This window comes from Haladaptatus marinus (genome assembly GCF_051194195.1).
The window spans coordinates 461374-576716 of record NZ_JBLZNK010000004.1 but is presented as its reverse complement, the minus strand read 5'-3'; the positions used below and the strand labels follow the sequence as shown (position 1 = coordinate 576716).

Sequence of the window (115343 nt, the reverse complement as noted above, 5' to 3'; positions counted from 1 at the left end):
TGCTCATTGCCGGTGCCGACGACGATTTCGAGGAGCTTCCGATCGATGTCGATGTTTTTCGGTTCCGGAACCACGGCGTCTGAAAACGCAGTAGTTTCGACATGCCTTCCTCCTCGGTATTGGCCATCTTCGAATATCGAATCCTACTGCAAGAATACTCTGGAGGAACCAACTGTGACATCCTCGCCCGCCGTAAACGGCGGGATTCTCTCGCTGATTAAAGATAGTTGCATTTAGAGGAGACAATTGCATGATGGGCGGGTCGCCTCTGGCACTCGGACGACGGCCGAGAAGAACGGCAGATTTCGCGTGGGCGGTATTGATAAGTTGCCGAGCGGAGACCGACTACTCGATGCACGACCTTCACACCCACTCGAACTACTCGGATGGGAAGTTCCTGTTTCGGATGGTTCGGGCGGCTGAGCGTGCTGGGTTGGACGGGATCGGGTTCACAGACCACTGCAATGTTTCGCCACGGGCGGGGGCGAAGGACGCTCGCGCCGCGCGAGGATTCAATCTCGACCGGACGTATGAGCGCCGACGGCGTGCCATCGACCAGCTTCGAGAGGAGTCCGAGATAGCCATATACGATGCCGTCGAAATGGATTACGATAGCCGCGACGAAGCCGAGATTCGAGCGTTTCTCTCGGCCGCCGATTTCGATTATACCATCGGTAGCGTTCACGACGTGATGGGAACGAACGTGCAGGTGGCCTCGGCCTTCGAGGACAAATCGACGGACGAGTGCACAACCGTCGTCGATCGATACTTCGACCAACTCGTCGCACTCATCGAGTCGGAGTTGTTCGACATTGCAGCCCACGCCGATTTACTGGAGCGAACGCCACCCCTCCGGGGATACGCCACCGAAACCCACTATTATCGAGTTGCAGAAGCGTTCGCCGATTCGCGGACGATTCCGGAGATCAACGTCGGTCGCACGCTGTCCGACGAAATACTCCATCCCGGGCGTACGTTTATAGAGATCCTCCGGGAGCACGACGTTCCGTTTACCATCGGATCCGATTCCCACCGCCCGGACGAGGTGACCGCGCGTGCTGACATTCTCGAAGACGTGCTATGGGAGTACGACATCGAGCCCGTGACTTCGTTCATCCCGAACCGCTGAGGGTGTAGTGGTCTGGTGTTTCTCGGGTTGATTTCTCAACAGGAATCGGCTCCAAACGGTGACAACTCTTATGCATGTCCCAAGTGATCATAGTTCATGGAAGATGTTTTCGTTGGACAACTCATGTCCACGACCCTTCACACCGTTTCACCAGAAACGCTCGTCGAAGCGGCAGCACAGAAGATGCTCGCCAACGATATTGGCTCGGTCGTCGTCGTTGGTAGCGACAACCAGCTCGCTGGGATACTGACCACCACCGATTTCGTCAAGGTGGTCGCCGAACGGCAACCGAAGGACGAAACGCCCGTCAAAACCTACATGACCACCGACGTAATAACCGCGTCGGCTCAGGACTCTATCCGCGATGTCTCGGACGCTATGATCAAACACGGGTTCCATCACATGCCGGTGGTGGACGAGACGGAGGGCGTCATCGGGATGATTTCCACGACGGATCTCGCCGCGTACCTCTCACACGTCCAGACACCGAGTCCGTCATAGGCGAGAATATCCGGGGCGTGCAAGAATAACGCACTCGCCCGAAATTCCGAATCAGTTCACGCGTCTGCCCGTATCAACACGTCTTTTCGGAAGGTAACGACTGGTATCTCGGTAGGCACCGAGGTATTAGTAGCGCGATTAACCAATAGTGAGAGAGACAATAGATGCGATTTCAACTCACCGACGCCCAGCAAACCCTCCGTGACGAGGTTCGTAACTACGCACAGACGACCATCAAGCCACAGGCGATCGATCTGGATCAAAACGAGGAGTATCCCGGCGCGATTCTCGACGAGTTGGGTGAGCGAGGATACACGGGCATCACGCTCCCCAAAGAATACGGCGGGAGGGGACGGGGATTGGTCGAACTCGCAATCCTCGTCGAGGAGCTGTCGGCGGCGCTCATGCCGGTCGCCAGCGCGCTTTCACTCCATCTCGGTGTCGCAACCGTTATCGAGCGATTCGGAACCGACGAGCAACGAGGCCGGTTTCTCCCGACGATGGCGTCGTACGACACGGTCGGTGCACTCGGACTTAGTGAAGCGAACGCCGGGAGCAATAAGCTAGAGATGGAGACGACCGCCGAACAGGACGGCAACGCGTGGGTATTGAACGGCCACAAACAGTGGATTACCAACTTCTTCCACGCCGATTACGTGCTCACGTACGCGAAAACCGGGGCCGACGAGGAGGCACCACACAACATCAGCGCGTTTCTCGTCCCCACCGACGAGTTCGAGGTGGCGAACAACTGGGACACGCTCGGGGCAAAGTCGGTGAAATCACCGAAAGCAACCCTCTCCGACGTGCGCGTTCCGGACGACCGAATGGTGGGAAAAGCGGGTGAGGCGTACGTCCAACGGCGCGAAATCAAAACCGGCGTGAACGTCCCTGCTCGCGGTGTCGGCATTGCCCGTGCGGCACTCGACGATACGGTCGCGTACACGAAACAGCGCGAACAGTATGACCATTCGATTGCCGATTTCCAGGGCGTTTCATGGATGGTTGGCGAGATGGCGACACGAGTCGAGACGGCCCGACTGCTCACGCTCCGCGCGGCCGATTTGGCCGACCGAGGGCAAGAGACCGCCCGGGAGTTCAGCATGGCGAAGGTGGCGGCGACGCAAGCCGCCGTCGATACTGCGAATGATGCGATGCAACTTCACGGCGGTATCGGTTATACGACTGAACGCCACGTGGAACGCTACCTTCGCGACGCCCGACTACTGACCCTTGCTGGCGGGCCAAACGAGGGTCACAAAGACACGCTCGGTGCGGCGGTGTACGAGGACTATCGGAGGAGGTGAGGTTCTTCGAGTGATTCGCGGTGCCGTCATCGATTTCGACGGCACCATCAGTTTTGATTCAGATCAGTTCGAGTATTCTAGAACGTTTAGCGGAGGACAACCGTACGTCTCTCTCCGCGACTGAGATCGGCTGCTTCATCAGTCGGAACTCGTGATTAGGCCACCCGACAGATCGGTCGAATCCCTGAACTCCGGCCAGGCGTCGTAGAGGTAGAGGCCGAACGGCAGCCACCAGAGCAGGTCGTTCGTGAGGATGAGGACGACGTGGACGGTGGCCAGGCACCCGTGATGAGAACGATAGCGAACCCAAGAGGATCGAGCAGTTTCCCGGCGAGGCCGACTACGGCGATGAGCCAGCCCTGTTCCGGCGCACGAGCGACGTCGAGATACAGGATCCCATACAGGCCGATAACCGTTCCAAGTGTCATGAAAATCTCGGGATAGCGTATCGGCTGCATCCCGGCGAAGCGAAAGCACTACCCAGGGCACGCGGCAGTCCTCGCTTACCTTCCATCTGACCGTTGAACATGAAATCTCACTGTTGTACTCGTAGCAACGCGTCGTGGTCTGTGAAATAGCTTTAACTCACACAGAACCCTCGAAAACGGCGTATCCGACCACTTCTGCAACGTGAGCCGTCTCTGCGTCAGCGCTTTGCTCCTCTTCGACCTTGATGTCGACGCCGGTGCCCGTGAGATTTCGATAGCGCAGGTTCGCTGTGTTGTTGCCGTTGAACGTTTGCATACTCGCGATGAACTGTGGTTGCTCGTATTGGTGGTCAAACGTGAGACGCGTCCAGCTATCATCGATCGTCGTTCCAGTTCGCCCGACTTCGAACGGTCGCCCGTCGAGCATGCCCGTTGCTTGCTGGAGCGCGATGTAGCCGACTGTTTCAGTCGTGTGTGCGCCTTTGGCCTCCTCCTCTTGGACTCGCACATCGAACGACCCACTCGAAACATTTCGCATGCGGGTGACGATCGGGTCACCCCCGTTGAACGTTTGGGACTGGGACAGGACGACCGGTGTTTCCGTTCCGAAGACATTCCCCAGCCCAACGGATTCGAAGGTGTGATCCACATCCACGGTTCCTGCGGTCAGTCGATACGACGTGTCATCGTCTAATTGCACCGTCTGTTCGGTCGGTTCCACCGAAAGACTGTGGAACGTCTCCGTGATGTGTGCGCCGTCGAGATACTCCCATTCTTCGAGTTTGTACTCGAAATCGCCGTCAGCGACGTTTCGCAGACGGATGTGCGCCGGTTGCCCGCCGTTATACGAGAGTGGTTGCACGATAACGATTCGAGGCTCCTGCGCATCGGAATCGAACTGGTGCCAAGTATCTCTATCCGGCTGATTTTGGGTAATCGTCTCGGTATCGAACGGATCAACGGGAAGCGTGTATTCGAGCTTCGCGATGGACGCTGGTGGTAACGTCACCTCAATATTGCCGTTCGCGTTCGGTTCTAGCTGGAGGGTTTGGCGGTCGAACCCATTCGTCGTCGTCCAACTCGTTTGTCGTGCAAACGGGTCACCGTTCGCTGGCGTCTGAAGGACGACCGGAACTTGTGCGGACGACGGATCGCTCGAGGGCGACCAGCCGTCGACACTCACCTCTGTCGTGTAGGTGTCCCGTAAGTTGCGGTTTGTGACGTACACGATTGCGTTCGACCCACTGCCAGCGTCGCGAATGGCTGTTGCGTCCACGTATGGGACGTCTTCCATCCGGCGGATTCTGATGCCAGTTTCGGGAATGGTACGGGTTGGACTGTCGATGGTTATCGAGAGACGGTTCCACTCCGTGGTACCGTCCGTGAAGGGTTCTGCGAAGGTCTGTGCCGCATAATCGCCGGGTGGAACCGGTCGGAAATCGATCGGGTATGGTCGCCAAAACAGGGAGTTATCCCGCATGTGGCTCATCGAGATGGCATCGCCACGGCGCATGAACGTGGTGAACATACTGGCCGTGAAAGCTGCATGGGCCATCGTGGGATAGTCCGCGCGTGGCCAGCCGGGACTGACCTGCGGTTGGAGGTTCCACTCGCCGACGTCGATTTCGAGTCCGTCGATTCCGTGTTGGGCGGCTTCCTCGACGACTTCCTGCATGAGTTGATCGAACTCACTGGGAAAGTTGACGAGAACCTCGTTGTATCCGACCGGATCCGTGTTGTTTGTTTCCAACCACTCTTCACGATTGGCCCGATTGATGATGCCCCGAACATAGCGGTGAATATCGATACTCATCACCGACTGCCCGGCAATTCGGAACAACTCTCGGTTCCATATCGGTGGCTCTCCGAACCGGGTTTCGGACGAACCGTCGTGGAAATCCGTATACATCGGGTCAATACCGACGGCGTGGACGTCGATGCTCGAATCGGCCGCCTGCATCGCATTCTGGTAGTTTTGAAATTCGTCGGCGTATTCGTACACATCAGCATTTCCGACCTGGTAGTCACCGTAGACCTCGTTGCCGACTTGCCACGAAGTCACGTTCCACGGGTCGGGATAGCCGTGCTCGGCACGTAATTGGCCCATCTCGGTCGATTGGTCACCGTTGACGTACTCGACCCAGTCGGCCGCCTCTTCCGGTGGAATTTCTGACCAGAATCCAACGTTGAGTATCGGTTCGATGTCGGTGAGGTCACAGAATTCGAGGAACTCATTAGTTCCAAGATAGTTCCGTTCGAGGCCACCCCAATTCACGTTCGGAACGACCGGTCTATCCTCCAGCGGGCCGACGCCGTCCTGCCAGTGATACTGGCTCGCAAAATTGCCGCCCGGCCACCGCAGGCTCGTCACGTTGAATTCGTCGAGCAGTTCCACGGTCGTCGGATTGAACTTCCCGTTGATAGCGTCGCCAGCCCGGAGTATCACCCAGTCGAGATCGACCCGTCCTTGGCCCTCTACTACAAAGGAGAGTTCGTATTCGCCGAACGGCGACCCCCGATACCGCTGCGTGCTTTCCGTACTGAGTTCCAGCGTCACCGACCGACGCTGCCAATTGCGTGTGACGGGAACCGATTCGGCAATTTGGACACTCCCATCAGCTGCCTCGAGCTGGACATCACAGGCGGAAATCTGCCGTCCTCGAATCGAGAATTCGACGACGTATTCGAGGGTGCGCTCGTCTGGCAACGCTGTTCGTTGTTTGACGCCGCCCTGGGGATTTGACGATCCATTCGGTGTAAGCAATACGCGCTGGTATCGCGGTTGGGTGACGCCCGACGGGGATGGCCGCTTGTCGGCTGGGACGCCATCGCCGAACTCCAAATCGGGTTCCGCTTCGCGTCCGTGTCCTCCACCGGTATTCTGGACGAAATCTATGTTTCCGGCGGTCTCAACCGGTTCCCACGGATAGGCGATTCCCTCATAGGTCGCCGTTTCGGGGTACAGCACAGCAGTCCGATCACCTGCGGTCGGGGTATTCCAGACTTCGAAGGAGCCATTGGCCACGTGGTCGGAATAAATACCGGGATAGGCGTCTCGTCCGTTGTGTTCGATGAACTTTCCGAAGATTCGGTCGTTGATCGTCCAGTCGGTCGCGCTCGACGAATCGACGCTAATCATGGCGGTACTGCTTGCTTGTGCTGTGTTACACACGGTATCCTCTCCGCCGTCTGTCTGTGCAGTGGCGTTTGCAGTTTGTCCGGAAAGCCCCAACAGACCAGTGCCACTGAGTGTGATTGCTTTGAGGTAATCTCTTCGTTCAATGCCAGTAATGCTATCATTTTTTCCCATGAACAACAAAGCCGAACCAGGGGTTGGACTTTGTTATGAGGCGTCTGAATAGTGGTTTTAGACCGTAACCACTGATTACTCCAGTCAGATCAATGATCTGAATCAAGCATCAGCGTCTGAAACTTCCAGATGTGAAAAAACGAGTTATATATCACGGCATCCACCACGGGAAGGACATATTGTATCGGCATCGATGACACCGTCGAATAGCGGGGAGCGTCGCAACGCTCTCTCCGATCTTCCGCAGACAAACGCACTCAGCAGTCTTCGAGCATTGCGTACAGTCGGAACCGCTGGCTTTCTCCTTGCATCGATCCCCGATAGAGTGTATCAGTGGTAGAGCAGGCGGCGAGAGACCCCTAATCTCACGATTGGATGAATATGAATTCCTTTTCGTGATGCTATCCTTGGCGACAATTTCCATCGGTGTCTCGGTAGAATCAGGCATTCAGCGCGTCCATCGCACGCTTCGAAAAGGAGGGATTTTCCGGAGGCAGAGGTCGTCGAATCATCTTCTCGAACGAGATTCTGGAAGAATTCGGCCAGTACGTACCGATACTCGTCAGCACGCTTTTCGTGGAATAGTGGTGTGCTCCTGTTTGAGTGTCGCTGTCCCCGATTGCTGAGATAGATGTGGGCGAACGGTATTGGGAGGCCAGAGAGCACGCCTGAAAACCGAGGCCGAATCCGCTGAAATCGATTTCGGTAACTTCCCCTACAGAAATGTAATTCAGCTTAGGCATATGTCGATAGCCGACTATCGTTTAACTGTAATGCGAGCACTTCCAACGCAGTTGCCAGGCAGGCAACAAACCCCAGACTCGACGCACAGCCTTCGAAAAACGATGGTCGGGTGGGCAGCGATATATCTGGCGTTCCTCGCCATGCTGATTGCCATCTCGTATCCCCTCGTGACTGGTGGTGCGATTGCATTGGCACTCGTGACCGCATTCGGAATTCGTCTGTTGCAGAGGCGTCGTGACCACCGTACCCGGCGTGTCTGCATTCCTGCCACCGGGATTTGTGTGACCATGTAGCCCCAGCGTGAGTAAGAGTCGCTAGATGGAGTTTTTGTGGATTTTTGGAACATTCATTTTCGGATCTCACTCATGAAGAGCTATTCTTCGAGTGCCTCAGCAACTGCCTCGACGGCCTCAATCGAAACATCATGTTTCGCTGCAATTTCCTCGGCCTTCGCAGGTGAGAGTTGACCGTCCGACTGTCCGTGGGCGTGGACGCCGTTCTGGCCAGCGTGGTCGCGTTGGTGGATCGGATTCAGTGCCGTGTCATTCACTTCGAGAGTGACGGCATCCCAACGTGCATAATGACCCATCGCGTCGAAGTACGCCTTCGTCGCTCGGCGTTCGTCACGGTCGAATTCGGCGACGAGAAGCGTTTCTTCGTCGAGGGTAGGCCCAGCTTTGACGATTCCCGCGGGGTTGACGAGCATGCTCCCACCGCCTGCGAGGTCGTAGCCCAGTTCCCCCTCCTGGAATTTCTCCGGTGCTAGGTCACCCATATACATCGAACTCGAGATGACGAACGACTGCGTCTCAAACGCGTATTCCCGAACCGCGGGATAGATATCGCACGTCTCCGTGTCGGCGGTCGATTCGGCGCGGGTCTTGTCACCGGGATGGCCATCCTGTGTCCAAAATCCCGGCCAGGCAGCAACGTGAATCTCTTCGCCCATCGCACAGAGTGCGGCCTTCGAAAGCGTCATGTGATTCTCATAGCAGATGAGGCCGCCAACCGTTCCAACGTCGGTCTCGTGCACGGAAAGACTCGATGGGTCGCCACGACCCCAGATGGTTCGCTCGCCATGTGTCGGCATCAACTTTCGATGGCGTCGAACCAGTGTGCCGGAGCGATCGAAGAAAAACATCGAATTGTAGAGTGTCTCACTTCCCGGCCTCTCATCGAGTTCGTTCGTCCCGAGGACGACGTGCACGTTCGCATCGTCGATGGCGTCGCCGAGAACATCGAGTGCATCGTCATCCACTGACAGGCTGTTCTTTTGGAGATCGACCATCAGTTCCGTCCAGCGTGGAATGGAGACCGCCCGCCGCCAGTAGGGGTAGCCGGGGAAGAAGGTCTCCGGGAAGGCGACGATGTCCACATCTTCATCTCCAGCCCGCTCGATCCACTCACAGGCCTTGTCGAGGGTTGCTTCTTTGTCGTGATAGACCGGTTCGACTTGCGCTGCTGCGAGTGTGAGTGAGTCAGTACCCATACTGTATGGCGTGCTATCGCACACCAAATAAACTCCGTTCGTACGTTTGCACACGTTCTGACCACGACGGTCTCACCGCCGGTGTCCTCTACCAAGACGTGTCCGCCATTCTCTTCATATGATCCATTAGTAAAAACAGTAATATTTGCCTCGTTATGGTATGATTGACTAAAGAACAATTTTGATATTCTATCTTCAGACACCTCATAACAATGGTTATGATGTTGAATGATTAACGTATGGTTTCGAGTAAAAGCATTGTTCAGCGAATGCACGCAGTTGACACTGACGGTCGAGAAAAAAATGACACAGCTCTCGGTGGTACGCTACGGCAACCATCCGTGGATAGTCGTCACCGCTCGAGTGGCTACACTGACGTCTGTAGCTCGTTGAGGGAGGGTCTGTGAATGCCGACCTACAACATCGTCGATGAAGGGGCGGACGATACCGGAGCGGACGCCATCGACCCCGTACTCGGTGACCTCGTCGGGAGCGATACGACTATCGAGTTTCCTCCAGGGACGTACGAACTCAACGAGCTCGTTGTACAATCGGGTACGAACGACTTAGAACTCATCGCACCGGACGGTGCTCGACTCGTTCCCGGTCAGTCAGGTGACAGCATCAGGTGGATCGACGTGTCCTCGAATGGATTCGTGCTGGACGGCTTCGAACTCGACATGCGGAACACAACGGTGCCGCCGTTCGTGCGAATGAACTCCAGCGCGGGTAACTGGGAGCTCAGGCGACTCATCACCCGTGGGCGGGTGAGAGCAGCCACCGACTCGAATGTCGGGTCGAACACCTCGAGCGACGCCCGAACCTACTTCCGGTTGTCGGCAGCGGAGGGCACACGTGGGCTCTTACAGGACTGCTACTTCCATGAGGGTTCGTGTGCACCGACGGAAGCGAGCAATCGCCGGGCAATCCTAGTCGAATCCGCGAAGGGGGCGCTCACGTTCAACCGCTGTTGGTTCGAAAGCTGGGGCGAGAACACGATTTATGCCAAAAAACCCGAAGGGCGGCTCAAAATTCTGAACTGCTTCGTTCGTAACACGCAGAATGGGATGCGACTCGGGGGATTTACCGATGTTCGTAACTGCGTCTCGATCAAAAACGACCGCCACCCTCGGCAGACGTGGTCGGGCGGGTCGCTCCAACGCGGCGTGAACGCGGAAGCCACCGACCCGGCGAATTCGTCGGCGGGCATCAACACGTACGACGGCACGCTCCTCATCGCCGACAGCGATTTTTATCACCGCTATCTGGACAGCAGTTGCGGCGGGGCAATCACGGCACCGACGCCGTGCCAGCGCATCGACGTTCAGAACGTCCGTATCAGCTACGATTCGACGAAGAACCACGATGCAATCTACACCTACAATGCAACGCAGAACGATGGCACACCCGCGAACCTCGAATACCTCCAACTCGAGGACGTCCACGTCACCAACGATCACAACTCGGAGTACGGCGTCTACATCGGGCAGGAGCCGGACACGTGGGGGACGGTTTCCGGCGTCATCGGCGGGAGCGGCCCGCAGACGAATTCCTCATTCGTCGGGAATCGAATGACCACGAACGGCAATCCCACCCCACCGGATACGACGCCGCCACTGCCGAGTCCGCCACCACTTGGCGAGGTGCCGATGGAGCCGTCACAATTGGTTCGTATCGATAACAATGGAAATAGCTCGCCGACGACGTTCCAGATTACCGCTGGCGAGTACGTCCTCCCGGCGGGCAACGATGGGGCGACGATACCGACTGAATGGGGGCCGGACGGAGAGCCAACTCGGCCACCGAATGCGGAGGTTGCCACTGGCACGATTCCAGCAGGACAGACGTACGCCTTCTACGTGACTGGCGGCATCGTCTCGACTGAGGCAGAAGGCCCAGCAACGTGGACCGTGGATGGTGAACCGTACGACCCGGGCGCTGAGGACATATTCAGAATAAATACGATCAATTCCGGTGGACAACAGAACCAAAATCAGTGGCAGCAAGCCAATTCGGTCGTGCAACCGAATGGAATCGCTATCGCGAAACCGCTCTCGCACAACGGTGGCCAACCATGTCATGTTCGTCTCCGAAACGTCGCTGATGGCAACTTCGAATATAAACTCGAAGAATGGCAGTATCTGTGGCCGCCTTACAACGGACCACACCCCAGCGAAACATTCCACTCACTCGCCGCAGAGCCGAATGAGCGCGAGATTCAGCTAAGCGATGGCACTTCGTATCGGGTGAAAGGTGGAAACGTATCCATCCAAGCGAATCAGAATGCATGGTCTACAGACGACTTCGTTACCGTTTCGTTGGACGGTTTCTTCCCCTCGGGAACACCGGTCGTCCTGGCGCAGCCACAGACGTTCAACGGTGCTGACCCCGTTGTTACACGACTGAGAAACGTCTCAAACAGTTCGTTTGGGGTGCGGCTCCAAGAGGAGGAGGCCAAAGGCGCACACGTGACCGAGACGGTCGGCTACATTGCACTCCAACAAGCGACGGGAGAGCTCGACGGCACACCATTCGAGGTGCAGCGAACTAGTACCACTTTCACCAATCAGTGGACTCGTATCACGTTCCAACAACAGTACGAATCACCGCAGTTCATTGGTGATGTTCAAACATTCAATGGAGGGGATACTGTCCATCTGCGCTATCGAAACCTCTCGGGGACAGGGGTAGAGGTTAAGGTCGAAGAAGAACAAAGCTACGACAATGAATCGACTCACTTCGCCAGGGAGGCAATCGGATACACCGTCTTCGAGGGCTCCCCATAAAACCCCGCACCGCGACTATTTTCAAGGGTTCAGTAGTCAGTGAGTTGTTTTCTTTTTATACGATATCCCATTCACTCTTTGAGCGCAATATCCAAACGTCGAACATGATGATAATCCACTACTAGCTGAGTACGCTTCGACGATCATCGTCGGTCTAACCGAAAAAAGTCGAAACTCGAATCCAACCCAGTACGACTCGTCCGGATGTCCAAGGACGATGTGCTCAATCAACTCGTTTGATCCAAAAGCTTCCCCCACACCTCTCTGCCTTCGGAAGCGCTTTTTCAAATTTATCGCGATACTCATCGTACATATGATGACCTGACCAAACGACGTCGAAGGAGTCGTTGAACATCAAAAACGTCTGTAGAAGATATTGCTCCGTCCAAAAACGATGGGAATCCAGTATCCACTCTTTCGGATATTCGGACGGGAAGAAGATGTCGTGGCAATGAACATACACCCCTTTCGGAAGTTGCGGCAATATCCTTAAATAAAGGTGAGCGACGTCATTACCGATATTGAGAGTATGACTTGAGTCAATAAACAGAAAATCCCCCTCTTTGAGCTGCAAATAATTCTCAGCGTCGAGTTCCTCTGCTTTCGTCTCGATCAGTGTGAGATTTTCGCGAGTGCGATTCAGTTCTCGAAGGGACTCATCCGGATACGGTTCAATAGCTATTATTTCAGTTGTGTCCCCCGTTTGTTTCTTGTTTTGTGTGGAAGCAATCAATGAAAGTCTTGTTGAGACACCCGACCCTACCTCGATGATTTTGTCAGGTTTGAATTTTCGAACCATGGCATAGAGAACCGCTCCATCAGCGTGAGGAAACATCTCTGTCCCCGAAAAGGAACATTCCGAAAAATACTGCTTGAAATCGTCCAGAAGTTTCAGTTGTTCTTCTTCACGGAGCTCGATGCCTTCGGTGGGATAATCATCGTCCCAGGGTTGTTTCTCTCGAAGGTCATCGGTGTCCGGAACCGGGTAATAGTAATGATTTGGAATAATATGGAAGCCAAGAGATTGCCACACTGGCCACCCTTGTCGTATTAAGAACGGGGGGATTTCTGAAGGGTTCTTTAGCCCTCGTCTAATCAAATCCACTAATTGAGATACCATCGGTATCGACCGTTCATCGGGAAGTAAAATATGATTTTTGGGCGTAATTTCCTGTGTATTTACTATATTGTCTAAGATGTTTCTTTAAGAAAAACTATATCTCTACCGGGCATTGACTAGTTTAGCTCCACCTCAGCAGGTGTTCGTTAGTTGAGCGATTGGTGCGGTTCGCAATGGCCATAGTAGTGTATATTCTGAGCAAGACAAAGAGTTACGTTTGGCCGACAGTCCACCCACGACATTTGGAACGGTCGCTACACATTTGGAGGGTAAGAAACAACTTTTCGACCACGCTTCGCTCTGTATAGTCAAGCCAGCCATTCAATCTTAGTTCGAAAGGGGGAAGATCGATGGCTGTAGCCGCCGAAAATCATCGCGTCCGAGATATGTGATTCTCGGCCAATTCGGAGAGAAACGTAGCCGTCGAATCGATGCCATGTTGATTAAACACAGCGACGCCGAGAACGGTTTTATTTCGGTTAATATTGTGTCGTATGTACAATTCTTATCGCCGTTTATTCTGACGGCGTTTCGTCAACCGCGGCTCGCGTCGGCGCAGTTGATGGCGGGTTTAAGACATTGTCATCTTCCCGATAAATTTGCTGGAACACCACCTGAAGTGAACGAGTACGACGGAATTTTCGAGAACTGAGGATGGCTCTCAAAATGGAATTTTCGTCGAGTGAATCTGCACCCCGCGTGCCTTGAGTCGCGGTGCGTACATCATTCCAGCATTCGAGCAAGGACGGGTTCAAAGAAACTGTGCGCGATTCTTGGTGTTACAAAGCATCGGAGGCCACAAACTGCTCACTCGTTCACTAAGTTCTATCCAGAACAGAACCCTCTTTGATCGGTTCAACGTTCGTAGACGGCATACATTCTTTTTAATATGCTGGTTGCAACTCACAGTATCTGTGCTTAAAAATAATCGATACTCAACTGTATCCGAGTTCATTAGATCACTCAGAAATCCATGTAGTCACTGAAGCGCATTTTCACCCCGATGAACATCCAATATATTAACTGAAGGAAATGTTTTGGCTTGCGAATCATGGAAGGGTCGATATAATGGTGGCCATTAGTGAATTCGCCTTCCCTTATGTAACATCCGCCTAGGTGAAACTGGTGAAGGTTTGTCACGTCGTGATTTTTATCTTCCAATTCGGCGATTGCTCCGGAATGTTTCGAGAGAAATTGCTGTTTAGCGTCACGCATATCGATCGGAGACGGATCGTTCGATTCGTGTATGACCACGAGATCTTCCTCCACGTACTCCAGCTTTCCATATCGGAGAAGCCGAATGATCAAGTCCCAATCTTCGTGAATATCGAGTTGGTGATCGAAACCATCTACCTCAGTAATGGCGTTCCGTTTAACGATTAGTGTCGATCCGGGACCAATCCGGAGGTTTAGCATGAGTATTTCCCTGATTAGATCCGCTCCACCGCTTTTTTTACTCGAGGTATGGAACAGGTGATCAAAGACATAGTATTTTAGCCTCTGCATTGGACTTTGCTTGTTGTAAGAGAACCCACAGTAAGCTGCAATCCACTCTTCGGACTTCCGTTCCAGCGCAGCAATCTGTCGTTGTAGTTTACGAGGTTTCCAGCGGTCATCAGAGTCGAGAAATGCGATGTAATCACCATCAGCTGCCATAATACCGGAGTTTCGAGTTTCACTCACGCCCATATTTTGTTGGTGAACGATATAACGAAGTCTCGGGTCACTGTAGTCGTCTACCACCGTTTGAGTATGGTCAGTGGAGCCGTCATCTACGATCAGTAGCTCGAAATCATTGAAATTCTGGTTTAGAACACTATCGATCGCACCCCCAATTACGTCCGCTCGATTATATGTTGGTATCACGACGCTAACTGTTGGCCCCCCCTCCATAGCGTGAGACCAATACAATCCGAATTGGTTAAACCTTCATGGCCACGACCAAATCGCCATTCTAACCATACAATAGGCCAAGAATCGTTCTATGGTATTAGCCTGATGAGGTTCTCCTCAACGAGTATCCGTCCATTCATACCAAAGCGGCAGTCCGCTCCCTATCATTGAACTACCCGCTCCTCAAACAGAATCGGCCAGATTCACCGAAACTGTACATCACATAGAAATAATTGATAGTTTCGTAATATCAAGATTCATCATCGTGGGTATGTGCATGTGATATGTACCACAACATACTATATCTTGGACCACAACGTTGTATAGGATGACAACGGGAGGCCAACAGCGCTTAGTTTACGGTCAAGTCGCTTGGATGCTCTCCGCAATTTTCGTTTTGTCCGTGTTCGGGGAACTTTCACTGCCGATTTTTTTCGTTTGTTCTTTTGTTGGATTCCTCATCATGATTGAATTCACGGCACCTGTTAACGTCACACCAAAGTGGCGAACACGACTGAAATGGTTCGTCATCCTGGGGCTCATATTATTAGGGTATTTCCTCATCAGGAAGATACTGTCACTACTCGGGACGGGGATAGTTCCATGAAGAGGCTATCCGACATCGGGTATCCACGGTTGCTTTTGCTTGTGCTTACTGTGGCCATTATTGGGGGTCTTCTCTTCGCGATAAGCACCTCGTCGGCTGCATTCAGCAGCTATAGCATGAAATGGAACGGTGCAACGGAACTCCGTTCAGTAGCATCTGATTCCGGTGCAGAAAGCAGAATAGTTCGGGACACGGCAGGCTATGCCGATGTGAATCCGAACGACACTGTCGCCGTCGTTATCTCACCGAATACCGCATATGAACCCGCTGAACGATCTCGGGTCAAGAAATTCGTTCGAAACGGAGGCACTCTAATCATTGCCGAGGACTTTGGGGGGCACTCTAATCAGCTACTTGAATCGATCGGTGCAAGCGCCCGCATCGATGGACGTCCTGTTAGAGACGTCCAGTATAACTATCGCTCCCCTGCTATGCCAGTCATACGGAACACCTCGAATCATCGAATCACGAAGGGAGTCGATACGCTTACGTTCAATTACGGAACGGCGGTCCGTCCGCACGATTCGACCGTCCTTGCGACCACATCGAATTACGCCCACATCGATACGAATCAAAACCGAAAGCTCGACACAAACGAGACGCTCACGGCCACTCCGGTCGCATCGACGGAACGAGTCGGAAAAGGCCGTGTTATCGTCATCGGCGATCCCAGTCTGTTCATCAATGCGATGATCGACCAATCCGATAACAGAGCGTTCATTCACAACAGTTTCGAAGGGCATCGAATCGTGATGTTGGACTACTCGCACTCGGCACGATTGCCACCGCTGGTACGTGCCGTGATGACGCTCAGAACGTCGCCACCCCTGCAGATTCTGATTGGAATCATTGGAATCCTCGGATTTGCGGGCTGGCTGCGACGGCCTCGTCAGTGGATCAGTGACTTGTATCGGGATTCGTCCGAGCAGAATGCCCCGAAAATCAGCGAGAAAGAGCTGATGGACTACATCGAAAGACATCACCCAGAGTGGGACTCCCAACGTATCGAACGCGTCGTCACAGCCCTTCATGAACATCGGAAATGAGGAATCTGTGAGGACCCAGATGAATTATCAGGGTCGACATTGTATGTGCTTTATATGAGTGAACCTGCTGACATCTATAGCGACGTCGTCGAAGAGCTTAGCAGTGTATTGATCGGAAACGAGGCTGTTGTTGAGCATCTCATGATTTCGCTGCTGTCGCGCGGCCACGTCCTCTTAGAAGGGGTTCCCGGAGTCGCGAAGACGATGATCGCCAATCTGTTTGCACGCGCAATAGGACTTGAGTATAACCGGATACAGATGACGCCCGACCTTCTCCCGGCCGATATTACGGGGACATATGTATATCGGGAAGGAACCGGTGAATTCGAACTCCAGCGAGGGCCGATCTTCTCTAATGTAGTCGTCGCCGACGAGATCAACCGGGCAACGCCAAAAACACAGAGCGCGCTGTTGGAGGCAATGCAAGAACAAGCGGTGACGATTCGAGGTGACACGTTGTCGCTTTCGAACCCATTCATCGTGATTGCAACTCAAAATCCAATCGACATGAAGGGGACGTATGAACTTCCAGAGGCCCAGCGCGACCGATTTCAGCTGAAACTAACCGTCGATATACTCGAACGGGACGACGAATTGAGGTTGGTAAACCGATTCGATAGCCAACCTGATCTCGGAACCGAGGACGTATCCACTGTAGTGTCAGCCGAAGATGTATTTTCAGCTCGCGAGGTTGTCTCCGACGTTTTCGTTCATAAATCAGTAAAGCAGTACATGCTCGACATTATCGAAGCGACCCGTGAGCATTCGGACGTGGAATATGGCGGGTCATCACGTGCAACACTTGCGTTTCTCGATGCCTGTAAGGCGGGAGCAGCGGTTCGGGGACGGGAGTATGTTATCCCGGATGACGTCAAAAACCTCGCCGAACCCGTGCTTACGCATCGGATCCAACCGAGTACTGATGCGGATCTGAGTGGCGTAACGAGTGGCGATATCATCGAAGAGATTCTCGAGGAAACTTCGCTCCCGAGTGATTCCGTTGATGCAGAAGCATCCCTCTATGAACCTACCGCTGAGGAGGCGATTTCTGATAGCCAGAGTGAATGAATCAACAAGGGAAAAGTGTAGTTACATAACGCAAAATCAGACGCCGTAATCCGGTTTCCATCGGATTTCTATTGGTAGTCATCGCACGGGTCGAGACGCGCTTTTGCCGAGTCAAATGATAGAATGGGAACTATAAGTATCTCGCTCACTATTATTGTGTCACTCATGACCCGTCGGCAGCAATATTCGCTTGAGGATGTGAAACGAGTTCTACGCGAGCCGAAACTCCTCCGAAGAGAGATCGTTCGCCTCCAGAAAGACATCGCCCTCAAGTTCAACGCCTACTGCTCCCAACTGGTGAATCGTAAGCCACGTATGGATGTGATGGAAGAAGACTGGGACAATCTCATTATCTTGGATGCTTGCCGGTATGATATGTACATCCAGCAAGCGAACTTCGGGGACAGGGTGACGAGCAAACTGTCCCCAGGGAGCGAAAGTTGGGAATTCATGCAAGAGAGCTTTGTCGGACGGGAATGCCAAGATACGGTTTACGTCACGGCGAATCCACACGCGTTCAAACTGCCGGACGAAACCTTTCATGCCATCGTCAACCTCCTGAGCGACGATTGGAACGAAAAGCACCGAACGGTGTTGCCGGAGACGATGGTTCAACGAACGCTCGAGGTGCTCGACCAGTATCCCGACAAACGAATAATCTCCCACTTCATGCAGCCACATTTTCCGTTCATTGGGGAGAAAGGAAAAGAAGTCGAGCACATGGGTATCGAGACCGATCAGGGCGGCAAACCACATCCATGGAACGCATTGTTGTATGGGATGAATGTAGACAGGCGACAAATCCTCGACGCCTATGCGGAAAATCTCAGTGTGGTGCTCCCCCACGTATTCGAACTGGTTCAGGGACTGAACGGAAAAACGGTCATTACCGCCGATCATGGCAACCTCGTTGGTGAACGCACTTTTCCGATTCCGATACGAGCATATGGTCATCCGAGGAATCTGCACAAGCGTGAATTAATCCAGGTACCATGGGTTGTCAACGAAGCGACTGAACGTCGGATAGTGAAATCCGATTCACCGATCGAGTATGAAACATTGGAGGAAGAGGTTATCAAGGATCGATTGAGCGATCTTGGCTACACTGGATACTGAAACCAATCAGGCATTCAGATTGGAATGTGTTTAGCGAAGAAATCCCGATCCTCTTGCTCGATTCCGAGCCAGTACAGCACTGCTCCGAACGCTACGAGACCGATAACCCCACCAATTGTACCCACTACAAGCGCAGCAACCGTTCTCCCCACTGAGGGGGGCAGATACTCGAGGAATACTGCCCGTACTGCGTACATCAGGGGTGCCGAAACAAGACCGGCGAAAATCGGCTTGAGATATTTCCGCGAATAGGGAAACAGCCGTTCGAAGTACCATACTTCCGCGACCCGCAATACATTAACCGACGAGATGACCGTCACGCTGGCGATCGCGGCCCCGATTAACCCGAACTCCATGATGAGGAAGTAGTTTAGGACGACATTGCAGAGGCCGAGAATCCACTGATTGGTGAGCGTCATGTACTGATGGTCGGTCATCATGAGGAGGTAGCCGCTCGGTCCGACGCTTGCATTGGTGAGCTGGGCAACGACGAACAATAGAAGGATGAGTTGTCCCTGCGTGTAGCTGTCCCCGAAGAGCGTCAACAGTTCAGTAGAAAACACAATCGCCCCGACCGCAGGAAACAGTGCCATCGTGAACGACCAGCGAGTCACTCGCCGATAGAGAGATTCGAGGTTGTCGATCTCGCCGTTGGTGTAGAGACGCGACGCGATGGGAGGGAACAATTGGCTGAACGCGTTGAGCGGGAGGATGAGGAATCCGGCCAACACGGTTGCAATTTTATACATGCCGACGGCGTCACCAGCAGCGACCAAGAATCCAACCATCAGAATGTCGACGCGGTTCGAGAGGATATAGCCCGCTTGATTGAGCGTTAGCGGAAGGGAGAAGTTGTAAAACTCGACCGTCTCTGTTCGTGTCGCAGAAAACAAGGGCGATAGGGACGCCTTCGTATAAGCCAGCCAGACGGCCGCGGCGAAAACGAGAAGCATTCCAACGACCGTCGCCGTTATCGCGCCGACGAGTTGGTATCCAAGGAGGAGCGCGATTCCAATCATAATAACGCGAAGGCTGGGAATGAGGATATTTTCGATCAGTACCTGGTATTCGGGGAGTTCGAGACTTTTAAAGAGACTCTTGACACAGTTGGTTAGCGTATTGAACGGCAACATTATCGCAAGAATTCGGAGTCCTTCGGTGAGGTACGGTCCCACCCCATTCGCCGTAAACGTCGAGAATTGGGTTATCCATGGTGCGGCGACGTATAACAGTGCGCCGCCACCGATGCCCGCCCCAAGTGAAGTAAGGTACGCAAGTCCGAGCATCCGCCGTCGCTTCCCCGAGTTGTCCTCGTATTGGGGGACGAACTTTAGGATAGATTGGTTGGTTCCCAGGTTCGTAAATACGTTGATGACAGCAAGTATCGTGGTCGCGAAGGCGTATACGCTGAACAAGATAGGTGTTGCTAGCCCATGTGTCAATAGGAGAGTCAGAAAATACCGGAGACCATTATCGATTCCTTTTCCGAGTGCGAATATCGATGCGCCGCGAGAAACCGACTGAAGCGGCGAATACGAATCGGAAGATTTCTCGGTCATTGAGCTGGACGATTCGGTATCAGTTCTCATCGACAGTGATCGTTTCGTTTTCCCATAATATTCCGGTTTTACCGCTCGAATATACCTTGTTCTCCGACGAGATCGCGTTTTGTAACCATTGTTCGGACATAATAATGTTGTTTTTATACACGGATCGATTTACGGCCATCGCTTTGAGCCGATACTTCGGCCACCACTCTAGATACAGAAATGTATTGGTTTTCGAGTTAGTAATCCCTCGCTCCGATACTTCGCTCCGGTCTACACGATCGACCCCGAATCGCTGCAGTGCTTTTCGTGGCATCCACAGTGTCGAAACACCTGACGAGTAGTTCTGTGAAAAGTATCCTGAAGACGCGAGCATGCTACTCTGCTGTTCCGATAACGTACTCTGTTGGTCGTACCCCGGTTTTACTTTGTAATAGTCGTGACCACCGACCAAGGGGGCAGTGATTCCCATCACGACAAGCAGGAGGCAGAGTGAGATCGAACCAATCGAGTGCCGCTCTTGCTGCGTGGCATGGTAGAGACCGAGACCGAGTATGAAGACGAAGAAGATAGCCCACAGGAACCCGATCCGTTCACTGGACTTGATCGGAATCGGTAGCTTATAAATGAACACTGAACCTGCCAAACCGACAATCAGAACCGGAAATAGTTGGTGATACTTGCGACGGTGCTTCGCTATGACTCCAAGAGCGATGATGGAAACTGCTACGAGTGCTGAAAAGTAGATCCCGGAAACACTAAACAACCAGTGAAGTCCAGTGGCGAATTCCGACTTGGCCGAAATTTGTCCGAGCGTGAAGGTTTGTACTCCCCCACCGGAACTTTCAAATAAAGTAGTCACAATATCGAGGAGGGCGAAAATCAAACCTCCAATGTATATCCCTTTCGCCAAAATCACCCAATGAACGACGATAACGACGAGCGCGGCGACGAATAGGGGGTAGTTCAATCTGAATCCCGACTCGGTCTGCACTGGCGAGATGCGGAGCACGAACCAATACAATAGAAAGAGCAGAACCAAGATCGGTATCAGCAAGAAATAGGTGAAGTGATGGATGAAACTCAGAGCGGGAATGAACATGATTCCAAGGAGACCAAATCGGATTCCACTGCTAGTCGATTGTCTAATCACGAGGTAAAGACCGATGATGACCAATGGAATGGCGAGGGACTGTGGGAAGAAGTAGCTCGCGAAAAACGGGAACAAGTAAATCGATGGGATGACCGTAGCAACTGCTATCGCTTGCAATTGGTTCAATGAGAGCGACATCGCAAAGAGATACGTGATTAGCGGAAACACTGAATAGAGAATCACCCCGCTAAGATAGAGTGAATCAGCACCGGAGAGACCAGAAATGAGACGTAAACTCCCAATGAAGCTATGAAAGCCGCCAAATGATTGATAAATAAGATCCGGGATAAACTGGACGTAGTTGGAAGATAAGAGCTCTGTTACAAAGCGTAAATGGATGAATATGTCCCCGTATCCAAAATAGAGTCCGCTAGTGAGCCATTTGATCATCGGGATGGATCCAGATAGGCTGCACAGCTGAATCAAGTACAATTTTTGATTCATAGGGCCAAAGATTTGAATCATCAGAAGGGGAAATCCGAGCAGCATAAGGAGTAAGACCGCTATTAGGGGAGTTTCTAATATCCCGGCGACGCTGATCGAGACACAGCAGATGATCAGATTGAATTTCAGATACTGCTTTGCAGATGGGGTCGTGACGTGGATTGTGCTATCACTAAAACTACGAATAGGTCGATCGTAGAGATACAACACCAGTCCTCCGAGATATGCACCGATCACACCGTAGAGACCCTGTACGACCGTACTGGGGTCAAAAAAAGATGAGACCAATATCAGCCCAATAGTAGCAGCGAAAATAAACGCGTACCCGATATAGATCTCCACTCCCTGTGACGCCAAGCGTGAAACGATCGGGAAATCCGGATTGTCTGAAGCCATACTACGATTGATGGATGAAGGCTACGTATTCAGGTTCCGTGTTCGCTCCAGGGGCAATAAATGAAAACGGGGAACTTTCGGCTCGAGCCCCATCTCTCCGGAATTTCATAAAACATCATCAACACAGATTTACTAAACTCTTTTGCGGGTAGTCGGGTGGTTCCGCTTCCGCCACTCGAAAACACGGGCTACAACGGACTTATGAGCCCTCGACTCGACAGTGTTACCGATACCATGATCGCCAAGTCAGAGTCCTCTTCCGAGGGGGACTTGCGGGTGCTTAACGTAATCGTGGCAGCACCGAACGATCGTGAGGGGGCCGTTCGAGCTGGTCTTCAACTCGGTGACCATCTCGCTGAGTTCGCCTCGGTCGACACGGTGAAAATGGCTGGACGATACGACACGGAGTTAGCATCCGAACTCCGACTGCAACACCCGTTCTACCAGATCCCGTCACAAACGTTCCCTCGAGACCTGGCTAAGCGTCTGATTCAGTCGGAGAAAAACTATTCGAATTCGCTGATTTGGACACAACTCACCCCGCCAGATCCACTTGACTCGTACGATATCGCCCACATTCACAATGCTGTTCCACTTGCGGGAATGGTCGCTGCTGCTCTCCAATGTGAAATGAATGACCTCCCGTACTGCGTGACGACGCACGGTATCAGTAAGATTCCGGAACTCCCGAAGACGATGAACATGCCGTGGGTTGCAAAACTGGCATTTCGAGCAGGGTTTCTCTCGCCGTACCGGACGGTTCTTCGTCGTGCATCACACCTGTTTGCACTTTCGGCGAGCGATGCTGACATTCTCAACCGAAAATTCCCCGCCCAATCGGTGAGCGTCGTTCCGAACGGTGTTCAACCCAATCCGCCAACCAGAGACGAACGAGAGCAGTTAGAATCTACATTGGGGATTTCCAAATCGGATCCAATGCTTCTGTTCGTCGGAAAAGTTCTCCCCGGAAAGGGTGTTCAGGATCTGCTTGCGGCAAACCGAATGGTGGCCTGTGAGTGTGAATTCGTACTGGCCGGTAGCCCTATGGATTCAAAGCTAGCTGAACGTTTGCAAACCTCAAATATTCGCTATCTTGAGCACGTGAGTGGCTCTCTTCTCAACAAGCTATACAGGCGGGCAGACGTGTTCGTTTTCCCCACCCGCTCCGACGTGTTTCCTTTGGTAACGCTAGAGGCGATGGCTGCAGCAACTCCTGTTATCTCGACGACTGTCGGTGGAATACCCGAGCAAATAACTGAAGAAACAGGAGTCCTCGTCGAACCGGAGTCTCCTGCCTTGCTCGCAGAAGCGGTTGAGCGAATTATATCGGATGTCGAGCGAAGACGTGCAATGGGCAAAGCAGCATACGAGCGAGCGATGCAACACTATTCGTGGCGGAGTATTGCAGAGACGACCGCCGAGCGGTATTCTCGGATACTTTCTTCCACCTGATCGAGCCGTGAATCGGGAAGGGGACGGAGACCCAACTAAGGAAATAGTATTATCGGAACTCAATCGAAAAAATCGGGATATTTTAAATAATAAAGAGGTTGACGCGGTAAGTGGAGCGGCTAACGTAACCTCTATGACACCCAATAACGTCCTCTTAGTAACGATCGACTCGCTTCGCGCCGACCATCTCCCCAGTTTCGGAAACGAAACCGTTGACGCGAATGCGATCGAAGGAATGATGCGAGAAGGAGATTCCTTTCGTTGGGCGTTTACAACTGGTCCCGGGACAACACCCTCATTCCCTGCAATGCTCACCGGAACGATGCCTCTTTCATATGGGGGCCTCGGCCCGTTACGAGACGACCGTCCGCGTTTAGCCCGGGAACTTGGAAAAAACGGTCTGGCCACTGCTGGGTATCATTGTAACCCATTTCTTTCGAGCTATTTCAACTATGAACTCGGTTTCGACCAATTTGAGGACTATCAGAATGTGCTGATGGGGATAGCAACCAAGATCTTTCCTCGTGGTATCGAACTCAATAATCCGATGTTGCGTAATATCGACGAAAAGCTCCATCTCACGGACGCTATCAAGACAGCGTACCAAATCGTCGCAGGGAAACCTCGGCCGTACGTACGTGCAGAAGTAATTACGGACGACACAGTCGAATGGTTACAGCAACTCTCTACCCCATTTTTCTGTTGGACGCACTATATGGACGTTCATCATCCGTGCTACCCACCCTCCGAATATCGTGAGCGATACGAAGTAGCTGATGTATCCCAGACGGAGGTTTCCCAAATGTATTCGACACTGCTGACTGAACCGGGTTCGTTATCGTCCGAGGATCTACGAATTCTCGAACGGTTGTACGATGCGGCTATCGAGTACGTGAGCGACCAGCTAGCACGAATCCTTCAAACATTGCGACAAACCGGTGTGCTCGATGAGACGCTTGTAATCGTCACCTCGGATCACGGTGAGATGTTTGGCGAGTTCGAGCAGTTTGGGAAACCGGAGAGGATGCACGACGAACTCTTGCACGTTCCCCTCGTCGTACTGAACGGTCCTGAGTATCTCGGTGACGCGACCGAAGATTTAGTCAGCTTACTCGATATACCACCGCTAATCCATGACGCCCTTGGGTTGGAGATTCCAAAAGCGTACACGGGTCGATGTCCTGGCCTCGACGAGTCGCGTTCGTACGTCCTTGCCGAACATCAAGTTGAAGGCGACGTAGTCGTCGGTGCGCGTTCAGCCGACTGGTTGTACGAGGTCGACGAGATACATGATGAACGACGCCTCTTCACCATGCATGATGGTGAACGAAAACGAATGAACACGGAGGGGAATGATTCAGGGGCAAATCTAGTCAAAACTGCTGTCTCTGCTCGAATCGAAGACCTCGACGGTGTCACGGGTGTCTCCCCGGTCAGCCTTGATGAAGACGTTGAGCAACGTTTAGAGGATCTCGGATACCGTTGATTGTAGCAGTGATGAGTTCGTCGTGGTGTTCAGCCCATGTTGGTGCTAGGGTTCTTCACTCACAATAATTCAATCGAGTAGTATCCGATGTCACTATCCCGCTGGTTTCAAAGGCCTCAATTTATTAATATCAGGATGTCATATATCGCTGCATGGCAGTGAATGGGGGCGGCCAGACAGTGCTAGTTACTGGTGGGGCAGGTTTCATCGGCTCACATCTAACCGAGCGCCTGGTAGAACTCGGTGAGGATGTCGTCGTCGCTGATGATTGTTCGCGAGGTGAACTTAACCGGATCGACCACCTTCTCGATGAGATCGAGTTTCGTAACGTGGATCTTACGACGTACAAAGGCTGTGTCGAAGCAACGGAAGGTACCAATCAGATATTCCACTTGGCTGCAAGCGTTGGCGGTATCCATTACATCCAACGCGAAAATGTCGGGGGGCTAACCCCAAGCGTATTGATGAATCAGCATCTTCTCGAGGCAGCGGAAAAAAACGGAAGTGATCGTTTCGTATTCGCCTCGTCGGCGTGCATTTACCGACAACAGCACGATGAGTTGAACCGATTCAGTGAAGATCAAGCGATTCCTGCGAATCCGCACAGCACTTACGGATGGGCGAAGCTGTTGGGTGAGGTTGCCTGTCGTGCCTACCAACAAGATACGGATCTCGAGACGGGGAGTATCCGTATTTTCAACTGTTACGGCCCGCGGGAGAGCCTTGACCCGGCTACCAGCCACGTAATTCCATCACTCTGTCGGAAAGTACTAGAAGAACCCGATGGCGGAACCATCGAATTGTTCGGGGATGGGACACAGGAACGGGGGTTCATCTACGTTGACGATCTCGTAGACGGAATGATACAAGCGATGGAAAAGGGGTTGGGTGGTGAACCGATCAACCTCGGAAACGCGAGGGACGTCGTCTCGATGAACGAACTTGCCCGGAAAATCATCGATATAAGCGGAAAACGTATCGAAATCGACCACGACACCTCCAAACCCACAGGAACCGATAAGTACGCGGCAGATACGTCGAAAATGCGTCGAGAACTCGATTGGAAGCCCAGCGTTTCCCTCGACGAAGGACTTCCTCGTGTGTATCGGTGGGCAGCGGAGGAACTTGGACAAAAAGAAACCGCGATTATCACGGATGGAGGTGACGAAAGATGAACTGGAACGGCGAACGCGTCCTTGTCACCGGTGGGGCATCCTTCATCGGCAGTCACCTCGTCGAGGAACTCGTCGAAGAAGGTGCAAACGTCCGTGTTGCAGACGACTTTTCGAGCGGGGAGATGGGTAACCTCTCGAATGTCGAAGGAGAAATCGACGTATTCGAAGGCGACCTGAAACACAAAGGATTTGCGAACGATGCGACGACGGATATTGACACGGTCTTCCATCTCGCGGCCGATCACGGCGGGCGCGGATATATTTCGTCGTATCCAGCGAACTGCGCCACCAACATGGCACTCGACAATATCGTATTCGAAGCTGCGTCGAAAAACGGCGTAGATCGCATCACGTTCGCCTCGAGTGCCTGTACGTATCCGACCGACATTCAGAAAGAGAAACAGCGGCTCAGCGAGGACATGATCAGCTTCGACGAACGAGGAGGTGCATACGCAGACGAGGTTTATGGCTGGGCGAAATTAATGGGCGAGCGATCGTTACGATCGTATCATGAACAGTATGGAATCGATGCTGCTTCAGTTCGCATCTTCACCGCGTACGGGCCACGGGAGAACGAAACGCACGCTATCATCGCGCTCATGGCGAAAGCGTATGCGGAGCAGGATCCCTTCCGCATTTGGGGCGATGGGAACCAGACTCGTAACTTCACGTTCGTGCGGGATATCACTCGTTCGCTTCGCCTTGCTGCCGAGAATATTACGGACGGCACTGCCGTCAACGCAGGCATACGGGAGTATATCTCCATCAACGAAGTTATAGAGGTGATTTTCGATCAGCTCGATTGGGAACCGGACGAGTTGGAGTATCTAACGGACAAGCCCGTTGGCGTGCGTCACCGTGCCGCCGATACGACACGGGCAAAGGAGCTTCTGGGGTGGGAACCTGCGCTCTCGTTAGAACAGGGTATCGACGAAACGCTGGATTGGTACGTAAATAACCACGATAAGAAACGCGTCGAAGCGAACCTCGAAACGCTCCTTCACGAACGCTGATTTCGAACCTTTCAACATGAACGAGTCCAAGAAGAAACTCGTATTGGTTACGGAGTACTTTCATCCAGAAACTGCGTCGACGGGACAGTTGTTGACGGATCTCGCCGTGGGGCTTCAGGAACGGGGGCTGGATCTAGTAGTATACACCGGGCAGCCAAACTATCACAGCGGGGAAAACGAGAAACAACCGCGGCGAGATCGGTACGAAGACGTCCTGGTTAAACGAATTCGTGCTCCACAGCTACGACAGTCCTCGTCCATTCGGCGGGGGTTCAACTGGACGGTTTTTACGATATGGATGTTTTTCACCTTACTTGTGAGCCGGTCAGAGCATGAGCGTGAATTCATCTTCGTCTCGAATCCACCGTTCCTTCCGATCGCGATGTGGCTCGTTTGTCAGATTCGACGTTGGGACTACACGTTTATCGTCTACGATCTGTATCCCGACCTCATCGTCGAAACGGACTACATCGGTGAGAACGGATTCGTGGATACGATTTGGAGCAATCTGACTGTCCTCGCGTTCGAGGACGCACGTACCGTAGTTGCACTCGGCCCGACGATGCGCGATCGTATCATCGGGAAGGCCGGAGACGACTTCGACGAGTCGAAGGTGGTGATAATCCATAATTGGGAGGACGAAGAGTTCATCACGCCACGATCGAAGGACGAAAACTGGTTCTGTGAAGAACACGACCTCAAAGACGATTTCGTCCTCCTCTACTCGGGGAATATCGGAGAGAATCACGACCTCGAGACAATCGTGAACGCTGCCGAGCACTTCGATAATGATGCCGTTACAGTCCTTATCATCGGTGAAGGCGATAAAAAACAGGCCATCGTCGAATTGGCCGAACGGAAGGGCTTACGAGGTGATACGGTTATGTTTCTCCCGTATCAGGACCTCGAACATTTGCCATATTCACTAACTGCCGGCGATGTCTCGATCGTGACGGTTCAAGAAGGAATGGAGGGAATCTGCGTCTCAAGTAAACTATATACTGCGCTCGCCGCGGGACGGCCAATCCTGGTCATTGCACAGTCGAACGACGATGAGGCGAAAATTGTCGATACGTATTATGCTGGATTACAAGCAGCACAAGGGGATGTCAACAGCGTCGTCAACGCTGTAAAGAAGTGGCGGGCTGACTCAAACCTCATCACTGAACAAGGAGAGAACGCACGCACTGCATTCGAAAACAGGTTCACGAAAGACCATTCCATCGATCGGTACTATCGGTTACTCTCGGACGGCAAGTCGATCGAAGTAGAAGCGGAACCCACTCGTCAGTAATATCGGGGTTTTACTTGGTAGCGTGGGAGGATATCGTCTTCCTCGTCCGAAAGTCGCCAATTCGGGAAATATGTCCATGTTTTTCGATTGCCACACCGAGCGAAACGAAGAATGCAACCCTTTGGGGAATAATATTATCCATCAAGAATAAATCTGGCACCCTGACATCTAAGTAACTATACAGCGATACTCATCGGTAGTGGAACGACAATGAACGAGGTGTTAGAGGAATGGCCAGCCACTGAGACCGTGTTCTTGACTTTGGACTTGGAATGCGATTATGGCACGGCAATTACGAAGAACAGATACGATGCAGCCCGTCGAATCTCACCTCTAGTCGAGTTTCTCGAAGAATTTGATCTCCCGTTGACGTGCTTTGTACAGACGGAGCTATTGGATGTCGCTCCCGAAGTCATCGATAAACTGGAGAGTGCGAATACGCACGTGGAGTTCCATCCACATTCGCATACGCACCCCAGACGCTCCGTTGCGGATCTCGAATTCGAGATCGCCGAGAGCGTAACGAGACTTCGAGACAGGTTCGAAACGGAGCCGTTGGGATTCAGGTTCCCCGATGGTGCCGCGAAGACCTCCGACTACGCTCTCCTCGCAGAGTACGACGTCGTGTTCGATGCGAGTCTCTTCCCATCGTGGCGTCCAGGTCGGTTTAACAATCGTACTCGCTCTCGGTTTCCGTTCAGGCACGAAAAGACCGGCATCGTCGAATTGCCGTTCACTGTCTTTTCCGAACAGCTCCGGGTACCGGTGGCTCTTTCGTACATGAAGCTTTTCGGACGTCCGTACGAGTGGATGATTCATAACCGTCCGCCCAGTGTTCTCGTATTCGATTTTCATATGCACGACCTGATGGTGCCACCAGCGTTCGACCATCTTCCACGCCCCTATCGTCTCGCCTATCGCCGCCGCCGCGACGAGGGCTCCGATATCTTCCGACGATTGATGAAAAAGTTGCGAAGGGATGGATACGAGTTCGGAGTGATGACCGATCTATATCGGAAAACGGAGGTGAGCATGAGTGGGCAGTGATCCTTCGGACGATCGCCAACTCGACGTTCTTATCATAACGGTTGATGAGTATTACTATATTCCAACGTTCCTTCGCGACATAGTCGTTGCAGACGACGTTAACGTGGTCAACATCACCACCATTCCACCGGCCCTTGGAACGAAAAGCCTCGTAGAGTTCGTTCCGGAACTTCTAGAACGATTTGGACTGATCGGATTTTTTCAACACTCCCTCTTTTATGGAACCCACATGATTTTGGACAGGATAAATCGCATAGTGGGATCTGGCCGAGCCTACTCCCCAGAGACGCTCGCGAAGCGAAATGAAATCGCGTATCGTCACGAAAGGGACATCAATAGCGATGAATACGTGCAGTATGCGGCGTCGATGGTTCCAGATGTCATCGTATCAGTTGCCGCTACGCAGAAGTTTCAGTCGGATCTGCTGGATGTTCCGAACCGATGTGTCATTAACGTGCATTCGTCGTTACTCCCCGATTACAGGGGGGTTTCACCGAGTTTTTGGTCGCTGTTGAACGATGAGGACAAGACAGGGATCAGCGTCCATTATATGGACGAAAATATCGACACCGGAGATGTCATCCTTCAAGAAGAGTTGGAGATTCACCCCGATGACACGCTCCACACCCTCAACCGTCGTGTGGCCGAGCACGGTTCGACGGTGCTCCATGAGTCGCTTCGACAGATTTCAGAAGGCGTCGTTGATTCAACGTCGACGGATCCTTCGAATGGGTCGTACTATTCGATGCCCACTCGTGAGGATGTCCGTGAGTTTCGGCGGTCGGGGAACCGATTTTACTGACGGTTAATGGTTAATCGAGATAATGATTTAACGAATGGAGGATGACCGCTGTGAAGCAGCTCAGGATACCTGTGAGACTAAGGAATGTAGACGTCATTGCGATACCGAGTGGAAAGGTTTCGGTTTGAATGTAGTTTATTATCGTCCAGTATCCGAATCCAAGACCGGTCAGGGCAATCAGAAATCCAGGAATTCCCAAGGTTGCGACCGGGCGATCCCGTTCGATAGTCTTCAGTAGGTTCCTGATGAGGACGAAGCCGTGTGCAAGCGGATGATGGTTACTTCCGTTTTCCACATCATAGTCGATCGTCGTCCCGACCTCTTCTATTTCAAATCCCTGCTGATGGGCATGGTAAAGAATGTCGGTGCTAGCATCCATGTGAGATGCGATATCTGCACCGGCTAGCGATTCTATCGCCGAACGACCGTACACCCGAAAACCGCTTTGCGTATCTTGCAAGAAAGAACGCGGCCGCATTGCTCCCATGCTCAAGTTGGTAAGCGTACTCACGATATTGAGTCCGATCCAGCGATATATCGGGATATCCGTTTCCACTTCGTCGCCGAATCGGCTCCCGATGACAATATCTGCGCCAGTACGGTTCCGCGCATCGACCAACTTCGGAATGTCTTCGGGATCATGTTGACCGTCACCATCCAGGATCACCAATTCGTTGACGTTCGCCTTCTTTGCCCAGCTGAATGCGGTCACGAGTGCTTCACCGTAGCCTCGATTAGTCGCGTGCGTGATGACTTCTGCTCCTGCGTCACGTGCGACTGCCGGTGTCTCATCGGTGCTTCCATCATCGATGACAACCACCTCATCCACGTGGATATCAGCTGTCGAGACGATATCCCCAATCGTGCCTGCTTCGTTGTGGGCAGGTATCACTGCATGAACCGTTGTCGATGGTTCCTGCGTGGGTTGTTTTGCTTCGACGCAGCATTTTTCGGTCGATTCTATCGTTGCCGTGGTTTGGTTGTAGTCGATCGGAACTTTAGCGTTGGACTGAAATATTAGCCCGGGGTGGGAGCGGGCCATCGCAGTGAGAAGCAGTTCCCGCCTCAAGGAATCGTCGTCAGGATCGGGCTGTTGTGGGTCAATAATGATGGCACCGATCTGAGCGGCCAACTTCACACCCTCTATCGTTGGCTGACTTGCATGTGTGACGAATACCGTGTGACCCCTATTCATCGCCCGAAGCGTTGTGGCGATCACGTCACCGGTGTTGTCCTCCCTCGCGATTAACCCGACAGCTGGGATTCGTTTCCCCTCGCCATTCGTATCGCCGAACAAGGATTGTCTCGGACGGAATTCGTCCAAACTAGGATGATTCGCACCATCAGTCAATTTTGGATGGAGAGTTACGAGTGAATGGCCACATTCGACGCAAATGAAGTAACCGTCGGCTGTATGGATGGTGCGTCCGTCACACCAGACGCATGTGACTGATATTCCAGGTTCGGCCGTTGAATACTCGGACATTTTTGGTGGCAACTTCAATACCCGCCCGTCTGTTGGTTCATCTATGGTTCCCCGTTCGTAATGAGTCGCGACGGACACTGCATATTCCGATCGTGGTCTATCGCTGACTCGTCGGTAGCGATCGCCGGAGACCCAATTACTGGATCACCCTTCACCCTCCGTGCTTCGTTCGGTATGTTCTTCCTGGACACTGCTGGATTCTCCCTGATTTCCACGGCCTCCTGTTTCCCGCGAGGAAGCTCGATGCCCTAGTCTCGGCAATCCCGACTCCCTCACGGTATCCGTTTGGGCTCCTCAGATAGTGTGTGGACGACAACAATTCTGATAAGTCTTACTGTCGTCTGCTCCTTTCACTTTTGAGATGGCGTACCGCTCACGCTAGTAGCACCGATACGAATACCGTTCCCGGGTACAAATTCATCGGTCGTACTCCCGTCAACGGCCACGAGCGGAAACGTTCACCCAGAGATGGAGTTCTCGATATGCTTTGTTCTCGGTCGGGGTAGCCGGTGCATCTCCCTTAAACAGAAGGTAGTGCAGTCGCAACCGATTACCAGTCATCCGCGGCGTGATGTCGTGTTCGGTTCGCCACGTTCCGTTTGCCCCTAGAGATGCGTGAAATCGATGTAACTCCTGTGCCTCGGCGACTTGCGTCGTGTCGTTCTCGACTCTTTCCATCCGGACAACGACGGTGTAGTCCATTGGCCGTTGTTCGTGATTGTTGATACCGACGTACATCGACTTGCTCTCACCCTCCGTGAAGTTCGTCGGATAGTCGTCTGCGACCAACGTACCGGTCTCATTCTTGTTGAGAAGATAGAATTCAGTAAACGACCCACTCTGGTCAGGTTCCGTAACGGCGTACGCGACGCTTCCGACAGCGAGGAGCACGCTCAAAACGAGAAAAACGTTGAGGAGCAATCCTGCTCGGGAGTCGTGTTCGAATAGTTCAGTCCTCGCAGTTGCCGCCCAGTCCCTGTAGGGGACGACAAAACGTTCGTTCGCGGGGAGTTCCCATCGTCGACGCGCTGCCGAGAAGGTGGCGAAAAGGGTCAACCCACCGAGACAGAATAGTAGCGGACGGGCACGAATACCCCACGGTGTGAAGTTTAACATGAGTCCGGTCACCGTGACGATAACGATGCTCGTTCCAATAGAGAGTACGACACGTTCCACACCATCAATACAGTCTCCCGGCCGTGGAAGGATGGTGTCCCGTTCGTCGTTGACCGACCGTGTTTTGACCTCCTCGATACGTTTTTCCGGAAAGAAGGCTGCTATGAGGACATATCCCGGGATGAACAACACGAAGGCGATACCGAGAAGGTTGCGTAGCGGAGACCCTGAAAGAACGGGTATCGACAGTGTCGCAAAAGTCAGTACGGTAGAAATCACCACTGCCGTGAGGTCGGCGGGAAACCGGCGAACCGGACGGGGGATTAGTAGCCAGAGGTCACTATCGGGAGGCATCGATTCACCATTTCGATTAGAGCGGTGAAAAATGTTGGCCTAGCGGCCCTCTCATTCCGTGTTTGACTCCGACACGAGCGAGGATGCGATATCCACACTCGTTTGCGCATCGTTGATAGAGATGGAGGTGGTCGCAAACGCGGCGGTTTCGTACGCGTGCGCTAGTTGGCGTAGTTTGTCCGTAGTGTCGTCGTCCGCGTCACTCGCTCGATAGTCGTGGTACAGTTCCCAGTGTGTTTTCCCTGGGCGCAACTGGTTCACGCCCTCGCGCGCGAAGTGATACCGTACTGCTGCGTACGCAGTTCGAACGGCGGCATCGGAACGATTCGCGGCCAACTGTTCGCGTGCCACCGTGATCAGATCCGTCGTAGGCACTGGTTCGTCGTCCCCACCTGTCGGCATATGGGAGTCACCCAAACTGATCTCTCCCGTCGAATTCGAACCGAGTCCGAGGAAGTTCCGCGACCAGACTACGTACGCGCCTCCTGCAACGAAGCCAAACAGACAGATACTGCCGACCCAAAGCCACCAATCGGGCATGTCATCACTCGATCCGTTGGGCTGGAGGTTGGTTCGTGTTTTCGTCGACCCCAAATTGGACATCGCGCCTGAGTAAACCGCTGCGACCGTGACGGATTTGTTTCCATTAGTCGTGTCTTTCGGGAGGGACACGACCGCAGAAAAGTGTCCATTCGCATTCGTCTCAGCGGTCGTGATGGTTTGACCAGCAATACGGATTTTCACGGTCTGGTTAGCCACTTGAGCACCAGCCGCCGTCGTCAGTGTCCCCTGCACTCGAAGTCGATCCTCGGTTCGCTGGGTGTTTATCGAGAGATGGGTCGGGGTTTTCGTGACATTCATCGGTACCGCATCGCTCGCGTTCGTCAGGGCTTTGTTTGCGAGTGCGACCTGCGCTCGCACTTGCTGCTTTCCGGATCCAACTCCTGTTGGCAGCTTCCTATCGATGACAAACGTTCCGTCCGTATTTGTTCGTTTTGTGCCGAGGAACGTGTTCCCGACCATCACCCGCACTGGAACCCCCGACGCACCGACATTGTCCCCTTTGACTGTGCCTTTCACGGTAATGTTCTCCCGATACTTCGCCGCGTTCGGCGTTTTCGTGATTTTTACTGTCGGCTTAGATTGGCGAACGGTGAGATCGATCGTCCCGCTGGTTCCAAGGTAGATCGAATCGTTTCGCGGAGCATACTCTATCGTCCGTCGATGGGTTCCAGCCTTGACGAGCGTGGGACGATAGGTTGCCGTAAACCTGCCGTCTTGACCAACCTTCGACCTGATGGTTTGGTTCCTGATTTCCAATCGTATCTTTCGATTCCGAAGTACGGAACCGTTCGCTGCTCGTAGCCGGCCAGTGATATTGATGGGATCCGTGAACGACCCCGACCCGGACGCCTCCAGGTTTGAGAATCGTGTCTTGATAAACTCCCTCTCACGGATCTTTGCTTGTCGTTTCGTGATATTCTGCGTTATATTATCGACGCGGCGTTTGCTGTTGGCTATTTGGGTACTGTTCGATGAGACGTTCTCGTAGTCCCGTTTCAGAGCGGATCCGTTTCGTTTCACCCTTTCCGAGTATCGTTCCAATTTCCGAGCACGCGTTCGTGCACGAGCGGCGTTCTTGTTGCGCTTTGCCTTCCGATATTTTTTCAACGTCTCCTGGTACGATTGAACGTTGGTAACTAGCTGCGTTTGATTGCGTTGAAGCCGTACGAATCGTTGCCTGTCGGCGCCTTGGTCTGATTCCCCGGAAACATTGCCGTATCGTTTCGATAATTTGTCGTATTTGGAGCCGTTTCCAATGAGATTCTTCGCGCGTTTGTAATCCCCTTTATTGGCCTGACCGACGCTATCGTGAAGCTGGTCGGCAAGTCGGCCGTTGATCCACCGCTTTGCAGTGTCCGACGAACCCTCGCTGTTTACTTTGTTGGGATTGACTTGGTGCGGAGTCGATGAGTCATTCGTCCCGCTCGAGTCGATTCCCGTTCCGACGAGCGGTTTGAAATCTATAAATCCAACCACTCTGCCGGAATTGGGTGCCCCAGGGCCGTCTAGTGCGATCCCTATTCCAGACGTGGCTAGCAGGATTGCGATGACGATTGCACTGAAACGTAGTGTTCGGGAACCACCGGTCACGACACACTACAATACTGTTCGCACGGTAATACTTCTTTTTGCTATACCATGAGAAAGGAGGGCCTACGTGACCCCTGTGTCCGATAGTTTGAACTACGATGCTATCTTCTCAAGGATGAATGGAGTTCACGCGTCGCTATTGGGCGAGCGTTGGGGTCGGCGTTTTCCTCGCCGTCGGAGCCGTTGTTCTTGCCCAGCCAGTTTTACTCTTCGGCGCAATCGGAATTTCAGCATGGTTGCTCGCACAACAGTACTTGTTCGTCCGAACCGTTTCGGAAACCGTCGAAACCCTTTCCGTGACGCAGTCGCTCGATCGCTCAACGGTCAACCGAGGGGAGGGTATTAACGTTGCTCTCAGCGTGCAATTGCCGGACACATCGCCTGTGAACATCGAGCTCGAACCGAATCTACCGATCACCGCCACGTACTCGAACGGAACGGACGGCTACGCCGTAATCTCGACCGGAGAACGAGATTCCACGTCGAAATATTCCATGGTGATGTCCGTCGGCGGTGCATTCGAGTTACCACCACCAAAAACCATACTCACCGATGAAGCGAACCTCTTCCGGACGACGACCTCGGTTGGCGAGGCACAAACAATCACGGTCGATACAGGATACCCCGGGGATGTACACGTCGGAGTTGGCGGTGAGCGAGTAGCAGGGATGGATGGTAATTCCGAGGGAGGAAGTCGAAGAACGGGCATCACTCCCGATAGAATACGAGAATACGCTCCCGGCGATTCACTCCGGCAGATAGACTGGAACGCCACGGCACGGCTAGGTCACCCCCATGTTCGCGAATTCGAACCCGAGATGGATTCACAAACGGTTGTTCTGATCGATCACAGTGGATCGATGTCGACCGGTCAGGCTGGCAAAACGAAACTGGATTACGCACGTCAAGTCGCGCTTTCGTTCGTCAACTACACCCGTTCAAAAGGCGAACCACTTGGGCTGTATGCCGTCGATGGGAACGGTTTGACGGCGAACCTTAGCCCGAGCGCTGACAGGGATCATTATGCAACGATCCGTACGGAATTGCACGATCTCGTTTCTTCCGATACGCGAACCCGGCCATCCGAACCGCTCGGGGTGGACGGGCGCTCGCTGAACCGCACATATCAAGTAGCGAAACATCTCCAGAAGGGGAACTCCGCGTTTGAAACGCTTCTTCGCCCTTTTTTCGATGAATCGCGAGCAAACACGTCTTCGGTCGAGATAGGTGCGCTCTACGAAGCGGTTCGCGATGAACTTGCACAGTTACGCGGATCAACAGTCACCGTCATTCTTTCGGACGATACAAATCGGAAGGAGATACGAGAGTTGGTCAAGCTCGCTCAGCAGCAAAACAACACGGTATTGGTGTTTCTCACGCCGACGGTACTTTTCGAAGAGAGCAGCGTCGCCACTGTCAAAAATGCCTACGAACGATACGTGAATTTCGAGTCGTTTCGACGGGAGATCGCGCGAATAAACAACGTTCAGGCGTTCGAGGTCGGCCCGGGTGACGAACTCGAACGGCTGTTACGAAATGCACAAACGCACGACTACGGGAGAACGAACACATGATGAATACACAAATGGTAGATAACCGACTTCAGGCCATTATCAGTGTGAGTAGTGCCTTGGTCGTCGGACTCACGTTGACAGCGTTCCACGGTCTTGTAGGACTGGTTGCAGGTGTTGCGATACTCATTACGTGGTATGTATTAGCACCGGTGTTTGCATTTGCGTTTTCACACATCGTGTTAGGGGCAGTCTATCCAAATGGAATCGATATGGTTCAGGTCGCCATTATCGAAGCGGGATTCCTTGGTTTACTGGTAGAATCCGCGCTCCGATTCGAATCTCCCCGCCGACTCGTAACCCTATTTGGGGGGTTTTTCGTGGCACTCGGTCTGCTCGTCGGGGGCAGCTATTATTTGAGCGGCGATACCTGGCTCGTAGCGCTCGTTCTCACGGGAGCTGTTGCGTTGCTCGTGTATGGAATTCATCGATACGATATCGTTGTCATCCAACAGGAGGCGACGTAAATGGAGAGTGACGAGCGATTCGACGAACGAGCGGGCATCGATTCAACAGGTGAACAACCGAGCGACCTCGCAGTACAGGTCAAGATGCTCGCCGAAGAGAATCAGCGTCTTCGCACTGAGTATACGCGCGCACAACAGGTACAGTATCGGCGGTCTGCGTTCGGATTGGCCGCACTCGGCTTGTTGGCCGCTGGTGGTGCTATCGTTTTCCCTAACGCACGCTCCATTCTCTTTGCGTTGGCTGGAACCGGATTGTTCGCAAGCGTGCTGACGTACTATCTGAAGCCTCAACGGTTGCTCTCGGCTGGGGTTAGTGAGCGTGTATTTGCCGCTACTGCAGCGACGAGTTCGGCCATCGTGACGGATCTTGACCTACAGGATACGCAAGTGTACGTCCCAACGGGGATCAGTGGGGGCGAACAATTCACCGATGTTCGTCTATTCATCCCCGAACACGGAAACTACAGCGTGCCTCCCGGAGAAAAGCTGACTTCATCGTTCGTCGTGACCGATGACGAGCGTAGCAGAGGGCTTTCGTTCTATCCAACTGGAGCGGCACTCTTTCGCGAGTACGAACTGCACATGAGGGGCAGCGTATCGAACGATCCAACGTTATTGGCCGAACAGCTAGCGGATGCGGTGGTTGAGGGGTTCGAACTGGCTGATAGCGCAAGTGTCGATGTGAATCCGGATGACATGCGTATCACGATCGGAATACGCGGGAGCACATATGGATCCGCGGACCTCTTCGACCATCCGATCGCATCGTTCGTCGCGACCGGGATTGCGAAAGGGCTGGACACACCTGTGACGACTGAACAAGTTCCTGTAGACGACGAGCGCTTTGAGTATCTGATTTCCTGTGAATGGTCGGGGACAACGGACGAGTGATACGTCCGAATGTCGCCGTCTTCAAATCCGAATCGACGGGAACGGTGGATTGCAACCCGACTATCGGCGTATCCGTTCAGTGTGTCCCAGAATTTAAGCCATCATAAGTGCTACCATAGTGAGAATGACGGAGCTAGATGAGAAAGTGGAGAGCTTCCTTGTCAAGAACCCTCAACGAGTATCAACGCTTCGGGAGATCATGGCGACGGATGAGCGCTGTGATTGCTGGACGATGGAAGATGTATCCGTTGACTCCGAGGCAGTTACTGAACTGGTCAATGCCGGAATTGTCGTCCGATCCGACGATGGACTGAAAATCGCTGACCGCTCGGCCGTCCACCGAGTTATCGAATCTAAACGGGTTTGCGAGGCAAGTAATAGCCATCATACCGTTCTTCCGCCCCAGCTTCGCGGACGAGTGCTCGTATTGTTCGCTCTCGTAAGTGCATTAGCGCTCATGGTCGGCGTCCGTGTTATATTCATTCAATCATTAGTGTTTAGAAATGGAGATGTGATTCTGGCATCGAACGATCCGTACTTCTATCGCTACTGGGTTGAGCGACTGACTACAGGGCCGATAGCGTTCGATCTAGGAAGCTTATCACATTTGCCCGAAACTGTCGAAAACCACGATGTACTCTTGCTCGTGACGTTGTGGGGTATCGCAAGCCTTGCCGGAGGAACGCCGGAAATGATCGGTGTAATTTTAGCGTGGTATCCGATTATTGCGGCCCTTATATGTGCTATTCTCGTATACTTGCTCACCGTTCGTTTGACCGACGATCGACGGGTTGGGGTCGCGGCAGTAACGCTACTTGCTATTACCCCGATTTACGCCACTAGAACCGCGTTGGGATTCGCGGACCACAATGCGTTCGATAACATTTGGCTCGTGTTGACTGTGTTCTCGATCGTCGTGCTAACGGACGATCAAACGAGGAGCACGTCGATTTTTTCACTTCCAAGGATGTGGCGTCGTCGCATAGCGACAATTACACTCGGTGTCAGTATCGCAGCACAGGTGCTCGCATGGCGGGGCGGCCCACTCTTCCTCCTCCCGATCGTCTTCTACGTCCTCCTGAAAGCCATTGTCGATGTATCGGCAGAGCGGTCACCACTCGTCGAAAATAGACAACTCGTGGTCGGCCTCGGCCTCGGTCTGGTGTTGACATACGTATCCCACATCGCTCTCGGGTGGCTTCCTGATTACCGCACCTTCACGCCGATGCTGTTGTTTGTTGCGATGGTAACCATACTCGGAATTGCGGAGGGTATCTACCGGAGAGGTATACAAACGGTAGGGCTCACCGCCGCAATCATTTTGCTTTTACTTGCCGTATTGATCGGGTTTCTCGATATCATCGGGAGTTCGTTCATGAACATCCCACAAATAAATGATATTTGGACATTGTTTGCTAACCCAATCGAAACGTTGTTGAACTACTTCGACCGAACCGGCCGGAGTAAAATCGGGGAAACATATCCCCTACTCGGAACCGGGGGCGGGTTTGACATGGTTTTCCAGCCATTTCGGGCGTTCGGATTCGTTATTTTCGTGGCGCTTCCGTTCGTCGTTTGGGCCAGTTGGATCTCGTGGCGAGAGCGTCGTACAGGGTGGATGGCAGTCTGTCTCTACGTGTGGTACTTCTTTGTCCTTGCGCTCATCCAAGTCCGGTTCGCCGAACAACTCGCGCTGTTCGTCGTCCCGTTTGCCGGACTTGGTGTCGTCCACCTTGTAACGAAGGGACGCCTCCAGCGTCCGGAGGCGTTCAAATCATCATTCAGCTGGCGACAGCCGTTTGGTTCGATTCCCCTTCCGAGCATCCGGGAAGCCGCCGTGGTTTTCTTTATTTTCCTGCTCATCGTCCCGACTGGAGTCTTTTTATCGGGAGTGCATGTCGAAGGACTTGGCGTCGGTCAGAACACATACGAGACGGCGACATGGATTGACGAGTATGCGGCCGAGCAGAATTTAGAATATCCGAATACCTATGTCTTCAGCGAATGGAGTCAAAATCGCTTCTACAACTACATCGTGAGCGGTGAATCGGAAACGTACTGGTTTGCGCAAGATCATTACAGTGATTTCATTTTCTCTGAGCATCCGGAAGGATGGGCCGAGGGACTCGAAACACGAGACCGAGCAGGATTCATCGTGACTAGAGATTATCCCTTCCCGGTTCCCGAACAAACGATGTATGTGCGGTTACATAAGCGACTGGGTAGCCGGGGAGACGGAGTGGCGGGACTTGAGCATTACCGCGCGATCTATTCAAATGACGATGGGTCGCGAAAGGTGTTCAAGGTCGTTCCTGGTGCACGAGTTGTTGGCACAGCGTCACCGGGCGAGAGAGTAACTGTTGAGAAGCAAGTTCGTATCGACGGAGGGCAGTTCGTCTATCGGCGAAGCGCGCAAGCGAATTCCTATGGCGTGTTCAATATAACGGTTCCATATCCTGGTAAGTATGCAGTAGATGGCACAACGAAAACCGTTTCACAACAAGCTATAACGGCTGGTCGCACCGTCAGATGGCACAACCGCAATGGCCTCGCGTATTGGCCCTTTGATGAGGTTCAAAACAGCGAGACGTTCGATAAGGTGGGTGGTCATCGCGGCAGTATTATCGGAACGACAGCAACCAGGGATGGTGTCTGTGGTGAGGCTCTATCCTTCGGAAAAGGGAACTCCTACGTGAACGCAAACGTGACGACACGGCAACAATTCACCGTCTCGATGTGGATTCGACCGAACAGGGTAGATACCACCGCCAAAAACGACTATCGCCACGTTCTCAGCTCCAAAGGAGGGTTCTTCCTCGTCCTCGAAGAAAATGGGGAACTCGCGTTCCATGTCCCAGGCACCAAGGCGGATCATTTCGCTGCAGGGAAAGTTCCTACCAACCAATGGACGCACGTAACCGCTACGTATGATGGAAGGCACCGCACGATATACATGAATGGTCGTCAGGTGGGACGAGATCGTATCTCCAATGGGTCTCTCGACTGGAATGGACAACTCAGGATGGGAAGCGGATACGAAGACGGTAACCGCCACGCATTCAACGGTGCAATCGATGAGGTACAGATTTACGGACAGGCCGTCAACCCCGAGAAAATACCGCGCTGCAGGAACGGTTCATCCGAGACAGCGGAAAATGCTTGAGACGAAATAACACTCCAGGTCGCGTTCGTCACTGTGCAATCGACGGACGAATAGCGAGCCCTCCCCCACAACAAACGAACACTCTCAATTGTAGTTTAACTACTCAATCACCATGAGAACGGTTGGCTCCGGGTTTTAGCTTCGATGGTAGATCCTGTCCCAAGCGAGGGTTCACCGTTCGTGACGCCACGGTCGAGGACATCCATGGGCCGTCACGCGAATATCGTACTCGTGAATTTCCACTCGCTTGGGTGATTATTCCGATTGCCGACGACACAGTAGGCGAGCGCTTCGACTCTCCCGCATCGAGTTGTGCCCGAATCGTCTTGCGTAGTGAAGGGTCACTTTCGGAAGGTATGGCTAACTGAAAGGCAATTCAGCCAACGATAGCGACTCACGTGCGTCTAGTTCCGTAGATTGTCTCGGGAGGACTTCGATTTTCACGTGGAAGTGGCGTCCAAACTGCCGACGTGCTGGCGTTCATCAGTTCGGCAGGGAAACAACGATATCAGATTCAACCCTATATCCGCCAATCCGGTCATTTAATCGAATTTGATACCGAAGTTTTCCCGATTTCGAACGCTGATAGCTTGGTTACGAGAAACCCAATGGCTGTAGTGGTCGATAAATGACATTAAATTGGCACCTAATGCCATTACAATACTAAATATGTAATTCATTGTTTCAGAAGAGGAAGGCAAACCGTTCTATCTAAACCGCGGATTATCACAATCTCGCAGGGCGATTTTCCATTTTCGTGGGATTCGCTCACGATCAATCGTAGCTCAGTACTGCGTTTCGTAGGCGTAGTACATACTGACGGGACTAACGTGCTCTGTCACAGGGGGTGACGAGTATTCCCACGCGAAATAGCCGATATTTCGATACTAGTCACGGTTACGGTCATCGGTAAAATCAACACGACCCAAAAACAGTGCAGCGTGTTGAAATACATCTCCGTCGGCAATCATGGTTCGGTAATCGTGTCTTCAAAGCCAGCTCACAGTGTGTTCCGAAGACGTGTCCCATCAGAACCCTTCTTGTTCATAAAGTAATCCTATTCTGCGCTGCTCGACACCACGTAGCAGTAACGGAGGTCTACTATCAGAGCGCAATTTCAGGCGTTTCAAGCCCGCTCGCTAGTTTTATTTGATTTGAGTTATATGGGTTACCCACTCCGTTTGCAAGGATTCTCTCTTCTTAGTTCATCGTAACCAAAAAACCAGGTACATCAGGTGGACGCTAATTGGTTCAACGAGGGTTACGTTCACCACTCTATTACGCCCCTACGAATGTAATTGAAGAGGAACGGGATAGAGTGCATATTTATATTTAATATTAATATATAGAATTTCCAGTAGCAAATGTTTCGTACTAGAAATTCTGTTTATTACCCCTAAATCGCCAACAAACTACGCAGAATGCAGGAACATAGAAATTTCTAAAGTATATACTAGTATTCATCCTTTAAGAAACTAGTTGAACAAAGCGCTGGGGCAAACCCACACCAGTATGTATAAATATAATACAGTTTTCAACGAGTGAAAACCGTCGTCGTTCGAGACGTACTCACAGCAGAAGTGTGCCTCCGAGAGCATCGAAGATGAGTCGGCGAGTCGGGATACTTCTTCATCGGATGAGAGCCCCAGAGGGCTTCGCCGCTGGTGAACTCGACGTTCATGTGAAAGTGATACTAAACAGGTCGAAATCCATTATTGCGGTCGAAAACCTTGCAGAATCGTCGGTAAGGAACCGACCCGATCAATCGAAGTGGCCAACCGAACTAAGATAGCACAGCTCGTCTCGGTCATTCGTGTGGCCGTGGGAGCACTTGGTGTTCGGGTATCTCGCGTACTCGCTCGTCGTCCACGTAGCTCGTGGACGCGCTCCGAGCGGAAGCGAGGTCGGCATCCTCGTAGTCGCGACACAACTTCCCGATATCGTCGATAAACCGCTCGCGTGGACGTTTCACATCCTCCCAAGTGGTCGGTCGCTGGCTCATTCGACGCTCACCGCGACGATCGGTATCACGCTGGTCGCGATTTACTGCCGACGAACCGGTCGAGAAGGAGCGTTGGCGTTCGGCGTAGGCTACATTTCGCATCTCGTCGGCGATATCTACCGTCCAGTCATGACTGGAGAGTACGCTGACATCGCCTTCGTGCTCTGGCCCGTACTGCCGGTCGCTCCGGACACGGAGCCGAGTTTCGTCGCCCACTTTGAGGCGGTACTTTCAACCGGTATCACCGTAACGGGACTGGTACTCACAGTGATTGCAGTGCTGATGTGGATCACCGATGGCCGCCCCGGTCTGTCTAAATCGGCGAACAAAATACTCCGGTTTGGTCGATAGGGGCACGCAAGTCGCGCGTATAGAGTATACCGGCACTCGCCGACACCGGCATAAAGATCGGCTGAACCCGTCTCAGCAACAAGCACGAATCAACCAGTGACACACTTGCTGGGTAGCCAAACAAAGGTTACAGGGATACATTCGGGAAGACCCTTTTTCGGGGGCACCTGAGAACGTGATTTTTGTGTGGTTTGCGATCCCGTCATCGATTTTGACGGCATCATCAAAGCTGATTCAGCTCGTTCGACTCTCGTCTTTTCTATCCACGATACCCATCTCCTCGGGCAGTCCAGTCACTTTCACCGGGAAATGCCCTTCGTCTTCGAGACAAACGAGCGCATGACTGTACCCGCGTTCTCGCGTTCCGGGCTTTGCTTGTCGAAGAAAATCTGCTTCTCGTTCGTTCAGCCCGAGTTGCGTTCGATGGGTTTCGGTAAGTCCCGGAAGGCGTTGAAGCACTTTGATCGACGATTCCTTTGCCAGTACTTCGGCTTTCTCGTGGATGAAGAAGTCGCTCAACTCCTGAGTGACGAGATGGATACTCAGGTCGTGATGCCGCGAGTGACGATACGCACGTTCGAGCCAGTCGAGTGTTCCTGCATTTTGGAGGAGATAGTGTGCTTCGTCGATGGCGAGTATCACACGCTTTGTGGTCTGCTTTGCGCGCTCGTAGACCGCGTCGAACAGCAACTGCATCATCAGCGCGACTTCTCTGTCGGCCTCTCCCTGTTGGAGGTCGATATATGTGACCTTCGCATCCCGAAGGTCGATCTCTGAGCGCCCTGCAAGATTCGCGTATTCACCACCACCCACGAACGGCCGCATTCCGATGCGGAGGTCAGCGGCCCGATCTTCCCACTTTTCCAGTTCTTTTTGAGTCGGTGGAGTCTCGCCATCGCCTTCGAGGAACGAGCTCGCGTCCTCAGCCATCTGACCAAGGATGTGAAACACATCTTTGACAGTCGGACTCGTGTTGCCGTGCGTACTCGGGTTCCGAGTGATACCACGCCACTTGTATGCCTCTTGGACGGCCCGACCGAGGACGGCTCGGGCGTTCTTTTCGAGACCGTTTCCGCTCGTATCGACGTGTGCGAAATACGTCTCGAAAAAGCCCATCACACTTGACAGGCGTTGTGCGTAGGGGTCGAGGTCGTCCGTTGCTTCGAGGACGTTCGCAGGCGTCTCTTCGATCTCCAACGGATTCAAGCGACGTGTCCCACCGACAACGATGCGATCTGCGTCCAGGGCATCAGCAAGCGAGCGGAAGTCTTCGAGCGGGTCGATCATGATGAGTATCGACTCGGGGTCGTTCGCGATTTCGCGCAAGCTGAGGAGTTTCGCAGTCACGGACTTTCCAGACCCGACTTTTGCCGCGGCGAGGACGTTATAGCCGTTCGGACGACGCCACCGATCGACGACCACCGGTGCGTTCGTCGTCGCGTGAAAACCATAGATGATACCGGTCTCTTCGAGAATCGTCTTTGTGGAAAACGGGAATGCCGCACCGAGTGCGCCACCAAGCATCGGTGTGCGAGCACTCGGGAGTGCGCTCCCGACCGCATCGTCCGCGATTGGACTGCCGCTAACCAGCCCGTCAGTCTGCATGTAGTCCAGCGATTTTACCGTCAACTGTCGCTTTGCGAGTTCCGTCGTAATCCGCTGGCACGTCTGCTCTACGGTAGGGTGGGTCTCGCCACGGACAGTGATGTATACGGACACGTCGAATACCGACTGTGACCCATCGGTGAGCTGTGCAAGGATTTCTTCGTGCTCGTGGATGCGTCGGTCGGTGATGCCGATGGACGGATCGCCGTTTTTCTCCTTGCCGAGTCGAACCGTTTGCAGGTCACGAATGGCGTCTTCGAACTCAGTAATTCCACGCTCGATGGGTCGCGGACTCGCGTGAATCGAGAGGTCAACGTCAGCACTTGGATGGGTCGTAATCGTCTCTAACAGGCCTGGGTCAGCCGTATCCGGCCAGTCGATGACGACCAGTGTCTTCATCCATCGATCACCCGTGTTCGTGGCCTCTGCGGTGAGACGCACGCTCGACGGAGCGACTAGTCGTGCGTGCTGGTCAGTTCCATCGCTGAGTGAGTATGTCTGGTCTGACTCTTCGGCGGTTCCTGCAATCGTATCGCGGAGGTGATTGAGTAGCGACATGGCCTATTGAATTGGTTCCTGAAGGTGATCCGACGTTGATTCCGCATTCAAGTCTGTATCGGTCTCCGGTGCAGATTCTCTCGCGGCTGTCGTTCGGGCAGCAACCACGGGGGTCGTTCGGAGTCGGCTTCCATCCGTACCGTATTTCGTTCTCGTTCCCGTCCAAAACTCTTCGACCCACTCTGCGAGTGTGTCCGCCGCTATCGGTTCAGCCTGACACGTTTCGATGCCGCGAATCGCGTTTTGAACGGCCCGAAGCCGTTTTGCAAGGAGTTGGCCCTGGGCCGTTCTGATTTCGGCAGCAGTCATGCGAGTACTCTCTGCACCCAAGAAGGCGAACAAACCGCCGAAATACGGAACCTCTGCTAATTTGGCGAGCGCGCCACGTTCGGCAAGCTGTACTTCGTGAACGGTAACGGGAATCAGTATCTGGTAATTTCGCACACTCGTTCCACGAGCCTGAAATTCACTGGGGAGCCGCTGGCGATAACACTCGATGAGTCGTCGGAGCGTCTCATTTGCACGAACGTCCGGGTCGTCTAATCGGTCTGTGTACCCGGACACGAGTTCATCTGCGTCGACGTGCCGTGCCGTTGATCGAATCTGAAAATCGAACTCCAACGTGTTGAGGGCGTTGCCGAGCGCGTTCGCCGCTGCATTCCATTCCGCGTCCGTCGCCAGCGTGAGGTTCGCAGGTTCGATGCTGACACCAGTGACTAGTGCACTATCCACCCGTTCGAGCGAGTCCGTTTTCGGGCGAAAAGAACTCACGCGGGTGAGTGGTTCCGTTCGCTCGTTCGCTGTGCTTGCGAATAGCGTCAACAGTTTCGGTCGGCGGGTGAATGTGAGGATCTGTTTCAGCCACGTCTGTGGCGTCATATGTGTCGGTGCGATGAACACGACGATGGCCGTGCCCGCGAGTGCGGAAACTCCGCCTGTGATGCCGATAGCAGTCGCGACGATGCCACCAACTGACGTGAGAAGGGCGAACCAGAGGAGCGCGACTGCGAACGCAGGCACGAAAAGCTTCAAATCCGCCAGGCTATAGTCGATGTCGATTCCGGTGATTTCGTCGGCAGCGCCGAACGTATCGAGGATTCGGCGTTGTGGTGTGTCTCGTGTCATTGATTTTTGTTTTTGTCGTCGGGTTCGGTTTCCGAGTCGATTCGGCCGTCAGCGGAGAGTGAGTCGAAACGAGCGCGGAGCCAATTCGTCGTTGGGAGTTGCCATCTGGTTCGTCGTTTGAGGATTCGTTGGAACACGTACAGCCCGCCCGTGATGGGCGGAATCCACAGCAGCAGCGAGAGATGTGGTTCGGGAATGGGGGCAGTTGGTGCGATGAGTGAGTGGACACTCCCGATGAGTCCGACACTCAGTGCATACCGGGTGGTGAACACCCACGGTGGTGACCACACGTCGAAGCCTGCAACGTCTCGGTCTTCGTGCAATGCTCTGCGAAGGAAATACGCGATACCTGTTGCACCAGTCATCCAGATAACGAACGCTCCGAGCCCCGACCCGCGTGGGAAGTGACCGGTGTGAATGACCAACCAGTCGAGTGCCCCGATACAGCCGATACCTGTGAATCCGGCGACTAACTGCCAGCGTGGTCGCTCGTGTGTGATTGTTTCCGTTGGGTCACCCTGACGATGCTGACGTTCGACGTGTCGCTTGTACGCTCGCTCGCGCTCGGTGACGTGGGCGTAATATCCTACGCCGAGAACAGTCGCCAGGACGAGTGGGTTCGTACTGAGGTCTCGGCTGGTTTCGTACACAGCAGTGAACGCCGTATGCGACCATTGTTGGCCGACACTTATTCCAAGAAAGAGCGTTCCAACGAGCGTGATGAGGATTAGTCCGCTTCCAAGGGCTACTGCGATGCCGATGATTACCGCCATGAGTCGCCGGACGAAGAGAAATCGCCCGGTATGTATGAACAGTCGACTTTGTTCAGCACACTCTCTGAGGAGTGCGCGTGTGTAAAGGAGTGTAAATCCTCGTTCAGCGTTTTTGAGTTTTGCTGTCTTTCTGATTTCCTCAGAGATTGTCTGGAAGTCTTCCCACTCAAAGCAATCCAGACAGACTGTAAAATGATTCTCTACGCGATCTTCGACCTCTTGTCTTCGCTCAAGTGGAAACATGACGTAACCAATTCTCCCTCTCGGTTTCGTCACGACCCCACATACCTGGCAGTTGAAATTATCACGAAGGGCAATTAAATCGACTATCCGATTTCCATCAGTGTGAGTCGATTGATCTTGAATACCCTTAGGAGAGACTTTCCTCTCCTTCATGGATTTCGAGTCCTTTCTACCGTACGGAGGCTGTTTCTGTGTTCTTGCTCGTATCGTGCAGAACGATATTTCCCTTGTTCTACTATGCCTTGGACATTGTAAGCCTCTGAATCCGAATGACTGTAGAGCAAGACCGTTTCATTTGACTTATGTTTCGCGAACCGATTGTACGCCCCTTCATCAACAAGCCATCCCGTATTCGATGGCCCTTGGCTGACCGACTGAAATTTCCCACGGCTATCGAAATAGCCAACATCGTACTGCTCGTTCGTTAGTTCCCCGCGGTCGGTGACGCTTGTCACCGAAACATCGGATGGAATGGAATCGTACGCTTCGTCGTGAATCGTACTAGATTGCGTCGTACGCCCGGTTTGTCCGGTCGTGCCCGTCCCACCCGTATCAGTCGAAAACGGTTCGAGTGAATCCGTTGCTCTTCCAGGTTCGAGTTCGCCGGCGATTGTCGGCTGCCCGAGTGAGCCACCACCACCGTTACCGGATCGACGTGCAAACGGCGAACCGGCTATCGGATCGATTCGCTTTCCAACGCCCGCGTTCGGGGGCATTGTCGACCCAGCTGCTCCAGTGGAAATCCTCGACCGGAGTTGGTCTCGAAGCGTCCCCGATCGAGATGCGATAGACATCCCGGAGGCGGCCCCGAGCGCGCCTGCGGTGAGTGCGGCGAATGGACGCATCCGACGACTACCGACGAACAAAAACAGCGGCGAAACGGCGGCACAGAACCACATCACCAATACGAGAATGATGTAGGCGAACGAATCAACGCCAGCAGTACTCGACATCCCACTATCGAGTGAGGCAGACACGGCGTTGATGACGGGATAGCCAACGCCGAGGATGACCGCCGCGGGAAACGGAATGAACGCACAGGGGACGAACAAGCCACGGAGTCGTTGACCGACCGATGCGACCGGTCGAAAGAGCCACACCGCAGGCAGTGAGAGCGCGATAAACACGGGCATCGCGGGCATCAATACGTACACGGCAAGCCACGAAAGGCCGAAGACGAACGCGACGAACAGAAAAAGAACGCCTGAGGATAGCCACAACAACAGGCCACCGAGACTTGCCGCGAGCGCGCTGTCGACAATCGTCTCGAAACTGGCGACGATTTGGGCACCCGAGGGGGCGAAGACGAGGGTTAGTCCGGATGTGAGGTGCAGGATTACGGCACACCAGATCCACGACCCGAGGATGAAAAAGAGCAGGAACCAACCCTTGATTCGGAGGCTCCGTGCTCTCTGTGCGGACACCGTGCCTGAGGGCATGAACACGCTCGCACGAAGGAGTATCATCGAGAATGCCCACACGATTACCCCTGCTGGAAGGCCGAGTGAATACCACAGGTCGTAGACGGTATCCATCGGCGCGTTCGTCGGCCGTTCGACGAATTCCATCGTACCGTCTTTCATCGGGACGGGCCGACTGACGATGAATTCGACCGACCACTCGGCCGTTCCGCGCGCAAATTCCAGGAATTCGTGTGCGATCTCTTTGAGCGCGCCGAGAACGCCGTTACACATCCGACTACTGACGACACCCATTCCAGTGCAGGTGCCGTCGAATGCGGCGGTAGCATTCGATGGGGATTCCACTGTCGTTTGCGTTCCGGTGGTCGTCGTTCCGGCAGTCGTATTTGGAGTTTCGGTTTGTTTTTCCGGCGGAGGAGTCGATTGTGCTCGTCCAAGCGTGCTACCAGCGATGACGGTGCTGACGAGCAGTACCGCGAGTACTCCTATCGTGAACGGGTGTGGACGCATCGTCGCCATTCCTCTCAGAAGAACGGGATGATGTTCACACAGCCGGCTATTCCGACGCCCGTTGACCGGATGAGCAGGTCGATCACGACGGCGAACAGCGGTGTCGTCACCGTCGCGAACGCCGCTCGATTGCGCCATCCCTTGATGGATTCAACCGACTGTGGGTTCTTTGGAAAGGCAGAGGCATTGTGGAGAACATACGCGAGGATCGCAGAGGCGATCATCAGAATACCGATGAACAGCGGGGCTGCGAAGTTGACGGTATCCGCGAGTGGTGTTCCACAAATATCTGAGCCGATGGTTTGTTGGGCCGAAGCCGGGGACACAGCAGCGATGGCGAACACAGTACCAACGAGGAGGATGCTGGCAACACGAGAGCATTGGAGGTCAAGCCGAGTCCGATGGACAGTCGTACAGCGGTTCGAATTAGGGGTGGGTGAGGGTTTGTCTTGCATGGTTCCTCGACGCCCGAATCAGCCTTGCCAGTCGATGGAGCCCGACATTTCACCGCGACTCCATGACAAGGGCACTCATGCGGGCGATAGTACGACCACTGAAGCAAGGGACTTAAATCCCTATTTGGGATTTTCTCACATATTCAAAAATACGATTGTGATTTTATTAATCGTTAGGTGAATTAGGTGGATGGGAGACAGATTTAGTGGAGGAATTGTTGGTTTAATCTTGAATTTATGCAGAATAGGGGAGAGGGTTTGTATATGAAGGCTCGCTAATTGTGGGTGACATCCTCCCCGTCGTAAACGACGGGGCTTCCCACGCCCGATTGCGCTGGTTTGGGAACTTACGTTTACAACCCGACGTGCTGAAGGGAGTGCCACGCCCCCGTTACTCCTATCCCGTAAAGGACTCGGAGGTACTTGGTTATTTTCTGTCGGTTCCGCCGTCCGTGGGCTTACTTTTTGATGCGGCAACCACCCAGTCAACTGCCAGTTGTCGGACTGTCAAACCCGATAGGGTACTATCGAATCGACAATCACAGAAACACAGTGTGGGCACTCAAACCTTCCGATTTCAGTGTTTGCAACCAAAGACGGCGCTGTATCCCCGCCCGAAAGGGCGAGGTTTTAGCGCCTGCAATCTTCATAAACCAGGTATACGGTCTTTACCATACTATTGGGTGTCTTTATTCACAACGATTCGATGGGCAGCCATTGATTGAAGCATTACTGTTGACTCATAATTAAGCATATTCAAACGGTTAATCACACCCATGAGTAGTGAATTGCGATCCAGTCAGCATGTAATTGAAAGGCCAAAATCTCAGAAAAAGTACCAGGATGAGAGAGTTGTACAACGACAAGACGAGCAAGCAGCACAACTGGCCATCGGGATGTACCATCGAAAAGCTGGAACAAGAGACTCGGGTGGTATCGCAATGTACACCCAGGAGATGATTGATGCGATCAGTGCCAATCAAACCGCATATCTGTATACCGAAGCCGGGGAGTTGACACCGAAAATGCGGCAAACGGACGCGGAAGTAATCGAGTTTGGCGGGTCCAGTGAAAACGGCCTGCTCAGTCGGTTCATCGGATCTCTTTCTTTGCCCTATTCTGATCTTTCGAATGAGCTCAAAGAGAAATTACATCCGACCGTCAAATTGGTTCGCAATGGGCTACTCGAGCATATAAATGAACACGTCGATGTGCTCATCACGCATGACTTAGTTGATGATATGATACTCTCGAACCTCGTCGATGTTCCCGTGATTCGAATCTATCATGGGATAGAACAAACGGGCATCGGGACGCAGGCACACGAACTGTTGTCTACAAGCTATTCCGTAGTGAATTCGATTCAGACGAGAAAGGAATTAGTCGAGAATCTGGGACATACACCCACCGGAATCGCGTATCCTGGTGTTGATAGCGAACTGTTCAATCCGGCCGTGACACCAGCGTTCGAGCGCGACGAACGGACGGTACTATTCGTCGGGCGATTCATTCCGGGCAAAGGGGTGTTCGACCTCATCGATGCTGTCGCGCAGATCTCCGAAGATATCCACCTCCACCTCATCGGACGAGGTGACCGAGGTGCGCTCATGGAGCGAATCGACACCTATGGCCTCGAATCCGCGGTAACCATCGATGAATCCGTCCCACACGACGAATTGCCCGGGTATTACACCGCCGCTGATGTGGTTTGTCTCCCGTCACACTACGAGAGCTTCGGCATGGTTAATCTGGAGGCCATGGCGTGTGGCACGCCCGTCGTGACGACGGACTTGCCTGGAATCACCGAGTATGCCTTCGATCGTGAGACTGCGATGGTCGTTCCACCGAAACAGCCCGACGAACTGGCAAAATCTATAGGGGAAGTACTCTCGATGCCCGACCTACGAACTCGACTCTCAGAGAACGGCCGAGCGATAGCAAAACGCTACTCGTGGGAACGATCCGCGACGGATCTAGTCAACACGTGCTTGAATGTCGTCGACGACAGTCAAACATGAACTATCCCATCCTGCGCGCTTTGCCTGTCGAACACAGGACTCCCCGTTCGATACTGATTGTGTCTCTTCCCTGCTTGATCACGTTGTTCGCTCCTTGAGGCAGGGGGCTAAGCGCGTGAAATTCAATTAAAACTAGTATCTTTATAATATCTTCTGGCAGACATGGTGCAGCTCTTGGGATGAATTACCCCAGGAATAGCGTTCGACCATCGAACGTCCGTTCTCTCGAAGGTTTTTCCATAGCTTGGGAGATTCGGCCAACTCCAACAACGCTCCAGCAAGCTCATTTGGGTCGTTGGGAGGAGCAAGGAGAGCTGTTTCTCGATCGATCGCATATTCAGAGACTCCGGCGATATCAGTCGTCACGACGGGCGTGCCACACGCCATCGCTTCGACATTGACCATACAGAAACTGTCATAGTGAGTCGGACTACATACGACATCAGCAGCAGTGTAATACTGCGGAAGTGTGTTGTGAGCGACGGAATCTTCGATGGTAACCGAATCTTCGAGATCGAACGCTTGAATATGCTCGTCGATTTTACGTCGATCACCGCGTCCAATCATATACAGGTGGAATTTGGGAGGAAGCTTATCCATCGCTTCGAGAAGATCGTAGATTCCCTTCGATTCGACAAATCGACCGGCAAATAGTATGACAAACTCGTCTCGATCGAAAAGTGCATCGTTGAAAGACGCTATATTTGGATTGAATTGGTCGATATCGACACCGGGATGAACGATCCCTGTAACTTCACGCTCCAGTTCGTTCTCAACGATGTCTTTGGTGTGTCTCGAATTCGCAATGATATACTTGGATTTGGACAATTTTTTCCACGCTTTCATTCCGATACCCACGCTTTGTACTCCGTGAAATACGTGTACGACGGGAATTTCGAGTAGGTTCGATAGAACGATATTATCGAAATAATGATGGGTTAGAAGTACATCAAGATCGTCATCCGCGTCTCGGAGTATTCCGTCTTGGAAGGCCTTGAGAAGCAGTGGTAGTTTCTCATCCAAAATAGATGGGGGAATCGAATCGGTAATGTCGAGATATCTCTTCACCAATCCACCGATTTTTTTGTACCTCCCGGAATTCGATTGAATTATATCGGCATCAATCTGTTGAAGTTTGTCAGCTATATCCCCGGTTTCTGTATATAAAAATGGGGAATAATTACCATTGTGAAATTTGATCAACTGCTGAATGTACATCGCAATGCCACTCGCGTGAAATGACCCTGCAGTTGGATAGTACATCCCAACGTTAGGCACCTGTAGTTGCTCTTCTTCTCTCCTCTGCAAATGATCAGTATCTCGATTATTTCTTCCTACTTCCTCCAAGGTTGTTTCTATTGATTGCGATTTCTGACGAGAGCTATCCATTCTTGAATCGATTTACTATTCGTACTGCAATCATTTTGTAATGTATATTCTAACCGTATGCAATTATTATGCGATCAATGGTAACCATCACCTAATAGTAGTAAATATTTTATATTTTTCAATTTATATATGGCCGCATTTCGTAACCTGCGATGACCGAATATTCTGTCGAGGATAATACCCATATTGCCTTTGTAGCCGATAATGGTATTTCCTCAGCTAAAAACGAACATTCCAACCGATACGGGTTGCTTACAGATACTGCATCAGGATCCGATGAAGTTGTTCTAAATCAAAGCAGTATCTTTCATCGTCACCGAAAGTGAAACAGGCTTTGTCGTTGCCGCCTGAGGCGAGTTTGCTCTTATTTTGTCCCTTCTTTACAGGTTTGTTATTCGACATTGAACGCTTGCTCTTTGTGACTGTCGAATTCTCGTCCCGTGATTGGGTCTTCTCAGAAGTGGTTAAGTTTTGTTTTTTTTTGCCCGACTCTTTTTTGGGTTCCGTTCCCTCTGCACCGATACCCTGTGCGGCCTGTTCCGCAGTCATTGGAACGCCTTTTGGAGGCGTCTTTTTCGGATCGTTCCCGACGTTGGTCGTTTCAATGTTTCCATCCAGTCGTCCTTTTATTTGGGAATCACGAACGTGATACGTCGTTTTTGCTGCGACCAATGCCGACGCCCCACCGTCCGTATTTTCATCCGTACAGTCGATGTGGACGTTCTCGAATTCTATCACGTCTTCTGTCGTACCGTATCCGTCGTAGACGCCCCGGGCATTTACACAATCGCAGGTGGATACCTTCGGGGTACTCTTCGAATTGTGTATCACGGTATTCTTTACTTTTGTCCCGCCGGAGGCGATGCGCAAGCTTGAGATGTTGTTGTCGTGGCAGTAACAGCGGTCGAAAGTGAGCGTCCCATGTCCCCCACTTTCGGGGCGGGCCATCCCTGCGGCGTAGACGCCGTTATCGGACCATCCAGCGATATGTGTGCGAACGATATCGATATGCCCCGAATGGCTCGCACTAACACCGATTCCCCCCTTTCGAGTGGGTCCAACCACGCCATTACCGACGAAAACATTCTCAATGCGACCGTTTCCGGATGCTGCAATGTGGTTTGGATATCCTTCCGATCCGCTGTGGTCCAATTGTCCTTTGAACCCGATGTTTCTGATCGTCCAGTCGGAGCCGGAGGCGACGATACGCGCATCGGCGTTTGGTGCCGTGCAGTCGATCAGTAGGTTCTCCAGTGTTTCTCCCGAACCGATCTGGAACAATTTACGGCCACCTTCGGGAATTTTGATCGTTTCATATCCTTTCGCTGCTGTAACACTACCGATCGCTTGCACAGCGGCCATGGAAACGGCCGTAGAGCCGGCCAGCTTCAAATACGAGCGACGTGCAATCCGATTCTCACTTTTTTCGGTTTTGTCTGTCGAGCTACTGCAATCGCGTGCCATGTAATGCTCAATGCTAATCCCCTAATTAATAATCTTCCGATTCACTTCAATGTTAATCTCAAAACTTATTACAACTGCTACGTTCTTTTTGATTTTTCATGATTGACCAGTATCTGCAGTTCCTCTCATGAATTGAGCAGGCCAAACCTACTATTACGTCAGACAGATTCTGAATTTAATACGGCAGTGAAGCGTCTGGTAGCACGCCAGTAACAAAATATCAACGTCACGTCCGCTTCTACTGATGCATTCGACGGGAGTGATAAACCATGGATAGTAAAACGGAGGTGACCGTATTTTGCATTACGAATCGGTGTGAAAATACCGGAAAAGATGACTACGTCCACGGGGTGAGCATATGACTGGAGTAATCACGCTTAGCTTGGAGATTGAACTCGGATGGGGATACCATGATCTTGGACGATTCGATCGGTTGAGTCGAGGTCGTCGGTGGGAAACGAAGACACTTCACCGGTTGCTCAATCTTTGCGACGAACTCGATCTTCCGATCACGTTCGACGTTGTCGGCCACTTGCTTCATGAGCCCCCAGTATCGTATGATACTCCACATACCGACGATTGGTTCGACTCCATTCCAAATAATCGCGATCCGCTCTTTTATGCGCCCGATTTAGTCGAAGCGATTCAAGAAGCAGATACCGAACACGAGATTTGCACGCATACTTATTCTCATGCTCTCTGTGGAAACATCCCCACTCACGTTCTCGAATGGGAACTTCGACGAGCGAACGAGGTCCAGCAGGAAATCGGAGAAACGAGTGTCTCGTTAGTTCCCCCACGTCATTCACAACCAGCTAAAGAAGTGCTTCGAGACAGCAACATCGAAATCGTTCGTGTAATAGGCAATGATCCGGCACCGACGAAACTGCATAAACTCAATCGACTCGTTTTCGAGCCACAGGAGCCCATCGAACCGCGAATGATCGACGGAGTCGTCGAAACCTATTGTAGCGGTTACAGTACCCTGACGGCTGCTACGCTCGCTTCGGGAGTAAAACCACCACTCTCGATGTTCCGTGCTATTCCCACGGCCGTTCGCCAACGGCTTCACGAGCGATATTTGATACGGGCGATGGAGAAAGCCATCGAACAGGATTCGTATATTCACCTCTGGAGTCATCTTCATGACATGGCAAACGACGATCAGTGGCCTCCGATTCGGACGTTCCTCCGATCACTGGCGGAACAACGAGATCTCGGTACTCTCACCGTGATGCCCATGGAAGAACTAAACGAACATGTACGGGTCACGTCTACCGAATCCACCGGCACTCGTCCGGAAGATCGGGAAATAACGAAGATGGGTCAATAGCCGTCACGACCCGTTGTTTGTTCTCCTTTTCGTCTTGAGTGACATCCTCCCGCGCCTGAAGACGCGGGCCTCCCACACCCACCAATGGGCGGTTCGGTGGGATGTTTAGGGTTCGCACCCCGACGAGGTGCTGGCACTGCCACGGTACCGGTACTCCTATCCCGTCCGAAGACCGGACGAGACTCGGAGGTACTTGGGTGTTTTGTGTCGGTCTGCGTGTCCGAGGGCTTACGTATTTGATGCGGCAAACACCGAGTCAACTGCCAGTTTTCGGACTGTCAGAATCCGATGGGATACCATCGAATTGACACCGAGAGATACGCGGGGAGAGCACCTAAGACTATGCCGTACAGTGAAAGTAACCAAAGACGGCGATTCATCCACACCCTCAAGGGCGTGGTATTCTCGCCTGCAATTTTATCATAGAATTTTCTTCACATGACCCAAAAGCGACCTCTAGCAATCCTATATCCATTCGACCTATCACGAATATATTGGGGGAAAAAAGGAACCATCGTCGTACCATTATCGCATGAGTGAGATGGAGAGACAGGATCTGCAAAAAAAACAGATCAATCGCGATAAGCACAACAATGCGGAAAATGGCCGAATACTTAGTTCGACTAGCCGTCCCTTCCGGGTACCGTCGTTTGATTCCACCCAGAGCGATTTCGCACTTCTGTAGATGATACTAATTCAGTCGATTCTTGCGCTGAGGATGACCCGGCCTATCGTTCGACCCGCGCCGCCCGAGGAGACTAGGTCAGACGAGGGCGTGTTTCGCTATTGTAACGGAAAGGTTGTAGTATGACTTAAAGACGGCTCACTCGGAACCATTGAACACGTAGACCCTGAGACCACCTCCTGACTGCACTCGACCGATTCCTGGCTGAGCGTCTAATGTTCGGAAACCCCGTCGTGAGAAGCGAATTCCATTATAAACACGCACCTCACGTTGATATCCTCTGTCACTGATCGGCAAATAATGACTCGAGTCATAATAATTTAGTAAATATTGAGAGCTGAAATTTTTGCCGGTTGCCGGTGTATCGGCATAGATACTTTCTCCTAAATACGTACGAGGATTGTTTTCACGTACACCGTACAGAGCATCTGCAATTCGATTTCCGGGTGATCGAAGGCCGATATATGTCGGCTCACCGCGATGCTCGAAGGTCGTTTCGTAACCGGTCATTTCACCTCTCGTAACCTGTTCTGAAGATTGGAACGTGTATGGAGAATGGAACAGAGTCGAACCAGAGGTTATGATCATTACAATGAATAGTATCCCGATCGCTGGCGTGATTAACGTCGGATTTGGGGCGTGATGTTCGAGTTTGCTGACGAGGTTGGAGAGGCCGATCGCACCGAAGAGAGACATGAGTACCATAATAAATCCGAGCTGGCGAAAGTGAAACTTCCCAGTACTCGTGATCATATATGCGCCAAAGAGCCCGAAGACGGGAACCAATCCAACTATCACGTATTTCGAAAACATATTAGATCTTACACTAGTGAGTCGATCACTCGTCCCGACAAGGAGGGTCACTCCAGCAATCGCACAGAATACAGCACTGATCAGAAACAGCTTCATAAACATCGATTCAATGCTTCCACCGACTTGCACAAGTCCACCTGCTTGTTGCGAAATATCGCTTGCAGGAGTATTCGATTCGAAGATGAGTTGACGAACCAAGTAACCGGCAGATCCACTTGCACGCTGATGTGTTGGCATCCAGATTAGCAGCAAAATTACCAAGAATCCCGTTTGACCTAGCAACGATCGGTGGCGTTGTACAATGGCGTGCTTGGGTCGAAAATGATAATATAACCATTGAACACCAACGACGGATGCATATACGAGCACGACATTCGCCGTCTGTTGTGGGTGAACAAGTAAAATCGCGATCGACGAAAGCGCTAGTAAAATGCTGAACGGTGTCTTGACGAAGGGGATACTACTTTCTCCATCATTTGTAATATATTTAACAGCAAGGTAGAGTGGAAGGGGAAGGAAAAGAACTGCTTGTGTCGCCGGATGGGGCTGAGCAAAGAGACTTACTCCATTGATCGGTAGGAGCAGACAGGCAGCTAACGCGCTGAACACGAACGTTCGTCTCTGAGGATCCATAGCCCGTGCACAGAGGGGAAGAAAGATCAGATAGACGAGTACAAATGCGAGGACTGTCCAGAGCAACGTTTGGCGAATTGGCTCTCCGGTGACATTGCCGAGTATTACTGCAGTAATATGGATTCCGGGATACAGCAAGGTTTCCGGATTCATCATGCCGCTTCCGATTTCACGAGCCCACCCCAGATGTGTAAGGGCATCTCCACGCCCGAAGAAGTAGTACCCCCGGATAACGGGAAGGGCAACTACCGAGAGAATAGTAACCCCGGAAAGCACTACGGCAAGGTTTCGAAGCGAATCGTTCGCATGAACTGCGACTCCGACTGCTGCGAAAGTAGCAATAACCGTCCCGACCCAGAATGCGAGTGGTGTTGCTGCGTACAGAGAGACCTCATATGTCCGTGCTGGATTGAAGTGTGCAATCATCGTTGCAGTTGCGAGCGAGAAAAAACCCACAATAAGAACCGCTTTTTCCATTTTTTTGTCCCAAATACTTGTACTTGGCATTGAAATATCTCTACTAAGTAGTGACGAACGATCATCCTTTGTTATTCGCTGACTACTGCTCAATAATTGATTATTCTAATAACATTATTAGTCATTTAGTTCCAACTATCCTATTTCACAATTGGGTAAGAAGGACTCGTTATCGATAAAGATGATCTCTGTACTAGATCGTCAGTTAAAATTACTGATTGTGCTGTTTTTCTTCTCAACTTCGCCTTCAGGCGGCACATAACAATATGTCTACGGCTGTTGGATAAAACCGCGAGCGTTGCACCAGCTCACTCGGTGCCAAGCACTGCAACGCTCGACTCGAACGTGTCATATCACGTTTGGTACGTCACCAGTACGCTATGCTTGGTCTTGGTTTCTACCCAGACCAGGCCAAGTTTCAGTGCATTCAGACGATTTTTTAATGACTTCCTTGTGAATGTTCTCATGCATATAACTCTACTAGAAATGTCTCCTAACTTCATTTTTGACGTAGTCAGTAATCAAGAGCGTGTTCAGATTGGAATAGTCGTGGAACTTCGACTGGACAGTCAAGGTGGTGAGGTCATCGATCCACTGTTCGATCGTGCTGTGCATCTCGTGGTGTCGGTTGTCGGAATCACCAACGACACCGTAGAGTCGGTACTCGAAGCCACTAATCTAAAACCGAATTCTCTCATCAGATCTATGAGAGCGCTACAGATCACCAGTACGTGATCTCTATCGACAACATTACTGATGAGATAGGCGACGCTTTCTGCTTCCACTTCTCGGGCAGCACGTTCTGTGTCGTCCTGAGTCGGATCGTGGAGTGTCGCATGCGCATACTCGTTGGCGAGTGTGTGGGCAACTGTCGCACCTTGTTGGTCTTTCACGGCGACGTGGGGTCGATGTTCTCCTGTGCGATACTGGCAGACACCACATGCATCGCCATATATCCACTACTCGTTTCGATGAACGACTGTTTCGAGTTCATCAAGATCCTCGAAGTCGCTATCTCCTGTGTGAAGTATTTCACAGTCGGTGAGGGTGGCAGTCGCGATGTGAATGGCGTCTGCATAGGAGAGTTCGCGCTCCCGGCGTTGGTAGTATTTTGTCCGAAGTCGTGAGGCGTAAAGGGCGATCTCACTCGTCACAGGAACGACGTGAATCTCCTCGAAATCCTCGATTGCGCTCGTAACGAGGTCTGCTGTCTCGCTCCCAACCTCGCGGTTGAGGATGTAATCGACTTCTGTGAGCGCAATTGTCGAGACGATGCCGCCACCACTCTGTGCGTTTTGGATTATTTCCTCGGCAACTTCCCACAGCGTCCCTTCGAGTCCGTATTCGAGCCACACCCACGAATCGAGATACATCATGTGTGTTTGCTCCACTCGCGGCGCTCACGCTCCAGCAATTCTGCTGCGTCTAATTCAAGTGGTGCGGCCCGTTTCCGGGCAGTCGCAAGCCGATCCATTGGATCGTCGGGTACCCCAATCATTCGAACGCCCCCGTCCTCGTCGAATCGGAAGAGTACTTTTTGACCCTCCGTGAGGTGCAGTCGTTCTCTGACTTCTTTTGGAATGGTGATTTGGCCCTTACTGGTAACCGTTGCTTCGTATGACATCGTTGGAGTTCCTTACAATATCGTAGTTCGTAATGCGTATAGTTATTTTGCATACTTCGGTGTTGGTTCGACTTGACTACGTTTCCGGCAATTCCTTGCGACCGTTCCGAACACATTCCCAGCACGGTAAGGGATCAAGGCCTGCACACTCACAGTCTTCGTCTGTTATCCGTTCTTCAGTTGTTGCAGAATTCCCGTCGTCTACCCGTCCCCCGTCCGCGGCGACTTGCTGGTCAATTGCCGCTCGTAACACTGGCACGCGGATAGCGACGGCGACGCGATGCTTGCACGCCCCCTCAAAGTGTTCGTCTGCTGGGCACTCACAGGCGTCGGGAATTCCATCACGAATCGTGACGAGATATTCATGATCGGCTGGATTGGCGTGACTCGCGTTCTGCACGCGAACACCTCCGGCATCGACTGTGAACTCAAGGGCTTCGTACTGGGCACGCTTTGCGACTCGCTTGCTGTACGTCAGGTGGGACAAGACGTGGTTTTCACTGAACATTGTCTCTCCACGAGGCACCTCCAGTGCGCCCCGCACCCGTCAGGGGGCGAAAAAACAGGTTTGAGTGGTCACGTCCGTTCTCGGTAATTGTACTGAGAATCGAACGTAGACGAGGTTCGTTACCCCGGCTCTGTTGAAACACTCAGAGTGTGACAGGATTGGCGTGCTGGATACAGAGGGTGAGTTCACCACGATGGTCTCGCTTGGTTCACGTCGAAACCACTGACCCGCCGTTCAGTAGATCTGCGAACGGAACGTTGCCACCTGTATCAGCCACTAACTCCGCATAGATCGAGACGAGGATCCCGGGGGGATCTACTAGCTCACATATTCCCACGAGAGAGAAGATAGTGGGAAATATCTCTTATCATCCCAGACCCTATACTACTCTATGACCACGAAAACCGACGAACGAGGACGATTATACCTCTCGAAGGATCTCCGAGCACGATATGGCGAACAATTCCATGTCGTTGAGTATTAAGACCGAATCGAACTCATCCCAGTTGACGAGGATCCACTTGAAGGTCTTCGTGAAGCGGTCGGTGATGCCTTTGAGGGCAAATCCGTTGACGAACTCCGACAAGAGGCGCGTGATCAAGCCGTCGAAGACGCGGAGAATGATGTTCGTCGGGACTGAATTTCTGCTCGCGCTCGCAAAAGACGACGATTGGTTACAAGAACGTGCCGTCACTGCCGTTGAGGAGTACGAGACGCTCGAAACATCGCTCGTTGCGTTGGCGGATTTTCTCGCTGTGAGCGACCGCTACGAGTTCAATCGCACCCGGGCGATGGCTGACTTACTCGATATCGTTACGGTCACCGAGGAGGAAAAGCAAATCGCGTTGAAAGCCGCGAAGTATTAAGACGAGGAGGGTGCGACCGCGTTCGATGCCGTCCATGCCGCGACAGTCGAGACAAATCGACTTGGGATACTTGCGTCCGATCACATCTACGACGATCTGGATATCGATCGCGTAGCCCTTGAGCCACCTGAAGACAAGCGACCGTGACCCGATACGCATAGGGTGAGTCGGAAATGCCGGGGTGTCACACTTCCCATTTTGGATTTAGGCGATAGTACATTTGGTTGGGATTTATTTGTCTCACTACTCAATACAAATACACTTCTCAAGCCATTTGATTTCCTATCCAGTAGTCATCGAATCAGGAAACGACTTGGCGAGATCCTCGTACGTGATTGCTTGCGCATCTCGTTCAGCAGCCTACATTGCGGCGTCATCGACAACCTCGACAATATTCGCGCTATTGAGATTGGCATATTCTCGGCGAGCCTCTCGCACTCATGCTGATCAAGATCGATTGGGAGCGTTGCAATCGTACTTTGAAGATTTTCTCGCGTGTATGCTGGTCAGGGAGGCTCACCTCGTACTGTTGATAAAAGCGTCTACGACGAGTCTCAGCTTCACGAAGCAATTCCACACGATTTGTTGGTGCGATGAACAAAACTCGTGTCTCCATCGTCTACGTGCGCTAGGAATACATGCGCAAAATGTTATTGAGCGTGACTTCTGACTCATTTGTATGGTTGTGCTCCAGGTCTGTCGATATACGAGCCATGTCTCGTTGACCTCTCTATCCCTGCGAACGTTGCGCTCAGCCATTACAGTGGTTGGTCGCTATCGAGTGTCTGCTTCTGGTTCGAGATATGTCTCCAGCTCATCGATGACGGCCTGGACGAACGATTCGTCGAGTCGGCCTTGGCGACGGACGAGTGCGGCATGCTTCGGTGAGGCAACCGACCACGGAGAGGCGTAGCTCTGCCGTGGCATTCCACCTTCGACCCAGTCAGTCTCATTGATCGGCATGGTTCCATCGTGGGGCGTCGTCGTCAGAGTGACAGTCATATACTGCTCATCACCGAACGGATGAGTGCCGTTATTCAGGATCAACCACGGCCGCGGATTCTCGCCGGACTTGAACGGATCTGGCCCCCAGACGACATCTCCTCGTTGATAACTCATTCAGCATCCTCGTCATCGACAGCGTGCTCCAACCACTCATCCATATCCTCCTCACCGAAGCGCTCGTTCGCTGCCCGTGTACTCTCGAGCATGCTGGTGTAGGCTGCGACATCATCGTCCTCTCCAAGTGCCCAGTAGTTACCTTTGTGGCGCACAAGGCCACGATCTTCTAGCCGAGACAGGACGACGCTGATGCTCCCGGCTTTGACGTCGGCCGCGTCCCGGATTTCGCTCTGGGTGAATGCTTGATCCGGATGCGCGGCGAGAAAGCGCATGACACGCTCAGCGTTTGTTTCTCCGTTCTTTTGGAGGCGATCTGGGGGAGATGATTCGAAGGTGTCGATGTCGATGGGCATATGTATTGATTGTCGCTCGGTGTATTATATGTATCGACGTATTTCCTAAAGACCGCAGCGTGATCTTTCAGGCCTCTCTTTTCAGTCAGATCGTGTCAGGCCCACAGTACCGGTTAAGACATTTTCCTCTTGCTCGACATGGTCGTATACCGTCGCTATCGATGACTCCGACACCTACATCCTCTACCACGGCCTGACTGACTCGTTCGATGGCTGTTTCTGGCAACTCGCTGTCGGTCAGAACGAAACACGGAGGTGAGGAAATTACTCGTCACCCCCGAAAACATGCGCAAGGAGTTTGTCCGCCGTATCAGACGAGAGGCCGAACACGCTCGTGAGGGGTCGGAGGCACGAATCATCGCGAAGATGAATGCGCTCGAAGACCCCAAGATGGTCAGAGAGCTATACGAGGCATCGATGGCGGGTGTTGACATCGACCTCGTGGTTCGTGGCATCTGTCGACTCCGACCCGGAATTGAGGATGTGAGCGAAAATATTGATGTCTACAGCGTTGTTGGCCGGTTTCTTGAACATTCCCGTATCTTTTACTTCCACAATAGAGGGCAGTCAGACTATTACATTGGGTCGGCCGACTGGATGACCCGGAATCTGGACCGACGGATCGAAGCAGTCGCGCCGGTAGAGGATCCTCTCCTCCGTGAGAACCTGCAGACGATTCTCGACATCATGCTCTCGGACAACCGTAAACGTTGGCGGATGGACGCTGATGGGAACTACGAACAACTCATACCTGCCGATGGGGAACCGGTTCGAAGCACCCACCAGCGACTTATCGACGCTACGAGGGAATCGGTGCCCGAAGAGGATCACCGACCACTGCCGAGCGAGCAGAGGCGTGAGTCACAAGTCGATCTTCGGGGGACATTCACTGACGGCCAACCCTGAGTGCTGAAGCCACCGCCGCACCAGACTCCTCCGCTCCCCCCGTTGTTGTCCTCGTTTCACGTGGCCTGCACTCTCCTGGGACAAAAAACATATTTCACAGGTAGTTTATCAATCCTAAAAAGTAAATACGAGTATTACTGTCTATTTTAGACCACATATGAGTATATATGTCACTGATGTTTTGGTTTGCTTATGATGAGTTTCAAGTTAGACTGTCTCTGTGACTGTGATTTTGTTGCGAGAGGGGAAAATAGACCCAAAGTTGGATACGAAGCGATGGCCCATCTTGCCAAAGAACATCAGATGCCTGCAGACCCAACTGAATTAGCGGACTGTGCGATCCCTGCCTACGATGATCCGAGAGAAACTCATCGTAGACTCAATTTCTCACGTTCTAACTCACCTCGCTCATGAGGCTCCTCAAGCCGTTGATGTACTGACCGTCGTTCTATATCAACCGTATCTGCGACCCACCGAGCCGTTACTGCCGGAAACTCGGACGCACGGATCACTCGAAGCATATCGTCATCAGTCATTTCTGTGAATTATATATATCGACTCACAAGCGGTTGAACAGGAAGGGGAGTTAGAGAACTCCCGACGGGAGACCACATTTCCTACGGAATGAGCGGGTATGATAACCGATAGATCTCACGCTCAGGACTCGAACCTCTTGAAGTCGATCCTGGCTGGTTCGCCCTTCACGGGAAGGGCAATTGAGTGATGATATCAGTATACTGTAGCCGTTTATATTTTCTATAGCTTTGATTATATCTTCCTATGGATGACTCTATAACAATGACCTCTCCCAGTCATCCCTTCAATCCATGCCTGGATCGCCCAAAGCCAGGAGATCATCGACTATTTCTTCAGTGGAGCTGATTCATATCCCCCCATCCAGTAGCTGTCGACCGTTCAACAGTGTGACTCTCACTCTCGACACCACCGACGCGAACGAATAGACCTCGCACGTGCATTTGTTTTGAACTATGCTACCCGACGATCATTCTAAGTGTGATTTAGAGACTTGTTTGTATTTGCTCTCAGCCCTATACTGCAAGCAACACAGTCGCGCTCCCGAACAAAACCTTAAGACAGGTTGGAATAAATCTCGTGCATCGATTACAGTGGCACTCCCGGGGTAGGTTTACTTCCGCTTACAGACTCAGGCAGAAGAGCAGCTTCATGATGAATAGAAACAGGCCCATTCATTACTCCGTTTAGTCATCCGTAATTATCAGTCGTTCTGAATCAGAATGGTGTTCTAGCTAGTATAAAACACTAACTCGGTGGTCCTATCTGGGGTGTTCGCGAGACTTACCGTCCTCTGTAGTCCCAGAATCCAGGAAGGTCTTGGGGGTAGTCTACCTCCGCTTGATTGATTGGGGTCTATTTGTCTCACTGCCCCATTTTGCACTAAGCGGGTGTGGACACAATCGACCTCGAATAAAAAATAATAGCTGCGACCTATTTTCAAATTAAAAATAGAAAATATAAATATATTATATTTGATGAATGAGTGCAGTTTCCAACCCAATCGAAATGGTGCTCCGCAGGATCCGTCCCTACGCTTCGTATTATTGTGATGGGACTTTTGTAGTCTATTTTGACATTGCACACAAACATCATATGAACAGAGTATAATTATGGCTGAATTTGATAATTTATAGAGTTTTCACAACCTCAAAAAAAGACGGGTTTTATGCCGTGTACTGTTGCTAACCCATGGGCAGACATCCCAGTACTATTCGGACTCAGTTCATTATTATTACATGCTGAACTTTCGCCAGGAATGAAAAAGTCCAATCCACCAGAGACAATACCTGCTACGACAAAATTATTCGAATTATTTTTCCCTTTTGCATAAATTGGGCCGCCTGAATCACCATCTGCTACAGTACATCCAGTCTTCATCCCGTTTCCATCCCATGATGTACAGCTGTCTATTCCTCCGTTCCCTTCAACATTCAAGATAGTTCCTCGTGTCCGGCCTGTCTCGATACCAACTTTAAAAACGGTACGATTATCTTGCATTGCAGTTCTTAGTCCAGAAGTTGTGAATCGAGCTGAAATATTATGAATATTCTTATCAGCAGGATCAAAAATGCCACTAGTTAGACTATCAATATTGCTGGTCGTTTTATTAACAAGTGACCAATCATGGTCAATATGTGCAGCAGTAACCGTTCCTATCTTTTTTGCTTTGTGGTAAGCACTCTCCTGATCATTGTCTTCGCACAGTCCCCAAAGATGACTTACCGAAAGCATATATTGGGAACCATTCCAAGTCGATAGATACGCTGATGTCCCATAGCGATCGACATTTCCTTCAGAACTTTGTAAAAGGACACCACCAGGTAGATCAGCGAAATAGTTACTATTACTTTGACAACCGCTATTAAACGCAAATCTTCTTGTTTTTGCTGTTTTCTTTTTTATTTCTACCTGATCTTCTTCTTTAGGGACATCTGGTCCGTCTGAACCAGGTTTAATAGCAATCTCAATTCGAGAACCTGGCCTGCCTCCCACCCATTCATTTGCCACCCCTAACTCGATTTCCTTTACTCTCTGATCATTTTTAAGCTCTTTTCTAAACTTGTTTAATTTTCTTGTAACTTTATTTTCATGGTCTATCCATTTTTGAGAAACAAATTCACTCTCTACTGGAGTGTCCCCCCGAACAGCAGTGACAACCTCTATATCTTTTTCCCCATAGACTACACCAATTGCTGGAGTAGCAGCAAGACTGGCTCCAGCCGTTTTTAATACTTTTCTCCGATTGAATGAATCCTTTCCATTCATATAATGTAGATAACTTTCATTGTATATATAATTTTTTATCATATAGTAAAAACAGAATAGTGAGAAAGTATTTATTAGAGAAGGTTGACTTGACTTATATGGTAACTATTACCACATCGCTTCGAACATTGCTACTCGGTCGATCAAAGGAACTTACGTTGATTGGATTAGGTCTTTCTCTTATGCTTGCAATTATTATGGCAGAGAATATACCTCCTGACTATATTTTACTCGGTATTTCACAACAAAACATGCTTATTATTCTTGTAATAATGGCAATAATACTTGGAGTATTATTCTCATATTTCAACTCCGGAATTATAGTGGCTTGGAGTCTTGTATTCGGTGCCACATATCCATTTTATCTTAGCGCTTGTTCAGCAAGGTTCCTAGTCGGTGGAGTTGAGGGATCACTAACTCAAAATACAATCTGTCCAGTTGAACTCCCAGGAATATTCGTCTTTTTGGAACCACTCCCCATTATATTTCTAATATTCATTGTCACAGGTACTATAAGCTATATACTCGGTCGTATTCCCGATTCTAAATTGTTTTTGGATAAATCAAACCATTAATGTTCGAAGAACGCGTATAAGAGCCCACAACCCGATCTAATGGCTGTAGTGAGACGTTATAAAATCACATGAGGTAACGGGATTTTTCGACTCAGTTTCCGGTGTGGAATGTTGGACGTAAATTAATCGTTGGACTAGCAAGTTCGTTGATCCACACCACCAGTTGATCTTCCAGGAATCAATGTCGAGTAGCGGGCACACGCAAAGCAAGACGAGGGTATCGGAGTAATCCCACTTCTGCTTATACTGCTCACAGGCAGTCAATCGCCTAAATCGGGTGAATTAGAGGACTTGACCTCGCTGCCGTCGCACGTTCTACTTCGGTTATAGAACCAATCAGTCATCTGGAAACGAGCCAAACCCTCACAAATCAGATTGCTTCTTGCATGTTTGTTCAGTTCACAATACAGATACTTCTAAATACAAAGCGTAATGATCGTTAGCATGGGTAGTAGAATCGAAAGGATTTGTTCTCGGATGGGTTGGTCGTGGTCGGGATGGAATCACCCGAAACGGGCCCAAATTGTGGCAGTGATTCTGATCCTTGTCGGGGGTGGAGCGAGTGGCTATCTCCAGGGCGAACTAGCACACCAAGGAATCATGGTTTTTGAGCAGAATGAACTCTACGGCTCCATCGCGACCGTAGTGAGCATGCTAATCGTATACTTCGTCGGAATGGCCGTACTCGCACTAGTTGATTAACTAGAAAGCGCCGTGGTGAAGTCGACCGAATTAGCACTTGCCCTCGGAGAATTTCACACTGTCCGACCGTATCCTTATCGTGAGATGGTTGCAGTCCATCGCATGCCAGGTTCGACTCCGATTGGGCATCCCATCGACGGCTATTGACAGGTCATACGTTCCGAAGTCCGCGACGTTTTCAAGCGTACTGTTTCCTGTGGCGACCTTGTGCCGGGTGGAACTGACACCTTCACCGTCCGGAAGCGCTACAACGAGGTCAAAGAACACAACCTCGTTTCGCTTGGTGACTATAGTTACGTCATTTGCTTTTGGATCGTTAGTTGAAAGTAGATTTGAACAGCCTGCGAGGAGTGAGGTCGCAGCAAGAACTGAAGCATGAAGAAATTCTCGACGATGCAAATTCATACGTTGTAAGATCTGCAGCATGTCCCTGGTGTTCCGTAGCCACACTCACCTATTCGACAGCAAATGGTTGCCGTGTGAGGATCGAACCACACATCTCGGGCCGCTACTGATTTCGAAGCAGCGATCGCGCATAGATTAGATTAGTATCCCCGGGGGGGTTCCACTTCCTCTTATGGATTTAGGCGGCAGAAAATCGCCTTCCCAGGTGCAATGATATGGACACCACAGCTGAGACCAGTGTGCACCGCAATCTCGCACGTTCTCCGCGGAGAGACAAACGGATACGCTATGCAGACTGTGCAGACGCTCCTGAAGCCGAACGGTTCAGATTATACCCATAGTGGACCAGCCTACTGTTCAGGAACGAATAACACGCCGGCGTCTTCGTCTATCTCACCCCCAAACAGGATCGCTAACACGAAGAGCAAGCCAACGACTGCCAGCACCGTTCTGAGAGCCATATCGACTGGTTTTTCCATACCTGCTGACTTCGACACGTCTGGAATAAGCTTTCTGGAACCAGTAATCGGGGAGTGAGTTCGAAGCTTCAATTGTCGATCTTGCGCCGCAGAGGAACAGTACTGACGGCTGGGTTTTCGTCAAGTAACGCTCGCACATAATTTCGATGGGTACCTCCGGGGGCCCTCCACTTCCGCTTAGAGAGCTAAACGACAGTCGTTCGCACCTAGCCATCCACGGCGCACGGGGACGCATTACCCCGCGTTTCTCCTAGAGGCGTCCTATTTATATCGCAAACCCGCTGCCCTTCGAGATCATGTGCGCCCTGTATCTTGCAGCGGTTCAACGAACTACCCAACATCTGTCAAAAGTGACGTACGATGATACAGAGCGTGTACTCAGTACGCGGCTCCTGTCGGATTCTATGGGTTTCAACAAGATTGTCGAATAGGTGTACCAGATAGCCTCATACTGGCAGTAGAACCGGAACGGCATGAAGTCTAATTCTCGACGGGTTCTTCGGCAGAAGTTGCTCTCCGAGTGCTCCCGTCAGGAGAGAGCCCGAGCCGTCGCTCATGTTCGCGCATCGGAACCATCTTCGCGAACTTCCCAATCCCGATGGGCGGGACGTTCCGAAAAAACGTCTCGAAGGAGTCGCCATCGATGACGTAGAGTTCCGCCCAGAACCCGAGCCCTCCGTCCGGGTCGGCTTTCTCGTTGTACCACTTCCAAGCCGGGATGTGAGAGCCGTTCGAGTCGGTCGCGAATCGCTGGAGATCCTCGAGCGACCGCCAGTACTGCATCGCAGCTCCCTTCCGGAGCCCGAGGAAGATCGGTGTGTACCCGAGGAACCCGCTGTCCGGATCCGCCTCCAGCTCCCTGAACATCTTCGCGACTTTCCAGTTCGCCAGCAGCCAGTGCGGGAGCGCCCGGAGCTTGTTGAGCCGCATCCCGTTGATGTAGATTACGAACCCGTCGTCCATCTCCGCGGCCATCCGCTCTCGGAATATCGATGCCATTAGACGGTATCTACGTTTCCACAGACCATAAATCAGTCAGATGGCCTAACGATACGAATCTGGTCATACTGTCTGTGACAACGACCGGGCTTTCCTCTCGCCTCCTCTATCAAGTGATTTATTCGGAATTCTCGAGCTTCGGCTCTACTGGAAGAGCTTCTGGCGAATAGTACGGATTCAGATGATGCGGGACGTACGTTCCCGGTACATTCTCCGGAAGATCTCGCGTGGGAACTTCTGTAGTAACATTCTCGGTCACTATTGGTGCAGTTGTTTTTATACTGGGTATATGAGTGGGTTGTGAGGGAGCGCCTATGTGAAGCATCGAGTGAAGATGGTACATTTTCAAACCCCAACTCGGCCGCTGTGTGTAGCTCATCGAGCCTCTACCCACTGATGGCTAAAAAACAGCGACGAGCGGTATCGGACGTAGTGCTACCGTTTGAGTGCCTTGACGACGTCACCGACCGTGAACAGTCGGAGATTGTCGCGCTCTGCGGCAGCTTCTTCCACGGATGGCTTGAATCCGTCCCGTGAAAACAGCGCGTACTCATGCGTTCGGTCCCCGCCGCTGGTTGGTGTCCAGCGCAGTTCTTCGACGTGATTTAGAAGATTTGAGAACGCGTCGTATCCAAGCGGCGATTGCTGGAACTTGCACTCGCCTGCGATTACTGTCTCTTCGTTCGTGAGGCCCACGACGTCGATTTCGTGTTCACCATACCACCACTGCCCCCTCTTTGTGATTGTGTACTCCGGATAGAGTGTCCGAACGGCTGAACAGCAGAGATCTTCGAAGACCTGACTTACGAAGTCCGGAAGCTCTGGTTCGATTACAACCTCGTAGGCGTCGTCTCCGAGTTCGTCGTATCGGTCGCCGGTGCCGTAGACGAAGTGGAACCAGAAGCGGAAAAAGTAGTCGCGGATTCGATAGCGACTTCGCTTGCTCCGTTCTTTCTGTTCGGTCACCGGGACGTGCTGGTCGACCAATCGGAGTCGTGACAGTCGCTGGAGGTACTTCGACAGTTGATTGTAGTCGATGCCGGTCGTGCCAGCAATCTCGTTACGGCTCGTGCTCCCGCCGGCGATGGCTTCTAAAATCGAAAAGTACCGGGTGGGTTTGGAGAGTTCCATCCGGAGAACATAGTCGGGTTCGTTGTGGAGCGAACCGTGACGTGAGAGGATCGTGTGGTGAATGTTCTCTCCGAGGCTTACGTCGGGAGCGACTTCCTCGAGATAGTACGGGACACCACCGAAGATACCCCACATGAGAACCTGTTGGTCGGCCGTGTAGCTCTCGGGGAAAAATTCCATGGCAGCGTCGAACGGAAGTTCTCTGATATCCAACTTCAGCGACGAACGGCCATAGAGTGGGCTGTTCCCGAGGAGGGCCGCTTCCTCCATCATGCTGATTGAGGACCCGACGAGAACGATGGTCGCGGCCGAGTCGTCGAGTTCGTGGTCGAACATCGCCTGCAGAACGGAGGGAAGGCTTTGATCCTGCTCGACGAGGTATGGAAATTCGTCGAGGACGACGGTCGCATCCTGTTTAGTGAGGTAGCCGAGAATTGCATCCCAGTCTTCACGAATCCGTGAGAGCCCGGGATACGTTTCTGATGCGGTTTCGATGAACTGCTGGAGTTGGAGGTCGGATGTTTTCTGCTTCGCTTGGTAGACGATTGCGTCATTGTCGTCTTGGAGCGAGTGCTTGACGAGTTCGGTTTTGCCGAGTCGTCGTCGCCCAAAGATGACTGCAAGCGTAGCTTCGTCTGCCTCGTAGAGGCTCTGAAGCCGAGAGAGTTCCTCAGTGCGATTGACGAAGGCGGTCATACTCGTCACTAGCATCCCGCCCAATATAGTACTTCGTATAACTGTACTCTAAAGTATCGTACTTTGAAGTATCATTATTTGATTATCAGTCCTCTTTTTGTACTCATATGTACGCAAGCACTGGCGATCTCTACTGGGGCATCTACGATTCGTACGTTAGTACACAGCGATGGATCGCAAACAACAACTGGAGCGATGCCGACGGAATCTACATCAACACAGTGAACTAAGTTCTCGGTTGTAGTCTTCGCTTACCTTCTTTCAATCTTATTCATCGTTGACTTGAATTGAGAACTAAAAGGGTAAGGTCGTGGCTGCGCGCGCAGCGAAGCGAGCACGGAGCGGAGGGTGGGGCGGTGGGGCCTGGGTCGGGTCGGCATCTACGAAAAAAGAAAGCCCGTATCTGCCGACTATGCGTTCCACCACCGACCGCGCTCGGGGACATGGATGGTCGACCACCCGGTCACAGCCACTGAGACGCGCCCCTCGTACCAATTTTTCGCGACCGACCGCAACTCCACGGTTTCACCCTCACGAACCATCGTCTTTCGTGAGGCTCGCCACACAGTGAATTTGATTGCTCCCGTCTCATCTTTGCGGTAGCGAGGAAACCCCGTCGCTTGCGGCGGGGAGGAATCGCGTTCGTTTAGCTGGGCATTTGCATGTGTGTCGCCCGGCTGTCTGTCCTACTTGAGTGGTCCGTCGGTGTCCAAGGCCTTCGCGCCTTGAATCACCAACCCACGCCACGTGAGACCGTGCACGTCTTTCACTTCGCTTAGCTGTTCGTATTCTTCGTCGCTTACTTCGACGTTGAGGTTTGGCATCTCTATCCATACTTAGTGATTCGTTAGACTTAACTATTACTGACTCGTACTGTGAAGTGTGACCGCAACCGCCACGAAAACGCTCCAAGCCACGCTCGCGCCACCAACGGCGCATAAAGAGCACCGGCTTCAGCGTACCGTGGCGACGTACCGCCGCGCTCTTTTCGATTCTTTCGAGAGTGGCGCAGATACGCAAACGGCGGTCAACGATATCGTCACACCGTACACGCTCACGTCCTACGCCAAAGACGCGCTCAAGTCGTATGTCCCGAAACTTCGGGATACGTACAACGCTTCCGAGTTGAAAGACGACCATCCCGTCCGGTTCACGAACCGGGGATGGAAACTCGACTACTCCGAAGACAGAACACACGAGTTCTGTTGGCGCGTTCCGCAAGCCGGACGTGGCAACGCTTTCTGGATTCCGCTCCGTATCAATCCCGCTCAACGGGAGTTGTGGGCCGACTTGCTCACCGACGATGTGACGGTCGGCGAGTTCCGACTGCAAGAGCACCGAACGAACTGGGTTCTTCACGTCACCGTTGAGTACGAAGTCGCGGAGCCGGATGTTCCAGACGACCCAACACCGGTCGGTTTCGACATCGGTGAATCCAAACTCTTGGCGGGCTGTGCCTGTCAGGACGATACTCCTATTCAACCGATGCTGTTCGACGGTAGTCGCGCTCGACACCTCCGTAAGGAGATGTTCACGACTCTTCGTCGTCTTCAACAGCGTAACGCCGACTGGCGGATTGACGAGCGATTCGACCACTACCAGAACGCGTTGACGGATATTGTCGAGAAGGCGTCTCGACAGGCTGTTGAGTACGCTCGACAATTCGAGAGTCCGGTTATCGTTCTCGAAGACTTGTCCTTTATTCGCGAACGGTTGGATTACGGCAAGTTCATGAATCGCCGGTTGCATTCGTGGGCGTTTGCCCGACTTGCAGGTCGTATTGAAGACAAAGCGCGTGACGCTGGAATCCCCATCCGGTTCGTGAATCCGGCGTATACCTCCCAAACGTGCCACGCGTGCGGACACCTCGGATACCGTGGCCGACAAGCCACGTTCCGATGTACGAACAGTGAGTGTTGGGTCACGGAGTATCAAGCAGATATTAACGCGGCGGCGAACATCGCCGGGCGCGTAGACCCGTGGGGTGAGAGTCTGTCGTTGAAACCGACCGACGATGACACACCACAGGATGGGAGCACTTGTGACAGTGCCACAGGACACCGAGAGACGAGTCGGGAACCCCGACAGACGACTCTCTCGGAGTATGGTTCTGAAATCTCCGACGATGAGGCTTCCCTTGTAGGAAGCCCCGCCCTTTAGGGCGGGCGAGGATGTCACCGTCGAGCAAACCAACTTGTTGGATTTTCGGATGTGAGGACTGCCACAGCGTTTTGACTGTTCCTGTGATGCTCACTTCCTTCCGATCGACGTCCTGCACATCTGCGATTGGAATCACCTGTCCAGGTGCCGCTCGCAACTCCTCGTACACGCCCACGACCGCACTCATCACACCTGCCCCATCCACGACTCGTTCTGCCAACCGCCGACTGATCGCCGCCCGCGACCAGCCCGCCAATTCCTCCGCTAACCGCATCGACTGCTGGTTCACCGCCGCCAACTCTTCCTGTGAGAGTATCTCTCGGGGGTCTGGTCGCTCTGGGTCACACCACGGATCGACACTCGCTGCTCGCTCTCGGAACCCACAGAGCCGCTCGGCGCTTCCTTGTGCCACGACCATCCGGCATTCCGATTCTCGCTCCGACTCCTGTCCTCTGTCATATCGCTCCCGCGTTCGTTCGATTACCCATTCACGGGCTGCCATTCGCTCTTCTGCTTCCAGCGTCTGGCCGAACAATCGTCCGTCCGCAGTCGTCCGGTCATTCGCATAATCGACTGTTCCCTGAATCTCCAACTCGACCGTTGGCTGTAGTTCGGGTGTTTTCGCAACCTCGACTTCTTTGTCCTGTTCGATTGCCTGCTCTTCGACCGAAACTACTTGTCCGATAGTGCGTTTAGTGTTCATGGGTTTCAACCCTGAAGGCGCGTCTCCTACCGCGTCTTTTCCGACACTCACCCCTACATGAGTCACAACTCTACGTTCTCCAACAGCACAATTCTCCTACGCGCGCTCGCTTGCGCCTTCGCGAGCGTCCCCTGGGCGCGAAGCGAGCGCGTGTCACAGAAGGAGTACCAAACCAGCACGCGCGCCGTCCCGGTCGGGCCGAGTGGCCAGCGGAGTTAGTCTGGCGTGTTCCGAGCACGCCACGCGAGCGCAGGAACCGACCGACTAACCCGCTGGCGTTCCGGGAGGGTGCGAACGACGGTTCAGCCGAAGTGGACTGCGAGCGGGCGAACCAAAGAGATGAATCAGATCCAAAGTCCCTGTTGAACAGGCCACAGTCCACGTGTGAGATTGCTTCGAGACGTCATCTCTGAGAAACACCCAAACGGATGTATACAATGAGTACATAATAAACATCATGGGGACGATTTCAACACGCGTACCGGACGACCTCGAAGCCGAATTAGACGCCTACCTCGAAGACGAGAAACTCGACCGAAGCACTGCCGTCCGAAAGTTGCTTTCCGAAGGGCTAGAGGACTGGCGACGCGAGCGCGCCCTCGATAAACTCAAATCCGGCAAGGTAACGTTCACGAAGGCTGCCGAACTCGCCGAGATGAATGTCTGGGATTTCGCGCAGTTGTTGGACAGACGTGACATAACGTGGGTTGCAGGCGACCACCTCGAACGCGACCTTGAGGATCTCTAATGTGGATTTTTGATGCGACACCCTTGATTTATCTCGGCAAAGCGAACGCGCTTTCACATCTGACTGCCCTCGAATCCCCCCGATTCATTCCTGAACGAGTCTACGACGAAGTCGTCACGAAGGGACTCGACCACGACTATCCTGACGCGAGACGGATCGAACAACAGGTCGAAGCTGGAACGTACGATGTCGTGACGGTGGAAGAGACGACCCTGTTCGACCGCCTTCGACGAAACCCGAATCTGAGCGAGGCAGATATCGCCGTTCTTGTTCTTGCCGCCGGACGCGACGCAACAGCCGTAATGGACGAACAATACGGGCGTGACGTTGCAGAAACGGAAGGCATTCCGACTCGTGGAACGGCGTATCTCTTACTATCACTTGTGAAGCACGGTGTAATAACGACCGACGAAGCACGGGCGACTATCGATGAAATGATCGAACACGGCTGGTACTGTGCGCCAAATTTGTACGCTCAAATCGTTGCCAAACTCGATACGTTGTGACGGCACTGTTCGTACGACGGAGAGGGTATTTCATTCGTAAACAAGATGATTCAACTGACATTTTACTCACCTCCGATAACTCAATCCGAAGCAATCACTGCTTATCAGATAACGTAGGAACTGACCGACTAACCACGTAGGAGGGATTGAAAGGAGCCGGCGCTCGTTAGACGAAACGACATATGCACCGCAATGGAGTGAAGAGCGCAGCAAGGCGCAGCCGTCGAGCGTGCGGGGGATTTCGAGGGTATTGGCCATTCACTGCATCCGGGTCAGGGACGCCGTACTCTGCTTGGTAGGCTTGATCCTCCTCGATGAGGTAATTCAGAGCAAGACGAATGGCGATGGGGCATCCATAGCAGGTGAAAAGAAAAGCGGTGTATCACGGCCATCATTCGCCACTGAATCCACGCCAAATCCTTGTATCAACGCAATTTCCACCGATATTACACAGGAAGCTATGTGTCGAGAGTTCCCACCTGTGGTACTCACGTACATGGCCACCATACCCAGTATCAGCCCGGCCACTCGCACCGTCTTCCGAATCCACCCGACGACAGACCCACTTGCGACCGACACACTTTCAGACCAGTTCCGTCGCCTCTACAGCCTCACCGATAGCGACGACCAAACAGGCATACCCAATCTCCTCTCTCGCTCTGAACCGACGCCACGCATCCTCGAATGTTTGCTCATCGCCACACCGGATGGCTCGCTCGAATACAGTGTTGGCTTCCCACCGGAAATGGAGTCACAGGAAGACAATGATAGTGCGCTAACCGCCCTCGAAAACACACTCCGAACCGTCTTTCCGGATAGTTACGAACTCGAACGCGATACCGTCTCGCTTGCGACTACACTGGGACTGCCGACTGAGACCGATTCGACGACAGAATTAGATGAATCATTGTCTGACCCACACGTCGCAGCCATCGAATTTTCTGGCACTGGTGACCGCCGAAACGATTGGCAAACTGCACTGACGCCGTTCAGCGAACTCACGAACGACGACAATGCCAGACCACCGCTCGCGGCTATCACGGAAACGCTCGCGACGACCACCGTTCCCGTCGTCTTTCAGATCCTTCTCCGACCGAAACCCGACTGGACGACAGAAGCTGGCCTCTGGCGTAACAAGCTCACCACCGGGCGAGACTCACTTATCGGCTCACTCGTCGAAGAACTATTCGTCCCCACCGAGACACAACGAGATACGACCACACGCACCGAAAACCACCTTCCAGAAGAGACACAGCGCCGCCTTGACGGTATCGACGCACGCGACACCCGCCACTCCTTCGATGTAAATGTCCGTGCAGTCGCCGTCGCCGAAGACGACCCGTTCGAGGCGACCCATGCCGTCGAGGCACTCGCGACGACGCTGACGGCTATCGATGGGGCTGACTATCGACTCACTGCCGAGACCTATCCGGCCACTGGGAAGCGCTCTGCAGGCGCACTCGATTTGCTCGACGAGCTCCTCACGGCAGAGTTTCACGACGACCCAACCGGTCTTCGCACTCGTTTGCCGGGGGGTGGGACGACCAGTCCTTCCATCGTCGCTGACCCGACCGAAGTGCCGAGTTTCTGCGTCCTCGATGGGGCGCACCTCACCGGGAATGCTAAGCGAGCGTTTTCAGTCACTCCACGCGAGCGGGCGGCACTCATCCCACCATCACAGTCGCTCCTCTCGACCTACGAGGCACCGGGATTCACGCTTGGAACGCTCCTGACACAGGACAACCGATCGACCGACCAACGCATCTCCCTGCTGCCCGAGTTGCAATCCTTACACGCTGCCATCTTCGGCAAGACGGGATCCGGAAAAACCGTCCTCCTGACCACGGGAATGCTCGACAACCATGCGGCCACGGCGGGTCCGTCGATTCTCGTGGAGGGGAAAGGCGATGGGATGCCACTCGAGTATCTGCGTGCGCACTACAAGCGATACGGCACGTTAGAGAACGTCTATTTCTTCGACTGTGCGGCCGTCCTCCCGGCACTGTCGTTTTTCGATATTCGCCCACAACTCGCGGCGGGCATCGGTCGTTCGGCAGCCGTGCAGAACATTGCGGATCATTATATTGAAATCCTCATCGGCATCATGGGTCGCGAGCGATTCGAGCGTGCGGTTCGATCACCTGATATCATCACGTATCTCGTCAAGGCGCTATTCGACCCAGTTCATGGCGCGGACGCCTATTCGCACAGCGATCTCCACCGAGCGGCAAAACAGATGAAGGAAACCCGTGACGTGCCACCAGTCACTGATGAGACGCTTTCCGACCTGCTGGGCGGTGTCGTCACCACCACCGACGAACGCGCGTTCGATGCGGTCATGGACGGAGTGTTGAACCGCATCGAGAAAGTTCCGGTTGACGACCGACTCGCCCGGTTGTTCGATCACGTTCCTACGTTAGGAGCCGGGTTTAGCGACGAAACGGATGAAAACCCATCAGACCCACGCTTCGACTTCTTCGATGTGCTGGACGAGAACGCGGTCGTCATCCTCGATACGAGCGGGCTTCGTGAAGCCAGCAAGCAAGCGCTCACGCTCGTCTTGCTCTCGAACCTGTGGACGGCCCTTCAGCGTCGGAAACGCCTTCAAACAACGCAACAGGAGCATACGAATACCGCAGATCCCGCACTCGTCAATCTCTACATCGAAGAGGCAGCGCAGGTCGCATCGTCTGGTTTAATGACCGAACTGTTAGCACTATCGCGCGGCTTTGGGCTGTCGGTCACGCTCGCGATGCAGTTTCCGGCACAACTCAGAAATGCAGACAACGAGGCGTATGCGGAGATTCTGAACAACGTCTCGACCATCGTCACCGGAAACGTCGCGGTCGATCGGGATTTGGAACGCCGACTGGCGACGGGGGATATGTCTCCGAGCGAAGTCGGCAATCGATTACGCGCGCTCCATCGTGGACAGTGGGTCACGAGCCTGCCAGCACCGTTCGGTGCCCCCGAACCACGGCCGTTCGTCCTCGAATCCGCACCCCTTCCACCGGGCCACCCTGCAGGCGATGACCCACTCACGGAAACGGACGCTCTCGCATTCGGTGCACTGGTCGATGCGACTGCGGATCGAACGCGCCTCGACAGCGGGATCGATATGCTGGCTGACTCGGCCCACCAGACGCAGGAGACGGCGACCGCCGACAAACAGACAGCAGAGGATGGTGCCTCTGCCGACGCCCCACTCACCTCCGCACTCCCGTTTACGAAACGCCTCCCGATGTGTCTCCGATACGACGCGGCGATTCACGGCCTCGTCTGCACGGGCTGTGAGAGCCGCCATCCACCGACGATTGCTGGACTCAAACGCGGTATCGAGTGCTGTTCGAGTCTCGCGCAGATCGACCGCGATGATGTGCCAATCTGTGAGATCAACTTGACGCTCACGCCCACCGAACGCGAGGAAAGCGACTATTCTGACCGCCAGTTGTGCTTCCTTCAAGTAGTTTACAGCGCTCATCAGGGGGCGTATGACCCACTGGAGTACGACATCTGCTGGGACAGCATGCTCCACTTGCAGGCATACACGGGAATCGAATCCGAAGCCGTACAGACGCTCGTCGATGACGGCCTGCTCAACATCGATTGTGACCACCCTCATCGGCTCTATACGCTCACGGCGGACGGGCGAAACGAGATTCAAGCCGCCTATCGGGAAGGGATTGGCTATGGCCACGGCGTTGGTGATTTGGGTGAGTCCACGCTTCATCGCATGATGGTTCAGATAGGTGTGGAGTTGTTCACCCGCGAGTACGCGGAGAATCCGGGCTCAGAAGTCACGTCGGTCGTGCCGTACTACGAACTCGACGACGGACATCGACTGGACGTTGCAGGCCTCGACGAAGCGGGTGAGATTCGCGTCGTCGCCGAAGCCGAGCGCGTGAATCACGACGTTCGGAGGGCCGTCCCCGAAGATTACGACAAGATGGCGTCGTTCGACCCAGAAGAAGCGATCTGGATCGTCAGAAATCGTGAGAGCGCACACGACGTACTCCACGCGTTGAACGAACCGCCGATTGGGAAGCCACGCGTTGAAAAGACTTACAGCCGAAGTTCACCGCCGAGTGCGTTCCGCCTGGATGCACCTGGGTGTACGCAGATTCACACGCTGCGGTATGTGCGAGATTCGTTGCTCGAGTTATAGCCACCAGCACAGAAGACGGATTGGTCAAAAAACAGATCCTACTCGATCGGCAGATGGCCGCGGTGAATATCACCGTAATGACTACGCATTTTACCCCAGCTACTCGTTCCTGACTCGATGAAAAAAGATTCAGTCCGCCTCGGTGTCGTCGGCTTAGGATTCATGGGTCAAACCCATGCCACGAATGCTGAGGAATTTGGCCACAATGTCGTGGCGGGAACCGATATCGATCCCACGGCGCGTGACGAATTCGAAGTGGCATACAACGCAACCACGTATGAAGGGTTCGAGGCGATGTACGAGGCGGAGGATCTCGACGCAGTCGCTGTGTCCACGCCGAACACCTACCATGAACAGGCTGTCGTTGGCGCACTAGAACATGGATACGACGTGTTGTGCGAAAAGCCGCTCGCTGATACGCTCGACAGCGCGGAACGGATGGCTGCGGCCGCTCGGAAGGCCGATGGCTTTTGTATGGTGAACTTCCACAACCGTGTCTCGACCGCAGCGGAACTGTTCTTGGGGTATCAAGAAGACGACCACTTCGGAGACGTTAGGCACGTTCGAGCGAACTACATTCGCTCCCGTGGTATTCCAGGCGTCGGCTCGTGGTTTACCAACGAGGAACTATCGGGCGGTGGTGTCGTCGTCGATATCGGCGTTCACGCCATCGATCTCGCACTGTATCTGATGGGTTTCCCGCCGATCGAGGATGTCTTCGCGGTCACCCGTAGTCAGTTCGGGAATCGAGACGATTACGTCGATCCGGACGACTGGTACGACGCCACCGAAGAAGCAGTATTCGACGTCGAGGACTCTGCAACGGCGTTAATTCGCTGTGCTGATGACCGAACGATCTCACTCGAAGTCGCATGGGCGGCAAACGAGACTGCTACACAGGAGTTCGTCGTTCGCGGGAGCGATGCAGGCGCACGACTCGATCTCGGCGGCGAGGAGCTAACGATGTTAGAGGCAAGCAAACAGGGCGCTGATCACCTCGTCGAATCGTCGATCAGCGAGGCATCGATAGACGACACCGGCTGGCGCGGGAGCGACAAGCGATTCCTCGATGCCGTCGCAGCGGGCGAAGCGCCCGATTTCAATACGGTCGAGCAAGCTCTCACCACCCAACGTGTGATGGATGCCATCTATCGCTCCGCTGAAACCGGCGAGCAGGTTTCGGTCGAGAACAGTATGGAGATGAAGACACAGGCACCAACACGGTAATCCTCACAGCTATATGATCGATACTCGGTAATTGCCACCCATCTATCCCGTCTATCGGGATTTGTGGCCGAAAATTCGCTTGAGACGAGCAAATATTCCAGGTGTGGACTCGGATAGGTCGTCCGCTTCGAGCGCTCGTTCGTCGTCACGCCCATTCCGAAGTCGTTCATTTTCTGATTCCAGTGCTCGAAGTGTCCGTTCGAGTTTGGTGATCGTCTCGATGCGGGCACGTTCGCGTTCGTGGAGTGAGACTGCGCCATCATCTGTCGTGACGACTTTTGTCGATTCAGCCATGGGCATCGTGGTCGCCAGGTTGTCATCGGTGCAGCTGTCCGTTTCAGTACTACCCTCGACGCCGTCGTCATGTAGTGAATGGAAGTCTGAAGACACGCTGACTGCTCGTTCGATGGTGATCTCGCCATAGGTTCGTCCATCGCCGGAGTGAACGGCGTCCCATTTCTCGCAGTGGAGTCCCAAGCGTCGAATCTGTCGATCCATTTGTCCCGTCTGCACCCGTCCAAAAGGCGAGCAGACAACTGAGCGTCATATCCGTTTCCGAGTGACTGTTGTACCCGGCCGTGTCACCACGCCGAACGCGTTCGAATTTCGCGCTGTTTGCCACAGACCATCCGCGATTCGTTGCTCGCGTTAGAATCGCCTGAATGAGGTGAGTTGGTGGTTTCGAACTCGGTTTCAATCGGAGAGTCGTCTTCACGTGAATGAGGATGGTGAGTGTCCCAAACGAACCCGTGGCTATCTCGAACCCGTCAGTCGAAACTCCCATTGCCAAATCGACGACGGAGGTTTAATACAACCGGCATTCACATTCCATACCATGGGATACATTGTCAAGATGCCCAAGTTGGGGCTGGAAATGGACACCGGGACACTCAACCTCTGGACCGTTTCCGAAGGAGACACAGTGGAGGAAGGCGCCGTCATTGCCGAAATCGAATCCGAGAAGACGACAGCCGAAATCGACGCTCGGGAGGATGGCGTCCTCAGACGTGCCTTCGTCGAGGAGGGCGACGTGACCGAACCGGGGGCACCGCTTGGGATCGTTGCTGCGCCCGATGCCGATATCGATGAGTTGGTCGCGGAGATCGAGGGCGAATCTACGGAAACGCCGTCCGCCGTGTCGTCCGACGGTGCGGGTGCGAGTACTGCAGATACCCAACAGTCGGCCACGGATCAATCGGCCGCATCGACGAGCGACGTCAGGGCGACACCGCGAGCAAAGCGACGGGCCGAGGAGCTCGGGGTTGACCTCACGGCTATCGACGGCACTGGGCCGCAAGGCGCCATCGACGAAAGCGACGTCGAGGCAGCGGCCGAGGACGAAACGGCCGCATCGACGGACGATGTCAAAGCGTCACCACGAGCGAAACGGCGTGCAGAGGAGTTGGGCGTCTCACTCCCCGATGTCGACGGGACCGGTCCACAAGGATCGGTGACCGAAGCCGATGTAGAAACCGCGGCGGAATCGATGGACGACGAATCGGCGGACGGGGAAGCAACCGAGACATCGACTGCTGCCGAACCCGAGGTTCCCACGGAACGGGTGTTTGCCACGCCGAGCGCCCGACGGCTGGCACGCGAGTTGGGTGTCGATGTCGAAACAGTCGAAACGGAGGTGGACGGCCGGCTCACGGAAACCGACGTTCGGATGGCTGCCGAGGAACCGTCGCCCGATGAAGTCGAGACAGTACCCGGAACGCGGGCTGAAGAACGACCGCTGACGGGGATGCGCCGTACTATCGCGGAGCGTCTCGGACAGAGCGACCGTGAAGCAGTCCACGTCACGGAACATCGGTCGGCCGATGCGGAAGAACTCCTCACCGCCGCGACGGCCGCAGACGAGGCACTCGTCCCCGACGTGTCCGTGACGGATATCCTGTTGACGGCACTGTCGGCGACGCTCGACGCCCACCCGGAGTTCAATGCCACCTTCGAGAACGACGTCCACCAGTTACATGAAGCACACAACATCTGTGTCGCCGTCGATATCGACGCCGGACTCATCGCGCCCGTCATTCGTGATGTGGATTCGCTTTCGCTCTCCGACCTCGCGGCAACGCGCAGGGAGGTGACCGAGCGAGCGCTCTCCGGCGAGTACACGATGGACGACCTCACGGGCGGGACGATAACGGTCTCGAACCTCGGTGTCCTCGGCGTCGAGCGGTTCGACCCGGTGATCAATCCACCACAGATAGCCATCCTCGGCGTCAACACCATCAAACGCGAAGTGGTTCCGACCGAAGACGACGAGGTAACCGTCCGCAAGCGGATCTCGTTCTCACTCTCCTTCGACCACCGTATCGTCGACGGTGCGGATGCCGCGCGGTTCCTCGGGACGCTCGTTGAGCACGTCGAAAACCCGTGGCCACTCGTGATTGCGGCGGGAGAAAAATAACGCTGAAACCGGGTTACGGTACCCGGAAGAGTCCCGCATCCACAGCCCGTTCTACCACCGCATCGATTTGGACGAGCCGTGGACCGTCGCTGACGGGGCGCAATTGGACGGCTGCATCTCGAACTTCGAGTTCGCGTTCACCGTCTGCGCTGATGACACCGGTGGAAACGTCGAATTCGAACGCCTCGCCGTCGTCGAGCACGCGATACTCTTCGACAGGGACCTTCGAGAGGACGCCCGGAACGGTGACCGCATACACCTCCTGTGCTGGGTCGCTCGGCTCCCCCACTCGGAATCCGATACCGCCGCGGTCGTCAGGACGGTGTACGGTGCGGCCGCCAGCGATGCCGGAGAGACCGATTTCGTTCGGTGACGCTCGTGAGACGACGCCGCCAATGACGTCTTCCGGGTCGAGAATGGCTCGAGTTCCGACGAACTGCTGGTCCAGAATCCCGAGGGTCGCGAGCCCTCGAATGCGGCGCTCGCCGGTTCCATCGTCGACGATCGCTTCGACGGTTCCGTGACGAATCGTCGTCTCATCGGCCGAGATACCGCCGGTCGCGATGAGCCCTGTGGCGGTACCGGCGATGGTCCCATCGACCGAAGTGGGAACCACGTTGTTCGTTCCGGTCGAGATACTCACGACTGGAACGTCACCGATACCATGAGCGACGTCACGATTGGTGCCGTCACCGCCGAGTACGACCACGGCATCGGCCTCGTCCGAGAACCGTTCCGCAGCGTTCCGGGCGTCCTCACCGGACGCCGTGACCGTCATGTCAAGCAGGTCGACTTCGAGGTCGTCCGGTGCGTCGTCCACAATTCGGTCAGCGAGGCCGGCGCTATCCGGCATGACGAGGACGTCGGTGTTGTTCGCCATCGTCAGTCCTTCGAGCACGCAGGTCGCCGTCCGACGCTTGGCGTAGTTGCTACTGACGCTTGCACCGCCCGTTAGTCGCCGGATGTCGCGGCCAGCGACCGGGTTGACGATGAGTCCGACTGTTGGGGACACTTATACGACGCGGTCGATAGCCGCCTTCACGTCGTCGGCGTCCGGCAGGACTTCCTCTTCCAACGCCGGACTGAACGGGATGTGTACGTCCGCGACACCGACGCGCTGAACCGGCGCGTCGAGGCTGAAGAACGCGTTCTCCATGACGCGGGTCGCAATCTCCGCGTGGGTACCGTACGAGAGCGGACTCTCGTCGGCGATGACGAGCCGCCCCGTCTTGTTGACACTCTCGACGAGCGTATCGGTATCGAGCGGATAGAGTGACCGGAGGTCGATGACTTCGACGCTCGTCTCGCCCGCGAGGTCGTCCGCGAGGTCGAGCGATTCGCCGACCATTCGCTGTGTCGCGACCACCGTCACGTCGTCGCCCTCGCGCTCGACATTCGCCGTCCCAAGTGGAATGGTGTAATCCTCATCGAGCGGAACCTCGCCCGTCTGTTCGTACATCGCCTTGTTCTCGAAGACGAACACCGGGTCGTCGGAACGGATGGCCGACTTCAACAGGCCCTTCGCGGCCCGCGGTGTTCCGGGGGCGACGGCGATGATGCCCGGGAAGTGTGCAAACCACGTGTGGAGCGTGCCGGAATGTTGACTCGCGGCACCCATCCCACCGCCTTCGGTCGTTCGGACGGTCACCGGCATCTCGGTCTTGCCGCCGAACATGTACCGATTTTTCGCCATCTGGTTGATTATTTGCTCCGAACAAACGCCGAGGAAGTCCGCAAACATGATTTCGACGACGGGCCGCGTTCCCGTCGCTGCGGCACCGACGGCCGCGCCCATGAATCCAGCTTCGCTTATCGGCGTGTCTCGAACTCGATCCTCTCCGAAATCGTCGACGAGACCGCTCGTCACTTCGAAGACGCCGCCGAACTCACCGACGTCTTCGCCGATGATGAAAACGTCCTCGTCACGGTTCAGTTCCTCCCGCATCGCGAGTCGAATGGCCTCTCGAACCGTCATCTCTTCCGTGTCCGACGGTCCCGAGGACGGCACGCTTTCGGTACTCATCGGTCTTCACCTCCGTCGGTCCGCATCCGCTGTGCAAAGTCGTCTATCTCGGGTACGTTGGTGTTGAACATGTCGTCGTAGGCCTCGTTCGGGTCGGGGTAGTCAGCTTCCTTGGCGTTCTTCGCTGCTTTCTCCACCTGCTCGCTGATTTCGGATTCCATCTCCTCGAACTCCGATTCGGTGATGGTTCCGGCGTCGATGAGGCGTTCTCTGAACGTCTCGATGGCGTCGTTCTCCTTCCAGAGTGCGATGTCGTCGTCCGTTCGGTACGGTTGCTGGTCGCCCTCGAAGTGACCGCGATAGCGGTAGGTGTCCGCTTCGATAAACGTCGGTCCGTCGCGCTCGATGGCACGCTTTCGGGCCTCCTTTACCGCTTCGTAGACGGCGGTAACGTCCATCCCGTCGACCGTAAAGCCGGGGATGTTGTACGCCTCCGCGGTCTCGCTCAGGTTCTGTAGGTTGTGTTGTTTTTCGACCGGCGTCCCCTCACCGAATTGGTTATTCTCGACCAAAAATATCGCCGGGAGGTTCCACGTCGCGGCGAGGTTGATGGCTTCGTGAATCTGTCCTTGCGCGACGGCACCGTCGCCGAAAAACGCCAATGCGACGGTGTCCTCTCCTTTGACTTCCGATGTAAGGGCGGCACCCGTCGCGAGCGGCGGACCGGCACCGACGATGCCGTTCGCACCTAACATGCCCGCATCGACGTCCGCGATGTGCATCGAGCCACCTTTGCCGTTACAGTAGCCGTTCGCCTTGCCATACAGTTCGGCCATCATCTCGTCCAAATCGAGTCCCTTTGCGATGCAGTGGCCGTGCCCTCGGTGAGTACTCGTGATGTAGTCGTCCTCCTCCAGTGCCGAACACGCACCGACGCCCACCGCTTCCTCGCCGATGTAGAGGTGTACGAATCCCGGAAGCTCTCCGTCCCCAAACAACTCTCCCGCTTTTGTGTCAAACGCCCGAATAGTAAGCATCCGCCGTAATGCTTCTTTTTGTCCGTCTTTAGTATCAATGTCGATTGCTACCATAGTCCATGATACGATTGGCTCATTGCGCATTAACATTTATGAATAATTATGGACTTGTCATTGTACTAATTGAAATCTCCGATAGACACTGGCCTGCTTCTCGGAGAGCAAACTCCTCGTCTTCGAGCGCGTACACAGAGCCGTCGGAGCGCGCTACCAATCCGGTAATCCATACCACCGTGCAATCACGATGACCGGGTCGAACCAGGTTCCACAACGGGAGGTCGGGTACAGTGACCGCCGGTGCCGTAACTGTGGCTCGTTCATTACGCCGGACTTCACCCGCGTCTTCGGGAATAACGACGACCAAGTGTTCGGTTGTTTCAGTTGTCTGTCAGCGACAGCGGTTAAAAACGGGGAAGCACGGACCGAACGATCCGCACGTCGCTCCTCGAAGACGAGCGAACAGATACCGAGATAGTCAACCCGGTCGTCGTTTCGCGGTGCGTTCGAGTGTAACAGCCCGGTTCATTCCCCGCTGGCGCTCGTCGACCGTCACGACAACCAGGACAGGGTGGTCGCGTCGTCTCCGGTGGGGAGGTCGTAGTTGCCATGGAGGAGAAAGTTCAGCACGGCGTCAGCAGGGAAAACGATTATTCATCGTGAACCACCTATACCGTACGATGACCTCCCCAGAAAAGTCGGCTACGTCGGGGACAGTAGCCGATGATACGCTACTCACTGAAGGGGACGACGGGTCCACATTCTTCCGCACCGTGGTTGCGGACGCAGGCCAACCCATTTTCACGCTCGATACGTCGGGCGTGATCGTATATGCGAACCGAGCGGTTGGGGACCTCTTCGGCTATGACGTCGATGCGCTCATCGGCTCCCACATGCGCACGTTCTTCCCCCCAGAATATGCGGACGCATATTGCGAGGATTTCGAGGCGGCGGTTCACGGAACGGACGAACCATCGGAGTCGATCCACCGAACAACGCTCGAACGAACGGGATACACCGCCGATGGAGAGACACTGCCGCTTCGATTCTCATTCACGGAACAGACATACGAGAACCAGCGCGTGTTCACAGTAATCATTCGAAATCTAACCGAACGGAAAGCACAGGAGCAACAGCACCGTGACAGTGAGGCGCGATTCCGACAGATCGCCGAACGAATCGATAGCGTTCTCTGGATGGCTGACGCAGACCTCTCGGAAGTGCTGTACGTGAATTCGGCCTACGAAGACGTGTGGGGGCGCACACGGGAATCACTCTACGAGGATCTACGAACGTACATCGAAGCCATTCATCCGGATGACCGTCCATACGTCGAAAAGCTGCTCGAGCAAATGATGCGGGATTCGAGGGGGGGAACACTCCAGAGCGACTACACGACGGAGTATCGGATCGTACAGCCCGATGAAACCGTGCGTTGGATCTCTGATCGCAGTTTCCCCGTCTACGATGACGATGGCGAGATTCACCGATTCGTCGGCGTTGCCCAGGACATCACAGCACAAAAACATCGTGAGGAAGCACTCACACGGCAATACGACATTCTACAGACGATCTCTGAGATCAACACCGTCCTCAGACAAGTGAACAAATCGATGGTCGAGGCGACCACACAGGCCGAAATCGAATCGTTCGTGTGTGAGCACCTCGCCAGCTCGGAACTGTATCAAGCGGCCATTATCACGGATTTCGAACCGGCGACAGAGGGGATCACCATCCGCACGACGTCCGGTGTCGAGGACGAGTACCTCGACGCGATTCGCATGGCCGATCCAACGGACACCGAACAGGGTGCAGCGGCACGCGCGATCGAAACTGGCGACACCCAAGTCGTTGACGACATTCGAACCGATGCTGGCTTTCCAGCATCCGTACGGGACGCAGCCCTGTCGCAGGGATACCGTTCTGCGATCTGCGTCCCCCTCGTGTATGGTGAGACGATCTATGGTGTGCTCGTCGTCTATGGATCGAAATCCGACTTGTTCAGTGACCGAGAACGAGCGATCTTCGACGAACTGGGTTCGACGCTCGGGTATGCGATCTATGCCATCAAAACCCAACAACTTCTCTTTACGGATCGCGTGGTCGAACTCGAATTCGATCTTACTGATACCGACGCCTACTTCCCCATCGCCTCGGGCGACCTCGATTGTACGTTCGTTCTCGATGCCGTCGTCCCGACCTCGACGGGACGGTTGCTCTACTACGTGACCGCGAACGATATTCAACCGGAGGAAGTCGTTGGCCACGCTGACCAGTCGCCGAGAGTCAAGCGGGCACGCTGTATCTGCACGCACGCGGAGAGCAGTCGGTTCGAATTTCTCTTCAAGGGAGGGAAAACAGCCTCACAACGGTTCATCGAACTCGGTGCACACATCCACGCGGGGTATGCCGCAGACGGCACCGGGTCACTCACCATCCGGGCACCTGCAACGACCGAGGTACGGCCATTTGTCGATGTCATTCACGCGGTGTATCCAAGGGCACATTTGGCCGCAAAACACGAGTTCGACCGCTCAATCGACTCGCCGACGGAGTTCCGAACGAAACTCCAGCAACAGTTGACAGACCGCCAACTCGAAGTTGTACAGATGGCCTACCATAGCGGCTACTTCGAGTCACCCCGCAAGAGCACGGGTGAAGAGTTAGCGGCGACACTGGACATCTCTGCGCCAACGTTTCATCAGCATTTGCAAGCGGCCCACCGCAAACTCCTCATGGCGATTTTCATGGATAGCTCAGATGTCGGCTGACCCCCTCCACGAAGCGAATAAGCGAAGCAAACCGGTGGCAGCCCTAAATGATAAGGTATAATACTTCTATCGGCTGATCTACTCTACCCAGCAATGACAGTTAATGACGTCGCGAACGGACAACTCTCCGTCGAGACGGGGTTCGAGCTTCTGGCGAATCCTCACCGACGCGTCATCCTTCTCCATCTCTCTGGCGGCGATGGATCTTCCGCGACACTCGCCGACTTGGCTGCCGAGCTCCACGCCCAGTTGGACGACGTAGAATCGACAGAGCAGGCACAAATCGGACTCGTTCACCACCATCTACCGAAGCTCGCCGATTTCGGACTCATTGAGTACGACCGGCAACGGGAACACGTTCGCTATCACGTCGATGACCGGATCGAACTGCTGCTCGAATATCTGGAATATTAGCGGGACTTCCAGGGGATGAGATTCCGAAGCCGACTGCTGACCCAACCGCCGACCGTCGGCGAGGCAGTGCTGGTCACGGATTCGAGCGCTCGGCGTTTCGCTCGTTCTTCGTCACGTTCGGCGCGAAGCCGTTCGTTCTCTGATTCCAGTTCTCGAAGCGTTTGTTCAAGTTTGGTGATCGTCTCGATGCGGGCGCGTTCGCGTTCGTGCAGGTGGGTTCCACTTTCGTTCGTCATGACAGCTGCTGTCGATTCAGCCATCTCAGTCGCCGTGTTGTCTCCGATGCCAGTTTCCGTTTCAGTGTTGATGGAGTCACCGTCGTCGCTCGGTGAATACACATCCGACGTCACACTGGTTGCTCGTTCGATGGTCGTTTCGCCATAGGTTCGCCCGTCGCCGTAGTGGACGGCATCCCATTTCTCGCGATGGAGCCCCGACCGTCGAAACAGGCGATCCATCTGTCCCGTGTCGCCACCCGTCCAGAAGGCGAACAGGCAACTGAGCGCCATATCCGCTTCCGAATGACTGTCGTAACCCGCCGTCTCGCCACGCCAGAGGCGTTCGAATTTCGCGCTGTTCGCTGCTTTCCGTGCGCGTTCGATCACCTCGTCGTCAGAGAGCGTTTTTGAATCGGTTGCAGCGGACGCATTCGATGCCTGAGTTTCGTCCGCAACTGACGAGTCGGATTCGGCGGTGTCAGAATCGTCCTCATCAGCCGCGACGTGGGCTTTGTACACTGTCGTGAGTGCTTCCGTCCGCTCGTGGATACTCGTCGGCAAGCTCTCGACGTGTGCCCCGGTCACGGTGAAAAAGCGGCCGGTCTCGTACAGTTCGACATTCCTACGACGATTTCGTCCCGGTGGGAGTGTGCCTTCGACGAGGACGTGATAGCCCGTTCCGGACGGGCTGATTTCAGTATAGGAATCCAACTGGTCGATGATCGTTGCTGCCCACTCGGTTGGCGAGTCTGTCTCCTGATCACGTGCGCTATCGAGATCGATGCCAACGAGCGGGTCGTCCGATGTAAACACGAAGCCGAGGCCGTTGCCAGCATTGGCACGTGCATACGCGGCGGCGTCTTCGAACGTCGTCCACGTCTCAGGCTTGTTTGTTGATGCATATTGGCCCGTGCGGGGATTTACCGGCACCTTCGTGGGTTTCTCGCCACGGGACTGTTCACGCCAACAGACCCACTGGTCGTGCTGGCGGAGGCGTGATGGAACGTCGGCTTCTGGAGGTACATCTATCGTCATGTGGTGGCGGCTCCGGTTTTTTGGAGGCGATTATTTCTCCAAAGGAACGCTTCCTATTTGGTCGTATTTTCGGTGATGAGAAGGCTCTTCGACGTTGAAGTGTCCATCCCAGTGGATGTTCCGCGATGGATTCCGTCTCCATCCCGGCAATCCGCGGGTTGAGTGGGTGAGAATTGCCGAAAACGACGCTAGAGAATTCTCGTGTCGTGTACACCCCTGAGTTCTCCCGTGAGAAGGCTTGTTGTGACGATGTGTAGACTGAGACCAGAAAATCGCTTGGGCGCTCGGCGATGAGTGGCTGCACTTGCAACCTCCATCACAGGCGAGAGACCTCGTGCCGAGTGATTTGTCGTTAATAACTCACTGCGAATACTTGAATGTCGAGAACACCACAACCGATAGACTGAGAGGATTTGTACAGTTATTAAAATGGCCAATACCGTTGGACATTCGGTTGTCGGTGTATCCTCTCAAAACTCGTGAAAGTGCCACATTCACTGGGGAGAGTGCGCCAAGAGCGGGAGTTGGTTTCTCTACGGCATCGGTTCTGTCCTCAATTCGTGATTGGCGAAACACCCGATTTCGCCGGTAAAAGTCGGGGTGTACCGGCGAATCCTGATTTTCGGCGTGTGGTCGTGTTTCCCTCGTTCGCCTCCCCGAAGCTGGTTGTTCGATACCCACATTGAATTCTTCGTCCAGGCCGGTTCTCTCGACTGTTATCGGTCGGTTCGCGTTTATCCATTTTCCCTCTCTTTCCCGCGAATGCGGCGAGTTTAAATTTCGAAAACGGCAGTCTCCACCCCCTCTTGTCCATTGAATTCCCGGAGTATGGCCATTTTGAAGGCAGTCATTGTCGGGGGTTTGAGGCAGCAATATGACGATACAGAAGCCATCTATGGGTACTGCTTGCCTCCACACATACGACCATACGTGAACCGATACACTGTATTGCGCCGAACGGTCGATTACAGCAACGAGTGGCGTCTAGTTAGTGTTCAGTTGTGATTCGAACGACTCTGTCCTTGACGGACGTACCCCAGTACCACTGCACCGATCAGTACCACCGTCACGCAAATTGCGACCATCGAGATGATGAGACTCGACAGCACTGCCGAAACGACGAACAAGGTCATCGCCACGGCACCGAGTTCGACTGCGCGTTTGTGCCAGTAGGTGTACTGGGAAGCACGAGTGAATCGGACGTAGACGAATGCGCCAGCGAGCACCGCCGGGAGCACTACGTCGGAATACATCGTATTGGGGATGAGATTCGTCACTGACACGGCCCATACACCCCCTGTGGCAGGAGCAAGGTGTCGATCGCACTCGAAAACATCCAGAACAAACTCCGTGCCCACCACCGGAGTGTGTAGATGTGTACCCACCCCGTATCACACCCTGCGAGACGCTGGAGATTGTCTTGGAGTTTGCATCCTGCATGGGTACCAGCACACCCACCTGCAATCGGAATGAAATCACCTGGAACCGGATCGGCGAGCGATGCTAGACTCCAGTATGTACACCCGCTTTTCGCCCAATAGCAGACAGCATCCATCTGAAGACTCCCGGCATACCGAAAGAACGGCACGCGTGGATGCTGACGCCGACTGAGCCATTGGCGTGCACGCACGCGGTCTGTGGTCGTCGTGATCGCTGTCGCCCCGAGAACCCCACCGGTCAGTGCACCCACGGTTTTGAGTACAGATCGACGAGAGCGACCCGTCATTCGTATTTCCTCCTGTCGTATGCGGACTGGAGCGTGCGTATTTTGCTGGAAAACCGCTCGTTGAACGCAGCGAATTCGACTAACAGTATATCGAAATTCTCGACCTCGTTTCGAGTTCGGGTCGCGGCCGGGTCGGTACTCCTTTCTACTGTGGACTTGATAGTCTCCATTGCTTCTTGCACCTCAAGAAGCGCGGTCGGTGTCTCTAGCACCGGCCTTTCTGTAAGGCACCGCGCTCCCAGCTGAGACGTTATACGCTACCGTTTTAGTCTTAGCTACAGGTCGTGCGTGGAAAGCCAACCAGAAAATGACAGTCTCCGTTTGAGTGCTTTCGTACTGCTCCACCGAATGATGGGAACCGAGAATTCCGATTTCACTGACCGGTCGAATCCACTCGATGCTCGATACTGAACTGGATATTCTGTGTGCATCACCGACTCATGTTAAGAGGTCATCTTTCCCCATCGCAATTCGCGTGTATTGCTAGTTTCCCAAAGAGCAATTCTTGGCGATGATTGTCGGTGTCGGATTGATCGTTTTTCGACATCGTGACCGTTGGTATCGATACTCGACGGAGCTGCAATCACGATTGAAGAGTCACACAAAAGCGTCTGTACACCCTGAGAAAATACGAAATCTCAAACTCCGGCTCTGTTGAAATCCTATTTTCTCGACACCTTTCTTGCCAGAATAGCCGTTAGGCAGGTGTGCGGACTGATAGTTAGAGAAACTGACAGTTTAGATAAATAATTATGCGGGCGTGCTGCATACACAGCGCGAATGTAGCAGTCATATCCACCCTCGCGTCTTGTATCGTGCTGCTTACCCGAGTGCCTCGAGAATCCGACGCAGGTCAGCGGCGAACAACACAACCTAACACCGCACTTCTGCCTACCACTGGTCCGCTCGTAGTCCCGAGTATCCTGTAATAGGCGCCGATTATACCCTTTCATTCCTCCGGTATCATTGATAGGGCCGACATCGCGTTAGTGTGGCCGCCCGTCTTTTTCCCTCGGACAGAGCGGAAATGTGCTTATCTTTATGACTGCTCGACGCGTATCAACAAATCAGTACTAACGATGGCAGAGCGGTTGAATGGGGGCGCCGTGAGGTGGTTTCCTCAAGCGGGAGCCGACGATATTACTGTCGCCGGTGGAAAAGGAGCAAACTTGGCCGTGATGGCACGGGCAGGCCTCCCCGTGCCACGGGGATTCGTCGCCACCACCGCTGTATACCGGAATCTCGCCGATTCATCGCAGATTCGGGAGACGATCGGTAAACTCGACGCGATCGATTCGGACGACACCGACGCACTCGCCCCTCTCGCTGCTCAGCTCAGGTCGCTGATCGAAAGTCGGGAGTTCGGTGCGTCCATCGAGGCGGCGGTTGCCGATGCAGTGTCATCGTTCGAGAGTGCCGGTTCCTTTGCCGTCCGGTCGAGCGCCACGGCCGAGGATCTGCCGAGCGCGTCTTTCGCCGGACAGCACGAGACGTTTCTCGGCGTAGCGAGCGAGGACATCCTCGACCGGGTTCGAGACTGTATGGCCAGTCTCTTCACTGACCGGGCGGTCGCCTATCGGGCGCGCAACGGTATCGCCCACGCCGACGCGGAGATGGCAGTCGTCGTGCAGCCGATGGTCGACGCGGCGGCCGCGGGCGTCCTCTTCACCGCAGACCCCGTGACCGGGAACCGACACGTCTCGTCGGTCGACGCGAGTTTCGGCCTCGGGGAGAGCATCGTCGCTGGCGAGGTTACGCCAGACCACGCGCTCGTGGACGAACGTACCGACGAAGTGCTGGAGTACACGGTCGGTACGAAGACGGTCGCCGTCGAATTGCACAGGGGCAGCACCGGTAACGGTGGAACCCGAGCGGTCGAACCCGAGAAGACGCGAACCGCCGAGAAGGACGGGACCAGGCGAGTCGAACTGCCGCCGGACCGGCGAGAGTCGCGCGTGCTCACAGACGACCAACTTCGTACCCTCGTCGGGCTCGGCGAGCGAGCCGAATCCTTACTCGGCGCACCACAAGATATAGAGTGGGCGCTCGCAGACGGGCAATTCGTCCTCCTGCAGTCTCGTCCGATTACGTCGTTGTTCCCGTGTCCGTCACCAGCACCGGTCGACGACCGTCTCCACGTCTACGTCAGTATGGGCCACATGCAGGCAATGCCGGAGGCGATGCCGCCGCTCGTCCGTGACGTCTGGCGGACCTACACCGGAAACGCGCTCTCCACCGCGGGTCTCGACGTATCCCTCGGCAACCCGACGGTCGAGGCAGGGGGTCGGGTCTACATCGACGTCACCTTGTTTCTGCGGGACACCGATACGCAATCTTGGCTGATAGAACGAATCGCCGCCGTGAACAAACCCATTTCCGCCGGTCTCGAAGATATCGTCTCTCGACAGCCCGACGAGTTCGAGTCTCGAGGCGTTACGATCGGTGCGTTGCCGGGATACGTTGTGACAGCCTGGCGGTTGGCCAGACTGATCGGCCCCGCGGTCCCGCGCATCGGTCGGAATGTCCTCGGTGCGCTGGCCGGTCGTGGGACCATTCCCGACGAGTCCTGGGCCTCCATAAGCGAATTGTTCCTCGGAGGGGTCACCGCCGGTCCGACCACCGAAGCCCGGGCTCGCGCCGTGTTCGAGGCCATCGACATCGGACGAATCCTTCGGGAGGTCTACCCGCGAATCAGCCCGCTGTTCCTCGCGTTCGCGCTCGATGGGTGGCTCAAGCGGAAGTTCCCTGACCACCCGGAGGACGTGAACGCGATTGGACGAGGGTTCGAACGCGACGTCGTCACTCGCATCAACCTCGGCCTCGGTGACCTCGCCAACGTCGCCCGAGAACACCCACCGGTTGCCACCGCCATCCGCGACGGCGCCTCCCTCGCGGCCCTCAAGGACGTTGAAGGAGGTGGGCGCTTCCTCAAGGCGTTAGAGACCTTCCTCGACGAGTTCGGGCACCGTGGAACCGGCGAAATCGACCTCAGCAGGCCGCGCTGGCGTGAGGACCCATCGATGCTCCTCGCCGTCGTCCGGGCAAACCTGGCGGACGAGGCATCGGGTGACCACCGTGAACGCATTCGGCGTCTCGAAGATGAAGCCGAATTGGCCGCCGCACGTCTCGAAGGGCGCGCCGATCACGGGCTGCTCGGGCCGCTTCGCCGCCGCTACGTCCGCTGGCTCATCCGCACCTACCGCGACACGATCTACCTCCGTGAGTATCCAAAGCAGGAAGCCGCCCGGGCGTTCACAGCGTGGCGAACGGCACTGCTGGACGCCGGGGAGGCGCTCGTCGCTGCTGGACACCTCGATCAACAGGGCGACGTCTGGTATCTCCACAGGGACGAACTGTTCGACGCGCTCGATGGAGCGCACGTCGACGTCGATATCGCCGCCCGCCGCCGTGAACACGCACGGCACATCGAATTCGACGCGCCACCTGTATTGACGAGTGAGGGTGAAGCCATTCGTAGCCACACGGAACGCGAAATGGTTCCCGAGGGGGCACTGGTAGGAACTGGCGTCTCGTCGGGCGTCGTCGAAGGGGTGGCTCGCGTCATCCGTGACCCGTCGACTGCGACGGTGGAGTCCGGCGAGATACTCGTCGCACCCTCGACTGATCCGGGGTGGACACCGCTGTTCCTGAACGCTGCCGGACTGGTTTCGGAAGTTGGTGGTGCCGTCAGTCACGGTGCACTCGTCGCCCGGGAGTACGGTCTGCCCGCCGTCGTTTCCGTACCAGAAGCGACGAAGCGGATTCGAACTGGGCAACGCATCCGAATTGACGGGATCAGTGGTACGATCGAGGTGCTCGACGGCCAGCCGGCGACCGGCGACGGAGAACACGTCTAATGACGGAAAGCCGAACAGAGAGTATCGCTCTCGGTGCTGCAATAGATACCATCGGTCCTTGGCTTGAATTCGCGATGGGTTCGATAGCGGATCTGTTTGTGAACGCACAGTGTATGAACTACGCTCGGTCACGGTGCTACACTCACCCGTTTTATCGAGGAGAATGTGACATGAACGGCGACGGCTTGCTGAATACATCCTTTGAGTCGTTCACGGCTCTTCTGCCAAGAATCAGAGATATTCGACCGGTTTCCCTCTACTGTTTATCTATATCCACTGTTCAGAGTGTCTTGTCGATGTTGTGAGTGAGACAGTTGACAACGAGTTCACGGAACTGCTTCCAGCAGTGTCGAGATCGGACGAATGCGCCATATTTCCGCTTGAGACGGGAGTTCGCTGTCTCGTTCTGGCTACGTTGCCCGTAGAGGTCGGCGTCCAGCCGAGCGTTCCACGCCTTATCGAGCGACGAAAATTCTCGGTGCTTGATGAGGGGACGAACACCAGCGTCACGGGCTAATGCGCGAACCTTCTGGTCGTCGTATCCCTTATCGCTGAGGAGAATCGCCATATTCCCGGTATTCCGCTTGATGAACGACGGTGCGATCTGTGCGTCGTGTTTTCTGGTCGTTGTCACATGCAGATCAAGGATAGCATTCGATCTCGTGTCCACCAGAAGTGTAACTTTAACTGTTGAATCGTCAGCTTCGTTCGCTTTGTGTAGTGCTTTGAGGCGTGACTTCGGTCAAAGCCGGAGGCATCGATACCGACGACATCGTTAGTCGGGAGGAGTGTGACCGAGAGGTTGAGCAGGACGCGCCAAACCGTCATACCGAGCCGATTGAACGCCTTACACAACGTCGAGGGAGAAGGGAGTTCCTCAAGTTCAATGGCGCTCCGAATCCGGGGCATCTCGATAAGTTCGTCGAGCAGCATCCTGTACGTCGTATTCTTTCGCACCTTGAGACAGAGTAAAACGATGTGCTGGTAGAGTATGTACCGCTGTTTCGAGAACTTCGAAGAGTAACGAGCAACAGCTCGCCGGGCCAAGTGAAGCGCTTGCTCAACAAACCGGAGTAACTGCGACTTCGGGAGGGTCTGCATTCGGTCACACTACCGGACGTACCTGTAACTCTCTGAGAATTTCTACAGAGACCAAACTCCCTATGTGAATCCTCGCGATTAAGTGCAAGAGGGATATCAATCAGCCGTGCGTCAGAATTCCCTTGAGACCACTCCAAAGATCAACGTTTGGGTCGGGGTGCGTCCTCATACCGCTGAATGGCGTCTGTCTTCTCAACTTGCGAATAGATCGTGTGGAGCGTCTCCTCCGCACGCAGTAGCTTATGCGCCGCAAGAAATTGCCGACCCTCGTCACTGAGCCCGTAGAATTTGTACGGGAGATCATTCTGCCGTCGGTCGCTCGAGAGCACGACCTCTTCGACGATGTCCACGTCACTGAGGTGCTGAAGGTGCTGGCGGATTGTCGTCTGGCTCTTGCTTGGATTCACGTAGTCGAGTTCCTTCAGCGTCGGTAGCTGTGCTGGATGGCCCAAAATATCTTGGATCAAGGAGAACCGTGTTTCCTGCGTAACGACGTTCAGCCGTTTACGCTCACGGTCGAGATCGGTTGGTGATTGGTCTGAAGCACTCATTACATGAGACTATGAGTACTTCGTGCAAAAGCGTTTCGCTCAAAACCACATCGTCTATGACTGTATCGGTCACCGATTCGGTTAGCAACCTTGAAGACGGAGAGCTAAGTCGTTATAAATAATGGCCGAGGAATCTGACGTCTCCGTTGAGGAACTCACCGAGAAGGCTGACGAGTACCTCTACGACCATTCACTTTCGCCAAAGGAATACGAGGCGCTTAAACACAATGTTGCCGAACTTTCGCCGATCTTCACAACAGAGAACGCGTATTTCGTTCTCGGAAGCTACGGACGTCCTGAGATTCGCCGTCTCCAGCTCGTGAAGGATCGCCTCAACCGTCGAACAAACACATACGCATTCCTCATGGTGGATATCCGGAGCGAATGGACGAACACCTACATGAAGTTCCGCGTCCTGGCGGATTACACGGATGTCATCGTCGGTATCGCCGAGCATGCTCGTGGGGGATTTCTCGTCGAGCAGGGCTACTTCACCGCCCTTGAGGAGTACTTTATGAAAACACATGTCTTCAAACGTGAATACGACACGCTTGATGCAGACGACCTCGAGACGAGTGTCGATCCTGAACACCCATATAGCGGGATGCAGACGCCAATTTTTGAGATGCTTGCGACTGCTGGTCGTCTCTGTGAGTGGGCGACGGAAGACGACCTCATTAACTGTACTGATACACTTCCATGACTGTTCGGATCAGTCATCGACGATTCTATCCCTAAAAACTCCGTTCGTACATTGGCACACGATATGACGACGCCTGTCTCACCGCAGGTGTTCTCACACCGTCAAACACAACCGTCACTCCAAGTGGACGATTACACCATCATAATAAGGAGGGAGCGCGACTGCGCTCCCCCGTTCTCACGCAGATAGACCGCAGAAAAGACCGCACTCAGCAGTACTCGACCGTTACGTACAGCGGGTGGCGTCGGTGGAAGTTTCGTCCTGATAGTTGATGGAGTGGTGAACGCGAGGGGTTCGCCGAACCCCCCGTATTACGAGATTGTAATCAGCCCTCCCGGTGGGCGCGAACCCACCCACGGAGGTCGGGATGGTTCCACTCGACGCGAATGCTCTTTCTGTCGATTTTGGTCGTGGCGTCCACGTCCGGATTGGCGAGGTGGCCATCGACGTAGTCAACACCTGGAACGCGATCTGCCATCTCTTCCATTACACGATAGCCGTCAGTCGTGTACGCACAGCCGTAGTGTGTGGCCACCTCGCGGTAATTCATGAAGACGATTTGGGTGCCAGTTTCCCGGGCTTTCTCCTCTGCTCGTCCGAGGACGTGGAGGTATTTCTCATGGATGCTACTGTTTGCGGGACGTTTGGTTGTGAAATCGAGCAGGCTCCCATTCTCGGTTGAGCGTTGGATGGTGTCGTGTAGTTCTTGACCGACAGTGGCTGCTTCGGCGACAATGTTCGGGGAATTGGCGTCCACGCTACTGCCGTCTTCACTGGTATACTCGCGTACGTCGTTGATAATCCGTGAGAGGGAGGCGCGTGTGCGTTGGTTGCGCTCGTTTTCTTGCTCTAAATCAGTTTGAAGATGGTCGGTCTGTGTTTCTACTTCGATGACGTGCTCTTCGAGGTTGTTCGTTCGTGCGTGTTCTGCTTCAAGTGCAGATTCGAGACTGTCGATGCGTTGGTCTTTGGCGGCGAGTTCGCGTTCGAGTGTTTTGACGCGTTCAGTGAGGTCTGTGAGCTGGTCGACGAGCGTATCGATGGAAGTGGTCGACTGGCTCATCGGTCAGTCTCCTCCGCTGAATCAGTTGCAGGACGATGGAGAGAGTTGCCGTGACAGCCACTACGGACGACGGTGTCGACATCGATTTTGCCATCAGGAAAGCAGAACCGGCACGGTTCGTAGAACGCGAGCAGGCCGTCACTGACGTGGGTGGTTCGCCATGTGGTCTCTGGGTTATGCGTCTTGACCGAGCAGTCGGGGAGTGGTGTGGCAGTGGTCGGATCGCGGGATTCGCTCATCGAGTCTCACCCCCTGCAGGGGAGCGATGATATTCGTCAGTGGGTCGATGAACGGTGGGGAGCCGATTTCTGCAATCAGTCTTTGTTGGTGGCTGGAGGTCTCTTGTAGCGAATTGAATGGTTTGCAGACGCTGCTGTGGCTGGACGGGACATTTTAGTCCCGCCTTCGTGTAGAGGGTCATGCGGTTTCGTTCCTAACGACCGCACGATGGGCGCGTGGTGGAAGCACGCGTCCATCCAAGTTTTAGGATAGACGAACCCGTCGCACAGTCGTTACTCTTTGCATGATTTTGATCTCCAATAAAAGTTGTCACAGTAGAGTGCCATAATGGCCCAATATTGTGACAATCGTTCTATGAATCGACGGGTGTAATAATAAGGAGCATTGACGGGATGTCATGAGAAACCGGGCATCATGGATGAATAAGGCAACCGACCCGGTACTTGAATTACTTGCTGATACTGGCTATGCACTCCCATCGGGGGTTATCTATTATAACCTCTCACATAAGGAGCAAACAGATGTTTCTAGACGCACAGTCTTGCGCGCATTAGATCCATTGAAAAAGCATGGATTGGTGAAAATTGCGGATGAAACAGAGACATATTACGAAATTACGGATAAAGGGAGGAAGTATCTCTCCGGAGAGCTAGATGCTGAAAAATTAGAATCAGAGATGTCTTAGAACCGTTTGACATTGGCTTATGACAGTACTCACACTTATTTAGTACGTCGCCATGCAACACTTCGCTTTCCAAGTTCAATCCGCTTTACAGATCCATTTTCCAGCAATTCTCGAAGCTTTTTATCTGCGGCTTGCCGCGTACAATCGAGATAGTCCGCTATATTTCGCGCAGATAACACCTCATCTTCAGCCTTTTCGAATGCCCCTAAGACATCTTTTTGACTGATTTGTTCGGTGTACTGACCCTTCTCATTCCGTTCTCGACCCATGCCTGCCTTTTCAGCCGATTCAACAAAAACCCATTGCTAATGGGAAATAGGAATCTTTAACACCTATTGCTTATTAGCAATAGGTGAGGAAGAGCGGTTCCCACAGGGACATTGAATAGTCCCGGGTGGTGATGACACCCGGGAACCGGTCTTCCAAATGGAGCAGAAGACCAATGCAAACTACGACATGCGCTAGTAAAAAGTATTCCGACGAACAGGAGGCCAACTAACCCATGGGGTGCAAGATGTGCGGCTGTCCCACACCACGGTCGCGACTCTGCAAGCAGTGTAACCAATTCGAAAACGCAACACTGCCGAGCGAAATGGATTTTAGCGACGAACCAAATTGCCCCGAGTGTGATGGCATCACGAGCGGTGAAGGCGTCGTCTGCTACAGGTGCCGGTGATTCGATGTGCAACACTCCATCACGGACGACCCGGACAGCGCTGAACGAGCTCGCCAGCAATACGGAGAGTTACACAGCGTTTCGGTGTGCGTGCATCGCGACAGGACTCACTCCAAGTGAGGCCGAACGCCTCTGGCATGGTGATGACTCAGTGCTCGAGGAGACCCAAGTTACCGCTCATGTGAGCGGTGACGACTTTGAATTGAGAACCACGGATAACGAGTGGATGCGAACGGACACGCCTGTTCGTATCCGGCAATAAACCCTGCACTTCTCTTCATGCCAGGCGAATTCATCACAGAGGCACCGATTTCGCAGGTACTCGACGGACATCGGCTCGGGGAACCAGGAACCGTTCAGTGTATGAACGGAGAGTGTCAGCAGAAACTCCACGATGGTCACCAAATCACGATCTATACTTCCCAATCGGGTGGTGGCACTGAGTGGGTTATCACAGGCGTGTATTGTGCAGGTGATTGCGAGCCAGAGCCAAGCAACCACCAAACCGACGCCCAGACAGATGTCATTGCTCGTGCGTGGCTAGGTGTGATATCACTCGCTGCAACACAAGTTTCGCTGCTCTGCGTGACCGATGTGAAAGTAGTTGGATAAAGATTCGTCTTATACTTCTTTAATTATTGACCATCTTCGAAGATTATATTCACATAATTGATAAAATAAGTGACTAATGATATATTTTCACGTAGTAGGCCAAGCTTGTTTCGAGCACTAGCATCATAACAAAGTCTCATTTGTATCTTATTATTTATCCGTAGCTATGGAATCAAGGGATACAGTAAACGCTAATGAGAAAGAGAGGTCGATAAATACATCACGAAGACGCATTTTGCAAACGACTGCGGCGTCGATGGCAGCATTCAGTGGATGCACAGCATTGACGAAATCGACGCCGCCCGAATCTGATTTTCAGGCAGAAACGGTTCACAGCGGATCGAATATCCCTACGTATCCATATATGGAAACGCCCAGCGATCCACTCGACGTCTCGCCAGCGCCGAATATTGAGAATCCAGTTCTCCGTCCGAGCGACGTCAGCGATACCGAGGCAAAATTTGTCGCCGATCCGTTCCTGTTCATCGAAGATGGATCGTACCACCTCTTTTTCGAGCTTCTCGTTGCTGATGAATATGGAAAGATTGGGCATGCAATCAGCCAGGACGGTCGGCAATGGGACTACAACCAGATCGTACTCGATCCTGGATACCACCTCTCGTTCCCGTATGTCTTCAAATGGGACGGCGAATACTACATGTCACCCGAGGATGGTCGCGACCCAAACGACGTTATCAACCTCTACCGCGCGACGGATTTTCCTACGGGTTGGGAAAAAGTCGTCGAGATGAACGCCCCGACGTACGGTGAAAACGATCACGTACTGTTCCGGTGGCAAGATCGATGGTGGCTGCTCGTCGGTAACAACAAGTCCGACGGGCAACTGCGGGGAGAGTTGTATCTATATTATAGCGATGAGCTAGTATCGGACAGTTGGACACCACATTCGGAGAATCCCGTCGTAACCGGTCGAAAAACCGCAGTACGACCGGCGGGACGACCGATTGTCCGTGACGACTATGTTCTCGTGTTTCTGCAGGACATCACCGTCGAATACGGGAACCAGGTCTGGGCCTATCAGATCACGGATCTTTCTCCATCAACCTATGTCGACACCCCTGCGATGGATAAACCGGTTGTCACGGGAACTGCCTGGACCGAAAAATTTGGACTTGCCGACCGAGCCGATAATTACCTCCCGATATCACTCTCGAAGGACTGGAATGCAGACCGTATGCATCAATTTGACCCCTGGTATGTTGGCGACAGCTGGCTCTGTGCCGTGGACGGGTATGGCGATGGCAACTGGTCGATTGGGATGTACACCGCGTCCCCGTAGGCTTGCTATCGACTGCTAGCGCATCCCTCCATCTTCAGGCGGAGGGTGAACGGGAGCCACAGTACATCCATTTGACGTTACCATACACGGAGGTTAAGCGGTCGCTCCCTGAGGCATTATTTGGTTGCAAGCGCTACAACCCCGTCAGTTAGTGCGGGGAGAAGTCACCTGTCTGTGTTCCCTCGAACACAGTACTATCTCAAGAACGAGCTCGTAAAATAGAGTCACAGGAATTGTACCAACTAATTTCCTAGTACAGTGGGTACAGATTCTGCAAATTCAGCTAAAAGGTTCAGCGCAATTTTTATCAATTACTTAGGATGTAAAACAGAGCTACCATCGGAAACGGGGGACATCTGCTCTCATCAAGGTCGTGATAGCAGCCGCAGTTCCTCGTCAACTTCGTAGAGTTAGCCCTTCAACAGTAGGCTGCTTAATGTGCGCTCGCGCCTCAACACACTGAACACTCTGAACCATGAGATGGGCGAGGCGTCCTCATCTGTGGGAATCTCGTCCTCCGCTGTGTCGAGGTACTATTCAAATTTCTGATTGGTATGCGAAGATCGGGTTGTTCCTCGCTCGACGGTTCCCATACCTGGTCAGGAAAGGCACCGAGCGGTTCCAAAAAACCATGGGGTGGCATCTGAAGGACACACCAGATCGGCAACTTTCGCGCTTGAACCGCCCCACCAGCAGTGACATGATAACATCACTTTAGTATGCCTGCTCTAAATATCGGAACATAGAAAACAAACGTATACTCGTGACGGGGAGAGCTGGTTTCATAGGCTCGAATCTCGCGAACTACCTTGCACAGTCGAACGACGTCATCGTAGTTGATGACGGCTATCTCGGGACTCCCGATAACCTCGACGATGCCGTTGAATTCTACGAACGAAGTGTACTGGAAGACGACTTGCCGACCGATGTAGATGTTGTATTCCACCTCGCTGCACTGTCGTCGTACAAAATGCACGAGGAGAATCCGACAAAAGGCGTCCGCGTGAATGTCGAAGGGTTCGTCAATACCGTTGAACAAGCTCGAAACGATGGCTGTGAGACTGTCGTGTACGCCTCCACATCGTCCATCTACGGCAACCGAACCGAACCGTCGCCCGAAGACATGGACGTGACAGTCAACACCGGCTACGAGGCGTCCAAGCTCGCACGTGAACGCTACGCTGAGTACTTCGCCAACCATTATGACATGCACATGGCCGGCATGCGGTTTTTTTCGGTGTATCAGGGCTACGGTGGTGCTGAAAAACACAAAGGTGAGTTCGCCAATGTCATCGCGCAGTTCGCTGACGACATCGCCAACGGCGAGTCGCCCGTGATCTACGGCGACGGCACCCAAACACGGGACTTTACGCACGTGGACGACATCGTGCGGGGATTGGAACTCGCTGCAGAACACCAGTTGACGGGAATCTACAACCTGGGAACGGGCGAGAGCTACGACTTCAACACGGTCGTGGAAATGCTAAACGACGAGTTAGGAACAAATATCGAACCGGAATACGTCGAGAACCCGCTCTCGGACGACGTCTACGTCCACGACACGATGGCCGATACGACAGCGATGTATGAGGCAACTGGCTGGGAACCGGAGATTGGGTTTGAAGAAGGTATCGAGCGGGTATGTCGGCAGTATAGATAAGTCGGATTACCAAGTGAGTCCTTCGTAAACGATCCCGTCTCGATTGTCGATAATCCGTCGACCGTCCACTACGACCGGATTGGCCATGGAGTCGAACTCGTCTTCTAACGCAGCAAATTCGTCCCAATCGGTCACAATTACTGCACCATCAGCATCGTCCAGTGCTTTAGGCGACGACGAAGTATATTCGATGTTAGGGAATCGTTCACACATATTTTCGGATGCCACAGGATCATAGGCGACGATTTCTGCATTGTTTGCCTGCAATTCCTCGATGACCTCGACAGAACGTGAGTTTCGGATGTCGTCTGTCCCGGGCTTGAACGCAAGACCAAGAACCGCAATTCGGTCATCTGTGATGTCGATTTGATTCTCCAAGAGGGAGAGCAATCGTTGTGGCTGTTTGTCGTTCACTTCGACTGCCGCCTGGAGCAATTCTGGTTCGTAGTTTTTCGCCTGTGCTGCTGCGATGAGTGCCGCGACATCTTTCGGGAAGCAACTACCACCCCAGCCGACACCGCTTCGTAGGAATCGTTCTCCGATTCGGTCATCAAGTTCGATCGCGTCGGCAACTTCGTACGAATCGACACTGTACTCCTTGCAGATATTACCGAGCTCGTTGATGAGGCTGTCTTTTGTCGTGAGAAACGCGTTGTTGGCGTACTTTATCATCTCGGCTTCGCGGATGCCTGTCTCAACGACCGACGCGATTCATCTCGATGGATGGCGGATCGATGTTGGATATCCGGAATATCAAGAAGAAGCGGAAGACCGGTTGGAGAAAAAGTGCAAGCGTCGTCCGTTTAGCAGCATAGGCCACATTTCTAATAGAGCCAAAAAATAGAATTGAGATCAGATGTGAATTTGGTTTTGTAAAATAATTACTTATTTTGTTTTAATGGAGTATTTGTTCATCATCTGTGATCCCCATCGGGGCATGCTGAGGTTCATAGAATGCAGTCAACTACTGCTGTGATACTCAAACATTTACTCGAATAGTTTGCCGATAAACCAAGCGAACTCACTTTGTTATGGTGTCATTGACCGGTGCGAAAATTTGATATTTACCTTCAAACACCTCATAACAATTCTTGTTGATTGTGATAATTGAGGTATGGTTTCGAGTAAAAGCATTGTTCAGCAAACACATGCAGATGACACTACCGTTTGGGAAAAACATGAGACACCTCGAAATGGCAAGCAATTTCAAACATTCGAGGACATCTGTAGATACTTGAGTGCCGACGGTGACTTCCGACATTCGTCGATGGAGGATGCGTAAATGCCGACCTATAACATCGTCGACGAAGGAGCGGACGACACCGGAACAGATGCCATCGACCCTGTTCTCGATGACCTCGTCGGAAGCGATACGACCATCGTGTTCCCACCAGGGACGTACAGACTCAACGAACTCGTTGTGCAATCGGGTACGAACGACCTCGAACTCATCGCACCGGACGGTGCCCGACTCGTTCCCGGTCAGTCAGGTGACAGCATCCGGTGGATCGACGTGTCCTCGAACGGGTTCGTGCTGGACGGCTTCGAGCTCGACATGCGGAACACAACGGTGCCGCCGTTCGTGCGAATGAACTCCAGCGCGGGTAACTGGGAGTTCAGACGACTCATCACCCGTGGGAAGGTGAGAGCAGCCACCGACTCGAATGCCGGGTCGAACACCTCGGGCGACGCTCGAACCTACTTTCGGTTGTCGGCAGCGGAGGGCACGCGCGGGCTCTTACAGGACTGCTACTTCCATGAAGGGTCATGCGAACCAGATGAAGCGAGCAATCGGCGCGCGATACTGGTCGAATCCGCGAAGGGGGAGTTGACGTTCAATCGCTGTTGGTTCGAAAGCTGGGGCGAGAACACGATTTATGCCAAAAAACCCGAAGGGCGGCTCAAAATTCTGAACTGCTTCGTTCGTAACACGCAGAATGGGATGCGACTCGGGGGATTTACCGATGTTCGTAACTGCGTCTCGATCAAAAACGACCGCCACCCTCGGCAGACGTGGTCGGGCGGGTCGCTCCAACGCGGCGTGAACGCGGAAGCCACCGACCCGGCGAATTCGTCGGCGGGCATCAACACGTACGACGGCACGCTCCTCATCGCCGACAGCGATTTTTACCACCGCTATCTGGACAGCAGTTGCGGCGGGGCAATCACGGCACCGACGCCGTGCCAGCGCATCGACGTTCAGAACGTTCGTATCAGCTATAATTCGACGAAGAATCACGACGCCATCTACACGTATGAGGGGCGGATGAGCGACGGCACACCTGCGAATCTCGAATACCTCCAACTCGAGGACGTCCACATCACCAACGACCACAATTCGGAGTACGGCGTCTACATCGGACAGGAGCCGGACACGTGGGGGACGGTTTCCGGCGTGATCGGGGGTAGTGGTCCACAAACCAACTCTACGTACATCGAGAATCAGATGACGACGAACGGGAATCCCACTCCACCAGATACGACGCCGCCACTGCCGAGTCCGCCACCACTTGGTGAGGTGCCGATGATGCCATCGCAACTGGTTCGCATTGATAACACGGGCAATAGTGCGCCGACGACGTATCAGATCACCGCTGGCGAGTATGCCCTTCCGGCGGGCACCAACGGAGCGACGATACCAACTGAATGGGGACCGGACGACGGGCCGACGCGGCCACCGAATGCGGAGGTCGCCACTGGCACGGTTCCAGCAGGACAGGCGTACGCGTTCTACGTGACCGGCGGTATCGTCTCGACGGAAGCGGAGGGTCCAGCGACCTGGACCGTCGATGGGGAGGTGTACAATCCGGGTGCTGAGAGTATATTCATGACGAGTACTATTACTTCAGACAGACAAATACCCAGAGATCAATGGAAACAAGCCGAAGCAGTCGTGCAACCGAATAATGTCGCCATCGCGAAGCCACACTCTTTGAACGGTGGCAGTCCGTCTCACGTCCGCTTGCGAAATGTAGCGAACGGGAATTTCGAATATAAACTCGAAGAATGGGCATACCAGGACGGACTGCACGAAGGGGAAACGTTCCATATACTCTCCATGGAACCGAGTGAGCGCGAGATACAACTGGGCGACGGTACTTCTTATCGGGTGAAAGCCGGAACCGTATCCGTCCAGACAGATTTCATTAGCGTTTCATTGGAGGCCTTCTTTGGTATGGAAACACCAGTAGTCCTTACGCAGGCGCAGACGTTCAACGGTGCTGACCCCATTGTTACACGACTAAGAAACGTCTCAAACGGTTCGTTTGAGGTACGACTCCAAGAGGAGGAAGCAAGAGGGGCACATGTAACCGAGACGGTCGGCTACATTGCACTCCAACAAGCGACGGGAGAGCTCAATGGCACACCATTCGAGGTACTACAAGCAGGTGAAAACTTCACCAACCAATGGTCTCGCATTACCTTCCAACAAGAGTACGAAGCGCCCCAGTTTATTGCCGCTCAGCAAACATTCAACGGTAGGGACACGGCAAACCTGCGCTATCAAAATCTCACGAGTACCGGCGTCGATGTCAAAGTTGAGGAAGAAAGAAGCGCAGATAATGAGACGGATCACGTCCCGGAAGCAATCGGGTACGCTGTCTTCGAAGGCTCCGTATGATATTTATCAAAGCATCCATAAGGATTAAAACGGACGTGAAGAGAAGGAACCGACTACAGGTGTACATCCCGTCCTTAGAGAACAAGCAACGTTCGATGAGTTCATTGAACTGTGTATAGGGTACGCTGACTGTCCTGAAAGGTGTCAATCTGCTCCTCCTATTACCCAACCTATAACTTCAAATTTTCAATAGTTCCGGTAAGTATCGTGGTTGAATCAATGAAATCTGCTCTATCTTTCATAACTAAAATTATATAATAATTAATATTTTAATTTGTGTATAATTATTTTTAATACATATAAATGTATATTTGCAATAATTATTCAAAAACTATATATTAATATCACTCTAAGAACTATTCTAGAGAATACTAGAGACAGAGTTTCATGAGTATTCTTGGTAGGGAAGAACGGCGATCTCATCAGGGAGTTCGCGTATCGGCTCCATAAGGACATATTATTACTTTAAAAAATAGGAGAAATTATCATCTTGTTCAATGTAGATTGGTAGTATCAAGCAACCAGGCATGACAAGAGAAACTAGCCAACAATGTCAAGACCTAGTTGAATTGCCGTGTCGCTGCCGATCAAAACACTGACTGATAGATGACACTTGTTACTTCGCGTACGCGGTGCTTAGTATCGGGACGACCATACTACAAGGAATTAAGCTATTCAGATGCCATGGAGCTGATCTCGTCCCATTTTTCTTACAACGGCTCTCCGAGGAAAATGGACTCACGTAGACGTCTTCGCGACCTAACTATCCTTTCTCGAATTATATCGGGTGGCCAGTTTGACTTCACCCATTGAAACCACGTTTCGACGTGGTTTCATATGCTCAAAGTGCCAAGCGACCGTTACGATATAAGTTAGGTTAACAGTTATCTAGCCTTTAGACATAGATTTTAAGAGTGCAAACGCTACAAGTTGCGCATCAAGCATTAAACGGAGGAATTCCTGTGGGACACATCTAGACAGTGCCTATTTACGGAAATGGTCAGGAGTAGACTACTGTAAATATCCTAAATCTTCAAGTTTCTGTTTAGTGCTTTCACTCATCTCAATAGACTCATCCGTTGATGCTTGATCAAACGATTCTAGCCATGCATCAAGTTCTGAATCAAGTTTCCCAGTAATTGTCGGATCTGAAACAGAGATATTATTGTGATCAGAGTCGCGAACTAGTTTGTGTTCTTTCGTTCGAACTGCTCTTAGTTTCTTATCAAGTCTCTCTAAGTTCTTTCGTGGAGTATCAGTCTTCTCACTCAGTCTGTCGATTGCCGGTTGAGGACATAGATACTCAGCAAACACATGCCTTCGAGTTGGTGTTGCCCTGTTTGGATGGATTGAAACTCCCTGTGAATAGGATGGTATACGTGCATTGATGGCGTCTAGGAGTGATGGGAACAGATCTAGTGTCTGAACCAAACTATCGGACTTACCACCCCTATTGAAACTGCCTCCTTGGATAATAAGCGGAACATGAAGGAGTGTATCGTGAAGAGAGTACTGATGATCCATCAAACCGTGATCTCCGATATTCTCGCCATGATCTCCGACAACGACGAATATAGTATCTTCCCACTCATTATAATCTTCGAAAATTGTCCTCAATTCACCAATTTGCTGGTCTAGGTATGCTATCTCAGCTCGATAGAGCCCCTGTAAGAGTTCAAAGTCATTGTCAGACATCTCTAGGTTACCAGAAACATACTCCCACGGTTTTTGTGGAATAGCGATTGCATCTTCGTATGAAGCATGCTTTGGTAAGAACTTCTCAGCCAATTCTTTTGGCGGTTGATAGTCAAGATGCGGCTCAAGATAATTAATAAAGAGGAAAAATGGATTTTCGTCATCTCGTTCGCTTATCCATTCTCGAACAATGGAATTAGTACGCTTTGCGCCATAATCTGAACGGCGATAGAAGAATTGGCCATAGACAGTATTCACCAGATTTGCTAGAATGTTCCCATTAAGAAAAGCTGCTATACCTTTTTTCATCTGGTCAGTGCCATGGGATGTGAGTTTCACTTCGCCTAAATCAGTATCTGTCTGGATGTACTGCCAAACTTTGTAGAATTGATCAAAACCACGCGATAAACCAAACTCATCAGTTACCCAAGCATTATTTGTGATACCGACGGTTTGATATCCCTTTTCTGAAAAGACCTCAGCAAGAGTAGCGAACTGCCCATCGTACGATTTATGTCCCGCATGAGTCCCATGTTTTGAGGTATATGTGCCAGTGAATAATGAGGTATGAGAGGGAAGAGTCCAGGAAGCATTCGAATACGCATGTGTGAAATCCGTTCCTTCTGATGCGAGTTTCTCCAAGCTCGATCCAGAAAGTTCTTCTCGAATATATCGCGTATCCGAAGCACGGGCAGTGTCCATTACGACGAGAACCACGTTCTTACTCATACTGAGTACCAATATACCTCTCGTTTGATTCAAAGGGTTAATAGGTTCTCTGTTTTTATCTTCCCGCGTCTTTACTCCACTAAAACTTCCAAAAGAATATAATTGTTAAAGTGGCATACTTGAGGTAGAGTGTCTACAAACAAACGACTAAATATGGAGGAGAGTAGTAACAATGCAGAGTCAATTTGTGTCTTGGCTTTAAATAAAAGGAGTTGGCAACATTCAAAAGCAGGAGGATCCGAACTCAATCTTGAAGAGACCCTCAAACGTCTTGGAAAAAGAGGACACCAAGTCCATCTTCTTACTGGCTCCGATGAAGGCAAGTCTCGGACAGACTACGACGAGTCAGTGTCGATACGACGAATTGGATTTGACGATCGATTTCCCGCCCCATGGGATGTCGTTATATCGTACATAACAATATCTATCTATTTTTATTATCACCTATATCGAATCTCTCCAGACGTAATTTATACAGTGAACACACCTCTCCCCTGGCCAGTGCTAACTCGTCATCCCCGCGTCTCAATATTTCATCATATTGCCATTGACTCGTTTTTTGACACGCATCCATTTCCACAAAACATACTAGGCTTTGTCTCACAATGGTTTGGAGTCTTCCAGGAACGTAACAACCCGACAGTGAGTGTGAGCCCAAGTACAACGGAAGAATTGATCTCTCGAGGACACGATCCAAATACGGTTTACGAGATTAGAAATGGACTCAGCCTAAAGAAATACAAACCCGGTACTGAATCAAATAAACCGCGTATAGTATATGTTGGTGGACTTGAAAGATATAAAGGAGTAGATCGAATTCCCGAGATACACCAAGCTATACAAGAGAAGATGCGTTCTCCTGTTCATCTCGATGTCGCAGGGAGAGATGGTCCAGTTCAAGAAATAATTGAAAAATACTGTGAAGAATTCGATGAGGCTAATTACCATGGATTTGTTACTGAGGAGAAAAAACTCGACCTACTACAATCTGCCTGGATATTTATTGCACCTAGCCGAGTGGAAGGGTGGGGTATTGCCGTCCTCGAGGCGAACGCTTGTGGCACTCCGGCAGTTGGATCGGACGTGAACGGACTTAGAGACTCAATCCGGGACGGAGAAACAGGATTGCTGGCCAAAGGTTCTGATCCAGAATTGTTCGCATCGAAAATCAAGCACATACTAATAGAAAGTGAACGACGTAGTGAGTTTGCAGAACAGGCCCGTTCATGGGCTGAACTTCACTCTTGGGAAGAGTCCGTTAATCAACTCGAAAAGCTCTTTTTATTGGTCTCTACTGGCGATGACTGATTTGTAGTGTGTCTCAAGCTTATCAATTTTCGATTCTATTGAGAAATACTGTTCTGCACTCTCTCGCGCGTTATTACTCATCTGTGAGAGACGGTTTTTTGCCGTGGCTAGTTCTATAATTGCTTCTTTCAGCATCTTTGGATTACCTGGGTCAGTCAAAATACTATTTGTCGTGTTTTCGACTCCAATTGTATTCTCAGAAAGTTTGGAAGCAATTACGGGGGTTCCCGACGCATAAGCTTCCATCATCGTCAAGGTAGGAAATGCTTCTCCACTCTTTGAAGTGAACAGAAAAACGTCGGCAGCTGCGTAATACTCTGCAAGTTCTTCGTCGGATATTCTCCCAAGGACATCCATATTACCGACTCTTTGGGCAGTGTGTTCAATTTTCTCGCGCATCGGACCATCCCCTGCCACAGCGAAATGGGCGTCAATATTTTCTTGATCTATCTTTTTAGCAGCCTTTAATAAAATATCCATCCCCTTTTTCTGTGACATCCTTGAGAGGGTGAAAAAGACTGGCGTGTCTGGGCCGCAATCGAACTTATTCACTCCCTCAGCACGATTTGGATGGAAATGTGCCGTATTGACTCCATTATTCAAGATTTTAGTGTCAGCTTTTTTCTCTAATTTATTCACATACTTTTCGATGTCTTGGCTCACACAGAGCACAAGATCAGCTTGACGCAGGTTCCAACGTCCAATTGTTTTATCATTAGTTAGTTCTATTAATTGGAGAGGAAACGAATACTCCACAAAGGGTGTATGTTGATGCATTACAACTGGAACATTAGAAGGAGTATACCGCAAAATCATAGCCGTAGTGATATAATTCATTCCATGAACATGAACGACGTCAAGCTCCGGATCACTGAGAATCTGTTTAATTTTTTGTCTTTTTTTAACAGGATTAGGTATGGGATAGGGAATGCCAAAATTTTCTGCAGGGTTCCAAGCATCGTACCTATATATCATGTATCCATCGCGTCGTGAATACTTAGAGTCGGCACTTACATTGCTACTGATAACCGTAACATCATGACCGCGTTTTGTAAGGTGTGTTGCATGAGACTCAACAACTGATTCAATTCCACCAATATGAGGGTGGAAATAGTGAGAAGCTAGTACAATTTTCATAATATCATTTATTCCATATTCGAGTGTTGTAGTGGCGACACACTAATTATCTGGAATTAGGTGGCTTGTCTTTTCTGGTTGACTCCCCTATTCGTTTAAATACCAATAATGTCCATTTGAGTATACAGAATTAGATCGATTAATCCTCTTCTGGAGAGCTGATTGGTTGATACTCTGTTGTGGCAATCCAAGCGCAAAAATTCCATCACGATACATACGCTCTGATAAAATAGTACCAGAAATATTATTTGAAGATATATATTTTTCATACTGTCCGTAGCGTTCAGCGTAGAACACTGCTTGTAAATCATGATATGTGTCTGGGTGTATGATTTTTACATACCCACTGCCCACACTCGGTGCACCAGATCCTACATCAGAAAGTAGGAGGCCACTAGCGTAGGTATTTATCCATTCACCAGACGCATCGGCACCAGGACCGTATGTCTGGATGTCATTTCTGATATCCGTCGCTTGGAGGTGAAAACTGGAGGAGAACGTTATTACAAGAGCAAAAATTAAGATTAACGTTACTCTCTTGTATCTATAAGAAATTCTATCGATAGCAAAAGCAACACCGATCATAATGACAGGTACCGAAAGCTGGAATGGTCGTCCAATAAGAAACGAGTGGCCTGAGGATAGATACAGTAAAGCTACAAATAAAATTGCAATACCCCAAGCAACAGCAATAACTGCTGTTGAGTCTGAGTCGCGTCCTCGAAGTGTTAGTACTGCCTTTT

General features: G+C 52.9%; 87 protein-coding genes and 4 pseudogenes (2 of these 91 only partly in view). 47 read left to right on the top strand and 44 right to left on the bottom strand.

Features of this window, described 5'->3' with window-relative positions:
• From ACN2TU_RS16505 to ACN2TU_RS16490, 4 genes are all read left to right on the top strand, one after another.
• Positions 1-83: the final stretch of a PIN domain-containing protein gene (locus tag ACN2TU_RS16505; protein WP_435156868.1), read on the top strand. It extends 355 nt beyond the left edge of the window; 83 of the gene's 438 nt are visible here — the last part of the coding sequence; the start codon falls outside the window, past its left edge; the stop codon is at positions 81-83.
• A 269-nt stretch (positions 84-352) separates the two neighbouring features.
• On the top strand, positions 353-1129 hold the full coding sequence (locus ACN2TU_RS16500; protein ID WP_435156867.1) for a PHP domain-containing protein: 777 nt from the start codon (positions 353-355) through the stop codon (positions 1127-1129).
• 96 nt (positions 1130-1225) lie between these two features.
• On the top strand, positions 1226-1630 hold the full coding sequence (locus tag ACN2TU_RS16495) for a CBS domain-containing protein (protein WP_435156866.1): 405 nt from the start codon (positions 1226-1228) through the stop codon (positions 1628-1630).
• Between the two features lie 164 nt (positions 1631-1794).
• The gene (locus tag ACN2TU_RS16490; RefSeq protein WP_435156865.1) at positions 1795-2937 is read left to right on the top strand and encodes an acyl-CoA dehydrogenase family protein; all 1143 of its coding nucleotides are present in this window, start codon (positions 1795-1797) and stop codon (positions 2935-2937) included.
• Between the two features lie 155 nt (positions 2938-3092).
• Here the strand turns inward: ACN2TU_RS16490 and ACN2TU_RS16485 are convergent, their stop codons facing one another.
• Both ACN2TU_RS16485 and ACN2TU_RS16480 read right to left on the bottom strand, forming a co-directional pair.
• The gene (locus ACN2TU_RS16485; RefSeq protein ID WP_435156863.1) at positions 3093-3365 is read right to left on the bottom strand and encodes a hypothetical protein; all 273 of its coding nucleotides are present in this window, start codon (positions 3363-3365) and stop codon (positions 3093-3095) included.
• A 157-nt stretch (positions 3366-3522) separates the two neighbouring features.
• Entirely contained in the window at positions 3523-6675 is a 3153-nt protein-coding gene (locus ACN2TU_RS16480) for a hypothetical protein (RefSeq protein WP_435156862.1), read from the bottom strand.
• A gap of 773 nt (positions 6676-7448) precedes the next feature.
• Between ACN2TU_RS16480 and ACN2TU_RS16475 the strand changes: the two genes are divergently transcribed.
• Positions 7449-7712 carry a hypothetical protein gene (locus tag ACN2TU_RS16475; RefSeq protein WP_435156861.1) on the top strand — a complete coding sequence of 88 codons (264 nt, stop codon included), beginning with the start codon at positions 7449-7451 and terminating at the stop codon, positions 7710-7712.
• An 80-nt stretch (positions 7713-7792) separates the two neighbouring features.
• Here ACN2TU_RS16475 and ACN2TU_RS16470 read toward each other — a convergent pair whose 3' ends face one another.
• Positions 7793-8908, bottom strand: a complete 1116-nt coding sequence (locus tag ACN2TU_RS16470) for a carbon-nitrogen hydrolase family protein (RefSeq protein WP_435156860.1) — start codon at positions 8906-8908, stop codon at positions 7793-7795.
• Between the two features lie 407 nt (positions 8909-9315).
• Between ACN2TU_RS16470 and ACN2TU_RS16465 the strand changes: the two genes are divergently transcribed.
• Positions 9316-11694, top strand: a complete 2379-nt coding sequence (locus ACN2TU_RS16465) for a hypothetical protein (RefSeq protein WP_435156859.1) — start codon at positions 9316-9318, stop codon at positions 11692-11694.
• Positions 11695-11917: 223 nt separating this feature from the next.
• Here ACN2TU_RS16465 and ACN2TU_RS16460 read toward each other — a convergent pair whose 3' ends face one another.
• Together ACN2TU_RS16460 and ACN2TU_RS16455 are read right to left on the bottom strand one after the other, a co-directional pair.
• Positions 11918-12727 (bottom strand): class I SAM-dependent methyltransferase, encoded by an 810-nt coding sequence (locus ACN2TU_RS16460; RefSeq protein ID WP_435156857.1) that lies wholly within the window; start codon positions 12725-12727, stop codon positions 11918-11920.
• A gap of 1050 nt (positions 12728-13777) precedes the next feature.
• Complete coding sequence (locus ACN2TU_RS16455) at positions 13778-14707, bottom strand: glycosyltransferase family 2 protein (protein WP_435156855.1); 930 nt, start codon at positions 14705-14707, stop codon at positions 13778-13780.
• A 328-nt stretch (positions 14708-15035) separates the two neighbouring features.
• Between ACN2TU_RS16455 and ACN2TU_RS26965 the strand changes: the two genes are divergently transcribed.
• The 4 genes from ACN2TU_RS26965 to ACN2TU_RS16440 all read left to right on the top strand — a co-directional run bounded on the left by ACN2TU_RS26965 (position 15036) and on the right by ACN2TU_RS16440 (position 18544).
• Positions 15036-15314 (top strand): DUF8044 family membrane protein, encoded by a 279-nt coding sequence (locus tag ACN2TU_RS26965; protein WP_472850209.1) that lies wholly within the window; start codon positions 15036-15038, stop codon positions 15312-15314.
• Entirely contained in the window at positions 15227-16360 is a 1134-nt protein-coding gene (locus ACN2TU_RS16450; protein ID WP_435157056.1) for a DUF4350 domain-containing protein, read from the top strand. The genes ACN2TU_RS26965 and ACN2TU_RS16450 overlap by 88 nt, the downstream gene beginning before the upstream one ends.
• A 54-nt stretch (positions 16361-16414) precedes the next feature.
• Positions 16415-17428, top strand: a complete 1014-nt coding sequence (locus tag ACN2TU_RS16445; RefSeq protein WP_435156854.1) for an AAA family ATPase — start codon at positions 16415-16417, stop codon at positions 17426-17428.
• Positions 17429-17593: 165 nt separating this feature from the next.
• Entirely contained in the window at positions 17594-18544 is a 951-nt protein-coding gene (locus ACN2TU_RS16440; protein WP_435156852.1) for an alkaline phosphatase family protein, read from the top strand.
• Between the two features lie 14 nt (positions 18545-18558).
• Here the strand turns inward: ACN2TU_RS16440 and ACN2TU_RS16435 are convergent, their stop codons facing one another.
• Positions 18559-20103, bottom strand: a complete 1545-nt coding sequence (locus ACN2TU_RS16435) for an oligosaccharide flippase family protein (RefSeq protein ID WP_435156851.1) — start codon at positions 20101-20103, stop codon at positions 18559-18561.
• A 19-nt stretch (positions 20104-20122) separates the two neighbouring features.
• Complete coding sequence (locus ACN2TU_RS16430) at positions 20123-22084, bottom strand: hypothetical protein (protein ID WP_435156850.1); 1962 nt, start codon at positions 22082-22084, stop codon at positions 20123-20125.
• 156 nt (positions 22085-22240) lie between these two features.
• Here ACN2TU_RS16430 and ACN2TU_RS16425 point away from each other — a divergent pair, with 156 nt between their 5' ends.
• The 7 genes from ACN2TU_RS16425 (at position 22241) to ACN2TU_RS16395 (ending at position 30353) form a co-directional block, all read left to right on the top strand.
• Positions 22241-23536, top strand: coding sequence for a glycosyltransferase family 4 protein (locus ACN2TU_RS16425; protein WP_435156848.1), 1296 nt, complete (start codon positions 22241-22243; stop codon positions 23534-23536).
• Between the two features lie 133 nt (positions 23537-23669).
• Positions 23670-25022: a sulfatase gene (locus ACN2TU_RS16420; RefSeq protein WP_435156846.1), complete on the top strand. Its 1353-nt coding sequence runs from the start codon at positions 23670-23672 to the stop codon at positions 25020-25022.
• 152 nt (positions 25023-25174) lie between these two features.
• On the top strand, positions 25175-26197 hold the full coding sequence (locus ACN2TU_RS16415; protein WP_435156845.1) for an NAD-dependent epimerase/dehydratase family protein: 1023 nt from the start codon (positions 25175-25177) through the stop codon (positions 26195-26197).
• Positions 26194-27210: an NAD-dependent epimerase/dehydratase family protein gene (locus ACN2TU_RS16410; protein WP_435156843.1), complete on the top strand. Its 1017-nt coding sequence runs from the start codon at positions 26194-26196 to the stop codon at positions 27208-27210. The genes ACN2TU_RS16415 and ACN2TU_RS16410 overlap by 4 nt, the downstream gene beginning before the upstream one ends.
• A 16-nt stretch (positions 27211-27226) precedes the next feature.
• On the top strand, positions 27227-28504 hold the full coding sequence (locus tag ACN2TU_RS16405; protein ID WP_435156842.1) for a glycosyltransferase family 4 protein: 1278 nt from the start codon (positions 27227-27229) through the stop codon (positions 28502-28504).
• A gap of 210 nt (positions 28505-28714) precedes the next feature.
• On the top strand, positions 28715-29551 hold the full coding sequence (locus tag ACN2TU_RS16400; RefSeq protein WP_435156841.1) for a polysaccharide deacetylase family protein: 837 nt from the start codon (positions 28715-28717) through the stop codon (positions 29549-29551).
• Between the two features lie 256 nt (positions 29552-29807).
• On the top strand, positions 29808-30353 hold the full coding sequence (locus tag ACN2TU_RS16395; RefSeq protein ID WP_435156840.1) for a methionyl-tRNA formyltransferase: 546 nt from the start codon (positions 29808-29810) through the stop codon (positions 30351-30353).
• Positions 30354-30363: 10 nt separating this feature from the next.
• Here the strand turns inward: ACN2TU_RS16395 and ACN2TU_RS16390 are convergent, their stop codons facing one another.
• The 3 genes from ACN2TU_RS16390 to ACN2TU_RS16380 all read right to left on the bottom strand — a co-directional run bounded on the left by ACN2TU_RS16390 (position 30364) and on the right by ACN2TU_RS16380 (position 34629).
• Positions 30364-31650, bottom strand: a complete 1287-nt coding sequence (locus tag ACN2TU_RS16390) for a glycosyltransferase family 2 protein (RefSeq protein WP_435156839.1) — start codon at positions 31648-31650, stop codon at positions 30364-30366.
• A 624-nt stretch (positions 31651-32274) separates the two neighbouring features.
• Entirely contained in the window at positions 32275-33309 is a 1035-nt protein-coding gene (locus ACN2TU_RS16385; protein ID WP_435156838.1) for a DUF1616 domain-containing protein, read from the bottom strand.
• 51 nt (positions 33310-33360) lie between these two features.
• Entirely contained in the window at positions 33361-34629 is a 1269-nt protein-coding gene (locus ACN2TU_RS16380; protein WP_435156837.1) for a hypothetical protein, read from the bottom strand.
• 953 nt (positions 34630-35582) lie between these two features.
• Between ACN2TU_RS16380 and ACN2TU_RS16375 the strand changes: the two genes are divergently transcribed.
• From ACN2TU_RS16375 to ACN2TU_RS16355, 5 genes are all read left to right on the top strand, one after another.
• Positions 35583-37037 carry a DUF58 domain-containing protein gene (locus ACN2TU_RS16375; RefSeq protein ID WP_435156835.1) on the top strand — a complete coding sequence of 485 codons (1455 nt, stop codon included), beginning with the start codon at positions 35583-35585 and terminating at the stop codon, positions 37035-37037.
• The gene (locus ACN2TU_RS16370) at positions 37034-37501 is read left to right on the top strand and encodes a DUF8163 family membrane protein (RefSeq protein WP_435156834.1); all 468 of its coding nucleotides are present in this window, start codon (positions 37034-37036) and stop codon (positions 37499-37501) included. The genes ACN2TU_RS16375 and ACN2TU_RS16370 overlap by 4 nt, the downstream gene beginning before the upstream one ends.
• On the top strand, positions 37502-38392 hold the full coding sequence (locus ACN2TU_RS16365) for a DUF7982 domain-containing protein (RefSeq protein WP_435156833.1): 891 nt from the start codon (positions 37502-37504) through the stop codon (positions 38390-38392).
• Positions 38393-38516: 124 nt separating this feature from the next.
• Positions 38517-41555 carry a LamG-like jellyroll fold domain-containing protein gene (locus ACN2TU_RS16360; RefSeq protein ID WP_435156831.1) on the top strand — a complete coding sequence of 1013 codons (3039 nt, stop codon included), beginning with the start codon at positions 38517-38519 and terminating at the stop codon, positions 41553-41555.
• Positions 41556-43389: 1834 nt separating this feature from the next.
• Positions 43390-43908, top strand: a complete 519-nt coding sequence (locus ACN2TU_RS16355; RefSeq protein WP_435156829.1) for a metal-dependent hydrolase — start codon at positions 43390-43392, stop codon at positions 43906-43908.
• Between the two features lie 234 nt (positions 43909-44142).
• Here ACN2TU_RS16355 and ACN2TU_RS16350 read toward each other — a convergent pair whose 3' ends face one another.
• From ACN2TU_RS16350 to ACN2TU_RS16330, 5 genes are all read right to left on the bottom strand, one after another.
• Positions 44143-46071 carry a VirB4 family type IV secretion system protein gene (locus ACN2TU_RS16350; RefSeq protein WP_435156827.1) on the bottom strand — a complete coding sequence of 643 codons (1929 nt, stop codon included), beginning with the start codon at positions 46069-46071 and terminating at the stop codon, positions 44143-44145.
• Between the two features lie 3 nt (positions 46072-46074).
• Positions 46075-47196 (bottom strand): TraC-like domain-containing protein, encoded by a 1122-nt coding sequence (locus tag ACN2TU_RS16345; RefSeq protein WP_435156825.1) that lies wholly within the window; start codon positions 47194-47196, stop codon positions 46075-46077.
• On the bottom strand, positions 47193-47969 hold the full coding sequence (locus ACN2TU_RS16340) for a hypothetical protein (protein WP_435156824.1): 777 nt from the start codon (positions 47967-47969) through the stop codon (positions 47193-47195). The genes ACN2TU_RS16345 and ACN2TU_RS16340 overlap by 4 nt, the downstream gene beginning before the upstream one ends.
• Positions 47970-48361: 392 nt before the next feature.
• Entirely contained in the window at positions 48362-50143 is a 1782-nt protein-coding gene (locus ACN2TU_RS16335; RefSeq protein ID WP_435156822.1) for a TrbL/VirB6 family protein, read from the bottom strand.
• Between the two features lie 14 nt (positions 50144-50157).
• A complete protein-coding gene (locus ACN2TU_RS16330; RefSeq protein WP_435156821.1) occupies positions 50158-50598 on the bottom strand; it encodes a hypothetical protein in 441 nt (146 codons plus the stop codon).
• A 941-nt stretch (positions 50599-51539) separates the two neighbouring features.
• Between ACN2TU_RS16330 and ACN2TU_RS16325 the strand changes: the two genes are divergently transcribed.
• Positions 51540-52616: a glycosyltransferase family 4 protein gene (locus ACN2TU_RS16325; RefSeq protein ID WP_435156819.1), complete on the top strand. Its 1077-nt coding sequence runs from the start codon at positions 51540-51542 to the stop codon at positions 52614-52616.
• 141 nt (positions 52617-52757) lie between these two features.
• Here the strand turns inward: ACN2TU_RS16325 and ACN2TU_RS16320 are convergent, their stop codons facing one another.
• Entirely contained in the window at positions 52758-54005 is a 1248-nt protein-coding gene (locus ACN2TU_RS16320; RefSeq protein WP_435156817.1) for a glycosyltransferase family 4 protein, read from the bottom strand.
• Positions 54006-54257: 252 nt separating this feature from the next.
• Entirely contained in the window at positions 54258-55469 is a 1212-nt protein-coding gene (locus ACN2TU_RS16315; protein WP_435156815.1) for a hypothetical protein, read from the bottom strand.
• Positions 55470-55827: 358 nt separating this feature from the next.
• Here ACN2TU_RS16315 and ACN2TU_RS16310 point away from each other — a divergent pair, with 358 nt between their 5' ends.
• On the top strand, positions 55828-56802 hold the full coding sequence (locus ACN2TU_RS16310; RefSeq protein ID WP_435156813.1) for a polysaccharide deacetylase family protein: 975 nt from the start codon (positions 55828-55830) through the stop codon (positions 56800-56802).
• Between the two features lie 823 nt (positions 56803-57625).
• Here ACN2TU_RS16310 and ACN2TU_RS16305 read toward each other — a convergent pair.
• The 4 genes from ACN2TU_RS16305 to ACN2TU_RS16290 all read right to left on the bottom strand — a co-directional run bounded on the left by ACN2TU_RS16305 (position 57626) and on the right by ACN2TU_RS16290 (position 61542).
• Positions 57626-59440 carry a hypothetical protein gene (locus ACN2TU_RS16305; protein WP_435156811.1) on the bottom strand — a complete coding sequence of 605 codons (1815 nt, stop codon included), beginning with the start codon at positions 59438-59440 and terminating at the stop codon, positions 57626-57628.
• A 929-nt stretch (positions 59441-60369) separates the two neighbouring features.
• Entirely contained in the window at positions 60370-60786 is a 417-nt protein-coding gene (locus ACN2TU_RS16300; protein WP_435156810.1) for a type II toxin-antitoxin system VapC family toxin, read from the bottom strand.
• Positions 60783-61034 carry an AbrB/MazE/SpoVT family DNA-binding domain-containing protein gene (locus ACN2TU_RS16295; RefSeq protein WP_435156808.1) on the bottom strand — a complete coding sequence of 84 codons (252 nt, stop codon included), beginning with the start codon at positions 61032-61034 and terminating at the stop codon, positions 60783-60785. The genes ACN2TU_RS16300 and ACN2TU_RS16295 overlap by 4 nt, the downstream gene beginning before the upstream one ends.
• A gap of 76 nt (positions 61035-61110) precedes the next feature.
• Positions 61111-61542, bottom strand: a complete 432-nt coding sequence (locus ACN2TU_RS16290; RefSeq protein ID WP_435156806.1) for an SWIM zinc finger family protein — start codon at positions 61540-61542, stop codon at positions 61111-61113.
• Between the two features lie 391 nt (positions 61543-61933).
• On the opposite strand from ACN2TU_RS16290, the pseudogene ACN2TU_RS16285 reads away from it, so the two are divergent.
• Together ACN2TU_RS16285 and ACN2TU_RS16280 are read left to right on the top strand one after the other, a co-directional pair.
• Positions 61934-62182 (top strand): annotated as a pseudogene (locus ACN2TU_RS16285) (AbrB/MazE/SpoVT family DNA-binding domain-containing protein).
• The gene (locus tag ACN2TU_RS16280) at positions 62163-62408 is read left to right on the top strand and encodes a hypothetical protein (protein WP_435156804.1); all 246 of its coding nucleotides are present in this window, start codon (positions 62163-62165) and stop codon (positions 62406-62408) included. The pseudogene ACN2TU_RS16285 and the gene ACN2TU_RS16280 overlap by 20 nt, the downstream one beginning before the upstream one ends.
• 774 nt (positions 62409-63182) lie before the next feature.
• Here ACN2TU_RS16280 and ACN2TU_RS16275 read toward each other — a convergent pair.
• Both ACN2TU_RS16275 and ACN2TU_RS16270 read right to left on the bottom strand, forming a co-directional pair.
• Positions 63183-63527, bottom strand: coding sequence for a type II toxin-antitoxin system PemK/MazF family toxin (locus ACN2TU_RS16275; protein ID WP_435156803.1), 345 nt, complete (start codon positions 63525-63527; stop codon positions 63183-63185).
• Positions 63524-63883: a MarR family transcriptional regulator gene (locus tag ACN2TU_RS16270; RefSeq protein ID WP_435156802.1), complete on the bottom strand. Its 360-nt coding sequence runs from the start codon at positions 63881-63883 to the stop codon at positions 63524-63526. Before ACN2TU_RS16270 ends, ACN2TU_RS16275 begins: the two co-directional genes overlap by 4 nt.
• A gap of 243 nt (positions 63884-64126) precedes the next feature.
• Between ACN2TU_RS16270 and ACN2TU_RS16265 the strand changes: the two are divergent.
• Positions 64127-64789, top strand: a pseudogene (locus ACN2TU_RS16265) (polyphosphate kinase 1); the annotation flags it as partial.
• Between the two features lie 1683 nt (positions 64790-66472).
• Here ACN2TU_RS16265 and ACN2TU_RS16260 read toward each other — a convergent pair.
• Complete coding sequence (locus ACN2TU_RS16260) at positions 66473-67591, bottom strand: chymotrypsin family serine protease (protein ID WP_435156801.1); 1119 nt, start codon at positions 67589-67591, stop codon at positions 66473-66475.
• Positions 67592-67689: 98 nt separating this feature from the next.
• Here ACN2TU_RS16260 and ACN2TU_RS16255 point away from each other — a divergent pair, with 98 nt between their 5' ends.
• Entirely contained in the window at positions 67690-68166 is a 477-nt protein-coding gene (locus ACN2TU_RS16255) for a hypothetical protein (RefSeq protein WP_435156800.1), read from the top strand.
• 1457 nt (positions 68167-69623) lie between these two features.
• Here ACN2TU_RS16255 and ACN2TU_RS16250 read toward each other — a convergent pair.
• From ACN2TU_RS16250 to ACN2TU_RS16240, 3 genes are all read right to left on the bottom strand, one after another.
• Positions 69624-69752, bottom strand: coding sequence for a hypothetical protein (locus ACN2TU_RS16250; RefSeq protein WP_435156799.1), 129 nt, complete (start codon positions 69750-69752; stop codon positions 69624-69626).
• A gap of 480 nt (positions 69753-70232) precedes the next feature.
• Positions 70233-70751, bottom strand: coding sequence for a monooxygenase family protein (locus ACN2TU_RS16245; RefSeq protein WP_435156798.1), 519 nt, complete (start codon positions 70749-70751; stop codon positions 70233-70235).
• A 435-nt stretch (positions 70752-71186) separates the two neighbouring features.
• On the bottom strand, positions 71187-72578 hold the full coding sequence (locus ACN2TU_RS16240) for an ATP-binding protein (RefSeq protein ID WP_435156797.1): 1392 nt from the start codon (positions 72576-72578) through the stop codon (positions 71187-71189).
• Positions 72579-72685: 107 nt separating this feature from the next.
• On the opposite strand from ACN2TU_RS16240, the gene ACN2TU_RS16235 reads away from it, so the two are divergent.
• On the top strand, positions 72686-72808 hold the full coding sequence (locus ACN2TU_RS16235) for a hypothetical protein (protein ID WP_435156796.1): 123 nt from the start codon (positions 72686-72688) through the stop codon (positions 72806-72808).
• Positions 72809-73264: 456 nt separating this feature from the next.
• Here ACN2TU_RS16235 and ACN2TU_RS16230 read toward each other — a convergent pair whose 3' ends face one another.
• On the bottom strand, positions 73265-73402 hold the full coding sequence (locus tag ACN2TU_RS16230; protein WP_435156795.1) for a hypothetical protein: 138 nt from the start codon (positions 73400-73402) through the stop codon (positions 73265-73267).
• 58 nt (positions 73403-73460) lie between these two features.
• On the opposite strand from ACN2TU_RS16230, the gene ACN2TU_RS16225 reads away from it, so the two are divergent.
• From ACN2TU_RS16225 to ACN2TU_RS16200, 6 genes are all read left to right on the top strand, one after another.
• Positions 73461-74738, top strand: a complete 1278-nt coding sequence (locus ACN2TU_RS16225; protein ID WP_435156794.1) for an RNA-guided endonuclease TnpB family protein — start codon at positions 73461-73463, stop codon at positions 74736-74738.
• 760 nt (positions 74739-75498) lie between these two features.
• Complete coding sequence (locus tag ACN2TU_RS16220) at positions 75499-75660, top strand: hypothetical protein (protein ID WP_435156793.1); 162 nt, start codon at positions 75499-75501, stop codon at positions 75658-75660.
• A gap of 238 nt (positions 75661-75898) precedes the next feature.
• Positions 75899-76189 carry a UPF0175 family protein gene (locus ACN2TU_RS16215; RefSeq protein WP_435156792.1) on the top strand — a complete coding sequence of 97 codons (291 nt, stop codon included), beginning with the start codon at positions 75899-75901 and terminating at the stop codon, positions 76187-76189.
• Positions 76189-76695 carry a PIN domain-containing protein gene (locus tag ACN2TU_RS16210; RefSeq protein WP_435156791.1) on the top strand — a complete coding sequence of 169 codons (507 nt, stop codon included), beginning with the start codon at positions 76189-76191 and terminating at the stop codon, positions 76693-76695. The genes ACN2TU_RS16215 and ACN2TU_RS16210 overlap by 1 nt, the downstream gene beginning before the upstream one ends.
• A 481-nt stretch (positions 76696-77176) precedes the next feature.
• Positions 77177-80860, top strand: coding sequence for a type IV secretory system conjugative DNA transfer family protein (locus ACN2TU_RS16205; protein WP_435156790.1), 3684 nt, complete (start codon positions 77177-77179; stop codon positions 80858-80860).
• Between the two features lie 117 nt (positions 80861-80977).
• Complete coding sequence (locus ACN2TU_RS16200) at positions 80978-82087, top strand: Gfo/Idh/MocA family protein (protein WP_435156789.1); 1110 nt, start codon at positions 80978-80980, stop codon at positions 82085-82087.
• 51 nt (positions 82088-82138) lie between these two features.
• Here ACN2TU_RS16200 and ACN2TU_RS16195 read toward each other — a convergent pair whose 3' ends face one another.
• A complete protein-coding gene (locus tag ACN2TU_RS16195; protein WP_435156788.1) occupies positions 82139-82585 on the bottom strand; it encodes a phage NrS-1 polymerase family protein in 447 nt (148 codons plus the stop codon).
• Between the two features lie 337 nt (positions 82586-82922).
• On the opposite strand from ACN2TU_RS16195, the gene ACN2TU_RS16190 reads away from it, so the two are divergent.
• Positions 82923-84500 carry a 2-oxo acid dehydrogenase subunit E2 gene (locus ACN2TU_RS16190; RefSeq protein WP_435156787.1) on the top strand — a complete coding sequence of 526 codons (1578 nt, stop codon included), beginning with the start codon at positions 82923-82925 and terminating at the stop codon, positions 84498-84500.
• Between the two features lie 13 nt (positions 84501-84513).
• Here ACN2TU_RS16190 and ACN2TU_RS16185 read toward each other — a convergent pair whose 3' ends face one another.
• Genes ACN2TU_RS16185 through ACN2TU_RS16175 form a run of 3 tightly spaced genes read right to left on the bottom strand, consistent with a single transcriptional unit; the run spans position 84514 to position 87554 of the window.
• On the bottom strand, positions 84514-85512 hold the full coding sequence (locus ACN2TU_RS16185) for an NAD(+)/NADH kinase (protein WP_435156786.1): 999 nt from the start codon (positions 85510-85512) through the stop codon (positions 84514-84516).
• Entirely contained in the window at positions 85513-86523 is a 1011-nt protein-coding gene (locus tag ACN2TU_RS16180; RefSeq protein WP_435156784.1) for an alpha-ketoacid dehydrogenase subunit beta, read from the bottom strand.
• Entirely contained in the window at positions 86520-87554 is a 1035-nt protein-coding gene (locus tag ACN2TU_RS16175; RefSeq protein WP_435156783.1) for a thiamine pyrophosphate-dependent dehydrogenase E1 component subunit alpha, read from the bottom strand. Before ACN2TU_RS16175 ends, ACN2TU_RS16180 begins: the two co-directional genes overlap by 4 nt.
• Before the next feature lie 190 nt (positions 87555-87744).
• On the opposite strand from ACN2TU_RS16175, the gene ACN2TU_RS16170 reads away from it, so the two are divergent.
• The 3 genes from ACN2TU_RS16170 to ACN2TU_RS16160 all read left to right on the top strand — a co-directional run bounded on the left by ACN2TU_RS16170 (position 87745) and on the right by ACN2TU_RS16160 (position 90682).
• Positions 87745-87975, top strand: coding sequence for a DUF7563 family protein (locus ACN2TU_RS16170; RefSeq protein WP_435156781.1), 231 nt, complete (start codon positions 87745-87747; stop codon positions 87973-87975).
• A 202-nt stretch (positions 87976-88177) separates the two neighbouring features.
• Positions 88178-90268, top strand: a complete 2091-nt coding sequence (locus tag ACN2TU_RS16165; protein ID WP_435156779.1) for a bacterio-opsin activator domain-containing protein — start codon at positions 88178-88180, stop codon at positions 90266-90268.
• A gap of 93 nt (positions 90269-90361) precedes the next feature.
• Positions 90362-90682 (top strand): ArsR/SmtB family transcription factor, encoded by a 321-nt coding sequence (locus ACN2TU_RS16160; protein WP_435156777.1) that lies wholly within the window; start codon positions 90362-90364, stop codon positions 90680-90682.
• Here the strand turns inward: ACN2TU_RS16160 and ACN2TU_RS16155 are convergent.
• From ACN2TU_RS16155 to ACN2TU_RS16145, 3 genes are all read right to left on the bottom strand, one after another.
• Positions 90679-91935 (bottom strand): phage NrS-1 polymerase family protein, encoded by a 1257-nt coding sequence (locus ACN2TU_RS16155; RefSeq protein ID WP_435156775.1) that lies wholly within the window; start codon positions 91933-91935, stop codon positions 90679-90681. The two genes, ACN2TU_RS16160 and ACN2TU_RS16155, sit on opposite strands and share 4 nt — an antisense overlap.
• A 995-nt stretch (positions 91936-92930) precedes the next feature.
• Positions 92931-93218: a hypothetical protein gene (locus ACN2TU_RS16150; RefSeq protein WP_435156774.1), complete on the bottom strand. Its 288-nt coding sequence runs from the start codon at positions 93216-93218 to the stop codon at positions 92931-92933.
• Positions 93209-93661, bottom strand: coding sequence for a hypothetical protein (locus ACN2TU_RS16145; protein WP_435156772.1), 453 nt, complete (start codon positions 93659-93661; stop codon positions 93209-93211). The genes ACN2TU_RS16150 and ACN2TU_RS16145 overlap by 10 nt, the downstream gene beginning before the upstream one ends.
• A 1079-nt stretch (positions 93662-94740) precedes the next feature.
• Here ACN2TU_RS16145 and ACN2TU_RS16140 point away from each other — a divergent pair.
• On the top strand, positions 94741-97518 hold the full coding sequence (locus ACN2TU_RS16140; protein WP_435156770.1) for a PEP/pyruvate-binding domain-containing protein: 2778 nt from the start codon (positions 94741-94743) through the stop codon (positions 97516-97518).
• A gap of 280 nt (positions 97519-97798) precedes the next feature.
• Here ACN2TU_RS16140 and ACN2TU_RS16135 read toward each other — a convergent pair.
• Together ACN2TU_RS16135 and ACN2TU_RS16130 are read right to left on the bottom strand one after the other, a co-directional pair.
• Positions 97799-98619, bottom strand: a pseudogene (locus tag ACN2TU_RS16135) (IS5 family transposase).
• A gap of 140 nt (positions 98620-98759) precedes the next feature.
• Complete coding sequence (locus ACN2TU_RS16130) at positions 98760-99170, bottom strand: helix-turn-helix domain-containing protein (protein WP_435156769.1); 411 nt, start codon at positions 99168-99170, stop codon at positions 98760-98762.
• 121 nt (positions 99171-99291) lie between these two features.
• Here ACN2TU_RS16130 and ACN2TU_RS16125 point away from each other — a divergent pair, with 121 nt between their 5' ends.
• Complete coding sequence (locus ACN2TU_RS16125; protein WP_435156768.1) at positions 99292-99873, top strand: DUF8170 family protein; 582 nt, start codon at positions 99292-99294, stop codon at positions 99871-99873.
• Between the two features lie 325 nt (positions 99874-100198).
• On the opposite strand, the gene ACN2TU_RS16120 is transcribed toward ACN2TU_RS16125, so the two are convergent.
• Positions 100199-100936, bottom strand: a complete 738-nt coding sequence (locus tag ACN2TU_RS16120) for a hypothetical protein (RefSeq protein ID WP_435156767.1) — start codon at positions 100934-100936, stop codon at positions 100199-100201.
• The gene (locus ACN2TU_RS16115; RefSeq protein ID WP_435156766.1) at positions 100933-101175 is read right to left on the bottom strand and encodes a hypothetical protein; all 243 of its coding nucleotides are present in this window, start codon (positions 101173-101175) and stop codon (positions 100933-100935) included. Before ACN2TU_RS16115 ends, ACN2TU_RS16120 begins: the two co-directional genes overlap by 4 nt.
• A 398-nt stretch (positions 101176-101573) precedes the next feature.
• Between ACN2TU_RS16115 and ACN2TU_RS16110 the strand changes: the two genes are divergently transcribed.
• Positions 101574-101861, top strand: a complete 288-nt coding sequence (locus ACN2TU_RS16110) for a hypothetical protein (protein ID WP_435156765.1) — start codon at positions 101574-101576, stop codon at positions 101859-101861.
• 35 nt (positions 101862-101896) lie between these two features.
• Here the strand turns inward: ACN2TU_RS16110 and ACN2TU_RS16105 are convergent, their stop codons facing one another.
• Positions 101897-102130 (bottom strand): hypothetical protein, encoded by a 234-nt coding sequence (locus ACN2TU_RS16105; RefSeq protein WP_435156763.1) that lies wholly within the window; start codon positions 102128-102130, stop codon positions 101897-101899.
• Positions 102131-102816: 686 nt separating this feature from the next.
• On the opposite strand from ACN2TU_RS16105, the gene ACN2TU_RS26960 reads away from it, so the two are divergent.
• The 3 genes from ACN2TU_RS26960 to ACN2TU_RS16095 all read left to right on the top strand — a co-directional run bounded on the left by ACN2TU_RS26960 (position 102817) and on the right by ACN2TU_RS16095 (position 106109).
• A complete protein-coding gene (locus tag ACN2TU_RS26960; protein WP_472850208.1) occupies positions 102817-103149 on the top strand; it encodes a DUF8112 family protein in 333 nt (110 codons plus the stop codon).
• A 364-nt stretch (positions 103150-103513) separates the two neighbouring features.
• The gene (locus tag ACN2TU_RS16100; RefSeq protein ID WP_435156761.1) at positions 103514-104449 is read left to right on the top strand and encodes a glucosamine inositolphosphorylceramide transferase family protein; all 936 of its coding nucleotides are present in this window, start codon (positions 103514-103516) and stop codon (positions 104447-104449) included.
• Between the two features lie 742 nt (positions 104450-105191).
• A complete protein-coding gene (locus ACN2TU_RS16095; RefSeq protein ID WP_435157055.1) occupies positions 105192-106109 on the top strand; it encodes an NAD-dependent epimerase/dehydratase family protein in 918 nt (305 codons plus the stop codon).
• Between the two features lie 6 nt (positions 106110-106115).
• Here the strand turns inward: ACN2TU_RS16095 and ACN2TU_RS16090 are convergent.
• Positions 106116-106811: pseudogene (locus ACN2TU_RS16090) on the bottom strand (nucleotide sugar dehydrogenase); the annotation flags it as partial.
• Positions 106812-107391: 580 nt separating this feature from the next.
• Between ACN2TU_RS16090 and ACN2TU_RS16085 the strand changes: the two are divergent.
• Entirely contained in the window at positions 107392-109731 is a 2340-nt protein-coding gene (locus ACN2TU_RS16085; RefSeq protein WP_435156759.1) for a hypothetical protein, read from the top strand.
• 1011 nt (positions 109732-110742) lie between these two features.
• Here the strand turns inward: ACN2TU_RS16085 and ACN2TU_RS16080 are convergent.
• Positions 110743-112155: a sulfatase gene (locus tag ACN2TU_RS16080; RefSeq protein ID WP_435156757.1), complete on the bottom strand. Its 1413-nt coding sequence runs from the start codon at positions 112153-112155 to the stop codon at positions 110743-110745.
• Between the two features lie 153 nt (positions 112156-112308).
• Between ACN2TU_RS16080 and ACN2TU_RS16075 the strand changes: the two genes are divergently transcribed.
• A complete protein-coding gene (locus ACN2TU_RS16075) occupies positions 112309-113463 on the top strand; it encodes a glycosyltransferase family 4 protein (RefSeq protein WP_435156756.1) in 1155 nt (384 codons plus the stop codon).
• On the opposite strand, the gene ACN2TU_RS16070 is transcribed toward ACN2TU_RS16075, so the two are convergent.
• Together ACN2TU_RS16070 and ACN2TU_RS16065 are read right to left on the bottom strand one after the other, a co-directional pair.
• Positions 113437-114600: a glycosyltransferase family 4 protein gene (locus tag ACN2TU_RS16070; protein ID WP_435156754.1), complete on the bottom strand. Its 1164-nt coding sequence runs from the start codon at positions 114598-114600 to the stop codon at positions 113437-113439. The two genes, ACN2TU_RS16075 and ACN2TU_RS16070, sit on opposite strands and share 27 nt — an antisense overlap.
• Before the next feature lie 87 nt (positions 114601-114687).
• Positions 114688-115343: the 3' end of a hypothetical protein gene (locus ACN2TU_RS16065; RefSeq protein ID WP_435156753.1), read on the bottom strand. 805 nt of this gene lie beyond the right edge of the window; 656 of the gene's 1461 nt are visible here — the last part of the coding sequence; the start codon falls outside the window, past its right edge; it ends in the stop codon at positions 114688-114690.

What these genes read in the sequence shown, in the direction of transcription:
- ACN2TU_RS16180 (WP_435156784.1), bottom strand. Translation starts at nt 86,523, where the DNA reads ATGAGTACCGAAAGCGTGCCGTCCTCGGGACCGTCGGACACGGAAGAG.
- ACN2TU_RS16340 (WP_435156824.1), bottom strand. Translation starts at nt 47,969, where the DNA reads ATGGCGGTAATCATCGGCATCGCAGTAGCCCTTGGAAGCGGACTAATC.
- ACN2TU_RS16495 (WP_435156866.1), top strand. Translation starts at nt 1,226, where the DNA reads ATGGAAGATGTTTTCGTTGGACAACTCATGTCCACGACCCTTCACACC.
- ACN2TU_RS16120 (WP_435156767.1), bottom strand. Translation starts at nt 100,936, where the DNA reads ATGAGCCAGTCGACCACTTCCATCGATACGCTCGTCGACCAGCTCACA.
- ACN2TU_RS16235 (WP_435156796.1), top strand. Translation starts at nt 72,686, where the DNA reads ATGTACGCAAGCACTGGCGATCTCTACTGGGGCATCTACGATTCGTAC.
- ACN2TU_RS16155 (WP_435156775.1), bottom strand. Translation starts at nt 91,935, where the DNA reads ATGACGATAGATGTACCTCCAGAAGCCGACGTTCCATCACGCCTCCGC.
- ACN2TU_RS16290 (WP_435156806.1), bottom strand. Translation starts at nt 61,542, where the DNA reads ATGTTCAGTGAAAACCACGTCTTGTCCCACCTGACGTACAGCAAGCGA.
- ACN2TU_RS16170 (WP_435156781.1), top strand. Translation starts at nt 87,745, where the DNA reads ATGACCGGGTCGAACCAGGTTCCACAACGGGAGGTCGGGTACAGTGAC.
- ACN2TU_RS16250 (WP_435156799.1), bottom strand. Translation starts at nt 69,752, where the DNA reads ATGGAAAAACCAGTCGATATGGCTCTCAGAACGGTGCTGGCAGTCGTT.
- ACN2TU_RS16490 (WP_435156865.1), top strand. Translation starts at nt 1,795, where the DNA reads ATGCGATTTCAACTCACCGACGCCCAGCAAACCCTCCGTGACGAGGTT.
- ACN2TU_RS16440 (WP_435156852.1), top strand. Translation starts at nt 17,594, where the DNA reads ATGACCCGTCGGCAGCAATATTCGCTTGAGGATGTGAAACGAGTTCTA.
- ACN2TU_RS16210 (WP_435156791.1), top strand. Translation starts at nt 76,189, where the DNA reads ATGTGGATTTTTGATGCGACACCCTTGATTTATCTCGGCAAAGCGAAC.
- ACN2TU_RS16115 (WP_435156766.1), bottom strand. Translation starts at nt 101,175, where the DNA reads ATGAGCGAATCCCGCGATCCGACCACTGCCACACCACTCCCCGACTGC.
- ACN2TU_RS16370 (WP_435156834.1), top strand. Translation starts at nt 37,034, where the DNA reads ATGATGAATACACAAATGGTAGATAACCGACTTCAGGCCATTATCAGT.
- ACN2TU_RS16385 (WP_435156838.1), bottom strand. Translation starts at nt 33,309, where the DNA reads ATGCCTCCCGATAGTGACCTCTGGCTACTAATCCCCCGTCCGGTTCGC.
- ACN2TU_RS16240 (WP_435156797.1), bottom strand. Translation starts at nt 72,578, where the DNA reads ATGACCGCCTTCGTCAATCGCACTGAGGAACTCTCTCGGCTTCAGAGC.
- ACN2TU_RS16075 (WP_435156756.1), top strand. Translation starts at nt 112,309, where the DNA reads ATGGAGGAGAGTAGTAACAATGCAGAGTCAATTTGTGTCTTGGCTTTA.
- ACN2TU_RS16360 (WP_435156831.1), top strand. Translation starts at nt 38,517, where the DNA reads ATGACGGAGCTAGATGAGAAAGTGGAGAGCTTCCTTGTCAAGAACCCT.
- ACN2TU_RS16195 (WP_435156788.1), bottom strand. Translation starts at nt 82,585, where the DNA reads ATGGATCGACAGATTCGACGCTTGGGACTCCACTGCGAGAAATGGGAC.
- ACN2TU_RS16475 (WP_435156861.1), top strand. Translation starts at nt 7,449, where the DNA reads ATGCGAGCACTTCCAACGCAGTTGCCAGGCAGGCAACAAACCCCAGAC.
- ACN2TU_RS16500 (WP_435156867.1), top strand. Translation starts at nt 353, where the DNA reads ATGCACGACCTTCACACCCACTCGAACTACTCGGATGGGAAGTTCCTG.
- ACN2TU_RS16130 (WP_435156769.1), bottom strand. Translation starts at nt 99,170, where the DNA reads ATGAGTGCTTCAGACCAATCACCAACCGATCTCGACCGTGAGCGTAAA.
- ACN2TU_RS16410 (WP_435156843.1), top strand. Translation starts at nt 26,194, where the DNA reads ATGAACTGGAACGGCGAACGCGTCCTTGTCACCGGTGGGGCATCCTTC.
- ACN2TU_RS16300 (WP_435156810.1), bottom strand. Translation starts at nt 60,786, where the DNA reads ATGATGTATCTCGATTCGTGGGTGTGGCTCGAATACGGACTCGAAGGG.
- ACN2TU_RS16305 (WP_435156811.1), bottom strand. Translation starts at nt 59,440, where the DNA reads ATGCCAAGTACAAGTATTTGGGACAAAAAAATGGAAAAAGCGGTTCTT.
- ACN2TU_RS16190 (WP_435156787.1), top strand. Translation starts at nt 82,923, where the DNA reads ATGGGATACATTGTCAAGATGCCCAAGTTGGGGCTGGAAATGGACACC.
- ACN2TU_RS16200 (WP_435156789.1), top strand. Translation starts at nt 80,978, where the DNA reads ATGAAAAAAGATTCAGTCCGCCTCGGTGTCGTCGGCTTAGGATTCATG.
- ACN2TU_RS16245 (WP_435156798.1), bottom strand. Translation starts at nt 70,751, where the DNA reads ATGGCATCGATATTCCGAGAGCGGATGGCCGCGGAGATGGACGACGGG.
- ACN2TU_RS16140 (WP_435156770.1), top strand. Translation starts at nt 94,741, where the DNA reads ATGGCAGAGCGGTTGAATGGGGGCGCCGTGAGGTGGTTTCCTCAAGCG.
- ACN2TU_RS16295 (WP_435156808.1), bottom strand. Translation starts at nt 61,034, where the DNA reads ATGTCATACGAAGCAACGGTTACCAGTAAGGGCCAAATCACCATTCCA.
- ACN2TU_RS16375 (WP_435156835.1), top strand. Translation starts at nt 35,583, where the DNA reads ATGGAGTTCACGCGTCGCTATTGGGCGAGCGTTGGGGTCGGCGTTTTC.
- ACN2TU_RS16435 (WP_435156851.1), bottom strand. Translation starts at nt 20,103, where the DNA reads ATGACCGAGAAATCTTCCGATTCGTATTCGCCGCTTCAGTCGGTTTCT.
- ACN2TU_RS16230 (WP_435156795.1), bottom strand. Translation starts at nt 73,402, where the DNA reads ATGCCAAACCTCAACGTCGAAGTAAGCGACGAAGAATACGAACAGCTA.
- ACN2TU_RS16275 (WP_435156803.1), bottom strand. Translation starts at nt 63,527, where the DNA reads ATGAGTTATCAACGAGGAGATGTCGTCTGGGGGCCAGATCCGTTCAAG.
- ACN2TU_RS16465 (WP_435156859.1), top strand. Translation starts at nt 9,316, where the DNA reads ATGCCGACCTACAACATCGTCGATGAAGGGGCGGACGATACCGGAGCG.
- ACN2TU_RS16080 (WP_435156757.1), bottom strand. Translation starts at nt 112,155, where the DNA reads ATGAGTAAGAACGTGGTTCTCGTCGTAATGGACACTGCCCGTGCTTCG.
- ACN2TU_RS16260 (WP_435156801.1), bottom strand. Translation starts at nt 67,591, where the DNA reads ATGAATGGAAAGGATTCATTCAATCGGAGAAAAGTATTAAAAACGGCT.
- ACN2TU_RS16330 (WP_435156821.1), bottom strand. Translation starts at nt 50,598, where the DNA reads ATGCAAGACAAACCCTCACCCACCCCTAATTCGAACCGCTGTACGACT.
- ACN2TU_RS16255 (WP_435156800.1), top strand. Translation starts at nt 67,690, where the DNA reads ATGGTAACTATTACCACATCGCTTCGAACATTGCTACTCGGTCGATCA.
- ACN2TU_RS16470 (WP_435156860.1), bottom strand. Translation starts at nt 8,908, where the DNA reads ATGGGTACTGACTCACTCACACTCGCAGCAGCGCAAGTCGAACCGGTC.
- ACN2TU_RS16365 (WP_435156833.1), top strand. Translation starts at nt 37,502, where the DNA reads ATGGAGAGTGACGAGCGATTCGACGAACGAGCGGGCATCGATTCAACA.
- ACN2TU_RS16085 (WP_435156759.1), top strand. Translation starts at nt 107,392, where the DNA reads ATGCCGACCTATAACATCGTCGACGAAGGAGCGGACGACACCGGAACA.
- ACN2TU_RS16165 (WP_435156779.1), top strand. Translation starts at nt 88,178, where the DNA reads ATGACCTCCCCAGAAAAGTCGGCTACGTCGGGGACAGTAGCCGATGAT.
- ACN2TU_RS16400 (WP_435156841.1), top strand. Translation starts at nt 28,715, where the DNA reads ATGAACGAGGTGTTAGAGGAATGGCCAGCCACTGAGACCGTGTTCTTG.
- ACN2TU_RS26960 (WP_472850208.1), top strand. Translation starts at nt 102,817, where the DNA reads ATGCCAGGCGAATTCATCACAGAGGCACCGATTTCGCAGGTACTCGAC.
- ACN2TU_RS16445 (WP_435156854.1), top strand. Translation starts at nt 16,415, where the DNA reads ATGAGTGAACCTGCTGACATCTATAGCGACGTCGTCGAAGAGCTTAGC.
- ACN2TU_RS16325 (WP_435156819.1), top strand. Translation starts at nt 51,540, where the DNA reads ATGTACACCCAGGAGATGATTGATGCGATCAGTGCCAATCAAACCGCA.
- ACN2TU_RS16350 (WP_435156827.1), bottom strand. Translation starts at nt 46,071, where the DNA reads ATGTCGCTACTCAATCACCTCCGCGATACGATTGCAGGAACCGCCGAA.
- ACN2TU_RS16160 (WP_435156777.1), top strand. Translation starts at nt 90,362, where the DNA reads ATGACAGTTAATGACGTCGCGAACGGACAACTCTCCGTCGAGACGGGG.
- ACN2TU_RS16125 (WP_435156768.1), top strand. Translation starts at nt 99,292, where the DNA reads ATGGCCGAGGAATCTGACGTCTCCGTTGAGGAACTCACCGAGAAGGCT.
- ACN2TU_RS16315 (WP_435156815.1), bottom strand. Translation starts at nt 55,469, where the DNA reads ATGGCACGCGATTGCAGTAGCTCGACAGACAAAACCGAAAAAAGTGAG.
- ACN2TU_RS16070 (WP_435156754.1), bottom strand. Translation starts at nt 114,600, where the DNA reads ATGAAAATTGTACTAGCTTCTCACTATTTCCACCCTCATATTGGTGGA.
- ACN2TU_RS26965 (WP_472850209.1), top strand. Translation starts at nt 15,036, where the DNA reads ATGACAACGGGAGGCCAACAGCGCTTAGTTTACGGTCAAGTCGCTTGG.
- ACN2TU_RS16415 (WP_435156845.1), top strand. Translation starts at nt 25,175, where the DNA reads ATGGCAGTGAATGGGGGCGGCCAGACAGTGCTAGTTACTGGTGGGGCA.
- ACN2TU_RS16455 (WP_435156855.1), bottom strand. Translation starts at nt 14,707, where the DNA reads ATGGAGGGGGGGCCAACAGTTAGCGTCGTGATACCAACATATAATCGA.
- ACN2TU_RS16320 (WP_435156817.1), bottom strand. Translation starts at nt 54,005, where the DNA reads ATGGATAGCTCTCGTCAGAAATCGCAATCAATAGAAACAACCTTGGAG.
- ACN2TU_RS16485 (WP_435156863.1), bottom strand. Translation starts at nt 3,365, where the DNA reads ATGACACTTGGAACGGTTATCGGCCTGTATGGGATCCTGTATCTCGAC.
- ACN2TU_RS16405 (WP_435156842.1), top strand. Translation starts at nt 27,227, where the DNA reads ATGAACGAGTCCAAGAAGAAACTCGTATTGGTTACGGAGTACTTTCAT.
- ACN2TU_RS16280 (WP_435156804.1), top strand. Translation starts at nt 62,163, where the DNA reads ATGATGTTCGTCGGGACTGAATTTCTGCTCGCGCTCGCAAAAGACGAC.
- ACN2TU_RS16145 (WP_435156772.1), bottom strand. Translation starts at nt 93,661, where the DNA reads ATGACGGGTCGCTCTCGTCGATCTGTACTCAAAACCGTGGGTGCACTG.
- ACN2TU_RS16270 (WP_435156802.1), bottom strand. Translation starts at nt 63,883, where the DNA reads ATGCCCATCGACATCGACACCTTCGAATCATCTCCCCCAGATCGCCTC.
- ACN2TU_RS16110 (WP_435156765.1), top strand. Translation starts at nt 101,574, where the DNA reads ATGAGAAACCGGGCATCATGGATGAATAAGGCAACCGACCCGGTACTT.
- ACN2TU_RS16335 (WP_435156822.1), bottom strand. Translation starts at nt 50,143, where the DNA reads ATGCGTCCACACCCGTTCACGATAGGAGTACTCGCGGTACTGCTCGTC.
- ACN2TU_RS16105 (WP_435156763.1), bottom strand. Translation starts at nt 102,130, where the DNA reads ATGGGTCGAGAACGGAATGAGAAGGGTCAGTACACCGAACAAATCAGT.
- ACN2TU_RS16430 (WP_435156850.1), bottom strand. Translation starts at nt 22,084, where the DNA reads ATGGCTTCAGACAATCCGGATTTCCCGATCGTTTCACGCTTGGCGTCA.
- ACN2TU_RS16175 (WP_435156783.1), bottom strand. Translation starts at nt 87,554, where the DNA reads ATGGTAGCAATCGACATTGATACTAAAGACGGACAAAAAGAAGCATTA.
- ACN2TU_RS16480 (WP_435156862.1), bottom strand. Translation starts at nt 6,675, where the DNA reads ATGGGAAAAAATGATAGCATTACTGGCATTGAACGAAGAGATTACCTC.
- ACN2TU_RS16100 (WP_435156761.1), top strand. Translation starts at nt 103,514, where the DNA reads ATGGAAACGCCCAGCGATCCACTCGACGTCTCGCCAGCGCCGAATATT.
- ACN2TU_RS16345 (WP_435156825.1), bottom strand. Translation starts at nt 47,196, where the DNA reads ATGACACGAGACACACCACAACGCCGAATCCTCGATACGTTCGGCGCT.
- ACN2TU_RS16310 (WP_435156813.1), top strand. Translation starts at nt 55,828, where the DNA reads ATGACTGGAGTAATCACGCTTAGCTTGGAGATTGAACTCGGATGGGGA.
- ACN2TU_RS16420 (WP_435156846.1), top strand. Translation starts at nt 23,670, where the DNA reads ATGACACCCAATAACGTCCTCTTAGTAACGATCGACTCGCTTCGCGCC.
- ACN2TU_RS16450 (WP_435157056.1), top strand. Translation starts at nt 15,227, where the DNA reads ATGGTTCGTCATCCTGGGGCTCATATTATTAGGGTATTTCCTCATCAG.
- ACN2TU_RS16220 (WP_435156793.1), top strand. Translation starts at nt 75,499, where the DNA reads ATGAGTCACAACTCTACGTTCTCCAACAGCACAATTCTCCTACGCGCG.
- ACN2TU_RS16215 (WP_435156792.1), top strand. Translation starts at nt 75,899, where the DNA reads ATGGGGACGATTTCAACACGCGTACCGGACGACCTCGAAGCCGAATTA.